A 110934-nucleotide genomic window follows, 5' to 3' on the forward strand; every position below is an offset into this window, starting at 1 on the left:
ACAAGCAGGCAGCCGGCGATGATGCCCGGCTTGGCCAGCGGGATGATGATCCGGAACAACACCTTCGGGCGCGAGGCATAGAGATCGTAGCCGGCTTCGACCAGGCGGAAATCCATCTTCTCCAGGCTGGCATAGAGCGGCAGCACCATGAAGGGCAGGAAGGAATAGAACAGGCCCAGCACGATCGCGAAGTCGGTGTAGAGCATGGTGATCGGCTGCTGGATCACGCCGAACTGGATCAGCAGATTGTTGAGCAATCCCTCGTCGCGGATGATGAACATGATCGCGAGCGTGCGCACCAGCAGGTTCGACCAGAAGGGGATGGTGATCAGCAGCACCCACCAGTTGCGCTGCTTGGGCGGCCGCGTCGCCATGAAATAGGCGGTCGGAAAGCCGAGCAGCAGGCAGATTGCCGTGGTGCCCACCGCGAAGATGAAGGAGCGCAGGTAGATCTGCAGGAAGTCCGGCGAGAACACCAGCTCGTCGGTGAAGATGTCGGCCTGGAACAGGAAGGAGACATAGGCCTCGACCGAGGGCGACCAGACCACGCCGCCATAGGGCGCGGCTTTGAGGAAGGAATAGATGATGATGATGATCAGCGGCAGGATGCCGAAGATGCCGACCGTGATCAGCGCCGGCGCAGTCAGCAGCCAGCGACGCCGGCTGGCCGTCTCTTCGATGCGCCGCTGGGCCGCCTGAGCGGCGGACAGCGCCGCGGCCGGTGCGGGCCCAGGCGCAGTCGGAGGGGGGGCGGCGGAGCCGGGCGCGGCTACGTCGGTGCTCGCCATGATGGCCCTAGTCCTTCAGCACCTGCATCGCCTCGGGGGCGATGCGCAGGCCGACCGGATCGCCTTGCTTCAGGACTTCCTGGAAGCCGCGGCGGTTCTGCACCCGAACCGTGACCTCGCCGCCGGTATCGAGGTCGATGTGAAAATGCGTGTCGGTGCCGAAATAGACGATGTTCTCGACCTTGCCCGCGAGCTGGCAGTCGGCGCCGGGCTTGACGAGATCGATGCGTTCCGGCCGGATCGCCAGGGTTACCTTGCCGCCGACCGCCGCGGCCGGATCGAGCTCATGCGGCATGTCGATGCCGGAAGGCAGGCGGATCTGACCCTTGTTGCCGATCCGCTGCATGACTTCGGCTTCGATGAAGTTGGTCTCGCCGATGAAATCGGCGACGAAGCGTTCGACCGGATGCTCGTAGATCTCGTTGGCCGTGCCGATCTGCAGAATCTTGCCGCCCGACATGACCGCGATCCGGTCCGACATGGTCAGGGCTTCTTCCTGGTCATGGGTCACGAAGATGAAGGTGATGCCGGTCTCATGCTGCAGCCGCTTCAGCTCGATCTGCATTTCCTTGCGCAGCTTCAAGTCCAGCGCCGACAAAGGCTCATCCAGCAGCAACACTTTCGGGTGGGGGGCAAGCGCGCGGGCCAGGGCGACGCGCTGCTGCTGGCCGCCGGAGAGCTGATGCACCTTGCGGTTCCGCATCGGCTCCATCTTCACCAGCTTCAGCATCTGCTCGACCGTGGCGTCGCGCTCGGCGCGCTTGCGGCCCAGCATCTTCAGCCCGAAGCCGATATTCTCGGCGACCGTCAGGTGCGGGAACAATGCGTATGACTGAAAGACGGTGTTGACCATCCGCTTATAGGGCGGCAGATGCGCCACTTCCTGGCCTTCGAGCAGGATGCTGCCGGCGGTCGGCAGCTCGAAGCCGGCGATCAGGCGGAGCAGGGTGGTCTTGCCGCAGCCGGAGGGGCCGAGAAGGGTAAAGAACTCGTTCTGCCGAATCGTCACAGAAACGTTGTCCAACGCGACGACCGCGTCAGGACCCGCGCCAAATGTCTTGGTGACATTCTTGGCTTCGACCGCGGGTAATCCGGTCAAAATCCACCTATCCTTGACCGCATCTTGCGATGCAGCACCGCCCTGTTTGTGAGATTTTTAAGGTTCTTTTCACTCTACGGCAACTTGGTTTCACGTCAATCGGCAAACTCACTCGTTAATGACCCCGATGCCGAGCATGAGGGGCATGCAGAGCCGCTAATGGCATATCCGGCTGGCCGGGAATAAGCTGACTTCGATCAGGCGCCGGCTGGCGTTCTTTCCCACCCGTCTTCCCCAGCGAGACCACATTGGTTCAAACCACGACCACGACCAGGCCCGCCTCGCAGGGCGCCGGCGGTCCGGCGGGCGCCGCGATCTGGGGCATCGTCTTCGCCAATTGCGCGGTCTTCACCTTCACGGTGATGGACGCGATCATCAAGGAGATCTCGCAGAGCTTTCCGACCGGCGAGATCATCTTCTTCCGCAACCTGTTCGGCTTCATCCCGCTGCTGGTCTTTGCCTTCTGGCGCCATGGCGGGATCCCGCTGAAGACTGCGCGACCCTGGGGCCATGTGCTGCGCGGCGTCTTCGGCGTGCTCTCGATGTACTGCTTCTTCCGGAGCTATCTCGAACTTCCTTTGTCCGACGCGATCGCGCTCGGCCTTTCCGGGCCGATCTTCATCACCGTTCTTTCCGTGCCGGTCCTGGGCGAGCATGTCGGCTGGCGCCGCTGGTCGGCGGTCATCGTCGGCTTCATCGGGGTCCTGGTGATGGTGCGGCCGGGCTCCACCATGTTCGACCCGAACGCGGCCTGGCCTCTGGCGGCGGCGGTCCTTTACGCCGCGGCGATGATGTCGATCCGCAAGCTGGGCGCGACCGAACCTTCGACCACCATCGTCTTCCACTTCACCTTGTTCGCGACCCTGGCCTCGCTGCTCACCATTCCGCTGGGCTTCAACGATCCCAAGGTGGCCTGGGTCATGCCGAGCGATCCCCGCGAGATCATGCTGATCGTGGTGATCGGAATCTTCGGCGGCATCGCGCAGATCTTCATGACCATGGCCTATCAGCGCGCCCGCGCCGCCACGGTCGCGTCTTTCGACTACACCGCCCTGGTCTATGGTTTCCTGCTGGGCTGGATCTTCTTCGAGGAAGTGCCGGACGTCTTCCTGATCGTCGGCGGCGGCATCGTGGTCGCGGCCGGCATCTACATCATCCACCGCGAAACCGTCGTTGCCCGCCAGCAGCACCGCGCGCCACCGGTCCCGCCGCTCCCGACCAACGAGTAGGGGCTACTTGCGCCCGAGGCGGCCTTCGATCGCGTCCCAGATCTTCATCTCGGGCCGCGTGCCGTCGAAGCGGGCAATCTCCTGCAGGCCGGTCGGCGAGGTGACGTTGATCTCGGTTAAGTAGTCGCCGATCACGTCAATGCCGACGAAGATCATGCCGCGGCGCTTCAGCTCCGGGCCGAGAATCTTGCAGATCTCAACCTCGCGCGCGGTGAGGTTGGATCGCATCGGCTTGCCGCCGGCATGCATGTTGGAGCGCGCCTCGCCGGCCTGCGGCACTCGGTTGATGGCGCCGACCGGTTCGCCGTCGATCAGGATGATGCGCTTGTCGCCGGCCCGCACCTCGGGGAGGTAGCGCTGCACGATCACCGGCTCACGATAGAGCTGGGTGAACATCTCCAGCAGCGAGCCCAGGTTCTCGTCGTGCGGCGTCACGTGGAACACACCGGCGCCGCCATTGCCGTAGAGCGGCTTCACGATGATGTCCTTGTGCGTGGCGCGGAAGTCGAGGATCTCGGCCTTGTCCGAGGTGATCAAGGTCGGCGGCATCAGCCCGGCGAACTTGGTGACGAACAGCTTCTCCGGCGCGTTCCTGACCTCGACCGGATCGTTCACCACCAGGGTCTTCGGGTGGATATGCTCGAGGATATGCGTCGCGGTGATATAGGACATGTCGAACGGCGGGTCCTGCCGCATCAGCACGACATCGGCCTTCTGGAGCTCGATCGTCTCCGGCGCGCCCAGGGTGAAGTGGTTGCCGCGCTCGCGCCGCAGCTCCATCGGGGCGCCGCGCGCAATCACCTTGCCGTCGCGAAAGGTCAGCCGGCTGGTGTGATAGAAGAACAGCCTATGCCCGCGCTCCTGCGCGGCGAGGCCCATGACGAAGGTGGAATCGCCGTCGATATTGACATGCTCGATCGGGTCCATCTGGACGGCGACGAAGAGCGACATCTTCGAGTCCTCAATTGATCTGTTGGCCGAGATCCTGGATCAGCCGCGCGACGTGATGCCGCTGGCTGTCATTGTCGGAAATCTCCAGGAAGCGCTCCAGCGCCGCGCGCGCCGCGATGAGGTTGCCGAGCCGTGCCTGGATGAGGCCGGCCTCGCGGTAGAGCGGCGCGTGCTTGGGTGCCATCAGCAGCATCCGGTCGAGCGCCGCCGCCGCCTTCTCGAGGTCGCCTTCCTGGATCAGGCGGATCTTCAGGTTGTTCTCGAGCCTGAGCAGGATGTCGCGGTTGCCGACCGCGGCGTAATGCTCGGGCTGCAGCTCGGCCTTCTCGCCGGCCGCCGCTTTCAATTTCCGCCGGAGATCGGCGGTGGTGCAGGGCTCGCCGCCGGCGAAGGGATCGAGGATCACCGCGCGGCCGGCATTGTGCAGGCGGACCACGAAATGGCCGGGGAAATTCACGCCTTCGATCGCCCATCCCTGGCTGCGCGCGGCGTGGATATAAAGAATGGCCAGCGCGACCGGCAGGCCTTTGCGCCGGTCGATCACCCGCATCAGGTTGGCGTTCTGCAGGTCGTCATAGGTGACGCGATCGCCCTGGTAGCTGAAGTTGCCGGCCAGCACCTTCGAGAGCGTGGTCGCGCGGTTGAACAGACCGAGGTCGCCCTCGGCGTTGCAATCCAACTCCAGGGCGAGCTTCTGCATCTCGGCGGCGATCGCCGCCAGATGCTCGTGATAGCTCTCCGGCACGCTGCGCCGCCGGTCCATCGCCGCCAGGGCCAGCCCCGCTTCCGCGATGTCGATGTCGGAATCCTCGACGGCGCCGACCGCGGTCAACACCTGGCGCGGATCGCCGCCGCCGCCCTCCGTATGCTCGCCCGTCACGTTCTCGCCTGGGGGCACAGTCATCGTGTCGCCTGCTGCGCGGGCTTGCGCGGCCCGGTGGCCGGCCTGGACGGCGTATTGCTCGGCGCGGGCGCCGCAATCGCCGGCGGGTTCTCAGGAATGGGAGGCAAGGGATCGGTTCTCACGCGCACATGGTTGACCACCGCACGGACATAGGGAACGTCGCGCACATGGTCGATGACGCGTTGCAGCTCCGCCGGGGTCCGGGCGACGCCCATCAGATACACCGTCGAGCGGATGCAATCCACGCTGTAATTGATGGCCCGGATATCGCGGTCGAACATCAATTTGAGGCGGATTTGCTGGATCAGAACGACGTCCTCGGCAAAGTCGCCGGCATCCAGGCTCCGCCCCAGCTTGATCTCATCCACCACCTCCCGCACGCCGTCCGGCTCCCAGGCGATGCGGGTCGCCTCGATCCGGTCCTCCCGCTTCTGGACGAAGCCGGTCAAGAGCACGCGGCCCTCATGCACCTGGACGTCGACGTTCTGGAACAGCTTCTGGTTCTTGGTCAGCATCTGTCCCGTGATGTGGGTCCAGATCGCCTTGTCCCGCGCCGAGTTGATGAAGCCGCGTTCTTCCATCGCCATGTTGGTGACCGTGGCGCCGGCGCCGATCGCCATGCCGACCGGCGAACAGCCGGAAAGCCCGAGCGGAAGCAGGGCGATCAGCAGCGAGGCGCCGATGCCCGGCCCGATTCGCTTTGATGGCGACATAGCCGAATCATGCCTTAACCGGATTCCGGCCGCCATGCGTCTTTCATATGGACCGGACGTCCCATGCGCCCGAACGCCATCAGATCGAACCGCAGGGTGAGATCGGCCAGTTCCGGGCGCTGGGCCACGAACAAACCGGCCGCCCGGGCGAGCCGCGCCCGCTGCTGCGGCGCGAGCGAGAGGGTCGCGGTATCGGCGTCGATCCGCTGTTTCACTTCGATGAAGGCCAGGATGCCGCCGCGCCGGGCGATCAGGTCGATCTCCCCGGCGACCGAGCGCCAGTTGATCGCCAGCACCCGATAGCCTTTGAGCCGCAGCCACCAGGCCGCCCGCTTCTCCGCGCCATGACCCCGTTGATAGGCGTCGCGCCCCCCGGCTGTCTTGCGATCGGCGGTCTTGCGGCTGGCCGGCGTCTTCACGGCCGGCGCCCGGCCAGCGCCAGGGCGCGGGTATAGATCTCCCGCCGCGGCCGGCCGCTGGCTGCCGCCACCGCGGCCGCGGCATCCTTCACCGCCATGGACTGCAGCGCGGTCGCGAGCGCGGCATCCACATCGAAGGCCTGCTCTTCCGGCAGGGGCGGCCCGATTACCACCACGATCTCGCCTTTCGGCGCGCCCTGCTCCTGGTAATGGCGTGCCAGGGCGCCGAGGGTGTCGCGCCGCACCTCTTCATGCAGCTTGGTCAATTCGCGCGCGACCGCGGCGGGGCGATCGCCGAGCACCTCCGCACAGGTGCCGAGACTGTCGGCGAGGCGCGGTCCGGTCTCGAAGAACAGCAGGGTCGCCGGGACGGCCTTCAATTCCATCAGCGTCTCGCGCCGGGCACCGTCTTTCACCGGCAGGAAGCCCGCGAACAGGAAGCGGTCGCTGGGCAGGCCGGAAAGCACCAAAGCCGCAAGCGGCGCCGACGGGCCCGGGATGACGGTGACGGCGATCCCGGCGTCGGTCGCCGCACGCACCAGCTTGTAGCCGGGGTCGTTGATCAGCGGCATGCCGGCATCGGAAACCAGCGCCACAGTTTCGCCGTGAAGCAGGCGTTCCATCAGCTTCGGGCGCATCGTCTCGGCATTGTGATCGTGATAGGGCAGGGTCGGCCGGCGGATCTCGAACTTCTGCAGAAGATTGCCGGTGACTCGCGTGTCCTCGCAGGCAATGAGATCGGCATCGCGCAGGGTCTCGAGCGCCCGCGCGCTGATGTCGCCGAGATTGCCGATCGGCGTCGCCACCAATGCCAGCAAGCCCCCCTTGGACGCGGGGAACGATTGGGGGCGGCGTTGCCTTCCTTCCCTGCTGTCGTTAGGCTCGGACATCGGCCGTTCCAGAGCGTTTCCCAAGGGCGTCTATCGTGACATTCCGCATTTCCAGCGCACTCCGTCCAATGCACCTGGCGCTTGCCGCCATGGCTCTTTCGCTCGCCGGATGCGCGCCCAACCTACCGCCACCACAGGCGCCGAGCCAGCAGCAACCGCAGGTTCAGGCGCCGACGCCGGTGACGCCGGCCCCCGGCATGGACCTCACGCAACCGGCGCCGACGAACCAGGCGAAGGCGGCGCTGCTGCTGCCGCTCTCCGGCCAGAATGCCGGCGTCGGCCGCTCGCTGATGCAGGCTGCCGAGATGGGTGTGTTCGATTCCGCCGGCGACGACTTCGCCCTGGTGGTGCGCGACAGCGCCGCTGTGACGGGTCCGGGCGGCGCGGTCAGCAGCGCGATGCAGGAAGGCGTCGGTGTGGTGCTGGGCCCGGTCTTCTCGACCGAGGCGCCGGCCGCGGGCAACGCCGCGGGCGGGGTCATTCCGGTCATCAGCTTCTCCAACGATCGCGCGGCGGCGAAGCCGGGCGTTTTCGTGCTCGGGCTCGCGCCCCAGGCCCAGGTCGAGCGCGTCGTGCAATACGCGGCGGGGCAGCAGGTCAAGCGTTTCGCCATCCTCTATCCGAACTCGGCCTACGGCAGCGTGGTGCGGCAGGCCTATCAGGATGCGGTGGTGCAGGCCGGCGGCGAGATCGCCCTGATGCAATCCTACGACCCGGCGCAGGGCGACCTGATCCCGACCATGCAGAAGCTGGTGGATGCCTACAAGAGCAGCGGCTTCGACGCGCTGATGATTCCCGAAGGCGGCCAGAAGCTGCGCGCCATCGTCGCGATGCTGCCCGGCTTTGGCGTGCCGATCGCCGGGCCGGGCGGTGGCCCGACGCCGGCCGGATCGGTGCGCCTGCTCGGCACCGCCTTGTGGAACGACCCCAGCCTGGCCGGCGAGAAGCTCCTGGCCGGCGGCTGGTTCGCGACCACGCCGCAAGACCGCTGGAACAACTTCGTGCAGCGCTATCAGTCGGTTTACGGCGCGCCGCCGGATCTGCGCGCCGGCGTCGTCTACGACGCGGTGACGCTCGCGATCGCGCTCGGCAAGGCGAAGCCGGGCGGCGATTACAGCCTGACCCGCCTGACCGATCCCTCGGGTTTCTCCGGCGTCACCGGCCTCTTCCGGATGAATGCCGACGGCACCGTGACCCGCGGCCTTGCCGTGCTGGAGATCGGCCCCGGCGGTATTGCCGTGCGCGATCCCGCCCCGACCATGTTCCAGGCGACCATCAACTAAGCCGATGGGCAACTGAACCGAAAGCGCTGCGCCGACGACGGAGTCGTGCGTTTCACGGGAGAGATCCATGCGCCGTTACCTACCTGTCGCCTTGCTGATTGCCGGCCTGGAAGTGCACCTCGGCAGCACCGAAGCCCGCGCCGATTGCGGCGCTAAGAACGAGTTCGAGGATGTCTATTGCTATGCCAAGCAATACATCGCTTCCGACGATGTGCTGAACGCCGCCTACAAGGCGCTCACCGCCAAGCTCAACGCCCAGGAGAAGGCGGCGCTGAAGAAGGGCCAGCTGGCCTGGATCAAGAAGCGCAATGCCGAATGCGGCTCGACCGACAGTGAAGGCTATTCCGTCGATCTCTCCTGCGCCGTCGACTTCACCGAGCAGCGCACCCAGTTCCTCAAAGAGAAGTCGGAAGCCTGCGACGCCGGCAAATGCACCGCCGAGATGCTGGGCGGCGAATAATCAGGCCAGCAGCGCGCCGAGGACGGCATCCAGGCGCGCGCGGCCTTCATTCGTCGCGCGCAACCGATCGCCTTCCAAGGCCAGGAATCCACCCTCGATCAGGCGCGTGAGCGCCTTGCCGTCAAGCGCCGCGTCGATCGCTTTGCCGGTCTCGGCGACAAACCGCGCCGCCGGGATCCCTTCGGCGAGGCGCAGGCCCATCATCACCATTTCCTGCAGCCGCGCCGGCGCCGCGACTTCGTCGCGCTGCCGCGTCGCATGGCCTTCGCGCTCGACCATTTCGAGCCAGGCTTCCGGCGCGCGGTGCTGACGGGTCGCGAATTTCGTGCCCGCGAGCGTCAGCCGCCCATGCGCGCCGGGACCGACGCCGATGTAATCGCCATAGCGCCAATAGGTCAGGTTGTGCCGCGACTCCTCGCCGGGCCGGGCATGGTTGGAGATTTCATAGGCCGGCATCCCTGCGCGCTCCAGCCGCGACGCGGTCCAGTCGAACAGCGTGGCCTGCTCTTCCTCCGGCAAGGTCTGGAAGTCGCCGCGCGCGACCCGCTGCTCGAAGGCGGTGCCGGGCTCGATGGTGAGCTGATAGAGCGAGATATGGCTGTCGGCGAGGCTGAGCGCCGTGCTGAGTTCGTCGGCCCAAGCCGCGAGACTCTGGCCCGGCCGCGCATAGATGAGATCGAAGGAAAGCCTGGGGAAGGTCGCGCGGCCGATCTCCAGCGCGCGGATCGCCTCGCCGGCGCTGTGCTGACGGCCGAGGAACTTCAGCACCTGCTCGTCCAGCGCCTGCACGCCGATCGAGACCCGGTTGACCCCGGCTTCGCGAAAGGCCCGGAAGCGCCCGATCTCGACCGAGGTCGGATTCGCCTCCAGCGTGATCTCCAGATCGTCGTCACGCGCCCAATGCGCCTGGACCGCGCCGATCAAGGCCGCCGTGGTCTCCGGCTCCATCAGCGAGGGCGTGCCGCCGCCGAAGAAGATGCTGGTGACGGTCCGGCCCTGGGTCCGCGCGGCATAGTGAGCGAGCTCCGCCAGCAGCGCATCGCGCCAGCGGCGTTGATCGATCGCCTCGCGCACATGGCTGTTGAAGTCGCAATAGGGGCATTTGGCGCGGCAGAACGGCCAATGCACATAAATGCCGAAACCGCGCTCATCGGCGGAGTGGGAGATCATTTGGGGAGAGAAAGCAGGTTGCGCCGCAAGGTGCAAGCCGCCTCGTTTGGGTCTATTCGGCGACCAGGGCGATCGGGGTGATGCTGGCACCGGTCGGCCAGTTCCGCTTCAGCGCCGGGCGGCCGAAATAATAGCCCTGGAGATAGCCGACGCCGGCCTTCAGCAGGAAGTCCGCGTCCTCGGCATTCTCGACGAATTCCGCAACGGTCTCGAGGCCGAAGGTGGCGGCGAGGCCCATGAGATTCCGCACGAACAGCTGGTTGTCGACGTTGCGCGAAAGATTGAGAACGAAGGAGCCGTCGATCTTGACCATGTCCACGGTCAGCGCCTTCAAGTGCCGGAACGAGGTGAAGCCGGCGCCGAAATCGTCGATCGCCACCTTGCAGCCCAGATCGCGCACCACGTTCACGAAACGCGCCGATTCCTCGATGTCATGCAAGGCCGCGGTCTCGGTGATCTCGACCACCAGCCGGGGCGCGATATGCGGGGTCGAGCGCACCGCGGAGATCAGCGCGCGTAGCCAGGACTGATCCGAGGCGGTGAGGCCGGAAATGTTGATTGCAAGCGTGGTGTCCGGCGCCTCGCGCAATTCATCGACCGCCATGTCGAGCACGTAGCGGTCGAGCGCGCGGGCCATGCCGAGCTGCTCGATCACTGGGATGAAGGCACCGGCGGGCACGATGTCGCCCTTGTCGTCGCGCATGCGCAGCAGTGCTTCGTACTTCACCACCTCATGCGTCTCGGCGTGGACGATCGGCTGGTACATGAACAGCAGGCGATGGTCGCGCATCGCGTTCTGCACCTGGGCCCCGATATCCATGGCATGGCGGTGCACCAGGCCCTGCTGCTCGGAAACGCGATAGGTGTTGAAGCAGGAGCGGCCATTGCGCTTGGCGTAGTTCAGGGAGAGCTCCGCCTTGGCCATCACGTCATAGGCGGTGTTCACCAGTCCTGGGAACAGCACGCAGCCGATCGAAACCGAAACCGGGATCGACTGACCGTCGATCTCCACCGGCTCCTCGCGGATGCCGTCGATGATGCGATCCATGGCATGGACCACCATCTCCTCGCGGCATTGCGAGAGGATGACGCCGAAGCGGTCGCCGCCCAGGCGTCCCACGACATCGGACGAACGGACATAACGGTCGAGGCGCTGGCCGATCGCGACCAGAACCGCGTCGCCGACCTCGTAGCCGAAGGCGCTGTTGATCATGGCGAGCTTGTCGATGCCGATCACCATGAAAGCACCCGGCACATAGAACCGGCGCGCAAATGTCAGCGCCTGGTCGAGCTCGTCGCGCAAACGGGTCTTGTTGAAATGGCCGGTCAGCTCGTCGTAGTTGGCGATGCGCTCGAGCCGCGCCTCGGTCTGCTTCCTTTGGGTGATGACGCGCAACGTGCCGCACATCGCGACCGGGGTCTTCTCGCCGTCCAGCGTCGCATTGGCGCGGTCATGCACCCAGACGACGCCGCCCTGGTTGTTGCGCAGCCGATACTCGCAGTCATAGCCGGCTTGGCCGGCGAAATGGTCGCTCAAGGCCTTGAGGCGGATCGGCAGGTCCTCGGGATGAATCCGGTTGTTGAAGCCGTGGCCCGACTGGATCTCGTCGTTGGTCTCGCCGAGCAGCTCCTTCAAGCGGCTGCCCCAGGTCAGGCTGTCGCTCAAGATATCCCAGCGATAGGCGATGTCCCCCGCGGCTTCCACCGCGCGGGCGACCCAATCTGCTTCGAGAGGTTGTGCGAGAGCCTCCGTTTCCGGAGCCTGTCGTCCCAGCGTAATCATGCCCCGGTTTTCGCCAACGAAACTGCCCGATTTTGATTTGAGCGTTTAAGGCGGAAGCTTACGCCGGAGAGTCCTAAACAAATCTTAAATGTGCGGAATCGAACGGGACCCTTATCCCAGAAGAGTTTCGGGTCTTTAAGGTAAATTAAAGGTGAAGGAATCAGAATCGCGAGAAATGTGATCTCCGCATCTTGCGTTCTTAACTCCATTCATCAAATTCTAGGCAAATCCTCCGATGATCTGTCCCAGCCGATGCCGCCGGGGCATCGATGGGAGCGTGAATGTCGGATCTCGCCCAGATCCTCTTGCTGCCGCCACCGACGCCGCCGATTCAGCGATTGCCGGCGCGCGAGCAGGAACTCGCCGTCAACGCCGAGCAGCAGCAGGGCGGCGATGCCGCGCGCGGCAAGCGCTTCCGCTTCCGGGTCTATGAAGGCGGCGAAGCCAACACCGATATCGCCACGCGGCGCACGGATCCGCGCACCTCGCTCAACGGCGACGGCTCGACCGAGGACGCGACGGCGCGGTCATCGTCAGGGCGCATCCGCTACGCGACCGCCGGCAATTCAGCTTCGGGAAGTTCCAGCGCTTTCCTGGCGCAAGCCTTCGCGCAGGAGCAACTGGGCCAAGGACTGCACAACCCGCCCTTCGCCGCGGCCAGCGCCGCTTACACCCGCACCGGCGCCGCCACCTTCGCCTCGCGCAGCGGCAGCAGCGTGAATCTCAGCGTCTAGCGGGAGATTCGTCTCCGCCAATCTCCCGGAACGCAGTCATGCCAGGCCTGGCCTTGGCATCCACGAGTTTCGCGTCGTTGACTCAGCGATTCGAGTTGGGGATGAGTGGGCAGCCCACCCGAAACGCAGCTAGGCCGTCGTATCGACGTTGCCGCCCGGCGCCGCGTCGTTCGCTGCTGCGGCGCCGCCCTTGGCGACGCCCACCAGCGCGGGGCGCAGCAGGCGGTCATGGATCTTGTAGCCGGCCTGCAGCACCTGAACGACCGTGCCGGCGGGCTTGCCGCTGTCCGGCACTTCGAACATCGCCTGGTGGAAGTTGCTGTCGAAGCGCTCGCCCTCCGGCCAGATGCGCTGGATCTGTTGCTTGCCGAGCGCGGCTTCCAGCTGCCGCTCGGTGGCGGCGACGCCGTCATAGAGGTTCTTCAGCGCCTCGTCCGACTGCAATGTCTCGGCCGGGATCGCTTCCAGCGCGCGCCGCAGGTTGTCGGCGACGGTCAACATCTCGCGGGCGAAATTGGTGATGCCGTACTTCTGCGCGTCCTCGCGGTCGCGCTGCGCGCGCTTGCGGGTGTTCTCCGCCTCGGCCATGGCGCGCAGCGCCTGGTCTTTCATCTGCGCCGCTTCCGCGCGCGCGGCGGCCAGTGCCTCCTCGAGGCTCTCGCCGGTTTCGATCTGCGACGCCTGCTCGTCGGTCGTGCCGTTATCCATCTTGTCGTCGGTCATCATGGGACCGGTTCTCCATCAATCCGTCGTTCATTGCAATGCAGGAAATCGCCGCGCCCTGTTTGCACCGGGCGGCCGCAATCTCCGGTGAATTGTTAACCCAGGATCCGGCCGATCACCTTGGCGGTGTAGTCGACCATCGGGATGATGCGCGCGTAGTTGATCCGGCTCGGGCCGATGACACCCACCGCGCCGATCAGCCGCCGCTGGCTGTCACGATAGGGCGAGATGACCGCCGAACAGCCGGCGAGGCCGAACAGCTCATTCTCCGCGCCGATGAAGATCTGCACGCCCTCCGCGGCATCCGCCGCCTCCAGCAGCTTCAGCAGCTGCTCCTTGGCCTCCAGCGCCGAAAACAGGCCGCGCAGCCGCTCGAGGTCGCCGATCTCGGTGACGCCGTCGAGCAGATGCGATTGCCCGCGCACGATCAAGGCGCCTTCGCCGGCCCCGTTCGACCAGGTGGCGAGGCCCGCCTCGACCACCTTGCGCGTGAGCTCGTTGAGCTCGGCGCGCTGGCTCTCCAGATCCTGCACGATCTCGCCGCGCGCTGTGGTGATGGTTCGGCCGGCCAAGCGCTGGGTCAGGTAATTGGTCGCCTCGCTGAGGCTGGAGGGCGGCAGGCCGACCGGCACGTCAATCACCCGGTTTTCCACCATGCCGCCTTCGGTCACCAGCACGACCAGCGCACGGCCCGGGGCCAGGTGCACGAACTCGATATGTTTCAGCGGCCGCTCCGACTTCGGCGCCACCACCATGCCCGCGGCATGGGATAGGCCCGAGAGCATGGTGGTCGCCTGCTCCAGCACTTCCGGCATGCTGCGACCGGTCGCCTGGCATTGGCCTTCGATCGCCGCACGCTCGGCGTCGGTCAGGCCGCCCAGCTCCATCAGGCCGTCGACGAACAGCCGCAGGCCGAGATCGGTCGGCAGCCGCCCGGCCGAGGTATGCGGCGCGAACAGCAGGCCGAGCTCTTCCAGGTCCGCCATCACATTGCGGATCGTCGCCGGCGAGAGCTGGCCGAGCCGGCGCGAAAGCGTGCGCGAGCCGACCGGCTCCCCGGTCTCGAAATAGGTATCCATGATCAGCCGGAAGATTTCTCGCGAGCGGCTCGAAAGCTCGCTCAAGACCGGCCGATGCTGCGGAAAATTGCGCGGCGTATGCTGCATCAGTCGCCTCAAAAGACCCTGCCGAATCTAGGTATGGGGGCGGGGTGCGTCAATATCCGCGAATTATCGTTGCGGCCCCGTTTTGGGCATGCTCGACTGCCGCTCTTCCCGAGATCACCCACAGTATCCACATGCGTTTTCTGGTCTTCCAGCATATCGCGGTCGAGCATCCCGGCGTCTTCCGCGACTTTTTCGCCGCGGACGGCATCGCCTGGGATGCCGTCGAACTCGATGAGGGCGAGCCGATCCCGAGCCTCGACAATTACGACGCGCTCTGGGTCATGGGCGGGCCGATGGACGTCTGGGAGGAGACCGAGCATCCCTGGCTGAGGGCCGAGAAGGCGGCGATCCGCGAATGGGTCCAGGTCCAGGCCCGGCCCTATATGGGGCTCTGCCTCGGCCACCAGCTGCTGGGTGCTGCGCTCGGCGGCCAGGTCGGTAAGATGGAGAAGCCCGAAGTCGGCATCCTCGACATCAATCTCACCGCCGCAGGCCGGGCGGATCCCCTTTTCGCCGGGATCGAAACGCCGTTCCAGGCCTTGCAATGGCATGGCGCCGCCGTGCTGGAGGCGCCGGAGGGCGCCGTCATCCTCGCCGACTCTCCGGCCTGCGCCAACCAGGCGATGCGGATCGGTGATCTTGCCTACGGGCTGCAGTACCACACCGAGCTGACCACGAAGACGGTCGGCGAATGGGGTGAGGTCCCGGCTTATGCCTGCGCCCTCGACGAGACCCTGGGCGAGGGCGCGCTGGCCCGGCTCGACGCCGAGGCGAGCAACAAGATGCCGGTTTTCGCTCGGGATTCGCGCCGGCTCTACGACAATTTCATGAACCTGCTCAAAGCGCGGAGCTGAGATCATTTCCAACCCAACGCCGTCCACCCTGCGGCGGCCCGGGCGCCCCCTGGGTCCGCTGGTGATGCTGGTCGGCCTCGGCCTGGTGGCGCTCAACCTCCGGCCAGCGGTGACCAGCGTCGGCCCGCTGCTCGAGGAGATCGTGCAGTCGCTCGGCTTCGACCGGGCCGAGGCCGGCATCCTGACCACGCTTCCGGTGCTCTGCTTCGGCCTGATCGGTCCGCTGGCGCCCGCGCTCGGTCGCCGCTTCGGGGCCGAAAGTGTCATCTTCGTGGCCTTGATCGGTGTCGCCCTCGGCTGCGCGATGCGCCTCCTGCCTTCGGCAGCGCTGCTTTACGGCAGCGGCATTGTCGTTGGCATCTCCATCGGCGTCATGAACGTGCTGCTGCCCGGCATCGTGAAGCGCGACTTCCCGACCCGCGTCGGCGCCGTCACCGGCTTCTACACGATGATGCTCTGTGTCGGCGCCGCAGGTGCGGCGGCGCTGGCGCCGCAGGTCGAGATCCTGTTCGCCACCGACTGGACGATGGCGCTGGCGGTCTGGGGCCTCCTGGCGCTGCTCGCCTTGCCGGCCTGGGCGCCCTTGCGCGCCCATTTCCATTCCGCACCGCAAGCGGCCGTCACCCAAACGCGCAACCTTTGGACCAGCGCGCTGGCCTGGCAGGTCACGGTCTATCTCGGACTCGCCTCGTCGCTGGCCTACAGCGTGTTCGGCTGGGGCGCCAAGATCCTGCAGGACCGCGGCATGGACGTCCCGGCCAGCGGCTTGATGCTGGGCCTCTCCATCCTGGTCCAGGGTGCGGGCGCGCAAGTCGCGCCCCTGATGGCGAGCAGACGCGGCGACCTCCGGCTCGCTGCGCTGTTGATGATGGCGCTCGGCCTCGCGGGGCTGCTTGGCTATCTCTTCGCGCCGATCGGCAGCATGTGGTTCTGGTCGGTGCTGCTCGGCATCGGCCAGGGCGGCGCCTTCGCCATCGCCCTCACCATGATTGCCCAGCGCGGCGGCAGTCCGGAGACCGCGGCCAGGCTCTCCGGCATGACCCAGAGCGTTGGCTATGTGATGGGCGCCCTGGCCGGGCCCCTGGCGGTCGGCCTGGTGCATGACGCCTTCGGCGGCTGGTCGCCGGTCGCGATCCTGTTCGCCCTCATTACCCTGGGTGCGTCAATCTGCGCGCTGGGTGCAGGCCGCGTGCGCACGGTCTGACCCACCGGGCGGCGGTCTGACACGTTGCCGTTCCGCCGGGAATATCGTATGAGCGTGCCCGACCTGAACCCTGGCGTTTGCTGATTTTGAAGAACTCCACTTTGGCGCGTCCCGAGCCGTCCCCCGTGCAGAAAGCCTTCAAGCGCTTCAAGGCGCTGTTCCGCAAGCCGGCGGAAGAACGCTATCTCCGCTTCATGGAGAAGAAGCTCGCCGCCGGCGCTGAGCACAGCACGCTCGGCGCCAAGATCCGCGACGAGGCCTATACCCGCGCCAAGGCCGAGCGCTGGGCCCAGCGCATGATCGAATACGGCCTGCAGCCCGGGCATCTCTGCATCGAATATGGCTGCGGCTCGCTCTGGGCCGCCGAGCCGATCATCCGCTATCTCGACCGGAACCGCTTCTACGGCATCGACCTCAGCGACCAGTTCTATGAGTTCGGCCGCGCGCGCCTCGCCGACCTCATCGCCGAGAAAGAGGTGCGGCTCGGCGTCATCTCCGAGCCGGTCCTGCGCGAGATCGCCGGCCTTCAGCCTGACTTCCTGTTCTCGCGCAAGGTCCTGCCCCATGTCGCGGAATCCGCGCTGCCGCGCTACCTCGCCAATGTCTGCAGCGTGATGGCGCCGAAGACCTTCGCGATCCTCGACAACACCCCGGTGCCCCAGCCGGATGGCAGCATGGTCGGCCGCCGCCATACCGTCGAAGCCATGCGCGCGCAGCTTCCCGCCGGCTTCACCATCGCCCAGGACCGCTGGGGCGCCATCCTCCGCCGCTCCGCATGAGTTACCCCTCCCCCGTCTTCGGGGGAGGTTGGGTGGGGGTGCGACTGAAAGCTCTCGCCACGTTTGCACGGCCGGCCCGCGCCGTGTAGTTTCCGCGCCGTCTCCAGCCTTTCCTTCCAGGGATCTTTTCATGGCTTCTGTTGCTGCCCGGCCGTCCGGCAGATCGACCGACCAATTGCGCGCCGTCGAGCTGGTGGTCGATGTCAACCGCTATGCCGAGGGCTCCTGCCTCGCCAAGTTCGGCAACACCCATGTGCTCTGCACGGCGACGCTCGAGGAGAAGGCGCCGAGCTTCCTGAAGGGCAGCGGCAAGGGCTGGGTCACCGCCGAATACGGCATGCTGCCACGCTCGACCCACAGCCGCACCGACCGCGAGGCCGCCAAGGGCAAGCAGTCCGGCCGCACCCAGGAGATCCAGCGCCTGATCGGCCGATCCTTGCGCGCCGTCACCGACATGACCGGCTTCGGCGAGCGCCAGATCCGCCTCGACTGCGACGTGATCCAGGCGGATGGCGGGACGCGGACCGCGGCGATCACCGGCGCCTACGTCGCGCTGCACCGCTGCTTCGCCTTCATGAAGGAGATGGGTGCCATCAAGACCATCCCGCTGGTCGATCAGGTCGCGGCGGTCTCCTGCGGCATCCACAACGGCCAATGCGTCCTCGACCTCGAATACGAGGAGGATTCCAGCGCCGAGGCCGACGCCAATTTCGTGCTGACCGGCTCCGGCGGCATCGTCGAGGTCCAGGGCACCGCCGAGAAGCACGCCTTCTCCGAGGCACAGTTCCTGGAGCTGCTGAAGCTCGCCCGCAAAGGCGTAAACGAGCTCAATGCGCTGCAAAAGCAGGTGCTCGGACTATAGATGCCGCGCCGCTTCACCGAACGGAAGCTGGTTCTCGCCAGCCACAACCCAGGCAAGGCGAAGGAAATCGCCGAGCTGCTGCAGCCCTTCGCGATCGAGGTGATCTCCGCCGGGGCACTCGGTCTGCCCGAGCCGGAAGAGACCGAAGACAGCTTCATCGGCAACGCCAAGCTGAAGGCGCTGGCCGCCACCCGGGCTTCGAAGCTGCCGGCACTCGCCGACGATTCCGGTCTCTGCGTCGATAGTCTCGACGGCGCGCCCGGCATCTTCTCCGCGCGCTGGGCCGGGCCCAACAAGGATTTCGGCCATGCCATGGACCGCGTGCTGAAGGGGATCCAGGCCAAGCCGCGCGGCGCGCATTTCGTCGCCGCCCTCGCGCTCGCCTGGCCCGACGACCATTGCGAAGTCTTCGAAGGCAAGGTCTTCGGCACGCTCGCCGATGCGCCGCGCGGAGACCGCGGCTTCGGCTACGATCCGATCTTCATCCCGACCGGCTACGACATCACCTTCGGCGAGATGGACCCGGCGCAGAAACACGAGATGAGCCACCGCGCCGTCGCCTTCCGCATGCTGGTGGACGGCTGCTTCCGCTAGGCGCGGCGGCTGTCTCGCTCTACATGAAGCTCTCGCCGACCAGTGCCTCGCTCTTCGCCCAGAGCGCTTCGGCGCGGGCGGGATCGACCGCGTAGGGCCGCACGCCGCCGTCCACCATGTCGATGTCGCCGTCGGTGACCCGCGTGGTCACCTGGCAGTTCTCGCAATAACGCCCGCCGACCGCTTCGGCCGGCGCGACGACGCCGGCCCAGACCGAGGTCGCGGCGCCCTGCGGGATGGTCTTCAGCCAGAACGGCGGCTTGCCCTTGGCGGCGAGATCGGCGTTCAGCCGCGCGAGCAGGCTGTCGAAATCGTCGTCGCTCAAGTGCCTGCCGAGCTCGGTCTTGATGCCGCCGGGATGCACCGCGGTCGCGCGCACGCCGCGCTCGCGGTGCCGCTTGTCGAAGGCGAGCGCGAACAGGATGTTCGCGGTCTTGGAGCGGCCATAGGCCTGCCAGGGGTCGTAGGGGGTGCGCTCGAAGTTTGGATCGTCGAGATCGACATCGGCATAGCGATGTCCCATCGAGGCCAGCGCCACCACGCGCGAGCCTGGGCGCAGCAGCGGCGCGATGCGGTTGGTGAAGACGAAATGGCCGAGATGGTTGGTGCCGAACTGCATCTCGAATCCGTCGGCGGTGCGCATCAGCGGGCAGGCCATCACCCCGGCATTGTTGATGACGAGGTCGAGTGGCTTGCCTACCGCCACCAATCGGTCCGCGCAGGCGCGCACGCTGGCGAGCGCGGCGAGGTCGAGTTCGATCAGCTCGACCCCGCCGCCGTTCCGCGCCGCGGCCCAGGCCTGCTCCATCGCCGATTCCGCCTTCCGGATGTCGCGGGCGGCGCCGATCACATGCGCGCCGCGCGCGGCCAAGGCACGGGCGGTCTCGACCCCCAGCCCGGCCGAGACGCCGGTCACCAGGACCCGCTTGCCGCTGAGATCGATTCCGGCCAGCACCTCATCGCTGGTCGATGTCGCGCCGAACGGCGCCAAGCCATTGGAATCAGCCATAATTTCTCTCCGTCGTTCGGGATGCAGAAGACCGCGGCCGGACTTCGGCTTGAAGCCCGGCCGGAACAGCATTAAATGATAGCTTGCCTCCGTTTATATACGGAGGCACCCTCCGCTTAGCAAGAGGAATCTGCGTGGCCAAATCGCCCGCCCCGAAACCGCGTTCCGAGTCTCAGCCCGCCGCGCGCAAGCCGCGGGCGGACGCGGCGCGCAACCGCGCTTCGCTGCTGGAGGCAGGCAAGGCCTGCTTTGCCGAGAGCGGCGCCGCGACCACGCTGGAAGAGGTGGCGCGCAAGGCCGGGGTCGGCATCGGCACGCTCTATCGGCACTTCCCGACCCGCGACGCACTGGTCGAGCAGGTCTATCGCGACGCGCTGGAGCGGCTCGCCGTCGACGCCGAGCGATTGATGAAGGAGCAGCCGCCGCTCGAAGCCTTGCGGCAGTGGCTGTTTCTGTTCGTCGACTACATCGCGACCAAGAAGCTGATGCACGATCTCATCGCCAGCCTGGCCGGAGGCGCGGCGGCGTTGCAGGCGCAGACCAGGCCGCGCCTCGAAGGCGCGATTACGACGTTGGTCGAGCGGGCGAAAACGAGTGGTGACATAGGGCGCAATGTCGTGCCCATCGATCTTCTGTTCTCGATCGGAGGACTCGCCTATATGGGCACCGGGTCGGACTGGGTCCCGCGCGGCCGCCGGATGGTGGACATCCTGATCGCCGGCATCAGACGCGGCTGACCGGCGTCGGGCGCCGGCGCGCAAGGATGGCGCCGGCGCCGCTTTCCAGACCTAGATCCCCTGTCCGCCGGAGACCTCGATCCGCTGTGCGTTGACCCAGCGATTGTCCTCGGAGAGCAGGCTTGCGATCATGGGGCCGATGTCGTCCGGCAGCCCCGCGCGGCCGAGCGCGGTCATCTCGGCGAACAGCTTGTTGACCTCCGGGTTGTCGCGCACCGCGCCGCCCCCGAAATCGGTCTCGATCGCGCCCGGCGCCACGGTATTGACCGCGATCCCGCGCTTGCCGAGCTCGCGCGCCATGTAGCGGGTCAGCACCTCGACGCCGCCCTTGACCGCCGCATAGGCCGCGTAGCCCGGGAACGTCACCCGCGTCAGGCCGCTGGAGAGATTGACGATGCGACCGCCGTCGGCGATCAGCGGCAACAGCGTCTGGGTCAGGAAATAGACGCCCTTGAAGTGGACGTTCACCAGCCCGTCGAACTGCGCCTCGGTCATCTCGCCGATCAGCGCATAGTCGCCATGGCCGGCGTTGTTCACCAGATGGTCGAAGCGGTCGTGCTTCCAGGTTTCCTGCAGTGCCGCGCGCAGCGTCGCGGCGAAGGCGGGGAAGGTCGCGACGTCGCCGGTGTCGAGCTGCAGCGCCACGGCCTTGCGACCGAGCGCCGCGATCTCGGCCACCACCGCCCCGGCCTCCTCGGCGCGGCTGCGATAGGTGATGACGACGTCGCCGCCCTGGCGGGCGATGCTCAGCGCGGTGTTGCGGCCGAGGCCGCGGCTGCCGCCGGTGACGAGGGTGATCTTGCGCATGGGAGGGGTCTCCTTTGGTGACTGTGACCTCTCGGATATCGCCCCGAACCTGCGCCGGGTGTTGCCGGAACTTCGCGCTTCCTTGCCCAATCCTCCGAGAGAGGGTGCGCCCGGTCTCGGGCCACGCTAGATTGACCGCATGACCGACTTGCTCGAAACCCTGCGCCGCCATGCCGAGGCCCATGCCGACGCGGCGGGCATGGCGCCGACGCCGATCCCGGGCCTGAGCACCGTGCGCGCGACGGCGCCGAGCGACCTGGTGCACGCGGTCTCGCGCCCGCTGGTTTGCCTCGTCGTCCAGGGCAGCAAGCGGGTCACCATAGGCCGCCAGGATTTCGACTTCAGCGCCGGCGATTCTCTGCTGATCACCGCCGATGTGCCGACCGTCAGCCAGATCACCAAGGCCAGCCGCGCCCAGCCCTATCTCTCCCTGGTGCTTGAGCTCGACCCCGGCGTCATCGCAGATCTCATTGCCGAGATGAAGCCCGGCCCGACCGCCCGCGGCGCGCCGGTGCGGGTCGACCAGACCGAGGCCGAGGTCGCCGAGGCGGCGCTCCGGCTGATGCGCCTGCTTGACCGCCCGGCCGCGGTGCCGATCCTGCAGCGCGCGCTGGTGCGCGAGATGCACTACTGGCTGCTGGCCGGCCGGCATGGCCCGGCGATCCGCAACATCGCCTGGCCGGGTGGGCAGGCGCAGCGGGTGGCCCGCGCCGTCGCCATCTTGCGCGCCGAGTACGCGAGGCCGCTCCGTGTCGAACGGCTGGCCGCGGAAGCCGGCATGAGCGCTTCCACGTTTCACCAGCATTTCCGCGCGGTGACCTCGCTCTCGCCGCTGCAGTTCCAGAAGCACCTTCGCCTGATCGAGGCGCGGCGCCTGATGGTCTCCGAAGGTGTCCAGGCGGCCAGCGCCGCGTTCTCCGTCGGCTACGAGAGCGTCTCCCAGTTCACCCGCGAGTATCACCGCATGTTCGGCGCCCCGCCCGCGCGCAGCACCAAGGCGTCGCGGGCGCGCGCCGCGGCCTAGTCGGCAAGACGCTGTCAGTCACGACTCCTGGCTAAGCACCGCAGTGGTTCCCCTTGCGTTCGCACGCATTCTCCCGATAAACCAACCCCATGGCGCTCGTCTCCCCTCCGGTTCGCACCGACCGGCCGGTCCTGGTCGTCGGCCTGAAGGACGCCGTCTGGCGTTATGCCGACGGGACCTTGCGGCGCCTCTCGCATTCCGAGGCGATGCGTCTGGCGCGGACCGAAACGCCGCTGCTCTGCCACCTGCCCGCGGTCTGTCGCCGCCTGAAGACCGAGCGCTTCCCGGCTTTCGACATCCTCGAGCTCTACGCCTTCGTGCGCCCCGCCAGTTTCTGCCTGCCGACGCCGACCGGAGTCGCCCAGGCGCTCGGCCTGCTGCCGCCGGGACCCGCGCATCCGCTGCAGCCCGAGCGTCAGGCCGAGATCCTGCGCGCCTGCGCCCGCGCCTTGCTGCGCGAGCTGCAGACCCTCGACCGCAAGCGCTGGCGCACGCGCGGGATCGCCGAGACCATGGCGCGGCACGGCTGGGCCTGGGGCGAGGCTGTGCTCATGGCGCTCCCGGCCTTCGACGGACATGGCGAAGGCCGCGCGACGCCCGGCGTCGGCGTCTGGGAAGATCTGCCGGAATGGTCGGAGACCGCGCCGCAGCCGCAGGCCGACAGCATCCCCGTGACCTCGGCGGAGACCCGCGATCGCCTGCGCCAGCTCCTCGGCCATGACTCCGAGGACCGGCCGAGCCAGGCGGACTATGCGTCGGCTTTGGTGCCGGCCTTTGCGCCGCGGGACAACATGGACGAGCCGCATGTCGTGCTGGCCGAGGCCGGCACCGGCGTCGGCAAGACCTTGGGCTATATCGCGCCTTCCGGACTCTGGGCCGAGAAGAACCGCGGCCCGGTCTGGATCAGCACCTTCACCCGCCATCTGCAGCACCAGATCGACGGCGAGCTCGACCGGCTCTACGCCAATCCATCCCTGAAGGCCGAGAAGGTCGTGATTCGCAAGGGACGCGAGAATTATCTCTGCCTCCTGAACCTCGCCGAGCTCGCCGGCGAGCTCGGCCAGCGACCCTTGGACGCGATCGCCTTCGGCTTGATGGCGCGCTGGGCCATGGCGACCCGCGACGGCGACATGGCGGGCGGCGATCTCCCCGGCTGGTTGCCCGACATCCTCGGTCAGGCGCGCACCATGGGCCTCGCCGATCGGCGCGGCGAATGCGTCTATTCCGCCTGCCCGCATTACGGCCGCTGCTTCATCGAGAAGAGCGTGCGCCGCGCGCGCAAGGCGGAGATCGTGATCGCCAACCACGCGCTGGTGATGATTCAGGCCGCGCTCGGCCCCGAAGAGCAGAATCTTCCGACCCGCTATGTCTTCGACGAGGGCCATCATCTTTTCTCCGCGGTCGATTCCGCCTTCGCCGCCCATCTCTCCGGCCAGGAGGCGACCGATCTCCGCCGCTGGCTGATCGGCGGCGAGGGCGGGCGCCGCAGCCGCGCCCGCGGGCTTCGGCGTCGCATCGAGGACCTGGTGCTGGACGATGCGCGCGGCCTCGAGCTGCTGGACGCGATCATGGCTGCGGCGCGGGCACTGCCCGGCGACGGCTGGCATCAGCGCATCGCCGACGGCTTGCCGGGCAACCAGAGCGAGGCCTTCCTCGGCACGGTGCGCGCCCAGGTGCTGGCGCGGGCACCCGAGGACCGCGCCGGCTACAGCCTCGAATGCGGCACCCAGCCGGTCGATCCGCGCGTGCTGGAGACGGCGGAAGCGCTGGATCTCGCGCTCAAAGCTCTCCAGGTGCCGATGCGCGAGCTGGCACAGCGGCTCGCCAAAAGACTCGACACCGATGCCGACGTGCTCGACCCGACCACACGGTTGCGCATCGAGGCGATGGCGCGCGGCATCGCGCGGCGCGCCGAGAACGAGATTACCGCCTGGCGCGAGATGCTGGCCTCGTTGAGATCGGAAACGCCGTCCGACTTTGTCGACTGGTTCGCGCTGGAGCGCAGCGACGGCCGCGAGCTCGATGTCGGGCTGTTCCGCCACTGGCGCGACCCGATGCGGCCCTTCGTCGAGGTCGTGGCCAAGTCCGCCCACGGCATCGTCGTCACCTCGGCGACCTTGACCGACGGCAGCGGCACGGCGGAATCCTGGGGCGGCGCCGAGGCACGGACCGGCGCCCGCCATCTGCCGAGTCCCGCCTTCCGCGTCCGCGTGCCGTCGCCCTTCGACTATCCGGCGCAGACCAGGGTGATGATCGTCAACGACCTCGCTCGCGACGACATGGAGCAGATCGCCGCCGCTTATCGCGAACTGTTCCTCGCGGCCAAGGGTGGCGCGCTCGGCCTCTTCACCGCGATTTCGCGGTTGCGCGCTGTGCATCGCCGCATCGCCCCAGCGCTTGAAGAGGCCGGCATCGATCTTCTGGCCCAGCATGTCGATGCGATGAACACCGCGACCTTGATCGACATCTTCCGCGGCGAGGAGGATGCGTGTCTCCTCGGCACCGATGCGGTCCGCGACGGCGTCGATGTGCCGGGGCGTGCGCTGCGGCTGATGGTGTTCGACCGCGTGCCCTGGCCCCGTCCCGATATCCTGCACAAGGCGCGCAAGGAGCATTTCGGCGGCACGGAATACGAGGATCAGCTCACGCGTCTGAAACTGAAACAGGCGTTCGGCCGTCTCATCCGCCGGGCCGACGACCGTGGTGTCTTTGTTCTCCTGGACAAGGCGATGCCCTCAAGGCTCCTGACCGCCTTTCCGGAAGGCGTCGCGGTCGAGCGGGTCGGCCTCAAGCAGGCGATCGAAGTCACCGCGGATTTCCTGCAGCACCAACCGGCGCTTCGCAGGAAAGATCACATTTAGGGTGCAGCTGCGGTATCTGTCGCACCGGGGTTAAGTGGAATTTAAGCGGCGCGGGGTCATGTATGCGTCATGAATCGCGCCTGCACACGCGCCTGCTCCAGATCAATTGATCCAGGGCATTCCATCTGATGAGAACCCGTCTGCCCCGCTTCCTGCGCCGGGCCCGTGGACAGGCGCTGGCCTACGTCGCGTATGCCGCGGTGATGGCGGCGGCTGGCTGCGGCCTTTGGGCAATCGGCGAGCGCGAATACCAGGCGCGGCTCGACCAGCTGCACCACCAGCTCGGCGATGTCGCCGAGAATGTGTCGAGCCTGGTGAACACCTCGGTCGGCCATGTCGATCTCATGCGCCGCCAGGCCGAGGCGCTGCTCGAGGAGCCGGCGCCCACCTTCGGCGCGCGCCGCGCCTTCGCCGGCCTCGCGCCTTCGGAGTCGTTCTCAGGCTATGCGCTGGATCGCCCGCCGCCGAACTCGAGTCCGGACCAGCTGGTCAACCTGACCGGCTCGGGTGAAATCCCGCCGATCCAAAGCGGGGCCGGCCGCGAAATGCTGATGGCCCTGTCGCTGGGCGCGGTGCTCCAGGCGACTCATGCCCAGATCCCCGACGCCGCCTGGATCTACTACACCTCGGCCAACCGGTTCATAGTCATGGCGCCCTGGGTACCGTCGCGCGACTTCCATTGGCAGGAAGCGCTGCTCGGCTACGATTTCTTCAAGGGGGGCACGCCGACGCCCAACCCGGATCGCGCCACGTACTGGACCGATGTCTATGTCGATGCCGCCGGCAAGGGTCTAATGGCGACCGTCGGCCGGCCGGTCTATGACAAATCCAACCGCTTTCGCGGGACGATCAATCTCGATCTCACTCTGGCGACCTTCGGCCGCTATCTGACGCAAACCGATTTCGGCCATGGCCGCGTGCTGCTGGTCAACGCGCAGAATCACCTGATCGCCGATTCCGCCGGTCTTCCCAAGGAATCCCTGGTCGATCTGGCCGCCGCCCTGCCGCTGTCGCCCGCACTGGACGCAACGGAGCTCTCGCTTCTCGATCATCCCGATGTCTTTCATCAGCACGGCGGATGGGCGGTCTATGTGAATCCGGTCGAGGGTGCGCCTTGGCGCTTCCTCATGCTGATCGATCGCCAGGCGCTGACTCTCCAGGTGCTCCGCTCGCTTTGGCTCGGCTTTGTCGGCCTCGGCCTCCTGGCCCTGGCGATCGTCGCCGTCGAGCAGCGCCGTCGCGCAAGCGTGGCGCTGGCCGAGAACGTGTCGACCTTGCAGCGCATGACTCTGACGCTCGCATCCGCGCGCGACGAGGCGCAGCAGGCCAACAACGCCAAGTCGATGCTGCTCGCCAATGTCAGCCATGAGCTGCGCACGCCGCTGAACGCAATCATCGGCTTCTCGGACCTGATGCAGCACCAGATCTACGGCCCGCTCGGCCATGCGCGCTACGACGAATATGCCGCCGATATCCAGCGCAGCGGCCAGCTCCTGCTCAGCCTGATCAACGACCTCCTGGACGTCACCAAGCTCGAGGCCGGTCGCTATGAGCTGATCGAAAGCGACTGCGACCTCGCCGCCGTCACGAGGGAGGCGGTCGGCCTGGTGAAGATCCAGGCGGAGCGCGGCGGCGTCACCTTGACTACTGCGATCGACGAGAATCTGCCGCGGGTCTTCGCCGACGAGCGCGCCCTGCGCCAGGTCATCCTCAATCTGCTCTCCAACGCGGTGAAGTTCACGCCGAGCGGCGGCTCGGTCCGCATCTCCTGCGCGCTCAACGTCGACGGCGGCCCGACCATCATCGTCCGGGATACCGGCCGCGGCATCCCGCATGACGAGATGCAGAACCTGTTCCAGCCCTTCGCCCGCACCGCGGATGCGAAACGCGCCAGCACGCCGGGGACGGGCCTGGGGCTCGCGATCGTGAAGTCCCTGGTCGAGCTGCACCAGGGCGCGATTGCGCTCGAAAGCCGCGTCGGCTTCGGCACCACCGTGACGGTGACTCTTCCGGCTGCGCGCATCATCGCAAACGCCACCCGCGGCGCCGCCTGAGGGAAGCCTAGGCGATCAGGTCGCCGAACTCCTTGTGTTTGGCGAGATAGCCGGCGACGAAGTCGCATTTCGCCACCACCTTCAGTCCCCGCGCCCGCACCTGCTCCAGCGCGCCCTTGATCAGCCGCGAGCCGACGCCCTGGCCGCCCAAGGCCGGCGGCACTTCGGTATGGGTGAAGGTGATGACCTTGCCGTCGAGCTTGTATTCGGCCACCGCCAGGTGGCCCGCGACGGCGAGTTCGAAGCGGCTCTCGCCGGCGTTGTCTTCAACTGGTTCCGTCATGAAGTCCTCCGTTCTCCGCCCGATATAGGCGATGAACCGGGCGCGATCCAGCTGCTCTTGCGGCGATATATCCAGCCAGATATATTCTTCACGATATATCCGTTCAGATACATCGAGAGAGGTTCCATGCGGCGGTTTATTGGCGTGCTCGTTTCACTCGGCTTGCTGCTGGGCCTGCCCTGCGCGGCCCATGCGGCGGAAGTGACCGTGCTGGCGGCGGCCAGCCTGACCGACGCGCTCGGCCGGATCGATGCCGACTTCGAGAAATCCAGCGGCCACAAGGTGAAGGCGGCGTTCGGCGGCTCCTCGGCACTCGCGAAGCAGCTTGAGAAAGGCGCCCCGGCCGACCTCTTTATCTCCGCCGACGTGCCTTGGATGGACTACGTCGCCAAGGCCAACCTGATCGATGCCGGCAGCCGCAGCAACCTCCTTGGCAATCATCTCGTCCTGGTCGGTCCGGCCAGCGCCACCGAGACCGTCGCCATCGACGCGACCTACGACCTCGCCGCCGCGCTCAAGGGCGGCAGGCTCTCGGTCGCCGACACCAGCGCCGTTCCCGCCGGCAAATACGCGAAAGCCTCGCTGGAGAAGCTGGGGCTGTGGTCGAAGGTCGAGGGCAGCCTGGCGCAGGGCGAGAACGTGCGTGCGGCGCTGGCCCTGGTCGAGCGTGGCGAGGCGCCGCTCGGCATCGTCTACCAGACCGATGCGATGGCCGCGAAGGTGAAGGTGCTCGGCACCTTCACCGACGACAGCCACCCGCCGATCATCTACCCGGTGGCGCTGACCGTGCAGGGCGCGCGGTCCGATGCGGCGAAAGCCTATCTCGCCTACCTGAAGAGCGACGCCGCGAAGGCGGTGTTCGAGCAGGCAGGGTTTGTGATTCTGAAGTGAAACGAATCCTCTGGGCTTGACTCGGGGGTCTCGCGCCGGGTTCGCACCGGATACCGATGCGCGGGTCCCCATCCGCGAATGCGGACATTCGTCCGCGGGGCCCGGGCATGACGTTCAGGGTTACTTCCGTCCCCGCTTGAACAGCTTGCGCTCCTTCTCCAGCGCCGCTTCCGCCGCGACCTCGATGCGGCGATAGGCCTCGAGCGTCGCGATGCCGTGCGGCGTGACGCGCGCGCCGCCGCCCTTGGCGCCGCCGTGCTGCGGCTCGACGAGCTGGGTCCCGAACATCCTGTTCAGCTCATCGGTCAGCAGCCAGGCGCGGCGATAGGACATGCCGAGCGCGCGCCCCGCGGCGCTGATCGAGCCGGTGTCGCGAATGAGCTCCAGCAGTCGGGCCTTGCCGGGACCGAAACGGCGGTCCTCGCCGAGATCGATGCGCAGGCTGATTTCCGCCATGAGGCTTCCCCAAACCAAAACTCAGCGCAGGCCGAGCAGATTGAACAGCAGCGACAGGGTCACGACCGAGACGAAGGTCGAGGCGATGATGACGCCGGTCGAGCGCTGGGTATAGACGCCATAGAGATTGCTGAGCACGAAGACCAGTGATCCGGTCGGCAGGGCGCAAAGCACCAGCAGCGAATCCGACCAGGTCTTCTCCAACGGAATGAGCGCCAGCATGCCCAGCGCCAGCAACGGATGGATCAGCAGCTTGAACGCCGTCAGCAGGGCGATCTCGGATCGATCGCCCTTGAAGCTCTTGCCCACCATGAAGAGCCCCATGGCGAAGAGTGCCGCCGGCGGCGCGGCGGATCCGAGGATGTTGCAGAACTGGGCGAGGAAGACCGGTACCGGCGCGCCCAGGCCCGACCAGAGGATGCCGAGCATGGCGGAGATCACCAGCGGCGACTTGATGACGCCTAGGCCGGCATCGGCGAAGACCTGGGCGCGGTGTGCCGCGTCGCTGCGGGTGTATTCGACCACCGCGATGTAGAACGGCATCACGATGGCGCCGTTGAGCACGGTGGAGATCACGGCGGGCAACTTCCCGGCCTCGCCGAAGGCGGTGAGCAGCAGCGGGATTCCCATATAGCCGGTGTTGGAGAAATTGGCCGCCATGTTCTGCAGGCCGACCTGGTCGCCCCGTCCGGGAAAGAGCCGCGCCGCCACCAGCCAGGTCAGCACCGCCAGCACCACCAGCGCGCCCAGATAGTCGAGGATGAACGGCAGGTTGAAGGTCTCGCTGAGGGGCGCCGTCGCCATGGCGCCGAAGAACAGGGCGGGCAGGGCGGCGTAATAGGTGAAGCCGTTCAGGGCCTGGGATGCCCCGTCGCCCAAAAGCCCCATCCGGCCGCAGAACCAGCCGGAAGCGATGATCGCGAAGACGGGCAGGACGACGTTGATGATGGCTTCCATGGAGCGCGACCATGGCAAAGCCCAACCTGCGCGTCTACCCGCAGAATCAGGGACTTAAGCGCGGCTTGTGCCCCCAGCTTGTAACCCTGGGGGCCGGTCGCTACAGTCCCGGCCAAAATCAGGATAGGACAGGATCTATTATGACGACCAAGCACCATGCAGCCCTCATCTACACCATGGTTTTGATGGCTGCGGCCGACCGCGACATGACCGACGCGGAAATGACCTCGATCGGCGACATGGTGGCGCATCTGCCGGTGTTCCGCGATTTCGACCGTTCGAAGATCGCCGCCACCGCCGCGGGCTGCGTCGATCTCCTGAACCAGGAAGACGGGCTGGACAAGGTCCTGGCCGAGATCAAGAAGGCGCTCCCGGAGAAGCTTCGCGAGACCGCCTATGCCCTGGCCTGCGACGTCGCCGCGGCCGACAGCAAGGTCAGCCAGGAAGAGGCCCGCCTCCTGGACCTCATCCGCTACGCGCTCCAGATCGGCAAACTGCCGGCCGCCGCCATCGAGCGCGGTGCCCGGGCCCGCCATCTCACCCTTTAAGGTTTCTTTAACCAGGGGATTTTCTGGCCCGGAGCAATAGGTTATTGTTCCGCCCCTGTCGCGCGGTCTGGTTTGGGGAAGCCGTCGAATGCCTGTCTCGAGTTTTCGCGCCATCGCGATGGCAGCGGTCGCCATGGCGGCGCTCCCGGCCCTCTGCGAACCGGCGCAAGCCCAGAGTGCCAGCGACCGGGCCTTCCAGGCCGTGCTCGAGGATCCCGGCAATCTCGAGAAGAACGTCACCTATGCCAAGGCCCTGATCGACGAAGGCGACATCGAGGGCGCGATCGCGGTCTTGGAGCGGCTGGTCCTGCTCTATCCCGACCGGGCCGAGCTCCACGTCACCCTGGGCCAGCTCTACCAGCGGATCGGTAGCGACGCCGCGGCGGCGCAGTCCTATGAGGCGGCGCTCGCCGCCTCGAACACCACGCCCCAAGTGAAGGCCCAGGCCGAAGCCCTGCGCGCGGAGTCGCTCAGCAAGGCCTCGTCCAGCCATCTGACCGGCAGCCTCTTCGCCGGCATGCAGTACCAGACCAACGCCAATGCCGGGCCGCACCACGACCGGATCCTGGGCGACGGCGCCCTGGTCAACCGGCCGGACGAGGACGATCCCGAGGACGACTTCTCCGGCGTTATCGGCTTCAACTTGAACCACACCTGGGATTTCGGCCGCCAGGACGGGATGGCGCTGGAATCGCGGCTGGCCGGCTTCAGCCAGCTCTACGCCCAGAACACGGATCTCGACACCATCCGCGCCGCCGGCCAGGTGGGCCTAGGCTTCAACCCCTTCCCCGGCGACGGCGGATTCTTCCGCCTGCAGCCGCGGGCCAATTTCGAGGTGGTCTCGACCGACGGCGAATGGCTCGAGGGCGGCGGCGGTCCCGGCCTCGGCGCCACTTTCGTGTTCAACGACACGTTCAGCCTTGAACTGGGCTATGACGCGATCTACCGCAACTACGATCACGTCAAATCCCTCGGCAACACCGAGGATTACACCGGCTTCGAGCACCAGGGCATCGCCACCGTGACCTGGCTGGTCCGGCCGGGCACGACCTTGATCGGCAGCCTGGGCGGCCGCGCCGCCGGAACCGAGGAGGATTTCCTCGATTACAAGGGGCTGCAGGCCTCGGTCGGGGTCTACCAGACCTATAATTCGCCGCTCTCCTTCCTGCCCTATGACTGGCTGGCCGGCCTTTCCTTCGGCTATGAGACCCGCTGGTATGATTCTCCCGACCCCTCTGTCGATGACGATATCAGCCGGCAAGACGATATCTTCCAGTTCGACGCGGTGAACACGATTCCCTTGAGCGAGGACTGGAGCCTCACACAGCAATTGCAATACTTGCTCGACGATTCGAACCTTCGGAACTACAGCTACGACAACTTCACCGTGGCGATGTCCGCCCGGTGGAGATTTTAAGGAGCCCCGGCCATGATCAGACGAGAATGGTTGCTCGGCGTCGGCTTGATCTCCGGCGGGATTGGGGTTGGCTTGGCGCCCATTGCGCCCGCGATGGCGCAGAATGCGCCGACCATCGGCACCGTGGCTGCAGTCAAGCCCGACGCCTTCGGCGCGGCGCCCGGCGCCGCGGAGCAGACGCTCGCCATCGGCGCCGACCTGGTCGAGAATCAGAAGATCCGCACCAGCGCCGACGGCACCGCCAATGTCATCTTCGCCGATCGCTCGACCCTGACCGTCGGCAAGGGCTCGGAGGTGACGCTGGACAAATTCGTCTACGACCCGGCGACCGGCGACGGCGGCCTCGCGATCGATCTCGCGCAGGGTGCGCTCCGCTTCGTCGGCGGCAAGCTTTCCAAAGACGGCAATGTCCAGGTGAAGACCCCCACGGCCACTATGACCGTGCGCGGCGGCATCGCCCTGTTCCTGGTCCCGCCGGCCGGCAGCGGCGGGGACAGCTATGCGGTCTTCCTCTACGGCCAGGAGCTGAAGAACGAGGATACCGGCGAGAGCATCTACCGCCCGGGCTTCGCCTTCAGATTCCCCGCCGATGGCGGTCCACCCGTGCTGATCAAGCTCACCGACGAGGAGCTCGCCGCCATCCTGAAGAACTTCAACACCGAGAGCGGCTTCGCCGGCCGCTTTCCGGACCAGGACCTGGCGCTGCTGGAAAACAATCCCGACCTGATCCACGAGCTCCGCGCGCAGATCGAGGAACAGTCGCAGCCGAACAACCCGGCGCTGGAATCCCTGCGACAGTTCATGGCGACGGTCGCGTCGCCGGACGTCGTCGACCCCTTCGGCAGCTGATCGGCGCAAATCTCTGGCGGCCGGCGATGCGCATCCTCTTCGCCAACCCGCACCCCTATCTGCCCGACAGCACCAGCGGGCGGGAGACCAGCACTCATTCCCTGGCCCTGCGCTGGCGGCAGAGCGGCATCGACGTCGCCGTCTTCTGCGAGCGCAAGGGCGCTGCTTTTGCCCGCGACGATGCGCTCGGCTATCCGGTCTACCGCGCCTCGGACACGGCCGCGTCTTTCGCCGCGGTGCTCGCCGCCTTCAAGCCCACGACCGCGATCTATCCCTTCAGCCCCTTGAGCCTGCCCCTGGTGGCGCAAGGGCTGCAATCCGGAGTCAAGGCGGCGCTCCACGTCAGCAATGTCGAGGCATCCGATCTCGGCGCCAGCCCGCTGGCGCGCCCGGACCTGATGCTGATCGCCAATTCCGATTTCACCGCGCGGCGGGTCGAGACGTTGCTCGGTGTGCGGCCGCCGGTCATGCCGCCGGTGATCGAGCCCGATCGCTATCGCGTGGCGCAGGCGGGCGACTCGGTTCTGCTGGTCAACCCGAGCTTGCGCAAGGGCGTCGAGCTGTTCTTCCGCCTGGCGGCGGCGCGGCCCGACATCCCCTTCCTCGCGGTCGAAAGCTGGAACATCCACGACACCTGGCGCACCGTGCTGATGAACCGCGCCCGCAACCTGGACAACGTGGCACTCTGGCCGCCGGTCGAGGACATGCGCGAGGCCTATGCCAAGGCCCGTCTCATCCTGATGCCGAGCATCCATGAGGAGACCTTCGGCCGCGTGGTGGCCGAGGCGCAGCTCTCTGGCATCCCCGCGCTCGTCTCCGACCGCGGGGCGCTGCCCGAGACCCTGGGCGGCGGCGGCATCGCCGTCCCGCTCGATGCCGGCTTCGACGCCTGGCGCGAGGCCTTCAACCGGCTCTGGGGCGACGCGTCCCTCTATCGGCAATGCGCGACAGCCGCGCACGCCGAGTCGACGGCGGAAGAACGCGCGCCCGACCGCATCGCCGCCCGCTTCCTCGACCTGCTCCGTCGTTTCTGAATCGAAGACAGTCCGTCCGCCGCGGCGACTCTCGCCCGCGAATCGGGACCTCTGCTATGTTCAGCTCGGACTGTCGGGGGAGTCGACCGTCCATCGAACCCTTGTTGATGGAGGAGACCTCATGTCGGAATCCCTGCGCTTCGCGCCTCTGCTCGGGCGCATCCTGATCGCGGTCGGCTTGTTCATCCCGGCCGGCTTCGCCAAGATCACCGGCTTCCAGGGCTCGGTGGAATACGCCGCATCGGCCGGCATGCCGCTCCCGGCTCTGGCGATCGCCGCCGCGATCGCGATCGAGTTCGGCGGCGGCTTGCTGCTGCTGGTCGGCTACAAGACGCGCTGGGTCGCCGCCGCCATGGCCCTGTTCTCGGTGGTTGCCGCGGTCTTCTTCCACCGCGACTTCGCGGACATGGGCCAGATGATCAACTTCCAGAAAAACCTCGCCATCGCGGGCGGCCTGCTCGTCTTCGTCTATTTCGGCGCCGGCCCGCTGAGCCTGGACAATAGGAAGTAAGCGCGGAAGGACCCGTCGCCCCCTCACCCCGACCCTCTCCCGCAAGGGGAGAGGGAGGTTTTATCCGCGCTCCGCGCGTAAGGTATTGATGCCGTCTGCGGTGGCCGCGAACAAGAATCCCCTCTCCCCTTGCGGGAGAGGGCAGGGGTGAGGGGTCGCTCGGTCCACCCGCTAAGCGCTTAAACCGCCTCGGCTTCCGCCGCGCGTTCCGCCTTCTTGCGGTCGTGCGGGGAGAGCAGTGCCTTGCGCAAGCGCACCGACTTCGGCGTCACCTCGACCAGCTCGTCGTCCTGGATATAGGCCAGCGCCTGTTCGAGGCTCATCTGCCGCGGCGGCGTCAGGCGGATGGCTTCGTCCTTCGACGTGGTGCGGATGTTGGTCAGCTGCTTGGAGCGCAGCGGGTTCACTTCGAGATCGTTGCTGCGGGTGTGCTCGCCGATGATCATGCCCTCATAGACGGCTTCGCCTGGGTTGATGAACATCTGCCCGCGCTCCTCAAGATACCACAGCGCGTAAGCCACCGACGCGCCGTCGCTGTTGGAGATCAGCACGCCGTTGCGCCGGCCCTCGATCGGGCCCTTGTATGGACCGTAGGCGTGGAACAGCCGGCTCATGACGCCGGTACCACGGGTGTCGGTCAGGAACTCGCCGTGATAGCCGATCATGCCGCGCGACGGCACGTGCAGGACCAAGCGCGTCTTGGCGCCGCCCGACGGCTTCATCTCGACGAGCTCGCCGCGGCGCTGGCCGAGCTTGTCGATGACCACGCCGGAGAAGCCTTCATCGACGTCGATCACCACTTCCTCGATCGGCTCCTCGCGCTCGCCGGTCTCGGCATTGGTGCGATAGAGGACTCGCGGCCGGCTGATCGAAAGCTCGAAACCCTCGCGGCGCATGGTCTCGATCAGCACGCCCAGCTGCAACTCGCCGCGGCCCGCCACCTCGAACGCGTCCTTGTCGCCGGTCTCGGTGATGCGGAAGGCCACGTTGCCCTCGGATTCGCGCATCAGGCGCGCCCGGATCATGCGGCTCGTCACCTTGTCGCCCTCGCGCCCCGCCAGCGGCGAGTTGTTGACCGAGAAGGTCATGGCGAGGGTCGGCGGATCGACCGGCTGCGCATGCAGCGGGTTCTCCATCTGCGGATCGCAGATCGTGTCGGCGACGGTGGTATCGGTCAGGCCCGCGATCGCGATGATGTCGCCGGCCTCGGCGCTCTCGACCGGCACGCGCTCGATGCCGCGGAAGGCCAGGAGCTTGGTCAGGCGCCCGGATTCGATCTGCGTCCCGTCGGGCCGCATCGACTTCACCGCCATGTTGATCTGGGCCTTGCCGCTCTCGATCCGCCCGGTCAGCACGCGGCCGAGATAGTTGTCGTATTCGAGGGTGGTCGCCAGCATCGCGAAGGGGCCGTCGGCATCGACGGTCGGCGCCGGCACGTGCCTCACGACCAGGTCGAACAGCGGCGAGAGATCGACGCGCTCGGCCTCCAGGCTTTCCGCCGCCCAGCCCTGCTTCGACGAGGCGAACAGGGTCGGGAAGTCGAGCTGCTGGTCGTTGGCATCGAGCGCCGCGAACAGGTCGAACACCGCGTCATGCACCACATGCGGCTCGGCATCCGGCCGGTCGCATTTGTTGATCATGACGATGGGCTTGAGGCCGCGCTTCAGCGCCTTGCCGGTCACGAACTTGGTCTGCGGCAGCGGGCCTTCGGCCGCGTCCACCAGCACGACGACGCCGTCCACCATGGAGAGGATGCGCTCGACCTCGCCGCCGAAATCGGCGTGGCCCGGCGTATCGACGATATTGATGCGGACGTCCTTCCACTGCACCGAGGTGCACTTGGCGAGAATGGTGATCCCGCGCTCGCGCTCGAGATCGTTGGAGTCCATGACCCGCTCCATCACCTGCTGGTTGGCGCGGAACGAGCCCGACTGCTTCAGGAGCTGATCGACCAGCGTGGTCTTGCCGTGGTCGACATGGGCGATGATGGCGATGTTGCGAAGCTGCATAACTACAAACTCATCTATTCAGGCCCCCCGCAAGGAGCCGCATATTTCGGTTTCATTTCGTGTCGTCACGGTCCGCCTTGGCGGAGGATGACGAGAACTAAAGGTCTGGAGGCTCGGACCTTACCGGCGGCATTCTACCAACCTTCCGTTACACGCTCTGCAGCAGCAGTTCGGAAAGCGGCGTTTCCGGCCGCGCGCCGTAATGGCTGATCACTTCGCCGGCCGCGAGACTGCCGATGCGGCCGCAATCGGCGTGGTTGCGTCCCTGGGTATAGCCGTAGAGGAATCCGGCGGCGAACAGGTCCCCGGCCCCGGTCAGATCGACGATGCGCGGGACCGGCCAGGCCGGCACTTCCACGACGGTCTCGGGGGTCACGATCAGCGAGCCCTTTTCGCTGCGGGTCAGGGCGGCGAGATCGCAGGCGCCGCGGGTGATCTGCACCGCCTCTTCGTAATTCTCGGTCTCCCAGAGCGCTTTGATCTCGCCCTCATTGGCGAACAGGATGTCGACGTGGTCCCGCACCAGGTCCTGGAATTCCTTGAGATAGCGGATGACGCAGAAGGAATCCGAGAGCGTCAGCGCGATCTGCCGCCCCGCTTGGTGGGCGAGGTCGGCGGCTTTCAGGAAAGCCTGCTTGGCCAGCGGCGGATCCCAGAGATAGCCTTCGAGATAGGTGACCTTCGCGTGCTGGATCACCGCCGGATCGACGTCGTCGGGGGTGAGCTCGACGCAGGCGCCGAGATAGGTATTCATTGTGCGTTCGGCATCCGGCGTCACGAAGATCATGCTGCGCGCGGTCGGCGTGTTGGTCTTCACGCTGGGCGTTTCGAAATGCACGCCGGCGGCGCGGATGTCGTGGCGGAAGATGCCGCCCAGCTGGTCGTTGCCGACCTTGCCGATATAGGCGCCCTTGCCGCCGAGGCTGGCGAGGCCGGCAATGGTGTTGGCCGCGGCGCCGCCGGAGACTTCGACGGCCGGACCCATCGCGTCATAGAGCTCGCCCGAGCGCTGCGGGTCGACCAGCATCATGGCGCCCTTGGTCAGGCTCATGCGGGTCAGGAACTCTTCCTCGCAATGGGAGAAGACATCGACAATCGCATTGCCGATGCCGCAAACGTCAAAATGCTTGTCCGGCATCACTCATTCCTGGGGCGTCCGCCTTGCGGGCATGCTGCGGGCGCGAAAACGCGCGCAGTATAGGGATCGGCGCGCCCGGCACAAGCCGCGAAGCCCACAATCCGCACACCCCGAGTCGACGCCATGTCCGGCCATTGCGGGGCCGCCGCCGACGGCTTAAATCTCTGCTGCACAACGTTGAGTCAGCGGGGGAAATTTCTTGTTCGCAGCAGTCTCCAAGGCGCTCGGCCAGCTCGGCGATCCCCGGATTCAGAAGCTGATCGGACTCTCGATCGCGCTCACCGTCGCGGTCTTCGCCGCGGTGGCGCTTCTCGCCTGGTATCTGATCGGCTGGCTGTCCGGTTTGAGCGGCTGGTGGGGCGACATCGCCCAGGCCGGCGGGGTGCTCGCAACGCTTGTGATCGCCTGGTTCACTTTTCCGGCGCTCGCCGCCGCGATCAGCGCGGTCTTCGCCGACCGGGTGATCGATGCGGTCGAGGCGCGGCATTATCCGGGCCGTCCTGCGCCGCTCGAGGTTCCGCTCTGGTCGGTGATCCTCGACGGCCTGAAACTGGCGGCGTTATCTTTAGTTGTAAATATCCTGGCGTTGCCCTTCCTGATCTTCCCGCCGCTCTATGCCGCGATCGTCTATGGCGTCAACGGCTGGCTGCTTGGGCGCGAATATTACGAAATGCCGGCCTTCCGGCGGCTGCAGCGGCCGGTCGCCAAGCAGCTCTATCGCGCCCATCGCGGCCAATTCACGCTCGGGGGAGTGTTGATTGCTTTCATTTCAACAATTCCAATTGTGAATTTAATTGCCCCCATCCTTGCCACTGCTTTTATGGTGCATCTTTTTGAATCCGTGGTAAAACTTGAGAGCGATCGGGCTGCTTCGGTGACCCGGCGTCCGCCTTCGGGGGCTAACTGAGTTAACGAGAAGGTAACCATAATGTTTGGTAAGAAAAGGGACGACGAAATCGCAGCCGAGCAGGCCAAGGATTCCGCGGAAGCGAATCCGCGCAACTATCAGCGGTCGGACGCCGCCGGTGCACAACCGGCCAGCCGGCCAGCGGTGAACCCGGAGATCGCCCGGCGCGGGCCGGATCTTTCGGTCTTTGGTCCCGGCCGCGGCGCGCAACCGGCGGCGGCGCAGGCCAAGCCGAGCTCGACCTCGGCGATGGAGCCCGAGCACAAGAAGCTGATCGTCGGTCGCGACATCTCGCTCAACGGCGAGATCCGCACTTGCGACACGCTGGTGGTCGAAGGGCGCGTCGAAGCGGTGCTGCAGGACTGCAAGAACATCGAGATCATGGGGCCCGGCGAGTTCAAGGGCGCTGCTGAAGTCGACGTTGCCGATATCAGCGGCCGCTTCGATGGGGATCTGACCGCGCGTCAGCGCCTGATCGTGCGTGCCGGCGGCAAGGTGCTGGGCAAGATCCGCTACGGCCAGCTCGAGATCGAGCGGGGCGGCGTGCTCTCCGGCGAGGTGGAAGTCCTCCCCGAAGCGCAGATCATGCAGGCGCCGACCGCGGCGGTCGGCTGACCAAGGGTCGATAAAACCACGGGAAACGCGGCCGCGGCGCCTTCATCGGGGCGGTGTCGCGGCCGGTTTCCGGATCGTCTCGGCGCCCAGACTGGGCGTTACTTGAAGTCCCGAGTTGGGGCCCGGCCGGAGCCGGGGGCGTTGCATGCTGGGGTTCGGGGGTAAGCTGTCGCTGGGCGCGGGCCGGATTCGGTTCGCGGACAGCAGACTCACCCCGGTGCTCATCCCGGCGATCGCCCTGCTCCTCGCCGCCTGTCAGGCGCCGCAGCATGTCCTTCGCCCGGCGAGCGTCGCCAACAAGCCCGCCACCGCCCAGGCGGAAACCACCAGGGCTGAAATCGCCCAACCGGCAACACCAGACCCGCTGCCGAAGCAGACGCCTCTGGCCGCAACCCAGGCGGTCGCGCATAGCGACGCGATCCTGACGACCGCCTTGCGGCTCTCCGGCGATCCCAAGGAGTTGCTCGGCCTCGACCATTCGTCGCTGCGCCGCGCGCTGGGTAAGCCGGCGCAGGTGCGCCACGAGCTGACCGCCCAGGTCTGGCAATACGTGACCGGCGATTGCGTGGTCGATCTCTATCTCTACGACGATGACACCGGCGCGCTCAAAGTCACCTATGTCGAAGCCCGCTCCCGCAGCGCCGAGCAGACCCCGACCGCGCGCTGCCTGAAGTCGCTGCTCGAACGCCCGACCGCCTCGGCGCAGTAGCGGCCGACACCGCCGTCGAGATCACGTCTCTACCGTGGTCTTCGCCTTGTACTGGCAGATGTCGCGGACCACGCAAACCGGGCAGTCGGGTTTCCGGGCCTTGCAGACGTAACGCCCGTGCAGGATCAGCCAGTGATGGGCGTGCAGCCGGTAGGGCCCCGGCACGCGCTTTTCCAGCATGAGCTCGACCGCCAGCGGGTCCTTGCCGGGGGCGAGGCCGGTGCGGTTGCCGACGCGGAAAATATGCGTGTCCACCGCCATGGTCTCCTGGCCGAAGGCGATGTTGAGCACGACATTCGCGGTCTTGCGGCCGACGCCGGGCAGCGATTGCAGGATTTCGCGATCGGCCGGCACCTGGCTGCCATGCTCCGCGATCAGCATCTCGGAAAGCCTGATCACGTTCTTCGCCTTGGTGTTGAAGAGGCCGATGGTCTTGATGAAGCCTTTCAGCTTCGCTTCGCCGAGCTTCACCATCTTCTCCGGCGTATCGGCGATCTTGAACAAGGGCTCGGTCGCCTTGTTGACCGAGGCATCGGTCGCCTGCGCCGAAAGCACCACTGCAACCAGCAAAGTATAGGGGTTGATGTATTCCAGCTCGCCGCGCGGGTTGGGCATCGCCTTCTGCAGACGCGCGAAGAATTCTTCGATCTGTGGTTTCTTCAGCATGACAGGTCTGTGGTGCGGCGGCTTGTCCCCCGATGGCCGCAGTCTATACTCCGCGCCCATGGAAGAGTCAGCGAAAGGGGCGCCGGAGGGGCACCCGGTCTTCGAGGCACTGCTCTATCCGCACCGATCGCTCGGGCGGAAAGGCTACGCGTTTCTGATCGCCGGCACCGCGGCGATCGTCTTTCTATACGGTCTGGTGTTTCTCGCCATCGGCGCCTGGCCGATCTTCGGCTTCCTGGGCGGCGAATGGCTGCTGTTCTGGTTCCTGTTCCGCCGGCACCACAGCGGCGACGATCGCGCCGAGCGGATCCGCCTCTACGCCGATCGTCTCGTCTTCGAACGCTACGACCGCCGCGGCGGCCACACCACGGAACAGCTGCAGCCCTACTGGCTGAATGTCATCCTCGAACGCGCCGAGGAGCCCGACAACACGCTCTATCTCCGCTCGCATGGCCGCTCGATCCAGGTCGGGGCCTTTCTCTCGGGCCAGGAGCGCCGCGAGCTCGCGGACGAGCTCCGCGCCGTCCTGGCCCGCCACCGGAGCAGTCCGGCGCCCGCCTGACGCAGCATGAGCCCGCCTTCAACCGCCGGCGAGATCCGGCATCCCGGCCTGGCCGATTACGGCCTGTTGATCCTGCTCTCGCTGCTCTGGGGCTCGTCCTTCCTGGCGATCAAGATCGCGGTCGAGCATGCGATGCCGCCGATGACCCTGGCGCTGCTGCGCATCGCCGTCGGCGCCGCCATGCTGCTCGCGATCGCCCGGGCGCGCGGCCAGGCATGGCCGTCCTTCGGCAGTCGCGGCCTCTGGCTGCGGATCCTGTTCCTGGGCGTGGTCGGCAACGCGCTGCCCTTCTTCCTGATCGGCCGGGGCGAGCAGAGCACGACGTCGCAGCTGGCCGGCATCCTGATGGCGGTGATCCCGCTCCTGGTGGTAATCCTGGCGCATTTCTTCACCCATGACGAACGCCTGCGGCTGCCCAAGCTGATCGGCGTGCTGCTCGGCTTCGCCGGCGTGGTCGTGCTGGTCGGAGTCGATGCCTTGCGCGGCCTGGGCGATCAGGTGGTCGGGCAGCTGCTGATCATCGGCGGCTGCTTGAGCTATTCGCTCTACGGCGTCACCGCGCGGCGCCTGCCGAAGCTGCCGGCGGAGATGCTGGTCGGCGTCATCCTGCTGGCGGGCCTGGTCGTGCTGCTGCCGGTCTGGCTGATCCATGACCGGCCCTGGGCGATCGACTGGCAATGGCAGGCGGTCGCGGCCGCGTCCTGGCTCGGCGTGATCTCGACCGGCTGCGGCAATCTGCTGTTCTACATCATCATGCGCCGGATCGGCGCCGGCTTCGCGTCGTTCAACAACTACCTGGTACCGGTTCTGGCCCTGGGCTACGGCTACCTGCTGCTCGGCGAGCAGCCGCATTTGAACGCGCTGGTGGCGCTGGCGCTGATCCTGGCGGGGCTGGCCTTGCCGAGGCTTATGCCGGACCGCCGGCCTGGGAAGACGACGAACCCAGGTTGAAGCCGAGCACGTCCTTCATGCTGTAGAGCCCGGCGCGCTTGCCCGCTGCCCAGAGCACCGCCTTGACTGCGCCGCGGCCGAAGATCTCGCGGCTCGAGGCTTTGTGCGTGACCTCGATCCGCTCGCCGTCGGCGGCGAAGATCACCGTGTGGTCGCCGACCACGTCGCCGCCGCGGATCGCCGCGAAGCCGATCTCGCCGCGGACCCGCGGTCCCACCTGGCCGTCGCGGCCGCGCTTCGCCACGCGCCGCAATTGCACGCCGCGGCCTTTGGCGGCGGCCTCGCCCAGCGAGAGCGCGGTGCCGGAGGGCGCATCGACCTTGTGCCGGTGATGCATCTCCACGACCTCGATATCCCAGTCGGTGTCGAGGATGCGCGAGATCTCCTCGACCACCTGCTCGATGAGATTGACGCCGAGGCTCATGTTCGAGGCGAGCACGATCGGCACCCGCTGTGCGGCGCGGCTGATCGCCGCCATCTGGTCGTTGTCGAGTCCGGTGGTGCCGATCACATGCGCGGTGCCGGTCTTGGCGGCGAGGGTCGCGTGCTGCGCGGTGGCCGAGGGGCTGGTGAAATCCACCACCACGTCGGCCTGCTCGAACAAGGGCTCCGGGTTGTCGCCGATGATGATGCCCAAGGGCTCGCCGCCGGCGAGCGCGCCGAGGTCGCGGCCGAGCACATGGGAGCCCCGGCGTTCGGTGCCGCCGACCACCAGCACGCCCGGCGCCGAGATCAGCAGCTTCAGGAGCATCTGCCCCATCCGCCCGGCACAGCCGGCGATCCCGACCCGAATGGCGCCATTGCTGCCGCGTTTCAGGGCGGGCGCCGCGGGCTTGGCCACGGGCTTTGCCGGGTTAGCCGTCGGCTTCTCCAGTTTCTTGTTCTTTTCCATAGTCTTAGATGCGGTCGGCTTGGCGGCGCTCGCCTTGCCCGGCTTCGCGGCGGCGACCTTCGAAGCCTTCGGTGGCGTGCTGCGGCGCAGTGATTTGATAGCCATGCAACCCCCTGATACCCGGGGCGGTATCTAATCCGTTCTGCGACGAATCAGCAACAGGGCCAATTGGCGGTCCCTGTGGCAACCCTGTTGGTATCGCAACCCGTTCAGCTGGCGAGTTCGTGCGCGACCACGCGGCTGGCGGGGAAGTGGAGCGTGGCGGTGGTGCCCTTGCCGCGGGCGCTGGAGAGGCTCAACTGGCCCTGGTGCAGCTCGATCATGCGCCGGACCAGCGGCAGTCCCAGACCGGTGCCTTCATGGCGGCGGGCGAGCCCCTGGTCGACCTGGCCGAAGGGCGAGAGCGCGATCGGGATCTCCGAAGGATCCATGCCGATGCCGGTGTCGCGCACCACGATATCGACGCCGTCCGAATGGCCGCTTGGCGTGTAGCTCGGCCGCACCGAGATGACGACGCGGCCGCCGGCCTCGGTGAACTTCACCGCGTTGGTCAGCAGGTTGTTCACCATCTGCTTGACCCGCAGCTCGTCGGCCCAGAGCCGCGGCATCGCCTCGGGCAGGTTGCGCTCGATGGTGATCCGGCCGCGCTGGGCGCGCTCGGCCACCACCTTGATGCAGCCGGTGATGACGCGGTCGAGATCGACCGCCTGGTCGGAGAGATTCATCTGACCCGCCTCGATCTTCGAGAGATCGAGAATGTCGTTGATGATCTTCAAGAGGTCCTTGCCGCTGTTGTGGATGTCGTGCGCGTAGTCGACATAGCGGTCGATGTCGGCGCCGAACATCCGCGAATTGATGATCTGCGAGAAGCCGATGATCGCGTTCAGCGGCGTCCTGAGCTCGTGCGACATGTTGGCCAGGAACTCGGACTTGGCGCGATTGGCGAGTTCGGCGGTCTCCTTGGCGTGGCGGAGGTCGCGCTCCTGGCGCTTGCGGTCGGTGACGTCGCGCAGGATCAGTGCGAAGGCGAGCTCGTCGTCGGTCGCGAGCTGGAACACGGAGGCCTCCGCCGGGAATTCGCTGCCGTCGCGCCGGAGGCCGAACATCTCCTGCTGGGTGTCGAACTCGGTGGCCCAGGCGGTGCCGGCGGCGCGGCGTCCATCCTGCGGCAGCAGGCGGGCGCGGATGCGCTCGGGCAGCAGGATCTCGATCGGCCGGCCGATCACCTCGGCGGCGGAATAGCCGAAGACATGCTCGGCGCCACGGTTGAACAGCTCGATCCGGCTGTCGCGGTCGGCGGCGACGATGGCTTCCGGCGCGATCTCCAGGATCGACGCCAGGCGCTCTTCGGAGACCTGCAGCGCGCGCAAAGCGGTCTCGGCGCGGCGCCGCAATTTCGCTTCGGCGCCGCGGCTCACCCATTCGGCCGCGGCCAGCAGAAACGCGAACAGGATGCCGCCCGGCAGCAGGATGAAACGCACTTCGCCGAGCTGCAGTCCGTTCTCGTCGGAGGCGATGGCCGCGAAGATCGCGATCAGCGCCACCATGGGCAGGATCGGCTCGAGCCATTGCGTCTGCGATTCCGGTGCGCGCGCGAGCTCGGGCTGGATCGGCTGATTCTTGCGCTCCCAGGCCGCCCAGCTGAGCAGCCCGAAACCCAGCAGCCAGATCGGCTCGGCCAGCGCGCCCGGGAGGTAGTTGGCGCCGAGCATGCCGATGCCCCAGTTGGTCGCCGCGACGCACAGCACGCCGAGCGCGCCGGTCTGCAGCAGGGCGATGAAGCGCTTCCTCGGCTCGGAATAGATCGCAAGCGCGCTCAGGGCGAACAGGAAGGCGGTGCCGTAGAGAAAGGGATAGGCGGCGCCGGCGACGGCGGCGATGATCGAGCTCGAAGTCGCGGTCAGCGAATCGTGCATCAGCATGCCGAGCGTCGTGTAGAGCGCGATCGTGATCATGCCGAGGTTGGAGAGCGGGCGCAGGAAACCGCTGCGGAGCTCGACCCGGCGGATCGAGATCAGCAGGCCGGCGACGGCCAGCACTGGAAAACCGAGATAGCCGAGGTCGCACCAGGCCGGAAAGCTCGGCGTCTTGCCGAGCCAGAGCTCAGCCACATCCCAGTAGAGCTGTCCGAGCAGCCAGATCGCGCTGGCGCCGGCGAAGCAAAGCCAGGCAAGGCGCTCGCGGCCCCGGAACCTGAGGGCGGTCTGGCTGCATTGCTGGGCCGCGGCGAAGGCGGCGAGGGTCCAGGCGAAGTCAATCAGGAAGGCGGCGCGAAACGAGCCCGGCTCGGTCATCCCGAATTGCAGCACGGCGTAGAGCACCAGCGCGCCGCTCCAGCCGAAGAGAAGCCGGAGGCGCCGCCGCGCGGTCGTATCCTGATCGGGGGTCGCGAGACTGGCGATCGACATACGGGTCCATTTGCGCCGCACGGGATTGCGCGGGCTCCGGCCGATCGTCCCAGAACGCGGTGAAGAAAGTCTTAACCCTTAAGAACAAAGGGTTTTCTTGAATCCCGCAATTGCGGCCGCGGGACTACCCGCGGCCGTTGTCGAAGAATTCCTTCACCCGGGCGAAGAAGCCTTCGGATTCCGGGGAGGTCTTGGCATTGGCCCGGGATTCGGCGTCGAACTGCTCCAACAGGTCGCGCTGCTTCTTGGTCAGGTTGGCCGGGGTCTCGACCGCGATCTCGACGAACATGTCGCCGCGGGCGGGCGAGCGCAGAACCGACATGCCCTTGCCCTTGAGGCGGAACTGCTGGCCGGTTTGCGTTCCGGCCGGGACCGAGACCTTGGCCTTGCTGCCGTCGATGGTCGGAATCTCGATCTGGCCGCCCAGAGCCGCGGTGGTCATGGCGATCGGCACTCGGCAATGGATTCCCGCGCCCTCGCGCTGGAACAGGCGATGCGCCGAGAGCGAGATGAAGATGTAGAGATCGCCGGCCGGCCCGCCGTTCATCCCGGCCTCGCCTTCGCCGGCCAGGCGGATGCGGGTGCCGTCCTCGACGCCCGCCGGGATCGCCACCTGCAAGGTCTTCTCCTTGGCGGTGCGCCCCGAGCCCTTGCAGGTCTTGCAGGCTTTCTCGATCACCTTGCCGGCGCCGTGGCAGGCGCTGCAGGTGCGCTCGATGGTGAAGAATCCCTGGGTCGCGCGCACCTTGCCGTAGCCGTGGCAGGCCGGGCAGGAGATCGGTTGCGCGCCCTTCTCGCCGCCGGAGCCGTTGCAGCTCTCGCAGGCGACCGAGGTCGGGACGCGGATCGTGGCCTGCTTGCCGCCGAAGGCCTCTTCCAGGGTGATTTCCATGTTGTAGCGGAGGTCGGCGCCGCGGCCTCGGGCAGCCTGCCCGCGCCGTCCGCCGCCCATGAACTCGCCGAACATCTCGTCGAAGATGTCGGTGAAGTCGAAGCCGCCGCCGGCGAAGCCCTGGCCCGCGCCGCCGCGGCCCATCCCACCGTTCTCGAAGGCGGCATGGCCGAAGCGGTCGTAGGCCGCGCGCTTCTGCTCATCCTTCAGGACGTCGTAGGCCTCGTTCAGCTCCTTGAACTTCTGCTCCGCCGACTTGTCGCCCGGGTTGCGGTCCGGGTGATAGTCCATGGCGAGCTTGCGAAACGCCTTCTTGATGGCTTCCGGAGCGGCGCCCTTCTCGACGCCCAGCGTTTCGTAGTAATCGCGCTTCATGGTGGAGGTGTCAGTACTCATCTCTCAAGCTTCAGACAAGAAAAAAGGCCAGGGAGTGATTCTCGAATCTCAATCCCTGGCCTGTTTCAACTAGGCATCTGCCTCCGGAGCTTTAGGCGGTCTTGCCCTTCCGGTCATCGACTTCCTCGAAGTCGGCATCGACCACCTTCTCGTCGTTGCCGCCCTGAGCACCGCCGGCGCCCTGGTCGCTGCCCGCGGAAGCGCCGGCATCCGGACCGGCGTCACCGCCCGCACCGCCGCTGGCGTCCTGGCTGGCGCGGTAGAGCGCCTCGCCGACCTTCATCAGCGCCTGGGTCAGGTCGTTGGTCTTGGCTTCGATCGCCGCGGTGTCGTCGCCGTCCTTCACTTCCTTCAAGGCCGCGATCGCGGTTTCGACCGCCGTCTTGTCGGCCGGCGCCACCTTGTCGCCGTTGTCCTTCAGCTGCTTCTCGGCGCTGTGGATAAGCGCGTCGGCCTGGTTCCGGGCCTCGATCGCCGCGCGGCGCTTCTTGTCTTCCGCCGCGTGCGCCTCGGCATCCTTCACCATCTTCTCGATGTCGGCGTCGTTCAAGCCGCCCGAGGCCTGGATGCGGATCTGCTGCTCCTTGCCGGTCGCCTTATCCTTGGCCGAGACGTTGACGATGCCGTTGGCGTCGATGTCGAAGGTGACCTCGATCTGCGGAATGCCACGCGGCGCCGCCGGGATGCCGACCAGGTCGAACTGGCCGAGGATCTTGTTGTCGGCCGCGAGCTCGCGCTCGCCTTGGAACACGCGGATGGTGACCGCGGTCTGGCCGTCCTCGGCGGTCGAGAACACCTGGCTCTTCTTGGTCGGGATCGTGGTGTTGCGGTCGATCAGCCGGGTGAACACGCCGCCCAGCGTCTCGATGCCGAGCGAGAGCGGGGTCACGTCGAGCAGCAGCACGTCCTTGACGTCGCCCTTGAGGACGCCGCCCTGGATCGCGGCGCCGATCGCCACGACTTCGTCCGGGTTCACGCCGCGATGCGGCTCACGCCCGAAGAACTCCTTCACCTTCTCGCCGACCTTGGGCATGCGGGTCATGCCGCCGACCAGGATCACCTCGTTGATGTCGGAAGCCTTGAGGCCCGCATCCTTCAGCGCCTTCTTGCAAGGCTCCATGGTGCGTTCGATCAGGTCGTCAACGAGCGCTTCCAGCTTGGCGCGGGTCAGCTTGACGTTGAGATGCTTCGGACCGGTCTGGTCGGCCGTGATGAACGGCAGGTTGACCTCGGTCTGCACCGCGCTCGAAAGCTCGATCTTCGCCTTCTCGGCCGCTTCCTTCAGGCGCTGCAGGGCGAGCTTGTCCTTGCGCAGGTCGATGCCCTGCTCCTTTTTGAACTCATCGGCGAGATAGTCGATGATCCGCGCGTCGAAGTCCTCGCCGCCCAGGAAGGTGTCGCCGTTGGTGGACTTCACCTCGAACACGCCGTCGCCGATCTCCAGCACCGAGACGTCGAAGGTGCCGCCGCCGAGGTCATAGACCGCGATGACGCCGGAGCCCTTCTTGTCCATGCCATAGGCGAGCGCGGCCGCGGTCGGCTCGTTGATGATGCGCAGCACGTCGAGGCCGGCGATCTTGCCGGCATCCTTGGTGGCCTGGCGCTGGCTGTCGTTGAAATAGGCGGGGACGGTGATGACCGCCTGGGTCACCTTCTCGCCGAGATAGTTCTCGGCGGTTTCCTTCATCTTTTGCAGGATGAAGGCGGAGATCTGCGACGGGCTGTACTTCTTGCCGTGGGATTCGACCCAGGCGTCGCCGTTGTCGCCGTTGACGATCTTGTAGGGGACGAGGTCCTTGTCCTTCTTCGTCATCGGGTCGTCGATGCGGCGGCCGATGAGGCGCTTGATGGCGAAGAGGGTGTTTTCCGGATTGGTCACCGCCTGGCGCTTCGAAGCCTGGCCGACCAGGCGCTCGCCGGAATCGGTGAAGGCGACCATCGAGGGCGTGGTGCGCGCGCCTTCCGCGTTCTCGATCACCTTGACGTCCTTGCCCTCCATCACGGCGACGCAGGAGTTGGTGGTGCCGAGATCGATGCCGATGACTTTACTCATGGAACAGTCCTTTCCTCAGCAATCCCGTCTCGCGGCCCTTCTTTAAGGCACCGCCCAGGGATCCCTATTTCGATGTTTGAATGGCCCGCCCGGACCGGCTTCTCTCGCGCCCATCCCGACAGGTAAACCGCTTGATCCGCAGGGATATATAGGGCCTTGGGGCGCCTTTGCAAGCGACCGGCCGCGGCAAAATTAACGATTGAAGCGGCCTGGTCGAAGGCCGATCATGGTCCTAAGAGGACCGCCGGATTCGGCCGGTCAGGGGAAATTCACCATGATCTCAAGGCGCGGGCCGGGCGGGGCCGACCGGCCAAGACCGGAACCAGGCAGGCCGACCGCTCCCGCTTGCCCGGCGGCCGCGACAGCATGACCCGTCCGGACGACAATGTGCCGGGTGACGTCCCCGCCCCGCAGGAGACGCCGCCGGCGGATACGACGCCGGAGATCCTGCAACGGGAGCCGCTCCATTTCATCGTCGTGGTGCTGCTGCTGGCCGACATCGTCTTCGGCCTGGGACTGGCGGTCTTTGCCGAGAAGGTGCTGGCCTTCCGGCCGATGGCGATCATGGGCTGCGGCCTCGCCGCCCTGGGGCTCGGTGTGCTCGGCTATTTCGTGCTGTTCGGCGGCGGCAAGCGGACCCGCTGGTAGGGGGCTTCAGGCGCCGGCGAAGTGGCGGGTGACCCAGGCGCGGAAGGCGGCGATGCGCGGGATCTCGATCTCCTCGGCGCGGCTCACCAGGTAGTAATGCCGGCCGGAATTGACGCTGACCTCGAAAACCGGGGCCAGGCGTTTCTGGGCGATCTCCTCTTGGAACAGGCGCGGGTCGCAGATCGCGACGCCGCCGCCATTGGTCGCCGACTGCACCGCCTGGTCCGCCGTTTCCAGCACCAGCCCGCGCTCGACCCTTGCGGTGGCGAGGCCAGTCTGCCGGGCGAATAGGCGCCAGTCGTACCAGGGGTCGTTGCCCTGGCGGATATGCAGCAATTGCGCCTTGGCCAGCATGGTGCCGAGGTCCGGCCAGTTCGCCTCCTTGATCAAGGTCGGGCTCGCCATCGGCGTCATCTGGTCCGACATCAACAGATCGACGATCATCTCCGCCGTGGTCGAGCCCTGGGTATCGACCTCGCCGAAGAAGATCGCGAGGTCATGGCCGGAATTGCGGAAATCGACATTGACCGGCGGGGTCTCGATCCGGATTTCCAGGTCCGGATGCTGCTTCTGGAACTCCGGGAAGATCGGCAGGAACAGCCGCCGCGCAAAGGTCGGCGGCAGGCTCAGGGTCAAGGGCGGCTTCTTCGACTGCCGCTTGAACCCCGCCACCACCACGTCGATCCGGTCGAAGGCATCGGTCAGCACCGGGAGCAGCCGCTTGCCTTCGTCGGTCAGCTCCAGGTTGGCCTTCCGGCGCAGCAGCGCCACGCCGAGGATGTCCTCGAGGTTCTTCACCTGGCGGCTGACCGCGCTCTGGGTCACCAGCAGCTCTTCGGCGGCCCGGGTGAAGCTCAGAGACCGGGCGACCGCCTCGAAGGCGCGGAGCGCATTCAGCGGTGGGAGCGATCGTCGTTCCTTGATGCGGGCCATCGCGGCGGAAATCTGCGGCAGAAGCTGAAACCGCGCCGAATGTAACGAGCGCGCGCACGCTTGGAAACGGCTTTCGCGCGATTTCAGATGTTGGCGGTCAGGCCCTTGAGGGCGTATTGCCGGCCGTCAAAGATGTCGGACGCGATCAGTTTCACATCGTTGAGCCAGGCGACCACCTCGGCGTCTTCCGCGGCGGGCTGGTCCGGCAGCGAGACCCGGGCCTGTTCGAAGCCATCGGGCTGGTAGCTGACGACGACCCCGGGCAGCGGGCGGAGCACGGTGTTTTCCAGGGTCCGGCGCGGCGGCAAGGCGAGGTCCAGCATGCTCGGCTGGTCATAGGCGATGAGGTCGAGGATCACCTTGCCGAGGCGGTACATCGGCACGTTGCCGAGCTTGACCGGGCCCTTTTGGCCGTCGATCACCACCAGCGGCGTCGCGGTCGAGCGCGCATACATATCGGGCGTGAAGTCGCCGAAGGTCGAGGCGAGGAAACCGGACTCGACATAGCCCGCGAACTTCCGCCCCAGGATCGGCAGATGGTCGCCGAACAGGATGATGATGGAATCGGGATCGCTCGCCTGGATATGCGCCAGCGCGTCCATCATCTCCCGCGACTTGTAATGCACGGTGTTGAGGTAGGCGTTGACCTCATCGACCTGCGAGTGGGTGTCGAGCACCGCCGGGCGGAACTTCGAGGCGTCGTAGCCCCAATGGCCGTAGAAGGTGACCGTGTAGTCGAAGACCGGGCGCCCGTCGTCGGTATCGGCCAGCTTGTTGCCGACCTGGGCATGCAGCGATTTGTCGGAGAGGAACGGCCCCGCCATGTCGTCCTGGGTGAAATCGGGGAGCGACCAGAAGGTCTCGAAGCCGAGCTTCTCGTAGGAGACCAGGCGATTCCAGAAGCCGGGCGAGTTCGGGTGCGAGGCGACGGTCCGATAGCCGATCTCGCGCAGGAGCCGCGGCAGCGCCGGCAGATGGTCGTTGAAGCCTTCCTCGAACTTCACCGAGACACGGTCCAGCGGGAAGCCGGTCAGGATCTCGAACTCGGCATTGGCGGTCTGGCCGGCGAAGGCGGGCGACAGCGAATGGGTATAGCCGCTCTCGGCCCAGAGCTTCATGAAGCGGGGATCGATCGGCTGCTCGACTCCCGCGGCGGTCAGCGGCGACGGATCCCAGAAGGACTCTTCCAGTATCAGGTGGATGTTGCGGAGTTTCGAGGCGCCGAACAGCGTGCTCGAGGCGGCACGCGCGGCCGGCAGGGCCGCCAGCGAGCCGGCCAGCGCCCCGCCGGCGGCGATTCCGTTCAAGAGGCGGCGGCGGGTCAGCATCACTCGACTCCCGCGGCGGCGCGGCGGCGTTCGATCGCCGCCGAGACGTCATCGGCCTGCGGCGGCGCCTTGCGGGTGGCGACGGCACGGAGGAGCTCCTGGGTCAGATGCACGGTGGCGCCGCGCCAGACATAATTCTCGCGCTGGTCCCAGGGGGTGTTGCCCCAGAATTTGTCCATCGCCTCATAGAGCATCGGGCTCTCGGCAGCGGCACCCGCCGGCAGGATGAACAGGGCGGAGAGCGCGGTCTTCCGCAGCCGCCCGGTCAAGCGCAGGTTGAACAGGAACAGGCCGGCGAGGGCCGCCAGCGGCAGCGCCACGATCGGCCAGCCCCAGACGCCCAGGATGCGGAACAGCGCCGAGACGTTGTAGATGTCCTCCGGCATGATCGGCCGGTCGAGATAGATGATCTTGGCGGCGCTGCCGATATAGATGACGCCGACCAGCACGGTCAGCAGCAGCAGATAGGCCCAGATCCGGCGCGAGGCCCAGAACAGCAGATAGGCGATCGCGAGCAACAGCGCGAAGTCATAGGGCACGCGCTCCCATTGGATCTTCACTTCGAACACCCAGCGCGAGACCGCATAGGCGGCGGCGTAGAGCAGCCCGCTGGCGACCAGCGGCGTCAGCCAGCGCATGGTCGCGCGCAGCCATTTCGGCTCGATCTCGGAGAGGGTGGATGGTCCAAACCGCATGGTCTAATTCCGAGCACCCGTCCCGCGTTTCGGCAGCCTTTTCGGCTCCGGACGGCGCGGAGCCTGACTTAAGGCAAATTCATGGAATTGTCACGGGTTCCGCCATGTAACTGTCAACAACTCAACGTGAAACCGCGGCGAATCCGGCGGTTTTCTGCGGGTGGGAGGTGGGGCGAGGTCCATCAGCCGCACCCCCTCCCGTCCTCCCCCGAAGACGGGGGAGGGGAAGGAAGACTGGGGAAGCGGAGCGCGCTCCGCTTCTCCCTCCCCCGTCTTCGGGGGAGGGCCGGGGAGGGGGTGCCGCAAACTCGATGCGCCGCAGTCAGACCCGCTCGAACAGGGTCGAGAGCAGGATCGACGAGGTGGTGCGGTTGACGCCCGGGAACTTGCCGATCCGGGTCAGCACCTCGTCCAGATGGGCGGAGGTCTCGGCCGTCAGCATGACGATCGCGTCATGGGCGCCGGAGACGGTATAGGCGGCGGTCGCCTCGGGCAGGCCCTTGACCGCGGCCATGGCCCGGTCCTGCATCTTCGGGTCCAGGGTCAGCAGCACATGGGCGGAAACCCCGCCTTTGGCGGCGTCGCTGGCGACGGTCAAGGTATAGCCCTGGATCACCCCGTCCCGCTCCAGCCGGCGCAGCCGCTCCTGCACGGCGCTCCGGGACAGGCCCAGATTCCGCGCCAGGGCGGCGGTCGGGGTCCGGGCATTGGCGCGCAGGAACGCGATCAATTTCCGATCGGTGTCATCCAGATTGCGTTTCGCCATGGGCTGACCGTCGATTCGCCGGGAGGGTCCCCGCTTTTCGCCTTTTCGGCAGCTTCAAGCAAGCCTCGCAAAAGGGCTAGTAACGGCAGCAACCTTTTCCGGAGAAGAATCCCATGGCCACCGCCCGCAAAGTCCTCGTTCTTGGTGCCGGAAAGATCGGCGGTGCCATCGTCGATCTCCTGCACGCCACCGGCGACTACCAGATCACCCTCGCCGACACCGACGCGGCTTTCCTGAAGCAGGCCGCCGGTGACCGCGCCACGCCGAAGCAGATCGACGTCGCCGACAAGAAGGCGCTCATGGGCGCGATGCAGGGCCAGCAGGCGGTGATCTCGGCCTTGCCCTTCTTCCTCAATCCCGGCGTCGCGGAAGCTTGCGGCGAAGCCGGCGTGCATTACTTCGACCTGACCGAGGACGTCGCCACCACCCGCGCCGTGCGCAAGGTGGCCGCGGGCGCCAAGGTCGCCTTCGTGCCGCAATGCGGCCTGGCGCCGGGCTTCATCTCGATCGTCGGCCATCACCTGGCGAAGAAGTTCGACAGCCTGCGCCAGGTGCATATGCGGGTCGGCGCCCTGCCGCAGTTCCCGGCCAATGCGCTCAAATACAACCTCACCTGGTCGACCGACGGCCTGATCAACGAATACTGCAACCCCTGCGAAGCGATTCACGATGGCCGCGCCGTCGAGCTGATGCCGATGGAAGGCCTCGAGCATTTCTCGCTCGATGGCATCGACTATGAATGCTTCAACACCTCGGGCGGACTCGGCACCCTGGTCGAAACCCTGGACGGCAAGGTCGAGAGCCTCAACTACAAGACCGTGCGCTATCCCGGCCATTGCGCCGTGATGAAGATGCTGCTGGAGGATCTGCGCCTGCGCGACCGCCGCCCCTTGCTCAAGGACATCATGGAGCAGTCGCTGCCGATCACCCACCAGGACGTGGTGCTGATCTTCGTGACCGCGACCGGCATGCGCGAAGGGCGCCTCACCCAGGAAAGCTACGCCAAGAAGATCTACGCCAAGGAGATCCGCGGCCACCTGATGAGCGCGATCCAGATCACCACCGCGGCCGGCATCTGCGCCATGGTCGACCTGATGTTCGACGGTCATCTGCAGAGCCAAGGCTTCGTGCGCCAGGAGATGTGCGATCTCGAGCGCTTCCTGGAGAACCGGTTCGGAAGGCACTACGAGTAATCCAACACCCGTCGTCCCCGGGCTCGACCCCAATCCGTCATCCCCGGGCTTGACCCGGGGATCTTTTTCCAGGTCGGCACGAGATGGCCGGGTCAAGCCCGGCCATGACGATTCTTGGATTAAGGCGCCGCCTTCACCAGGGCGCCCAGCATCTCGTAGCAGAGCACCGCTTCGCCGCGATCGGGGTTGTAGAAGGCCTTGGCCTCGCCGCATTGGGTGAGCAGGGCCGTCACCGCGCGCGGCATCGCGAGCGTGGCGTTGAAGTCGTCGGTCAGCACCTGGAACAGTCCGTTCTCGCGCACCGCGTCGGCGATCGCCTGGTCGGCCTCGTCGATCGTGGGTGCAAAGGCGAGGCGCAGTGCCGGTTCGTCCTCGGCGGGTGCGCCTTCGGGCGCGGCGCGGATCGGCGCGGGTGCGCCGGGCGACTTGCGGTAGGAGTCGAGCCACCCCGTCCATAGCTTCCGCGCCTCCAGATAGCGCGCGATGCAGGCTTTGCGCTCATCGGCGCCCAGCGCCACATGGTCGGCAAGGCCGCCGCTCACCTCGGGATCGGCGCCATAGGCGAGGCAGGCCAGGGCATGGCGTCGTGCGGGATCGAAACCGGGCGGGGCTTCGCTGCCGGGCGTCTTCTTCTCGAGGCTGAGCCAGGCTTCGAGCCAGGCCAGGATCGCCTGCAAGGCGACCGAGCCGGATTCGCTGTCGGCCCGCTCGCGCGCCAGCACGATGGCGCCGGCATCGAGCGTCGCATCGCCGCTGTCATTCGGCGCGAAGGCCGCGAGCACCGTGCGTTCGAACAGGAAGACCGAGGCGCCGACGAAATAGTCGCCGGCCAGGCGCTGACCATCGGAAGCCTCATCCGCCGCCGCCGACAAGGCGCCGGTCAGCAGGAAAGCGGCGATGCCAAGACGCCGCCGCGCGCTATTCCGCCTGCTTCTCGGCATCGGCCATGAGCCGCCCGCCCGCCTTAACCATACCCCTACGCCACATCCTCTTCCCCCCAAGAAGCCGTGCCGAAACGCTTGCGGATACCCCAAGAGCCGATAGATTGCCGCCGATTGCAGCCGGCGGCCAGCCAGATTTGCACGCCCAGGGTGCTCAGGGGAGCAGCAGCGACCGCCATGCGACGGACGCGTTTTGGATTGAGAGGACGGCCGAGCCGGTATCCCTTGGCTTCGCCCATGCCGGGCCTGGTCGCGGCATTGCTCTATCCGGTGCAGCTGCTCGTCCATGTCGGACTCATCGGCATCTTCCTCGGCAGCTTCGCCCCGCTGCTGGCGCATCAGATTCCGCCGCTCGCGACCTTCGAAGCCTTCCTGCCGCATATGACCGCGACCAGCCTGCCGCTGGCGCTGCTCGCGCTGCTGTTCCGCCCGCGCTGGCTGGCATTGCTGGGGCCGCTGGCCTTCGCCTGGAACATCGGCACGATCTGGCCCTATCTGCCGCTGGCTTCGACCACGACGGTGGAAGCCGCCGGCACGCCGCTCAAGGTCGTGTCGGCCAATGTCTGGTACCGCAACGACGGCTATGCGGCGGCGATTCATTATCTCCAATCGACCGATGCCGATGTGATCGCTCTGATCGAGGTCACGCCGCAATGGCTGACCGCCTTGCAGGCGCTCTATGCCAAGTATCCGTATCGCATCGACTGCATGCAGAGCACGCCGCCTTGCGAGATGCTGCTGCTGTCGAAGCATCCCTTCGCGCGCGCCTTCGCCGGTCGGATCGACGGGCGCTCGCCGGTGATCGCCTGGGGCGAGTTCAGCTTCGAGGGGCGGCCGGTCACCGTGGCCGCCACGCATTTCGCCTGGCCCTTGCGCGCGGAGACCAACCGCGACCGCGTCATCGCGGGCGGCGCGTTGCAGCCCGCGCTCGATGACGCCTATCCCCTGGTGCAGAGCGAGCAGGCCGCCAACCTCGCGCAGTATCTCGCCGGGCTGGGACCCGATCTGGTGCTGATGGGCGACTTCAACTCCGTGCCCTGGAGCCGCACCCAAGCGGCCCTGCGCGCGGCCACCGGCTTGCAGAACGCGGGGCCGATGGTGCCGACCTGGCCGAGCTGGCAGCCCTCCTGGGTCCGGCTGCCGATCGACCAAATCATGACCCGCGGTGCCCTCACGCGGTTGAGCTTCAAGAGCGGCTACTTCATCGGCTCCGATCATCTGCCGGTCGAGGCCGAGATCGCCGTGGCGCCGGAATAGGCATGCTGTTCCTGCGCTTCTGTCTCCTCGGTGGAATCGTCACCAGCTTCCTGCCGCTCCTGTGGCGGCTCGATGCCCGCTTCGCCGCTTTCGACGCCTTCGCGCTGCAATGCGCGGCCGGCAACCTGGTGCTGGTGGCGGCGTTGTTGGTCTTCCGCCGTCGGCTGCGCGCCTGGCGCGGATGGGCGGTGGCCGGGCTGGTCGCGGCGGGCTGGAGCGCTTACACCGTCTGGCCCGCGCTGACCTATAACAGCCCGGCTGTCGCCGAAGGTCCCGTGCTCCGCGTCGCCAACATCAACATCTGGTGGAACCGGGAAAAGCTCGACGACGTGATCGACTATCTCTCGACGACGGGTCCCGACATCGTCGGGTTGGTCGAGGTGACGCCGAAATTCAAGCCGATGCTGGCGCCGCTGAAGGCCATTTATCCCTACAGCGTCGATTGCATCGACCTCGACCCGAACTGTCAGACGGTTCTGCTGTCCAAGCTGCCGCTCCACCGCAGCTATGCCGGTCCGGTCGGCGCGGCGATGACCTATCTGTCCGAGGGCGAGATCGCCTGGCAGGGCCGTACCATCACCGTCACGGTGACGCATCTCACGCTCCCGTCCCATCTGCCCTATCGCCCGCCGGGCCAGCCGGAACCGCCGCTGCTCCCCGGAACGCCCGCGCTCTGGCAATCGCAGCAGGCCGCCGGCCTGGCGGAGCATCTCGCGATGCCCGCAGCGGCCGGCCAAATCGACCGCATCCTGCTCGGCGACTTCAACAGCGTACCTTGGAATCCGCTGCAGCGCGCCTTCCGCGCGGCGACCGGCCTGGAGAATCGCGGCGTCTGGCTGCCGAGCTGGCCGCGCTGGCATCCTTTCCTCGCCCGCATTCCCATCGACCCCATCTTCACCGGCGGCGCGCTGGCGATCCGCAAGGCCGAGGTCGGCCCGGGTGTCGGCTCCGATCATCGACCGGTCGAGGCGGAGATCGGCTTGAAGCAGGAATGAGGCGCGGATGCTGAGAGGCTTTCTGCTGTTCGTGTCCGTGACCGCGCTCGCCGGCGTCGGCGCGATTTCGTTGATGCCCTTGCTCTGGCGCTGGGTGCCGCAATCGGTGGCTTTGGTGCCGGCCGCGCCGCAATTCGCCGCCGTGGCTTTGATTCTCGGCCTCTGCTTCCTGCTGCTGCGCGCGCGCAAGGCGGCGCTTCTTTCGTTTGCGGTCGCGGTTTGGAACGTCGTGCTGATCTGGCCGGGCCTCGGCGATCTCGCGCGCGCGGCGCAAGCGCAACCCGGCGCCGCGCCGCTGAAGCTGGTCGCCTTCAATCTCTGGTATCGCAATGCCGACCCCACCGCGACCCTCGAATATCTGGCGCACAGCAACGCCGACGTGATCGGCCTGGTCGAGACCACGCCGAAGCTGAAGCTTGCGTTGGCGCCGCTGAAGCTGCTCTATCCCTACGGCATCGACTGTATCGGCGCGGATCCTTCCTGCGAGATCATGCTGCTCTCGAAGCTGCCGTTGCGGCAGCCTTACGCCGGCAAGGTCGACGGCCGCTACCCTTACGTCGCGCAAGGGGAGATCGACTGGGGCGGGCGTCCCGTCACCGTGATGATGACCCATCTCTCCTGGCCGTTCCTGCTGCCGTTGCGGGCGCCGCTCAGCGCGACCGCAGTGGAGCCGCCATTGCCCCGCGCTGCCCGACCTGCCGTTTCTCGCGCAGTCGCAGCAGGCCGCCAATCTCGCGCGCCATGTGAATAAATTGCCGCACGACCTCGTTGTCATGGGGGATTTCAACAACGCGTCCTGGAGCCGGATGCAGATCGCCTTCCGGCAGGCGACCGGGCTCGACAACCGCGGGCATTACCTGCCGAGCTGGCCGACTTTCATGCCGCAGGTTCTTCGGCTGCCGATCGACCAGGTCTTCGTCCGCGGCGGCGTGCAGGCGACTGCGCTGCGGCTCGGGCCTGCCGTCGGCTCGGACCACCTGCCGGTTGAAGCCGAGGTCGCGGTCGGGCCATAACGGGAATTCACGAGACCCTGGGGGATATCGTTCTTGCTGCTTCTACGCTTCTGTCTGTTCTGCGCGGTGGCGCTCACCCTGGCGCCGTTGCTCGCCTTCCTCGACGCGCGGGTCGCCGGGCTCCAGGCCGCGGCCCTCCATCTCGCGGCGATCAGCGCGCTGCTGGCGGTGCCGCTGCTCGTATACAAGCGCCGGCTTTGGGCCCTCGCGGGCATGCTCGCAGCGCTCTGGAACATCGCGCTGGCCTGGCCTTCGATCGCCGCCAATGTGCAGGCCGCCTTCGCCGCCGCGCCGCCGAAGGGCAAGACGCTGAAGGTCGTCAGCTTCAACCTCTCCTACGACAATCCCGGCTTCAAGCCGGCGGTGGACTTCCTGGCCAAGAGCGGCGCCGACGTCATCGGTCTCTCCGAGGTGACTCCGGAAGCCAAGAAGGCGCTCGGCAAGCTCGACGCGCTCTACCCGCACCGCGTGGATTGCATCGGCCAGGACCGGTTCTGCGAGCTGATGCTGCTCTCGAAGAAGCCGCTGCGCTACGGCTTCGCCGGCAAGATCGGCGCAAAGCTCACCTATGTCGCCAGCGCCGACGTCGATTTCCAGGGCAGCGCCATCAGCATCGCGGTGGCGCATATCGTGCTCCCCTTCGTGAAGCCGGACTGGCAGCCGCTGCAGCAATGGCTGACCCCCGACGATCCCTCGCCGCTGCTGCCGAAGACGCCGCGGCTCTGGCAGTCGATGCAGATGGCGGTGCTGGCCGACTATGCGAAGAGCCTCGGCCGCGACCAGATCGTCATGGGCGACTTCAACTCGGTGCCCTGGAGCGACGTCCAGGTCGCCTTCCGCGCCGCGACCGGGCTCGACAACCGCGGCCCCCTGGCCGCGACCTGGCCGACCCGCCTGCCGCCACCCTTGCGCGTGCCGATCGACACCGTCTTCGTCGGCGGCGGCTTGACCTTGCGCAACCTCCACCCCGGCCCCGACCTCGGCTCCGATCATCTGCCCATCGTCGCCGAGATCGGCACGAAAAGCATCATCGCCGAGGCGGAGTAGCGGCTCCCTCATCTTTCCCCGCTTCCGCCACGAGGAAGCCACACTCTTCGCGGAACTTGCCGCGGGGAGTGCGGGGAAGCGCGATGTTATCGTTCTTGAAAGATCACACTGCATTTCGCCATGCCTTTGCGCGGCTGACGGCGGGTACGCTCTGGCTGGGCCTGTGGCTGCTGCTGGCTGCGGCGCTCCTGCCTTGGCTCGCCGGCCTGCCCTGGCTGACCGCCACCCGGGCCTGGATCACGGTGCTGGAAAATCTCCGGCTTCACTTCGCAACCGCCGCCGCCATTGTGGCCATCGCCAGCCTCGCTTTGTGGCGCGGACGCCTGGTGGTCACATCCTGTCTCGTGGTGGCGTTGTGCGGCGCGCCGGTGATCGCCAGCATCCAAGGCATGCCGGAGGTGGCCGTGGAGACGCCGAAGCTGAAGGTCGCCACCTTCAACGTCTGGACCCGGAATCGCGAGTTCGACCGGATCATGGCCTATCTGCGCGAGGAGCGGCCGGACATCGTCTTCCTGGAAGAGGTGAAGGAGAAGCACAAGCAGGTCTTCGCCGCCTTGAAGGACCTCTATCCGACCCAGGTCACCTGTCATGAGAGCACGATCGATTGCGAGACCATGCTGCTCAGCCGCTTCCCGGCGCGGATGCAGCGCGCGGGCCGGATCAACGGCGCCTTGCCGTCGGCCGCCATCGCCGAGTTCGAGATCGACGGGCGGATCCTCACCGCGGTCGCGGTCCATGTCGTCTGGCCGTTCCCGATGGCCGGAGCGGATGCGCAGCGCGAGCAGTTGCTGCATCTCGCGGAATCGCTAGACGCCTTCCAGGGGCCGCTTCTAGTCGGCGGCGATTTCAACGGCGGCGCCTGGGTGCGCAACCAACAAGACTTCCGGAAGCGAACCGGCCTTGCCGGCGAGCCAGGCTATCACCCGACCTGGCCGGCCCTGCCGATCGCGGGCCACGACGTGCCGGACTGGCTGCGGCTGCCGATCGACCATGTCTTCAGCCGGGGCGGGCCGCTGGTCACCGCCGCGGAAGTCGGGCCTGAGCTCGGCTCGGATCACCTGCCGCTGATGACGACCGTGGCCTGGCCGAACGCCGCGACCGCTTCGGTGCCCTAGCCCTGGAAATCGGCGCCTTGCGCCGGCGGCCGCTATTGCGCGACGCTCGACGTGATCGAGGCGATCACCTCGGACGCCTTCTGGATCTGGGCGTCGCGGTCGGCGAGACCATGGCGGGCCTGCACGTAGTGGAAGTCGGTGTATTCGGTCCAGACCTGGCCGTTCGCATCCTGGTAGACCAGCAGGCGGACCGGCCAGTCGATGCCGGATTGCGGGTTCGACGTGATGAACTGGGTGCCCAGCGCCGGATTGCCGAACACCAGCAAGGTCGACGGCCGGGCCTCAATGCCCGCCTCCTGGGCCAGCTTCGCCTGGTCGATCTCGCTGAAGAACATGAGGCCCTTGCCGGCGATGTCCTGCTTCAGGCGGGCGACGGTCTCGTCCATGCCATAGGCGCTCTTCGCGGTGACGATGCCGTTCGCGCTCTTGGTGTTCACGCTCATGGCATTCATGCCCATGGCATTCATGCTGGGGGATTGATCCGAGGAAGCCGCACAGCCCGCGAGGCCCGCGGCCAGGGCGAAAGCGGCGCAGAGGCCGGCGAAACGCGCAGTCATGGCAGAGTTTCCTTGAAGCACGGACCGGGCCCGATGCCCGATCCTCCGCCGCCAAGATGCCCGCGGCCGGCCCGGCGCTGAAATGCCGATCGCCTATCGAACCGATGCCCGCGCGGTGTTTACCATTGCATGCCGGGCATCCCTCCCACCCGCGGAAAACGGCCGCCCAGGCTTGCGGGATGGGCACCGCGCCTCTAGTCTCCGCCGGTCATTTTTTGGAGATTGGAGAGAAATGTCCGACGACCGCACCTATGCCCAAGCCGCGCGTGCCTGGCCGTTCGAGGAAGCGAGGAAACTCGTCGAACGCTACAAGGACGCCGCGCCGAAAAAGGGCTATGTGCTGTTCGAGACCGGCTACGGCCCCTCGGGCCTGCCGCATATCGGCACCTTCGGCGAGGTGGTGCGCACGACCATGGTGCGCCAGGCCTTCCAGCGCCTCTCCGACATCCCGACCAAGCTCTTCGCCTTCTCCGACGACATGGACGGCTTGCGCAAGGTGCCGACCAACGTCCCGAACCAGGAGATGCTGCAGAAGTATATCGGTTTCCCGCTGACCAAGGTGCCGGATCCCTTCGGCACCCATGAGAGCTTCGGCCATCACAACAACGCGATGCTGCGCGGCTTCCTCGATGGCTTCGGCTTCGACTACGAGTTCGTTTCCTCGACCGAGTGCTATCACGCCGGCCGGTTCGACGAAGGGCTGCTGAACGTGCTCCGGAACTACGACAAGATCCAGGAGATCATGCTGGCCAGCCTGCGCGAGGAGCGGGCGCTCACCTATTCGCCCTTCCTCCCGGTGTCGCAGAAGTCCGGCAAGGTGCTGATGACCAAGGTGGTGAAGACCGACCCGGACGCCGGCACCATCGTCTATGAGGAAGAGGACGGCTCTCTGGTGGAGACGCTCGTCACCGGCGGCCGCTGCAAGCTGCAATGGAAGCCGGACTGGGGCATGCGCTGGAGCGTGCTCGGCGTCGATTACGAGATGTCGGGCAAGGACCTCATCCCCTCGGTGGATCTCGGCAACAAGATCTGCCGCGTGCTTGGCTCCAGGCCGCCGGAGGGGTTCAACTACGAGCTCTTCCTGGACGACAAGGGCCAGAAGATCTCCAAGTCCAAGGGCAACGGCCTCTCGGTCGAGGAATGGCTGACCTATGCGCCGCCGGAGAGCCTGGCGCTGTTCATGTACCAGAAGCCGCGCGCGGCGAAGCGGCTCTATTTCGACGTGATCCCGCGCGCGGTCGACGACTATCTCGCCTTCGTCGAGAAGTTCCCGAACGAGGCGCCGGCGCAGCGAATGGAGAATCCGATCTGGCACATCCACAACGGCAAGGCGCCCGAGATCGGCGTCTCGCTGTCATACGGGATTCTTCTCAACCTCGCCTCGGTCTGCAATGCCGAGGCCAAGGAGACACTCTGGGGCTTCATCAGCCGCTACCTTCCCGAGGCGACGCCGGCCACGGCGCCGTTCCTCGACAAGCTGGTCGGCTACGCGATCAACTACTACCGCGACCATGTGAAGCCGAAGAAGCAGTACCGCGCCCCCGACGCGACCGAGCGCGCGGCGCTCGACGAGTTGCTGCGCTATCTCGAAACGGCGCCGGCCGAGGCCACGGCCGAGGATTTGCAGAACGAGGTCTACGAGATCGGCAAGCGCCATCCCTTCCCGGAATTGAAGGCCTGGTTCAAGGCGCTCTATGAAGTGCTCTTGGGGCAGGACCAGGGCCCGCGCATGGGCTCCTTCATCGCGCTCTACGGCCGCAAGGAAACCGCCGACCTGATCCGCAAGGTGCTGAAAGGCGAAAGCCTCAGCGCGGCGTAAGGCCGCGCCGTTCAGCGCCCCAGCACTTTCGTGGCACAACGCAGCGCGCCTGATGCGTTGACGAAGCCGGACCAGCCGAAGACGGGGACGACGCTGAAGCCGCGGTCTTCCCAGATCGTGCGGTTGCGCAGATCGGCGGCGCGCATCTCGGGCTCCCGATCGGCGAACTGGGGCAGCCACACGATCGGAGGATCGTTTTGCACCAGGGCGTTGTTGTAGGCCCGCAGCCGGGGCTCGCGGCTGCCCGGCGTCGGAACGAAGGGCACTGGGTTGCGCGCCAGCTCGAAGGAGCGGCGGAGTCTTTCCGCAACGGCCTCGACGTGGGGTGCGTAAAGCCGGTTTCTCGGTCCTTCCGGATCCGGTGTCGACAGCGGCTCGGCGAGCAGCAATTCCGGCTTTCCGTTCATCACCCGCCCGGTCACGGTCATGAAAAGGTCCAGATGGAACCAGGGCTGGTAGCGGCATCCGTCCGCTGTTTCCGGATCATAGCCGACGAGCGTCAGTGGCCTTTCATCGAGGTTGCGAATGGCCGCTTCAGCCGCGCCCAGATCACCCTGGGTCACCGCCTCGGCCGTGCCGCTCACGCTCTCGATTCCGACAAGCCAGAAATCCGGCCCGACCAGGCAGTTCCCCCCCGCGATCCTGGCGCAGATCGGTTCGATCGTTGCCCCGTCCATTTCGGCGAGCCAGCCGGCGGGGCTTTCCGGTGGTTGACCCGACGGCACGAGGTATTTGCTTGTTCCGGCGGCCTCGGCGCAGAGAAAGCTGTCACGAATCCAGTATCCCCGATCCTGCAGTCCGCCCACCGGTGCGGTCGCGGCGATGGTCGGCATGCGTGGCGCCTCGATGCGGCTCAGCCACGGCCGCAGCTCGGCGTCGCTTCCTTCCTCACAAAGGATCGTTACGTCCGCATGGGCGGCAAGTGCCGTGCAAAGCCCAAGGTAGACATCAAGCCGCTCCGATTGTTCGGGACGGAATATCTCCGGCGGCATCGCGACGGCGACCCGGCGAATCGCTGAGCCGCAATCAGCCATCAGTCGGCGCTGCGGGTCTGACATCTGCAGGTCACAAATGAGTCCGAAGGGCTTCAATCATACCGGCGCGACACCGGACAACCGATCGCGCAGAACGTCGAATGTCAATGTGCGGTGGAACGTGAACGTGCTCTCGGACCGGTTCCGGTCCACGGGGCCAATGGCCTGCATGCGTTGCAAGAGCAGCAGGGCATCGCGTTGCTTGCGGCGAACGATCCAGCTCGGCAAGGCATGGTCAATCTGCTCGGCACGGCGCCGGTCGAGGGCTGTGATGCGCATGATTGCCGGCCAGTCGCGCTCCTTGTAGTGGAGTCGCCGCGCCGCTGCGGTCAACATTGCGACCTCGGCGCCGCTCAGATCCAGACCCTGGCCTAGGGCTGCAATCGTTTCCTCGACATCGACCAGGGCCTCGGTCAGGGGGCGAAAGCCGAGCTCCGCAGGCGCGTGCAGGATGGCGACGTCGGCATCGGCCGATCGGCGCCCGGACCGGTAATCTTCGAAAATCTTGCCGAGGCCGATCATGCCAAAGCCGCAGCATTCGGCCGCCCGCAACGCGCCCATGCTGGCGGCGCCATAGACTGCGATCCCCGCGTCGAGCGCAGCGAGAATTTCCTTGTGCCATACCGCAGGCGTATTCTCGAAGACGCCGTCGATGAGGCCGATCGCGGCGGCGCCCCGGTCTGCGGCTTTCAGGATGTCGCCGCAGGCCGCGGGAGGCTGAACGCACAGGCCGTTGTAGAATCGCGGGTCGACGCCATACAGACTGGGTCCGGCAAACACGACTACGCCCATGCGGTTCACCTTCCGGGCTCGAGAATCTTTTCCAGTGTCCGCGAATCGAGCACGGCGAGATTGCCGTCCCCCGGCGTCTCGCATTCCGTGGCGATGACGCGGACCACCCGGACATCCATCTCCCCGCAATCGAGGGGGAAGACGAAGATCTCGCCGATTCCCGCTTCTGCAAGGCCCGCCAGCAAAGCACGCAGTTGCGCCGCGATGCCCTGTCGCTGCGGAGCGGCCGTTGCTGGTATCTCCGGGCCGCAGCCGCGCAGCCGGCCGATATTGGAATGGCGCGCGCGATACTGTTCGGGCTGGAGATCGTCACGGGCACCCGCGATATCGGTTAGGCGCGACTGGACGGCTTCCAGCAAGGCGGCCAGTGCAGCGCCGGCCAAGGTCGGTTTCGCGGCAAAGCCGGCACTGAAGATCGACCCGCAACGGCCATTGCGTTCGACCACCGGCCGGTCGATGAAGGCGGCAACGACAGGAAACGCGGCATTCCGGCTGATGTCGAGGAAGATCGGCTCCACGCCGGCGCGTCGGATGCAGGCTTGCACATGGTCCAGCGCCTCGCAGTCTCCGGCGCGAAATCGCACCGGCCGGGCAAACGCGGGGTGGATGCCGAAGATGTCGAGGCTCGACGTGGCCGCATGCTCGATGATCTCAAGCAACCCGTGGATCACCGCCTCGCACAGCGTGCCGCCTGCCGCCAGTCCGACGCTGGACATCCGAAATGCGCGATGGTCCCAAGGGGAGTCCGTGCTGAAATCCAGCCCCACAAGCTCGAAGGGTGCGAAGACGGGTTGTCCCTCTGGCAGCGAGAGGCCGGGAACCCAGGCCCGGTCGGCCCGGGGATCGAGGCCGAAGGCGGAGCAGCGGGTGATCCGCTCGAATGGGATCACGCGTTGCCTGCGCCGCAGCTGCTCGCAAGAAGCATGCATCGCCACGTTCCGCCCCGATCGCTCGGCGACGGCATCTTCAACGGCTTCCATGACGGCACCGGTCCGGGCGTCGACATGTCGAATACCCTTGCCCTGAGAGACGGCAAGAGTTCTCGCATTCGGGCGGCTGGCGAACCATACCGGGATGCCGATGGTATCGAGGCCGGTAAGATCGCCGACCCGCGTGATGCCGAGTTCCTTGAAGAACGGCGCCACGCTGCCGGCGATCTGCTCCGCACTCCTCGTTATTGGCGCCGGCTCGGGACAAGGCAGCTTCGATTGGTTTCGAAGCGAGGTCCCGAGCTCCGCCAATTCGGACAGACGATGATCGAAATTCATGCCGGCGAACACCGGCAGCTAGGAGGTCACGGCTGACCATCCATGAGTTCGACCTCCTTGAGCGCATCGCCGGACGGCGACGATGTCTCTGGGTTGAGCTCCTTCAAGGCAGGGCCGACCGGCGGGTAGCGGTAGCGGCGATTCTCCCATTCAGCATTCTGCACTTCGGCGATGAAGCAGAAGCTGGCATCGCTGATCACCGTTCCGTTCTTGACCATGTCGAAGAACGTATCGAAGACCATCGGATCGAGCGCCGGGACGGCCGAATTGTCCCGGTCGATGATCATCGACTTTGCGCCTCGAGCGATGCGCGCAAAGGCTTCATCCAGAGAGATGCCGTTGGTTCCGGCGTAGCGCGCAATGGTGGTCAACGGCACGATTGATGCGCGCAAGGGCTCGGTCTTGACGAACAAGACGCCGGTATCGCGATCCCCGATCACATACAAGCGTCCGGTTGCAGCGTTAGCCATTCTCTGTCCCCCCTTTAACTGATCCCCGCCAATCGGAGACCTTCGATAAAAAGCTTGCCCGGCGTGTCGTCGCGGTTGGGCACGGCTTTCACCATGTCCGCGGCGCGTTCGCCGGGATAGAGTTCCGTCACGCGCTGGCCGTAGGACCGGGCGGTCTCGATATCGCCGAGCAACGCATGCGTCGCGGTCAGCAGGCGGAGCACCGGCTCATCGTTCGCCATCCGGCCGCACAGCGCGACCGTGCGGGTGAAATCCTGGCGATTGAAGGCGATGCCGGCGCCCGCCCACCAGTAGTGATCCGGCGGCAGCGGATTGAGGTCGACCGCGCGCTCGAACCGCGACCATCCTTCATCGGGCCGGCCGAAATGCGAGAGGGCGTCTGCGTGCTGCACCAGCAGGTCGGCGGAGTTGGGGTTGAGTGCCTCCGCTTCGCTGAACTTCTCCGCGGACAGCCCGAAATCGCGCTGATAGAGGCCGACGACCGCGCTCATCCAGTGGCCGAGCGCAGCACCGGCATCCAGCGCCACGGCGGCATCCGCGTGCTTTCTCGCCTCGATCAGCAGATGCGGATCGCTCCCGCCCAGCAGGAGCCATTCCAAATAGAGCGTCTGCCCGATCCTGGCGCGGGCGGCGGCGAAGCTCGGGTCTTGCGCGGCCGAATCGCGATAGGCGCGTTGCGCCCGCCGCAGGCTGGGAAGCGTGCAGGCCTGCATCTGGACCTGTCCCTCAAGATAGCGGCGATAGGCGGCTCCGGCGGTGTTCCGGTCCAGCGCCTGGCTGAGCGAATCCCGCTCCAGCTCGGCGGCCAGGCTGGCCGCGACGCGCATCGCCAGGATACGGAACGAATGGGCGAGCTGATCGGCTTCAAGCGGGATCTCCAGCGCCCAGAGAATCTCCTGCGACGAGCATTTCACCAGGCGCAGCGTCAATGTCTCAATCGCAGCCTCGCGGCGCAGGAAGCCGCTGATCGTGTAGCCCGCGCGCAGCGCCGCATTGTCGACCGGCAGGCCTGAATCATGGGCCACCTGGAACGAGCTGTGCGGCGCCAGCACCGCAAATGTCCGGTACCGGGTCAGCTCGTTGGCCACATCCTCGATGAGCGCACGCACAATCCGCGGCGCCTCTGCGTCATCGACCGAATAGGGCGCGAGGAACGCGATTCGCGGCCGCACGTCTTCGTTTCTCTCCGCTTGCGGCTCGCCGGCAACAACATCCCGGGCGCTGGCCATGACACGGCGCGACACCGCGATGGTTTCCGCGCTCGGCTCCGCGCCGAACTCGCGCCGCAAGACCTGCTTCAGCTCCTTCATGATCTTGTCGGCTTCGGCGAACATTCCGTTCCGGCCATAAGCTTCGATCAGCAGCCGATAACTGGCCTCCCGGTCAGGTTCCAAAGCCAGCATCCGCTGCGCGATCGCGCGCAGCTCGTCGGCGGGCGCGCGCCCGAAACGGGTCAGGTCGATCAGCACCGAGGCTGCCGCTGAGAAGAAGCACGCACGCAACGCTTCGCGCTCGGGCAGCAGCCACTGCGCGAACTCGTTGGTAAAGTCGCCGGCTCCCGCCAGCAGGTCGCCCCTGAACAGCTCGAGCGCGCGCTGCGCGTCGCGGTTCGGCATCTGCGACGTCAGCGATTGGAACAGCAGGATGTCGATGTCCGGAAAGGCCGCGCCCAGGGTCAGCCATTGCTGATCCGACGCGATCAATTCCTGCGTGCTCGCATCGAAGCGCCGGATCCGCATGAGCAGCTGCCGCAGATTGGTGAGCGCTTCCCCGTCGCTGCCGCTGTTCCAGAGCAGCGATGCCGCTTCCCGCCGCGAGATTCGCGCCGCCGGAGATCGGCAAATCAAGGCCAGCAGCTGAAACCCCTTCGCCGGGAAAGGCGCGGCGGTCGCACTGCCGGCGACTTCCGGAACGCCCAGAAGTCTTATGAAGACTTGCGGATCCATTTCGAATTTCGCTCCCCGATTGATCCAATTATTGCGGAACCTATTCGGATCGGCCACCACTTTCGCGGCCGCAGGCGGGTTCGGCGGCCTTCGCGTCACGGCCGCGTCACGCGCCGCTCTCCAGTCTCGAAGCCAGTTTCCTGCGATCGGGATCGCCGATCCGATCGGTTTGAATCCCTTTGATTCCAACCGAGGATTCCCCGATCGGGGCGGCGATTAAGGACAGTCCAAGTCAGTGCCGGGTGCGTATCGAATGATGGATAGAGACATCCTGGCAATCCTCTGCCCCGACTGGCGCGGGGCGGCGCTGGTCATCGACGTGGCGTCGCTTCAGGTTCTCTACGCCAACTGGCGCTGTCTGGAACTGGTCCACCGCGGCGACCTCGTCCGTATCGCCGCCGGCGCGCTCGCCTTCGTTTCGCCGGACATGGCGGTCCGCTTCGGGGACGTGCTCGGCGCGCTTCGCGGCACCGATGTGGAGACCGCGATTCTGATGGACGCCGGCGTCCCCAGCTACTCCGTGGCGATCCGGCGGCCGCAGGGCCTGCTCGGAGAAGCCTTCGCCCGGCGGACCGGCGCGTCGCGGGATCTCGCGGTGATCGAGCTCTCTCCATCGGAGCTGGTGCCGAGCCACCAGGCCCTGCGCGCGTTGGGCGAGGCGTTCGATCTGACCGACCGCGAGCGGGAGCTGCTGTCCGCGCTGCGGGCAGGCGAACTCCGCCTCGACGCGAACATCGGGGCCACCAGCCCGCAGGATGCACTCAATTCGCTGCTGGCGAAGCTAGGTTGTCGGGACGCCGTCGCCGCAGTCAGGCTGGTTATGGCGCTCTGTCCGCTGGAGCCCAACGGCCGGCAAGCCGGTAAGGCCGAGTTCATCCGCTGACGGCGCCAAATCGCCGCGTCAAACCGAGGCGAATAAGACGCGTCACGATTGCGTCACGACGCCCTGGCTAGTGCTGCTCGGCGCCGGAGGCCGGCACGACCGCGCGCGATACGGGGTAGCAACAGTCAATTACGGGAGAGTCAAATGACCATTGGTGTTTCACGCGCCCGACGCGACGCGACATTGTCACTGACCCTGCTGGTCAGCGCCACCGCGGTCAGCGGTTGCGGCGGTATGTATACGATGAATCAGATCGACAAGCCGAAGGATCCGCTCACGATGGAAGTGGCCCTCGACTACTCCAACCGCATGAAGGAAGAGGCGGTCAGGACCGCCGACACCCCGTTCTCGATCGGCCAAGGTCTGAATGGCGTGCTGATCGGCGCCATCGGCGCGGCGACGGCCCTGCTTGCCTTCGATGGGAACCAGGCGGCGGCGGCCGGTGTCGGGCTCGGCGCCGGCGCGCTCGGATTGACCGACCGCTTCTTGCTGATCGACGAATCGCTTGCGCTCTATAAGAACGCGGTGGAATCGCTGAATTGTGCGGAGAGTCTCCTCGTCCCGCTGGCTTCGATTCCCAACGATACCGCCGGAGGATCGGTGCCTCTGGCCGCGATGTCCAATATGACCATGTTGATGGAGACGCCGAATGAGAACACGGCGTTCATGAAGGACGCGGGACAGCCGGTCGGAGCACGGGCCGCCGTGGCGGCAGTTAGTCCGACGGTCGTTGCGGCCACGGCGGCCCGCGTCGATCTGCTGGGCGCGCTGATGGCGGCTTCCGATGCGGGAACCGTAGCCTCGCCGAACATGGCGCTCTCCTCGCCCGGGATCGCAGCGGCCCCAGCCGCCGCTGCCGCGGGCAAAACCGGGGCGGACACCGCCGCAAAGCGCCTCGTGCTCTTTGCCAATCAGGTTCGAGCGACGGTCAACTCGACGGTGCTGACGAAGCGAGCGACGACGGAGGAGCTATCGGGTTCCTTCAAGACCATCGTTGCCGACTATGTCGCGAACCTCGACAAGAAGAAGAAGGAAGCGAAGCAGGAGAACGATAAGGCGAAGGCGGCTCAGGAGGCCACGGTGATGGCAACTGCCGCCGCCAATGCCGGGCGTATCGAGGCCGAAACCACTAAGGCAGATCGGCAGGCCGCAGCGCAGAATGCCCAAATCGCGCTGGTGCAACTGGCCGAAACCGGTCGTCGAATCGAGGAAAACGGGCGTCTGATCGAGGCTATTGGCGCCAACATTCCCGACGAAGAGAAGATCCAGGCTTGCCTGGTCAAGGTGGCGGGTGGAAGCGGCTCAGGGGGCGCGCCAAAATAATTGGCTATCGGCATCGGTCGCACAGCTACTCCATCTGCGCCCTGCAACCGTCGACGATGCGGCCGAGAAGAGCGAGCGTGGTATCGCTGGTCTGGCCTTTGGCGATGCGGGCGACCTCTGCCTCCGACAGGTTGCGCCGCACCGCTTCGGCCATGCAGTGGCAATAGGCGCCGATCTTGGCCTCGGTCGCATCGTCCATCACCAAGTCGCCGTTGCCACCGTTGGCGCGTCGGGCGGATTGCATGCAAGTCGTGCGGAAGGCCTGCATGGCCTCGGCTTCCTCCGGCTTCGCGCAGCAGGACGGGTAGTAGATTGCATAGGCGAAGCCGAGGATCAGCACCAGCGCGGCTAGTGCCAAGGAAGTGCCGCGCCGGGTTACGGAGGGCAACGGAAATTTCGGTTTTGGTTTCGGCGGCAAGGGACGCGGCTCCGGCCTGTTGCGCCATGATAGACCGGCGGAAACCGCGGGCCAACGGGCCTTGCCTTTTGGGGCCGACTGACCCACCTTGACGCCCGACGCCAAATCCCGATGAAAGTTCTCCATGCCCGCTTCCTCCAATGCCGACTTCCCGACCCTGCTTGAATCCGCTGTGAAATTCGCCAAGGCCGCCGGCGCCGATGCGGCCGATGCGGTGATCGGGCGCAATCTGAGCCTCTCGGTCGGCGAGCGCCTGGGCAAGCTGGAGAAGCTGCAGCGTTCCGAGGACCAGGACCTCGGGCTCCGTGTCTTCATCGGCAAGCAGCAGGCGATCGTCTCCACCAGCGACTTCAACCGCGCGGCCTTGGAAGAGCTGGCGCAGCGCGCCGTCGCCATGGCGAGGGTGGTGCCGGAGGATCCCTATACCGGCCTCGCCGATCCCGCCGAGATCGACAGGAATCCGCCGCAGCTGGAGATCCTCGATCCCAAGGAGCCGAGCGAAGCGGAACTGATCGCCCTGGTGCGGGAGGCCGAAGCCGCCGCCCGCGCCGTCAAGGGCGTCACCAATTCCGAAGGCGCCGAGGCCGGCTGGGGCCGCAGCGAGATGGCCATGCTGGCCTCCAACGGCTTCTACGGCGGCTATGCCCAGAGCCACTCGGGCGTCAGCGTCGCCGTGCTGGCCGGCGAGGGCACCGGCATGGAACGCGACTACGACTATTCCTCGGCGGTCTTCTTCGACGATCTCGAAGACGCGGCGGTGCTCGGCCGGCGCGCCGGCGAACGCGCGGTGAAGCGCCTCAACCCCCGCAAGGTCGCGACCGCGAAACTGCCGGTGGTGCTGGACCCGCGGGTCTCGAGCTCGATCATCGGCCATCTCCTCGGCGCCATCAACGGCGGCGCGATCGCGCGCGGCACCAGTTTCCTGAAGGAGAAGATGGGCGAGCAGATTTTCGCTGCCGGCATCGACATCATCGAGGACCCGCACCGCGCCCGCGGCCTGCGCTCGATGCCGTTCGACGGCGAAGGCCTGCCGACCCAGCGCCGCCTGCTGGTCGAGAACGGCGTCTTGAAGACCTGGATGCTCGACCTGCGCTCCGCGCGCCAGCTTGGCCTCAAGTCCACCGGCAACGCGCATCGCGGCGCTTCGTCGCCGCCTTCGCCGGGCGCCGCCAATGTCCACATCCCGGCGGGCAGGATCAGTCGCGATGCGCTGCTGAAGGATATCCCACGCGGCATCTACGTGACCGAGATGATGGGCTCGGCGGTCAACGGCGTGACCGGCGACTACAGCCGGGGTGCTGCCGGCTTCTGGATCGAGAATGGCGAACTCGCCTTCCCGGTCTCCGAAGTCACCATAGCCGGCAACTTGAAGGACATGTTCAAGGCGATCACCGTCGCCGACGATCTCGAGTTCCGCTACGGCATCAACGCGCCGACCTTGCGCATCGACGGCATGACCCTCGCCGGCGCATGATTCGGCGGCATGCGACCCGTCTCGCCGCGCTCTGCCTGGCGCTGGCGCTTGGACCGCTTCCGCCCGCCGCCGCCCAGGACAGCGGCGGCATCTACCAGCTCGCCGGACAGAACGCGGCCGGCGAGGGCTACCAGGGCACGGCCACGATCAAGCCCAACGGCACGACCTTCCGGCTGAAGTGGAGCCGGCCGGCGCCGCTCGAGCAGCGCGGCTACGGGTTGCAGCTCGACAACGTGCTCGGCATCGCCGCCGACGACCCGAGCGAGGATTACGGCATCGTGCTCTACCGGGTGCAGGGCGGGCATCTCGAAGGCATCTGGCGCAGCGACGGCGGCGGCCGGACGGCGACGCTCGGCGCCGAGAATCTGGACGGACCGGAAGGCCTGGAGGGCAGCTTCGACATCACCCTCGGCCGCAATCCCGACGGCTCGGACTACGGCGGCCGGGTCGAGATCAGGCGCGCCGGCGCGATCTACCTGGTCGATTGGTATACGCCCAAGCTGCGCTATATCGGCACCGGGGTGCTGATGGGCAACGTCTTCGTCGTCGGTTACGGCGAGCAGCATCGCTCCGGCGTCGCCGCCTATTGCATGCAATCGGTGCGGCAGGTCGAAGGCATCACCGGCGCGGCCGCGGACGCCGCCGTCGGCGCGGAGATTCTCTGGCGCCTGGACGCCCCGGCGGTCGAGGATCCGGCGCCGCGGCTGGCGCGGCTGCGCGCCCGCGGCACCGCCGACTGCGGCGCGCCGATCTCGAGCCGCGATCCCGCGCCGGAGCCGCTGATCGTGACATCCCGCTGAACGCGGGATGACAATCCGATGAAGACGGGGCGCGAAGTGCGCGCTGTCATCGCCGCGTCACCCATCTGAGGATATTTCTCGCGCCGTCCGGAGCCTTCACTCCGAGTCGCGCAGGGTTTGATGAACGCACAGCCGAGCACGCTTCAGCTTCGCCAATACCGCAGCATCTTCATTTCCGATCTCCATCTCGGGACGCGCGGCTGCAAGGCGGAGTTTCTGCTCGATTTCCTCAAATACAACGAGGCCGACAACATCTACCTGGTCGGCGATATCATCGACTGCTGGCGCCTGCGGAAGGCCTGGTACTGGGCCCAGAGCCACAACGACGTGGTGCAGAAGCTGCTCCGCAAGGCGCGCAAGGGCACCCGCGTCGTCTATGTGCCCGGCAATCACGACGAGCCGCTGCGCGACTATGACGGCATGACCTTCGGCGATGTCGCGGTGGTCAACGAGATCGTGCATGTCACCGCCGACGGCCGGCGCTACCTGGTGGTGCATGGCGACGCCTTCGACGGCGTCATCAAATACGCCAAGTGGCTCGCCTATCTCGGCGACACCGCCTATCACTGCGTGCTGACCCTGAACCACTGGTACAACCACGTCCGGGTCAGGCTCGGCCTGCAATACTGGTCGCTCTCCGCCTACTTGAAGACCCAGGTCAAGGACGCGGTCAAGTTCATCAGCGATTTCGAGGATGCGATGGCGGCGGAAGCGCGGCGCCAGGGGCTGGACGGCGTCATCTGCGGCCATATCCACAAGGCCGAATCGCGGATGATCGACGGCATCCACTACATCAACGACGGCGACTGGGTCGAAAGCTGCACCGCCCTGGTCGAGCATATGGACGGCCGGCTCGAGATCGTCGAATGGGCCGCCAACCGCAACTTCTCGATGCTGGCGCCGACCCTCGTCGACGACGTGGAGCATCACGTCGCGGCATGAACCCCGCTCGATGAGCCCCAACCGATGAGCCCCAACCGATGAGCCCCAATCGATGAGATTGGCGCTCGTCACCGACGCCTGGGCGCCGCAGACCAACGGCGTGGTGCGCACCCTGATGCGGACCCGCGACGAGCTCAACGCCATGGGCCACGCGGTCGCGGTGATCTCGCCGGACCAGTTCAACGGCTTTCCCTGCCCGACCTATCCGGAGATCAAGCTCGCACTCCTGCCCGGCCGGAAGATCGCCCGCACCATCGAAGCCTTCCGGCCGAACGCGATCCACATCGCGACCGAGGGTCCGTTGGGTCATGCGGCGCGGTCCTATTGCCTGGCCCAGGGCCTGCCCTTCACCACTGCCTATCACACCCGCTTCCCGGAATATGTCGAGGCGCGTTTCGCCGTGCCGGTCGGCCTCTCCTATGCTTGGCTGCGGCGCTTCCACAAGCGGTCGCGCAGCATCATGGTCGCGACCCCGTCGATCGAGTCGGATCTGATTGCGCGCGGCTTCGGCAATATCCGGCGCTGGTCGCGCGGCGTCGATCTCGATCTCTTCAAGCCCGGGAATAAGCAGGTGCTGGATCTGCCGCGCCCGATCCATCTCTTCGTCGGGCGGGTGGCGATCGAGAAGAACATCGAGGCCTTTCTCGCGCTCGATCTCCCCGGCAGCCAGGTGGTGATCGGCGACGGCCCGCAGCTCGCCGAGCTCAGGCGCCGGTTCCCCAAGGCGCATTTCCTCGGCAAGAAGGTCGGCGAGGACCTGGCCCGCCACTACGCCGCCGCCGATGTCTTCGTCTTCCCCAGCCTCACCGACACCTTCGGTTTGGTGATCCTGGAGGCGCTGGCCAGCGGGCTCCCGGTCGCCGCCTATCCGGTGCCGGGCCCGCGCGACATCCTGACCGGCAGCGGCGCCGGCGCGCTCGACGTCGATCTCGGCGCCGCCGTGAAGCAGGCGCTGGCCTTGCCGGCGGCGCGTTGCCGCGAGGTCGCCGAGACCTTCTCCTGGAAAGCCGCGACCGAGCAATTCCTCGGCAACCTCGCGCCATTCGGGGCGGCAACAGCCTCCTGAATATTGCACCGCTGAAACAATCGTGTTCCCATCCCCGGCCAATCAAGGGGAATGAAGCATTGCAGGAACACGTTCTTTTCGGGCTCGATCCGCTTTGGACCTCGACCGCGCTGCTGATCGCGACCTATGCCGCGATCATGAGCGAGAAACTGAACCGCGCCATCGTCGCCCTGCTCGGCGGCGGGCTGATGATCTCGCTCGGCCTGCTGACCCAGGAACAGGCGGTCGAAGGCATCGACTTCAACACCCTGGCGCTGCTGACCGGGATGATGCTGATCGTGGCGATCACCCGGCGCTGCGGAGTGTTCCAGTACGTGGCGATCGTCGCCGCCCAGGCGACCAAGGCCAGCCCCGGCGGGGTCCTCGCTTTGCTGGCGATCGTGACCGCGGTGTTCTCGGCCTTCCTCGACAACGTCACCACGGTGCTGCTGGTGGCGCCGGTCACCCTGGTGATCTGCCGCGAGCTGAAGGTGAAGCCCTATCCGTTCCTGTTCAGCGAGATCCTCGCCTCCAACATCGGCGGCACCGCGACGCTGATCGGCGATCCGCCCAACATCATCATCGGTTCCGCCGCGCATCTCACCTTCATGGACTTCGTGCTGGAATTGACCCCGGTCGTGCTGGTGGTGCTCGCGCTGCATGTCCTCGCCATGCACCTCATCTGGGGCCGCAAGCTCAGCGCGACCGACGAATCCCGGGCGCGGGTCATGGCGCTCGACCACAAGGCGGCGATCACCGATCCGCGGCTGATGAAGCAGTCGGTCGCCGTGATCGTCGCGGTGGTTCTGGCTTTCGCGTCGGCGCGCTTCATCCACATGGAGGCGGGCGCCATCGCGCTGTTCGGCGCGGCGGTCCTGCTGCTGCTCGACAATCTCGGCCGCTCGGCGGAGCACCAGCATGAGCGGCTGATCGAGAGTTTCAACGAGGTCGAGTGGATCACCATCTTCTTCTTCGTGGGCCTGTTCATCGTGGTGGCCGGGGTCGAGCATGCCGGCCTGCTCCGGCTCCTGGCCGATCAGATGGTCGCGGCGACCGGCGGCGACCTGAAATCGCTCACCATCGCCATCCTCTGGGCCTCGGCGCTGCTGTCGGCGATCATCGACAACATTCCCTTCGTCGCCACCATGATCCCGGTGATCAAGTCGATGGGGCCGGAGCTCGGCGGCGACCAGGCGATCCTCCCGCTCTGGTGGGCGCTCTCGCTCGGCGCCTGCTTCGGCGGCAACGGCACCTTGATCGGCGCTTCGGCGAATCTCACCGTCGCCGGCATCGGCGAACGCGCCGGCGTGCCCTTCCGCTTCCTGGAGTTCATGAAGCTGGCGGCGCCGCTGATGTTGATCAGCATCGCGGTCAGCCACGTCTACCTGATCTGGCGTTTCTTCTAGACGCGAGACTGTCGCGCGCAGCGGGGTTGGCGGGGCGGCCGCTGCGCGCCGATAATCAGAGATACCAGTCGTATTCCTGGCGCGAGATCGTGCCCATGAACTTCTGCATCTCCAGCCGGCGCTGGTCGCGCATCAGATCGAGGATGTCCGGGGCGATGTAGCGCGGCAGGATCTTCGCCTTGGCGAAACGATCGAGCGCGGCGGTGAACTCGAAGGGCACGTTGGGATCGGCGTCGTCGCCGGCATCGCCCTTGGTCTCGGCCGTGGGCGAGAGCCGCTGCTCGATGCCGTGCAGCATGCCGGCCAGCACCGCGGCCATCACCAGATAGGGATTGGCGTCGGCGCCGGCGACCCGGTGCTCGATGCGCCGTGCCGCACCGCCGCCTGCCGGAATGCGGAAGGCGACCGAGCGGTTGTTATGGCCCCAGGCCGGCGTGATCGGCACGTTATGGCCGGGCTGGTAGCGGCGGAAGCCGTTGAGGTTGCCGCCGAAGATCGCCATCGACTCCGGCATCGCCGCCTGCAAGCCGGCGACCGCCTGGCGGAGCAGCGTCTCGCCTTTAGCGCCGCTTTCACCGAACAGGTTCTTGCCCTTGGCATCCACCAGGCTGACATGGATATGCATGCCGCTGCCGGCCTGATCGAGGAACGGCTTGGCCATGAAGCTGGCATGATGGCCGTCCACCCGCGCCGCCGCCTTGATCGCGCGCTTCAGCAGCACCGCATGGTCGCAGGCGGAGACCGCGTCGGCCTCGTGCTTCAGGTTGATCTCGAACTGCCCCGGCGAATATTCGGTGATCGCGGCGGAGGCGGGGATGTTTTGCGCCCGCGCATAGGCCGCGACGCGGCGGATGAAGGCGCCATAGGCATCGAGGTCGTCGATGCTGTAGGGCTGTTTCGAGGTTTCCGGTCTTCCGGTCAGGGGATTCTTCACCGCGACCGGCAGGCCCTCGGTGCTGCGATCGCGGTCGAACAGGTAGAACTCGAGCTCGACCGCCACCACCGGCGCAAGCTTCAGCCGCTTGAACTGCTGGAGCGTGCCGGCGAGTGCCGCGCGGGCGCAATAGCGCGAGGGATGCCCATGGTTGGGATCGCCCAGCGGATCGGTCATCTGCAGCAGGATCTGCGCGGTCGGCTCCTCGGCCCAGGGCACGGGGGCGAGCAGGCCGGCGATCGGCCGCGCCGCGCCGTCGGGATCGCCCAGACCGGTCGAGCGCTCGCCGGGATTGAGATCGTCGCCGGTCGGGTCCAGGAACAGCATGCAGCGCGGCATCTCGAGCCCGGATTTCCACAGCTTCGCCGCTTCCGCGACCGGCAGCCGCTTGCCGCGCAGGTTGCCGTTCAGGTCGTGCAGGAAGGCATCGACATGCACGGTATCCGCATGCCGCTTGATGAAGCTGTCGAACTCGGTCGTTGCCGCCTTGGCCAAGATATCCCCCGAAGAAAGCTGCGGCGAAGCTAGGGGATCGGGGGCAGCCGATCAAGCCGGCGCTGGCCCGCCGCAACCAAGCCTCAATGCGGGTGCCGCCGCTGGTGCCGGATGTGGCGCCGGTGCTCGCGCGCATGGCGATAGGCGTGGATGAACTTCAGGCTCCAGCGATAGCCGAGGAAGGCGACCAGGGCCGACCAGGGCAGGCAGCCGACCCACATGGCGATGCCCCAGTCCTTGACCAGGACATCGAACATCGTGGCGACCTGCTGCTCCAGCGTCTGGTCCGCGCGGAAGAAGCTGTGCCAGAGATCGAGGAAGCGCGCATAGCCGGAGACTTCGTCCCAGCGCCCCAGCATGGTGCGCCCCGTGACATAGAACAGGTAGTAGCAAGGCAGCGCGGTGAAGACGTTGGTGGTCCAGGTCCAGGCCAGGCCCAGGATCAGGCTGAAATCCCACCGCGGCACCCGCCGGGCGATCAGCCAGGTGACCAAGACCAGCGGCATCTGGATGCCGACCGTGGGCGTGAAGGCCCAGGCGAGGCCGATCGCGGTGCCGCGCGCCGAATATTCCGCCGTGTGCCGGCTGCGCATCAGCGGCACCACCAGGCGGAATTTCACCAGCCGCGCCAGCCGGTCCCAGAACCCCGTTCGCCTACGCGGCATGATCGCCGTCACCCATTCTTCCCGTCGCCGCTGCGCCATCCCCGCCAGTCTAGGCAAAGCCGGCCCGGCGCGCCTAGTGCGCCTAATTAGCACAACCGGATGACGCGGGGACGACAGAGAAGGATGATCAGGTAGACGGTCTCGGCTTCTCTCCAGGTGACAGGAGAATGTCAGGAGATTAGGCTGCGCTCCCGCCAGGTTCTGGCCGATTGGATTATGGGGAAGTTCCATGCGCCGCGCCCAGCGTCTGTTCGACATCATCCAGCATCTGCGCCGCCACCGCCTGGTCCGCGCCAGCGAGCTTGCCGAGAAGCTGGAAGTCTCGGAGCGCACGATCTATCGCGACATCGCCGAGCTGATGGCGAGCGGCGTGCCGGTCGAGGGCGCCCCCGGCCTCGGCTACGCCATGCGCGGCGGCTACGACCTGCCGCCGCTGATGTTCGATTCGCAGGAACTCGAAGCCTTGGTGCTCGGGGCGCGGATCGTCGAATCCTGGACCGACAAGAGCCTCGCCGAATCCGCAGGTCAGGTCCTGGCGAAGATCGAAGCGGTGCTGCCGGAACATCTGCGCCGGAGCCTGGCCGAGACGGCGCTGATCGCCCCCAGCCGCCACTTCGCGGAGAAGCTCAACGTCGATTCCCAGGAATTGCGCCGGGCGCTGCGGCAGCGGCTGAAAGTGAAGTTCCGCTACAAGGACGGGCGCGAAACCGAGACCGAGCGGCAGGTCTGGCCGCTCGGCCTCGCTTTCTATGGACCGATCTGGATTCTCGCCGCCTGGTGCGAGCTCCGGCAGGATTTCCGCGCCTTCCGCCTCGACCGCATGCAGGCCCTCGTGCTCTCCGAGGAGAAGTTCAAGCCGGAACGCGGCAAGACCCTCAACGACTACCTGGCGCGGCAGCTCAGCCCGGGCTGAGGCCGCTCAGGCCCGCCAGAACGGCTTGCCGATCTCAGCCTCGACGTCGCGCCGCGTAAGACCGATATCGCGCAAGGCGTGATCGGAGAGCGCGGCGAGGTCGCGACGCTGGCGCGCGCGCCGGAAGCTCTCGGCAACGCCGCGCAGCACCACCGCCATCACGGCGTCGAACGCCGAACGACGCGCCGGCTGTTGGTGAAATCCGGTCCAGGTTTTGCTGCGCATGGGACACCTCTCCATTCATGGCAGGAGAGTATAGTCGCCCCCTCCTGACAGGGTGGTGTCAGGAGCAAAACAGTAACAAAACACCGTCATGCGCGGGCTTGACCCGCGCATCTCGTGCTGAGTACGCAACGGATGGAGATGGCCGGCCCCGTCCGCGAATGCGGACATTCGTCCGCTGGGCCCAGCCATGACGGCTTCTCTACGTTACTCCTCGGGGAATCCGGCGATGCGCATGCCGTCGAGAAAGTCCTGGAGATCGGCTTTCTCGTAATAGGGCTCGCGGGTCGCCCAGCCGCGGACATTGATGCCGGGACGCGCCATCAGCACGCGCCGCGCCAGCGCCTTCGCTTCCGAGACGCGATCGAGCTTGGCGAGGCAGATCGCGACATAGATGTCGTCGAAGGGCAGCGGCGGCTGCACCTTCTGGAAAGCCTCGAGTGCTTCGGCGGGCCGCCGCGCGGTGATCTGTGCCAGGCCCATCTCGTGCCAGATCCAGGCATTGCGCGTCGGGTTCAGGCGCAACGCCTGCCGCAGGTAGTCGATCGCCTCCTCGGTCTCGCCGAGATATTTCTTGAAGGCGCCCATCTCGGAATAGAGCTGCGCGTCGTTCGGGTTGAGCTCCAGCGCGCGGTTGTAATGCTCCTCCGCCTCGTCGAAGCGATGGCGATAGAGCGCCACATAGCCGGCGACGAACTGGCACCAGCCGTCGGTCGCATCGAGCAGCAGCGCGCGCTTGGCCTCGCGCTCCGCTGCATCCAATGCGGAGGGATCCTGGTTGCGGAACCAGGTCAGCATCCAGGAATAGGCCAGCATCGCCTGGGCCTGGGCGTAGCCCGGCTGCAGGAAGATCGCCTGCTGGACCAGGCTCCGGATCGCGGTGTGCTGGTCGCCGCCATGTTCGTAGAGGAGATCCCAGGCCTTCAGCACATAGTCGTAGGCGACGAAATTCTCCGCGCGCTTGCGGCGGCTGCCCTCCAGCCAATGCGCCTCGATCCGGCCGGGCAAAGCCGAGACGATCTCACGGGTGATCTCGTCCTGGGTGCGGAACAGATCCGCCTTGTCGAATTCCCGCCGGCTGGTCCAGAGCATGCCGCCGGATTCCGCGTCGGAGAGCTGCAGGTTCAGCCTGAGCTTCTCGCCGCTGCCCCAGAGGCTGCCGGTCAGCACATAGCGGACGCCGAGCTTGCGGCCGACCTCGGTCAGGTCCGCGTCGGCGCTGCGATAGGCGAAGCTGGCGTTGCGCGCGATCACGAACAAGGCGCGGAACCGCGCCAGATCGACGATGATGCTTTCGGCCAGGCCTTCGGCGAAATACTGCTGCTCGGGATCGCCGGTGCGGTTGTCGAAGGGCAGGATCGCGATCGACGGCCGTTGCGGCAAGGTGAGGGTCGCGGGCTCCAGCGATCGGCTCGGCCGTCCGCTCGCCAGCCGGAACACCTCGACCGGGTGGGAGATGTTCTTCAGCCGCCGCTCGCCCAGGCTTTCGAACACCAGGTCCTTGCGGTCGGCGATGGTCTCGAGCACCCGGCGCGAGATCGCCAGGCCGCCGGGCTCGGCGATACCCTCGAGTCGCGCCGCGATGTTCACGGTGTCGCCGAAGATGCGATCTTCCTCGCCGATGATCTCGCCGTAATTGACGCCGATGCGGAACTCGATCCGCCGCTCCGGGTCGATGCCGATGTTACGCTCGGCCAGGCGGCGCTGGATCGTCACCGCGCAATCGACCGCGGCCGGCGCGCCGGGGAACTCGGCCAGGATCGCATCGCCGGCGACCTGCACCAGGCGGCCGTTGGCTTCGCGGATGGCCGGCAGGGCTATGGTTCCCAGCGTGGTCCGCAGCGCCGAGATGGTGCCGATCTCGTCCGCGCCCATGAGGCGGCTATACCCGACCACATCGGAATAGAAGATCGCCGCCGTGCGACGGTCCAATGTGATCGCGCTACTCATGCGACTCCGGTCGACTCCCCAATGCCGTTCACGACCCAGCCCACGCGCCTTGCCCACGCGTCTTTGTAGGTAATCTGTTGCCGTCGCCCGGTAAAGCGCCCAATGGGCTTCGGATTGGGGCTTACCGTGTGAGCTATGGCCGGCGGCGCACCCGTACTATGGGGATCGCTTGGCGAGCGTGCTCGACAGCGCCTTGGCGGTGCCGAGAATGTGATCCTCGAGCAACGCGACCGCCGCGTCGACATTCCGCTCGCGCGACAACGCGACCAGGTCCTGGTGATCCTTGTAGGCCCGGTCCCAATCCCGTGTGATGGCGATCTGCAATCGCAAATATCGATCCAGGTTGTCATGCACCCGCTTCAGGAAGCGCAGCGACAGCGGCCGGCCGGCCGGACGATACAGCGCCTCGTGGAACTGCCAGTTCAATTCGCCCCAACGCGCCAGATTGTCCGGTGCCCGGGACTCGTCGATGATCGCGTCGAGATGCGCGAAGTCAGCTTCCCGCATCCGGGGAATCGCCTCCTTGAGCAGCCAGCGCTCGAGCTGGGCCCGCAACGCGAACAACTCCTCGGCCTCTTCGGCGGAGAGCGTGGAGACGACGGCGCCCTTATGCGGCGCGATGGTGACGAAGCCTTCGGCCTCGAGCTGCTTCAGCGCTTCCCGCAGCGGGATCCGGCTGACGCCGAGCTCCTGGGCGATCTGCTCCTGGCGGATCGGCTGGCCGGCGCGGATCTCGCCCGAGAGGATGCGCTGCCGCAGGATCTCTGCAGCCTCGGCGGCGACGGTACGGCGTTCGATCGGGCGATTCATCGGGACTCCATGAATTCCAACGATACCACGGCCGGCGTGACTCGGGCGGGTCGACTATTCAGAACGGATCGGGTACAATTTCTTCTATGAACCGGGTCTGATGCGAGCTGCCTGCGAAAGCCCTGACCGCGTCGACAGCCTGTTGCCCCGGTGCATAGACCCAGCATGTACGGCGCCAGGGTTCACCCCGCGCTCTTGATGCTCGAATGATCCAATATCAACCAGTAGCGCCCTGGGTCCGTCCCGCGGGAGCGGTTGGTCAATGCAGCGGACTTCCGCTTGACATCTTGACTTGTAGATTGTATACAATATCCTATTCTCACTTTCCAGCAGGGAGCGATCTGCCATGAGTCGCAAGCCGTTCTGGTCCGGGGTCTTCCCGGCCGTCACCACCCAGTTCTCGAAGGACGGCGCCCTCGATCTCGCGGCGACGCAGAAGGAAATCGACGCCCTGCTGAAAGCCGGTGTGCATGGCCTGATCATGCTCGGCACCTGCGGCGAGAATTGCTCGCTGTTGCCCGAGGAGAAGCGTCAGGTGCTGGCCGCGGCGAAAGAGGTCGTGAAGGGTCGGGTGCCGATCCTCTCCGGCGTCTCGGAATACACCACCGCGCTTGGCTGCCAGTATGCCAAGGACGCCGAGAAGATCGGCATCGACGGCCTGATGGTGCTGCCCGGCATGGTCTACAAGGCCGATGCCCGCGAGGCGGTCACGCATTTCCGCAGCGTCGCGCGTTCGACCGGCCTGCCGATCATGATCTACAACAACCCGCTGGTTTACGGCGTCGATGTGAAGCCGCAGGGCTTCATCGAACTCGCCTCCGAGAAGAACATCGTTGCGATCAAGGAATCCTCCGACGATCCGCGCCGCATCACCGATCTGCACAACGAACTCGGCGAGCGCTACACCCTTTTCTGCGGCGTCGATGACCTGCTGCTGGAAAGCGTCGCCCTCGGCATCGACGGCTGGGTCTCGGGCCTCACCGACGTCTTCCCGGAGGAATCGATCGCGCTCTGGGACGCGGCGATGGCCGGCCGTTTCGACGAAGCCCGCGCGCTCTACCGCTGGTTCACCCCGACCCTGCATCTGGACACGCATATGAAGCTGGTCCAGTACATCAAGATCGGCCAGCAGGTCGTGGGCCTCGGCAGCGAATGGGTCCGCGCCCCGCGCCTGCCGCTGGAAGGCGAGGAGCGCCAGCGCATCCTCGGCCTCTATGAGACGGCGGTCGCCACCCGGCCGAAGCTGAAGCAGGCGGCGGAATAGCCTCTACAAATCGTCATCGCCGGGCTTGACCCGGCGATCTCTCTCCGCATTCTGCACGAGATGGCCGGGTCGAGCCCGGCCATGACGCTGGCTCAACGGGCGTCCTTAAACATCCGCATCCTTCAGCGCCGGCATGGTGATCTCCTTCACGCAAGCCGCCGGGGAGAGATCGAGGATGCAGCGGGTCATGGCGACGACGTCGGCGACCGGCATGCGCTTGCCACGGTGCTTCTTCAGCGCCGCCGCCGTGCCGTCGCCGAGCGACACATCGCTGGCGATGGAACCCGGCGAAAGGCAGGTGACGGCGATGCCGTCCTTGCGGAAATGCTGGCGCAAGGCCTGACAGGCGCCGCGCAACCCGAACTTGGCGGCGGCATAGGCGACGGCGGTCATGTCGCCGCTGTTCTCGACGCCGGTGGTCGAGCCGATGGCGATGATCTTGGCGTGATCGGCGCGGCGGAGATTGGGCGCGAGGCCGCGGGCGAAGGCGAGGAAGGCCCGCAAGTCGACATCGAGGATCTCGGCGATCTCGTCGTCATGCATCGCCTCGAATGCTGCCTCGTCCCAGATGCCGGCGACATGGATCAGTGCATCGATCGGCGCCTTGCCGATCATGCGCTGCGCGTTCTGCACCGCGCCGAGCTCGGCCAGATCGGCCTCGATCCAATGCCGCTTGATCGCCGACTTGCGCCGCGACCAGGCCGGCTCCGAGCGCGAGAGGCCGAAGACGTGATCGCCCTTGCGCGGCAGGCCCTCGATCAAGGCGGCGCCCAGGCCGCGGCTGGCGCCGAGGATGAGAAGATTCGCCACGCGCCTAGTTCCGGTGCCCGGCGTCGAGCGCCGCGCTCAAGTCCTCGTAGAGATCGTTCGGATCCTCGAGCCCGACCGACAGCCGCAACAGGTCCTTCGGCGTGGTCGATTGATCGCCTTCGATGCTGGCGCGGTGCTCGATCAGGCTCTCGGTGCCGCCCAATGAGGTCGCGCGCTTCCACAAATTCACATTGGCGGCCGACTTGATGGCGCCCGCCTCGCGGCCTTTGACGCGGATCGACAGCATGGCGCCGAAGCCGCCGCTCATCTGGCGTCTCGCGATGTCGTGGCCGGGGAAGTTCGCGAGCCCGGGATAGAGCACGGAATCGACGTAGGGATGCGCCAGCAGCTTCTCGGCCAGTTGCTGCGCCGAGCGCGCCGCCCATTGCACCCGCGGGAACAGCGAGCGCATGCCGCGCAGGAGCAGCCAGGCCTCCATCGAGCCGATCACGGAGCCGAGCTGCGTGCGGATGGTCCAGAGCCGCTCCCACATCTCGTCTTCAACCCGTGTGATCAGCGCGCCGGCGCAGAGATCGGAATGGCCGTTCAGGAACTTGGTGGCGGAGTGCATGACGAGATCGACGCCGAGCGACAGCGGCTTGCAGAAGACCGGCGTCGCCACGGTCGAATCCACGGCGACCCTGGCGCCGGCATTATGGGCGATCGAGGCGATCGCCGCGAGATCGGTGATGGTCCAGACCGGGTTGGCCGGCGTCTCGGTCCAGATCAGCTTGGTCTGGCCCGGCCGCGTCGCGCGCTTCACCGCGTCGAGGTTGCTCATGTCGACATAATCGACCAGCAGGCCCCAGGGCTTGGCGAAGCCGTTCAGCCACTTGCGCACGCCGTAATAGACATGCTCGGCCACGAGCACGTGATCGCCCGGCTTGTGCGCGAGGAAGACCGAGGTCACGGCCGCCATGCCCGAGGCGAAGACCAGCGCCGAAGCGCCGCCTTCAAGCTTGGTCAGCAAGGCCTCGACCTGCTCGAAGGACGGGTTGTCGTCACGGATATAGGAATGGCCGGTCCGATACTGGTTATCCGGATCGCGCAAGAAGGTGGAGGACATGTGGATCGGCGGACTGATCGCGCCGGTCTTCGAATCGATCCAGCCGAGCGCCTGCGCCGCGCAGCTCTCGGGGCGCCAATCCGCCGTCGTCATTGATGATGTCCTCCCTTAAACCGGGCGGAATCATCCCATGCCGAAGCGGCCTACTTCAATGCTGCTGTTAAACGCCGGCGAAGGCGGCGAGGGCGGCGATGTCGAGGATGCTGACCAGGCGGCCGGAGACGATCACGCCACGCTCGCGGAACTGCGCGATGGTGCGGGAGAGGTTCTCCGGCGTCATGCCGAGCAGGCTGGCCAGGGTCTTGCGGTCATCGACCAGCTCGATCTCGACCGCGCCGCTTTCCGCCCGGCCGGATTCCTTGGCGAGCCGCACCAGGTAGGCGGCGAAACGCTGCGGTGCCGAACGCAGGCGGTAATCCTTCAGCATCGAAAGCAGGCCTTGCCATTCGCCGCTGGCAAGACGGGCGAGATCCATGGCGAAGCCGCGGTCGCGCTCGGTCGCAGCCCAGAGATCGGCCAGCGGCACCACGGCAATCCGCGTCTCTTCGATCGCGCGGGCCGAAAGCGGATAGGGCGAGGCGACGATGGCGGCGCCCGGCATCACCATCTCTTCGCGGCCGACGATGCCGATCACCACCGGCTGCTCGCCCGACATCTGGGTCGACAGCGCCAGCCGGCCGGACAGCACCGCCATCACGCTGTTGGGAACGGCGCCTTCGCGCACCGCGAGCTGGTGCCGCTGCACGACGTTGATCGGCGTGCGCGCCAGCAGGTCCTGGACCGTCGCGTCGCTGGCGCCGGCAAACAGCGGCAGGCGGCGCAGGCGGCGCCGATCCTCTGCCGTCGGCGGTTGTTCGAGCGATCCATCCAGGTTGGGATGGTTCTGATACGTCGCTTGCATCACCCTCAAGGTCCGTGCTGGGTCTCTTCAAGGGTAAATCATTAGGCCGGGAAGCGGCCCGATGCGTTGATCCAAGTCAAAGGCGGTGCCCCGACGTGAATATCTGAATATTCGGGTGTGATCTACTCGTCCATGGCCGCCGGAATCCACCATTCCTCGCCCCGGCTGGTGGTCACATATTCCGGCCAGCGGTAGTCGATCGGGGGACGGAAGTCCTTGGGAAGCTGGGGACTTATCCAGTTGCTGCCGCCGATCCCGCCGCCGGTCCGCTCGCTGAACTCGGCTTTGGCCGCGGCCAGCAGCTCGGGACGTGTCAGGAGGTCGCAGATACTACCGGCGATGGTCTTGGCCGCCGTCTCGATCATCGGATCGATGCAAGCCGGGATGCCGCCGAGCGCGTTCAGCACCCAGTCGGGATAGTGGAAGCCGCGCGGCGCCTTCAACATCGGCCGCCCGACATAGAAGCGCGCGGTCGGCGCATGCCAGCAATATTCGGTGTAGTCGTCCGAGGTCGAGTTGAGCTGGCTCGGCGGCAGGTTGCGGCGGAGCAGGCGCTCGGCTTCCTCCGGCTCGATCAGCCGTTCGATCGCCTCGATATAGGGCTTGTCCATCGGCTCCAACCCGAGCTCGCGCTGGATCGCCTGGGCCGAGGCGATGGCCTCGCCGCCCCATTGCGGGGCGCCGGCGCGTTTCAGGTTCTCATAGACCAGCTTCGACATCGCATGGTTGGCGAGGCCGGGCCGCGAGCGGCTGACCCAGATCCGCCGCCAGGTACAATGCGCCGCCTTGGCGGCGGCCTCGGCATTGTTGTCGAGCACGCGCAAGACTTGCTCGGCCATGCCGAGATCGGGCACGCGCCAGATGTATTGGATCTGCGCGACATGGGCCGGAAGATTGTCCGCGGTCGCCTGGCCCGCGGTCAGGATCGCTTCCGAGATCGACCAGCCGGTGGTGAAGGGCAGCATCGAGGCCTGCAGCTGCTTGGTCAGCCCGAACATCGTGAACAAGGCGTCGTTGGCGCCAGGCGCCCGCGCCGCGATATGGGAGGCCGGGATCGGGCTCGAGGCATCAGCCGAGCCCCAGTATTCCGGCTCGACGCATTCGAAGCTGTAGATGCAGACGTAAGCGGCGCCGCAATGCGTGTCCCAGCGCACGGTGTTGCAGAGTGGCAGCATATAGGTCGGGTGGAAGCTGATCGCCGCGTCGATGCCGTCGTAATATCCCTTGGCCGCATGCACCGGCTTCGACAGCCGCAGCTTCTCGGCGGGCTCGCCGAAGAAGCGGATCGTGCCCTTGATGTCGTGCCGCTGCATTGCCGCCTTGGCCGCGAGCGCGCCGCCCAGAGCCGCGATGCCGAGGGCCGAATGCGGATCGGTATGGCCGGCCGCGTATTTGGACAGGCCGGGCCGCGGTCCCTTGCGCGCGGCGGCGACCTGGCAATTGCCGGGGACCGCGTCGTATTCGGCATAGGCGGCGATCACCGGGCCGTCCCCATTCTCGAAGCTGGCCGAGAAGGCGGTCGGCATGCCGCCGCTGCCGGCCTCGACCTTGAAGCCCTCGCGGCTGAGGCGGTCCACATACCAGGCGGCGGACTTGTATTCGCGCAACGCCGGCTCGGCGAAATGCCAGATCACCTGGTTCCAGTCGGAGAGCGCGCGGCGGTTCTCGTTCACCCAGTCGAAGGCGACCGACGTCACATCCTTCTCGCCGCGCTGCTGCATGATCTTTCCCCGTTGTAACTTGCCCGACATTGCGTCGCGCCGGGATTGCTGGCAGACATTCGGTGCCTGTCCCGGACCTGTCAAGCTGGGGCCATTTAAGCCAAGCCGAGCCGACGAAGAGACGAACCGCGTGCAGATCTGGTTCTATCCGCCACCGATGAAGCGCCGCGCGCCCGCCGGGCCGGAATTGGCCTACGCGGAGGTCATCCGGCTCAACTATCGTCAGGTGGTCTGGCGCCGCGCCGAATGGCACCAGCGGATGGGCTTGTGGCTGGCCACGGCGACCTGGCCGGCCTGGGCGCTGTTGGAGGCGGCGCGGCTCAGCATCAAGCTCGGAGGCCGGGTTGCCCGTGAGACCGGCAAGAGCCGCCTCTCGCAGTTCGGCGAACAACTGCGGCTGGCGCGTCGACATCTCATTCCGCCTTCCGCCTATTACATGTTCGAGCTCTATCTCGACGACCATCGCCGGCGGGCCGACGAATATCTGCTGCGCGCCGAGACCAAGGGCGGTGCCTTCTTCCTGCTGCGGCCGCGCGACTTCGACCCCGGCCGCCGCCGCCCGTTCCGCGACAAGGCGAGCTTCGCGATGGAATGCGCTGCGGCCGGGTTGCGCGCGGCGCCGGTTCTGGCGCGTTTCGAGAAAGGCAAGGTAAGGGCGCGCAGCGCCGAAGCATTGCCGCCGATCGATCTCTTCGTGAAGCTGGCTGAAGGCAAAGGCGGGCGCGGCGCCGAATGCTGGCGCTACGAGCAGGGGCGCTGGCGGCGCGGCCGCCTGTCGCTCGACGAGGCCGGATTGATGGCGCATCTCGCCGACCATTCGCGGGTCGGTCCGCTCCTGCTGCAGCCGCGCCTGTTCAACCATCCCGACCTGGCCGACATCAATCTCGGCACGCTCTCCACCTTCCGCGTGGTGACGGCACTCGACGAGCAGGAACGGCCGGAACTGATCGGAGCGGTGCTGCGGATGCCGAGCCGCGCCGATTCAGCGGTGGATAATTTCCACGCCGGCGGCATCGCGGCGCCGGTCGATCCGGCGACCGGCCGGCTGGGTGCGGCCAGCGACATGGGGCTGAAACCGAGCACGCGCTGGCACGCCGTGCATCCCGTCACCGGCGGGCAAATCGAAGGGCGGGTTGTGCCTTACTGGCCCGAGGTCATGGCGCTGGTCGCGGAAGCCCATGCCAAGCTCGGCGAGCGGGTGGTGATCGGTTGGGACGTGGCGGTGCTGGAGGACGGTCCGGCGATCGTCGAAGCCAACGGCCTGCCCGACCAGGACATCCTGCAGCGGATCCACAAGGCGCCGCTGGGCGCTGCAAGGCTCGGGCAACTGCTGGCCCATCACCTCACGTACGGGACGCGGTGGCGCAAGCCTTAGCGCCGGATCACGTTCGGACGCATCGCGCTCTATCTGACCCCTCCCCCGCCTTCGGGGGAGGATGGGTGGGGGTGCCCCACAATGACTCTGTCCGGCTTCGCCGGATCTATGCCGCCGGCTGCTCCGGATCGGCGGCGCTCGCCACTTCGGCCTCTTCCAGAACCGGCAGGTGCTCGAAGACGTCCTGGTGCTGGCGCGCAGCACGGCAAGCGGCCTCGACATCGCCGCTCTTGATCGAGTCGATGATCTCGCGGTGGCTGTCGGCCAGCTCGACCAGGCTGTCGCCGGCCGCCATCAACGTCACCGTCGTGCGGGTCTCGATGCAGAGCGACTTCCAGACCGTGTAGAGCAGCTCGTTATGCGCCGCCTTCACGATCACCTCGTGGAAGGCGACGCTGTGCTTGGCGATGCCGTCGAGATTCTGCGCGATCGCCGCCGCGTGCATGGCTTCGAGCTCGTCTTCGAGTTTCTCGATATCCGCCGCCTGCAGCGGCATTGCCTGGCGGGTCGCCGATTCCTCGAGCGCGCCGCGCACGGCGTAAAATTCCTTCAGACCCTGACGCCAGAAATCGCGCACGAAGGCACCGCGATGCGGCGTCGCCGAGAGGAAGCCGATCGCCTCCAGCTCGCGCAAGGCCTCGCGCACCGGCGCCTGGCTGGTGCCGAACTCGGCGGCGATCTTCATCTCGACCAGGCGGTCGCCGGACCGCAACTTGCCGGCCACGATCCGCTCGATGATGGCTTCCTTGATCTGATGCCGAAGCGGCAGCCGCTTCACGCTGGATTCATTCACGTTCTATATCTCCCCTCCACCGCGGCACTGCCGGCCCTTGGACCTTCCCTTTGCGGGACATTCGACCATTGCCGTCTCCCGCATTCGCTGGTGCCGCGGGAACTTATTCTTGCTGTTGCCGTCGCTTCCGCCCTGCCGCCGTCAAATTCTGGCGCCGTCAGGCCGCGGGACCCTACCGACCGGTTGCACCCGGCTCAAGCGAGTCCCGTCACACTTAGTGTACCTTTCCACTTATACGCTCTGCCAAAGCCTTGACTCCAGCTTTCTACTATCGATAATCGATTGCAATAAGAAGTCGAGATCAGGGGAGGAACCATTGCTTCGAGCAATCGATGTTCCGCGCACCACCGCCGAGGCCGTCGACAGCCTCGCGCGGGCGCGCGATGCTTTGGTGATCGGCGGTGGCACGCTGGTGATGCCGAAGGTGCAGGCGGGAATCTCCGGTCTCGGATCCCTGGTGAGTCTCAGCCGGTGCAAGCTCGACCGGATCGCGATCAAGGGCGACAAGGTGACGATCGGCGCCGCGACCACCTTGGCCGCGATCGGCGAGGAGCGGGGTCTCGCGTTCCTGCATCCGGCGATCGAGTCGGTGGGCTCGCCCACCCTGCGCAACCTCGCGACCATCGGCGGCAATCTGTTCACCGAGCAGCCCTATGGCGATATCGCGGTCTGCCTGTTGGCATTGGATGCCGAAGCGACCGTCGCCACCAAGCGCGGCGTGAAGAAGCTGTCGGTCGCCGAGATCTTTGCCAAGGGAATCGCGCGCGACGCCATCGTCACCGCGATCAGCTTCAAGCGGCCGGAGAAGGGCAGCTGGTTCTACCGCAAGGCGATGCGCCGCGCCGCGAACTCGGCGTCGATCGTCACCATCGCCGCGCATCTGCCGCAGAGCAAAGGCAAGATCGCCAAGGCGCGGATCGCGCTCGGCGGCTGCGGCGCGAAGCCGGTGCTCGCGGCCAAGGCCGCGGCGGCGCTGGAGGGCCAGAAGCGCGACGCCGATGCGGTCGCCAAGGCCGGTGCACTGCTGCTCAAGGATGCCGCGCCTTTCACCGACGCCTATGCCAGCGCTTGGTATCGCGCCCGCGTCCTGCCCGTGCATTTCCGCCGCGCAATTCTCGGCGAGTAACGTCAACCGGCGACGCGGCGGATAGGCCGCGCGTCTCCCTGGGAGGGGATCCATGCCGTCGTCTGTCGTCACCCTGAAGGTCAACGGCCGCGCGCAGGAGTTTCTGACGCGCCCCGGCACCACTCTGCTCGACGCGCTCCGCGAATCGCTCAGCCTGACCGCCGCCAAGAAAGGCTGTGCGCAAGGCACCTGCGGCACCTGCACGGTCCTGCTCGACGGCAAGCCGGTCTTCGCCTGCCTGGTTCCGGTCGAGACGATCGGCGACCGCCAGGTCGAGACGCTGGAAGGCCTGGCCGACGGCGAAGCGCTGCATGCGCTGCAGGAAAGCTTCATCGAGAATTTCGCCACGCAATGCGGCTTCTGTACCAGCGGCATGATCATGGCGGCCAAGGGCCTGCTATCGGCCAATCCCAATCCCGGCCGCGCCGATGTGGTGCGGGCGATCTCCGGCAATGTCTGTCGCTGCACCGGCTACGAGGCGATCATCGACGCGATCATGGCCGCCGCAGCCAAGATGAAGAAGTCCGCTTCTCCCCGCAAAAAGGCAGCGGAGTGACGGCCATGCAGGATTTCGAACAGATCGACACGAAGTTCTTCGCCGCCGAGCGCGAGGCCGAGCTCGACGTGGTCGGCACCACGGTGCCGCGCGTCGATGCCCGCGCGCACGTCACCGGCAAGACCCAGTTCTATGAGGACATCTCCTTCCCGGGCATGCTGCATCTCAAGATGGCGCGTTCGACCCGGCATCATGCGCTGCTGAAGAAGGTCGACACCAAGCCGGCCGAGAAGGTGCCGGGCTTCGTCCGGGCCCTCACGCACAAGGACGTGCCGAACAACTGGTACACGATCCTGCGTCTGATCGGCGTCGAGCCCAACGACGAGCCGGTCTTGCCCGAGGATCGCGTGCTGTTCCAGGGCGAGCAGATCGTCGCCATCCTGGCCGAGACCGCCGAAGCCGCCGGCGAGGCCGCGTCCAAGGTGAAGATCGACTACAAGGACCTCGCCGCGGTCTTCGACGTCGAGGAGGCGCTGAAGCCCGGCGCCCCGATCATCAAACCTCATGGCAAGAACTACTTCGTCTATGAAGGCCATCACTGCCGCCGCATCCGCTTCGGCGACGTGGACAAGGCCTTCGCCCAGGCCGACCACGTGATCGAGCACCGCTACCAGTCGGCGCCGATCGAGCATGCCCCGACCGAGACCACCGGCTGCATCGTGAAGCCGGAGGGCAACGGCCGCTTCACCATCTATTCCAACACCCAGGCCTGCTATTTTACGCTCGACAACGCCGCGCTGATCGTCGGGCTGCCGTTCAACAAGCTGCGCGTGATCGGCGGCACGGTGGGGGGCGGCTTCGGCGGCAAGGTCGACGTCACCGTCGAGCCGATTGCGATCATCGCCGCCATGCTGACCCAGCGCCCGGTCAAATATGCCTACAGCCGCGAGGAGGAGATGCAGGTCTCCTCGCCGCGCGCCGCCGAGCGGATCTATATCAAGGACGGCGTGATGAAGGACGGGCGCATCATCGCCCGCAAAGTCACGCTCTACGTCGATGCCGGCGCCTATTCGCGACACTCCCCCTACGGCACCACCAAAGCCGCGGCGCATATGCCCGGCCCCTACAGCATCCCCAATGTCTGGGTCGATGCGCATTGCGTCTACACCAACCGCACGCCCTCCTCGGCGATGCGCGGCTTCGGCGTGACCATCGGCGATTTCGCGCTGGAATCGCAGATGGACCGGATCGCCCGCCGGCTCAAGATGGACCCGATCGAGTTCCGCATGCTGAACGCCTATCGCGACGGCGATATGAAGGCGCATCGCAAGAAGGCGGAAGGCTGCGCCCTCGTGGAGGTGATGCAGAAGGCCGCCGAGATGACCGGCCGCAATCTGCCGGAGCGCTTCAAGAAGATGAGCTCCCTCAATAAGGAGGGCTTGTGAGATGGCGATCCTGAAAGGCCGCGGCGTCGCCGCCGTCAACTACCCGACCGGCATGAATCTGGGCGGCGATCCCTCGCAGGCACTGATCCATGCCACCACGACCGGCAGCTTCGTGATCACGCTCTCCTCGGTCGATCTCGGGCAAGGTTTGAAGACGGTGATGGCGCAGATCGGCGCCGAGACGCTCGGCGTGCCGGTGGACACCGTCTGGGTTGATACCGCCGACACCGACACCGGCCCGCATTGCATGGGCACCTTCGCCAGCCGGGGCACGCACCGGATCGGCAATGCCATCATCATGGCTGCGCGAGAAGCGCGTTCGGTGATGCTGGACGTGGCGGCCGAGGAACTGGAGGTGGATCCCGCCGATCTCGTCACCGACGGCAAGGGCAAGATCCATGTGAAGGGCTCGCCGGAGAAATCGGTCGATGTCCTCAACGTCGCGCTGGCTGCGCATTTCAAATACGGCAAGACCATTTCCGGGCGCGGCATCTTCATGAAACCGAAGAGCGACGTCGTGCCGGAGACCGGCGAGATGAACCCGGATTCGGCCCAGGCCCATGCCTGCACCGTCGCCGAGGTCGAGGTCGATGACGAGACCGGCGAGGTCTTCGTGCGCAAGCTGACCAACGCCTATGAGATCGGCCGGGCGATGAACCCGGCCATGGCGCATCAGCAAATCGTCGGCGGCGCCTGGATGGGCATGAGCCATGCGCTCTACGAGACCACCGAGCCCTATTATCCCGATCGCGCCCACGGGCCGCTCGATTTCAGCGAATACCTGATGCCCGGCCCCGGCGATATCGCCGTGATGGAAAGCGCCATCATCGAGCGGCCGGCCTCCAACGGTCCCTATGGCGCCAAGGGCATCGGCGAGATGACCGCCAATTCGCCGATCGCCGCCATCGCCAACGCGATCTTCGATGCCTGCGGCGTCCGCGTCGAATCGATGCCGATCACGCCGGAGAAGGTGTTGCGCGGCCTCGACGCGCTGAAGAGCAAGTAATCCGTTCCCTTGAAGCAACCGGAGAGAAGAGAATGATCAAGGTCATGTCGCTGATGAAGCGCAAGGAAGGCATGAGCTTCGCCGACTACAAGAAATGGGCGCTGGAAGAGCACCCGAAGCTCGCCCGCGGCGTGCCCGGCATGAAGAAATACCAGGTGGACGTGGTGGTGAAGGACGACCCCGCCAACACCTATGATTCGGTCAGCGAGATGTGGTTCGAGAGCGAGGAAGCCATGGCCCAGGCCTTCGCCACCGACGGCGGCAAGGCGGCCGGCGCCGATGCCGCGGCCCATGTCAGCAGCCGCGTCCGCGTGGTCACGCAAGAGCACCCGCAGTTCGGTCACTAACCCTCGGGCATTGATGGCCAAAGCGACCCAGACGAAACCCGACTTCTCCTCCAGCACCGGCATCGCCGCCGTGCTGGAGGCCGGCGGCTATCTCGCCGATGAAGGCCTGGCGACCGCCGTCCAGCTGGCGATGGCCTTGCAGAAGCCGCTGCTGCTGGAGGGCGAGCCCGGCGTCGGCAAGACCGAGATCGCGCGGGCGCTCTCCACGGCGCTTGGCCGCGAGCTCATCCGGTTGCAATGCTATGAGGGCATCGACGCCGCGCAGGCGCTTTATGAATGGAATTATGCCAAGCAGCTGCTCGCGGTCCGCGCCGACGGCGAGAAAGCGGGCGTGGATGACGTCTTCAACGCGCGCTTCCTGGTCGAACGGCCGCTGCTGAAGGCCTTGCGTTCCGGCCAGGGCGCGGTGCTGCTGGTCGATGAGGTCGACCGCGCCGATGCGGAGTTCGAGGCCTTCCTGCTGGAATTCCTCGGCGACTTCCAGATCACCGTGCCGGAGCTCGGCACCATCAAGGCCGCGCATCCGCCCTTCGTCGTGCTCACCTCCAACCGCACTCGCGAGCTGCACGATGCCTTGAAGCGCCGCTGCCTCTATCACTGGATCGACTTCCCGGAACCCGCACGCGAGCGCCGCATCCTGGAACTCAAGGTGCCGGGCTTGACCGAAGCCGCTGCGTCCTCGCTGGTCGATGCGGTCAACGGCATCCGTCGCCTGGCGCTCCTCAAGAAACCCGGCATTGCCGAATCGATCGAATGGGCGCGGGCGGGGCAGGTTCTGGTCGACGGCGGCAACGACTGGCCGACCGCATTGCGCCGTGCCCTCGGCCTCCTGGTCAAGGATCAGGACGATCTCGAAACCGTGCGCACCGAAGGCGAACCGCTGTTGCGCGCGGTCAATGGCTGACTCAATCGCCGCCGGTCATCTGAGCGGATTCTTGGCGGCCTTGCGGGCGGCGGGGATCGCCGCGCCCCACCAGAAGCAGCAGGACTTCCTGCACACGCTTGCCGCATCGCCGCCGGTAACGCGGCGCGGTCTCTACTGGCAGGCGCGCATCACGCTCACCGCCTCCAAGGAGGAGATCGATCGTTTCGACCCGGTCTTCGCCGCTTGGTTCGACGAACGGCGCGAAGGCGTGAAGCGCGCCGAGCTCGAATCCGAAGGAGAAGAGGTGCGCAAGCCGGACTCGCTCCATGGCGGCACGCTGCCGCTGCCGCTCGCGCCCGGTGAAGGCACCGGCCAATCCGCCAGCCCCGACGATCTCCTGAACAGGATGTCGCCGCGGCGGGCCGACGCGCGGGAGCAGGCGCTGATCAAACGCGCCCGCCGCGCCGCCGAGCGCCATCTGCCGCGGCGCCCGAGCCTGCGCTTGAAGCCCGGTCCGGCCCGCGACGTAATCGATCTCCGCCGCATGATCCGAGCCGCCGCCCGCCATGGCGGCGAGCTGATCCGCTTTCGCTACCGCGCGCGGCCGATGAAGAAGCGGCCCGTCCTGCTTTTCGTCGATGTCTCCGGCTCGATCAAGGGCCTGACGCCGGATTACCTCCGCTTCGCCCGCGCGCTCGGCGAGACCTCGGCCCGGGTCGAGGTCTTCTCCTTCGGCACCAGGTTGACCCGGCTCACCGAGGCGCTGCTCGGCGGCGTGTTCGACCGCGCCCTGCAGCGCGTCGCCGCCAAGGTCGCGGACTTCGAAGGCGGGACCCAGATCGGCCGTTCGCTGACCGACTTCCTCGCCCACCGCCAATATGCCGGTCTCGCGCGCGGCGCCCTGGCGGTCATCCTCTCCGACGGATTGGAGCGGGGCGATCCCGCGCTCCTCGTCCACGCGGTGCAGCGGCTCGATCGCCTGGCGGAGCGTCTGGTCTGGCTGACGCCGCTGAAGCGCGATGCCGCATACAAGCCGGTGACCCGCGCGATGGCGGCGGTGGCACCCTACCTCGACCATATCGGCGGCGCGGCCTCGCTGGAAAACCTCGCCGCCGAAATCTCGGAATGGACCAAAGCATGATCCCCATCATCGATGCGCATCATCACATCTGGCGCCAGGACGACCTCGCCTGGCTCAAGGGCCCGATGCAGCCCCGGATCTTCGGCCCCTATGAGCCGATCCGCCGCGACTATCCGATCGCCGAATACCTGAGCGATATCGCCGCCACCGGCGTGGTCGGCTCGGTCTATTGTCAGACCAACTGGCCGCCGAAAGGCGAGCTGACCGAGGTCGAATGGGTCGATGCCGAGGCGAAGAAGAGCAGCGGCGTGCTGCAAGGCATGACCGCCTATTGCAACCTGCTCGCCGAAGACGCGCCGGCGATGCTGGCCGCCGAAGCCAAGGCCTCGAAGCTGGTGCGCGGCATCCGCATGCAGCTGCATTGGCACGAGAATCCGCTCTATCGCTTTGCGCCGCGCCCCGATCTCATGAACGAGCCGCTGTTCCGCAAGAACCTGGCGAAGCTGCAGGATTACGGCTGGCTGTTCGAACTCCAGGTCTTCACCAGCCAGATGAAGGATTCGGAGGCGCTGATCGAGGAATTCCCCGGCATCAACTTCGTGCTGCTCCATGCCGGCATGCTGGAGGACACATCAGCCGCCGGCCGCGCCGCCTGGCGCGAAGGCATGCAGCGCCTGGCGCAATTGCCCAACCTCTATATCAAGCTCTCCGGCCTCGGCACCTTCATCCACCGCGTCGACCCGGCGCATATCGCCGCGATCGCCTTGCCGACCATCGAGATGTTCGGCGCCGGGCGCTGTGTCTTCGGCTCCAATTTCCCGATCGAGAAGCTCTGGTCCAGCTACCCCGAATTGGTCGCCGCCTATCGCGGGGCGCTCGCCGGCTTGCCGGAAGCCGACCAGGCGCAAGTCTTTTCCGCGACGGCGCGTCGGCTCTATCGCCTCTAACCCGCGCGGATTTATTACAAATCCGCCGGGCTCACATGCCGGTCCGGAAGCGGCTGGACGCGGCACCGATTCCACTGCACCATACCGGGATAATTGCAGTCGGAGACGCGGTCGGGCGCGCTCCACGCAGGACCTCACCAGACGGGGAGTCGGGACATGGACGCCAGGGAGAAGGACGTCAGGATCGCGGATGTGAAGCGCGCGGCGGCCGATTATGCGCTGGCCCGCGAGGGCGCCGGCAAGCGCGCGGCGACCGTCTCGACCTTGCGCGCGCTCTGGGAGTTCGCCGCTGCATCCGGCGCGCCGGTCGAGGGCTTGAGCGTGGTCAACAAGCTGATCCAGGCGCTGGAAGAACTCAACCGCGGCAGCGCGCCCGCGCTGTTCGAGCTCGGCAAGGAGAACGGCGGCGAGAGAAAGACCTCCGGCGCGTCTCCCGACCTCGCTTTGGCCGCCGCTCTGGTCGACGCCCTCAATCAGCATGAGAAGATGCCGATCCAGGAGGCGATCGATTACGTGGCGGCGAAACGCGGCATCAGTCCGGTCAATTTGAAGAATGTCCGCCAGCGCCTCAGGTCGAAGACCGCGAAGGATGCCGGCCAGCCGCATTACCAGGCCGCACTCTCCACCATCTCGGCGCAGGCCGATCCCTCGCGCGCGATCCGCGTGCAGTTGATGAAATAGCCGGGCGGCGACCTCAGCTCAGCGCACCCGCGCCGCGCCGGTTGAGATCGGCGGTGGTGACCACCACCTTGCCGACGAAGTCCACCACGCCGACCTCGTACTTGTTGCGCACCATGGCGGCGATGGTCGGGCGGTGTTCCTCGAACAGCTTCAGCAGCTCTTCGGTGCTGGCGCCTTCGCGGTTGCCGAGCTGCTCCAGCAGGCGGCGGCTGATCGAGCAGACCAGCGGCTTGCCATCATATTGCGCCTCGAACTCGATCATGGTCTTGGCGCGATCGTGCAAGGATGTCGGCGATACGAGCTGAAAGGACAAGCTAACCTCCCCGGGTGTTCCCGGCATTCAAGACGTTGCCCCGATGGCATCCTCGCTTTCGCCGACCCATCCCCAACTCCGCAATCCAAGGGGTGACCGGCGAGACCAAAGGATGGTGATCGCAAAGCGGCATCGCAATAGCGGGCGGGCGTGAAATTTTTGCGCTTGAGGGCATGGCGCTTTCGTGAATGCGATTCACGCTGCGCTGCAATCAGCGCGTGATGCGGCGCAGCAGGTTCATCGTTATGCGACCGACAGCATTCATGCTTCCTCCTTGCGGCAGTGCGCCGCACCAGGAGACCGAGCTTGCGGCAAAGACCAGGCCGCCGGAACGGGATTCCCCGAGGGTCATCTCGCCCCGCGCCGGCATCGGCAATCCATCCTCGGTCGCGTCGCCGTCGACGACGTAACCCGCGTCGAAGCCGTCAGCGACCGCGAGCAACCGCGTCTGCGCCGGGGTGTTCCAGCGCAGGCTGCGCGCGTCGATCTCGTACCCGGCCGCGCCGCCGAGCACGAGGCCATCCGTGCCGATCGGCCCGTCGCCGACGCCGTCGAACAGCCAGGCGAGGTCCGGCGCATAGGATTCCGGCGTGCGATGGAAAGGTTGCGCGCGCGAGAATCCCATCGCCTGCAAGCCGGTGCCGAGCAGCCGATGTTCCGCGCGGCCGCGATGGCGCCACAGGCCGCCGGGCTCGCCCGTCATCGCGAGATGCGTCTCGCCGGGCTCGGAATTCCAGGTGCGGATGCCGGCAAGGCCGCGCCGCACCTCGATCGTGTCGCCGTCGAAGGCGGTGACCCAATAGCCGCCGTTGCCGCCGAGATAGGCGATATGGCCGCCGGCGTCGCGGAAGCCGTCGAGCGCGTCGCGCATCGCGGCGGTCCAGTATTCCGGATGGCTGCCGGTAATGAGACCGCGATAGCCTTGCAACTGGGCGAGGCCGCCGCGATCGAGATCCGCATCGGTCAGGAGATCGACGCGGATGCCTTGCGCATGCAGGAAGCGCAGCAGATGCAGATCGACCGGCAGCAGGTGCGGCGCGCCGCAAAGCGGATAGTTGTAATCGTCGCGCAAGGTCGCCAGCGGCCGGTGGAAGCTTGCGAGCGAGACGCCGCTGCCGTCATTATGGGTGTCGTAGAGCGAGGTCAGCGCATTCGCCCGGGCGAAGCGGTGGCCGGCATCGTCGCAGACCCAAGGGAAGCGCTCCGGCGGCAGCCGCTCATCGGCATAGGCAAGATAGGTGAAGGTCGGCACCAGGAAAGCGAGCTCCGCCTGCCACCGCTTTGGCGTCACGAAGAACGGCCAGCGCGTCATTTGCGTCGCTGTCACCACCTCGATGGCATAGATTCCGGATTGGGCGGAGTCGGGCACGGCGACTCGATGGGTCTCCGGCCACCCGGCCTCGGCGAGGTCATCGTCATGCAAGGCGACGGCGTCGTAATGCGCGGGGTCCAGCCGCGGATCGAGCACGCTGCCGTCCCAGCGCGGTGAGCGCAGGCCGAAGCTCGGCGCGTTGTGGATCTCCAGGATGCCAGCGCCTTCGACCGGCGCCAGCTGTGTCGGCCGCCCCACCGGCGGGAAACGCCACGCCGCGGCGACTTGCCCGGTCGCGTCGCCGAGCGTGATACGCCCGATTCCGGCATTGAGGGTCGGGACCTTGCCCGCGAAATCGGCGCCCAGGCGAATCTCCCGTGGCACTTGCCCGGAATGCGGCACCGACAGCCCGGCCAATCTGTCCCGGCCATCAGAGACCGCCAGGGAGAGGCCGCCCTCCCGGCTGCATAGCCACGCATGCAGCCAGGCTCCGATCGGCAGAATCTGCCCAGCCGCCGCGTCGCGGCCGTTCAAGATCGGCGCGCCGTCGTCAGCGAAACCGACCTTGAAGCCTTCGCCGGCGATCAACGTCCGCCCCGCCGGCGCGGCGCTCAGCCGGAACTCGAGCTCCAGGACCCAAAGCGCAGCGCTCAGCAAGCTGTCAGGCGGGCGTATCCGCAGCCAGGAACCGGGATCGAGGCTCTGCACCGCGAATGCGGTGCCGCGCGGCGCGATCGACCAACCCGTCGACTCGGGCTCAAGCGCATGGTCGAGCCGCAAAACGCGGGTTCGCGCCGTGGGATCCGAGCAGGAAAGGTGGAATCGCGCTTGTCCGCCGGCTTCGACGCCGATCTCAGCGAAGTATCCGGCCGCGCTCAATGCTGCATGATTGACCGGGCGACGCATCAGGTCCGCGCTACTGCAACGCGCCAGACCGCTGCAACAAACCGCAACCGATGCTGCAACGATTTTGGAACAAAATCGGATACGGGCAATTTAGAAAATGCGCTGACGACTTGGAATGCCAAAGGGAATGTCCGAGCCGCTGCAGATCCCCCTGGGGTTGAACCTTGCGGGATTGCATCGCGGCCGAAGCCGTTTTCGCGTCATCGATCGGCTGGGGCGCCGGTCTGGGTTTTTGGGGGAAGCGTTGGGTCGGGGGTGGTATGGGTATTCTACACGACAATTCGGATGGTGCCCCTGGCCGGACTCGAACCAGCACGGATGTGAATCCACCTGATTTTGAGTCAGGCGCGTCTACCAATTCCGCCACAGGGGCTCCCCCACGGGTGTCTCCCATGGGCACACCTCCAGGCGCTAGGCGCCCGGCGGCGGCGCGCATCATAGCGAAGACCGGCTGCTCCGCAAGCCATTGGGCGTCCCCGGTTTTCCCCTTGGTCCGTGCTGGAACTTTTCCACAGGATTTTCCGCCGGCGGCGGCCTGCGGCATGAAATTCGCTGACAACCGGGCGCCGTGGCAGCGCGTCCGGCGACCCCGATCCGCGAATGCCGGGAAAATGCAAATCGAATGCAGGGAATATTTGGTTTTATTGAAATCTATTATTAGTTATTATGATAACTAATTGATTTACTTACTTTTTTTGTTGCGGACGCGAAACCTATATTGTAGAAATGCATTGATACGAGGACGAGCAAAGATTGTTGGGTGACGAGGTTTCACTTGGACTCGGGGATGATCGCTTTGGCTTATCTATCGCAGGAAGATGTCGAGAGACTGGCGGCGGACCGGACGCCCGCCACGCGCGCGGCCACCATGCTGCGCGTGGGTGAGGTTCTGGCCAGCGGCGTCGTGGGGCTGGAAGAGCGCTTGATCGCTTACGCGATCATCGATCGCGTCCTGCCCGAGGCCGAGATCGAGATCCGCGCCGAGCTTGCGAAGTTCCTGAAGAACGTGCCCTGGCTCGACCACCGCCTGGCGACGCGCCTCGCCAACGACGTGCTCGAAGTTGCGGAGCCGATCCTGGCCGAGTCGCTGGCGCTGAGCGACGAGGACCTGCTGGCGGTGATCGACCGCCATTCGATCGGCCATGCCCGCGCCATCGCCAAGCGCTCCAAGCTGACCGCACCGCTGACCAGCGCGCTGATCAAGACCGAGGATGAGGTCTGCGTCTTGCGCGTCGCGTCGAACGACAATGCGGAAATCGACGTCGCATCGATGCACCGCATGATGGACCGCTTCGCCGAGAACCAGCCGGTGGTGGAAGCCGTCAGCCAGCGCAGCATGCTGCCGCTGGCGATCGTCGAGAGGCTGACCGCCGTCGTCGGCGGCAAGGTGCTGCAGAAGCTGATCGAGCGTTACGACATCCCGGCGCACCGGGTCTCGCGCCTGATCCAGCACGGCCGCGAGCATGTCTTGCTGACCAGCTTCGCCCTCGACCAGTCGGCGGACGAGATCCGCGGCTTGGTCGAGCGCCTGGCCGACAACAAGCTCCTGACCACCAGCCTGATCCTGCGCGCGCTCTGCCTCGGCAACTTCACCTTCCTGCTGCCGGCGCTCGCCTTGCAGGCGCGGATCCCCAGCCGGAACGTACGGCTGCTGATCGCCGACGAGAGCGGCCGGGGTGCCGAGCGCCTGTTCGAGCATTGCGCCTTCGAGCCGAAGCTCAAGGGCCTGTTCATCCGTCTCATCGAGCTCTCGCGCAACGTCCGCTCGCGCCGCTTCGGCTTCGCGCCGGCTGGCTGGCGGGCCGAGGTGCTGGCGGTGATCGACCTCGAATTGGGCGGCGCCAATCCGGAGCAATCCTTCGACCAGCGTGTGACCGAGGTGCTGATGCGCCTTGAAAACGGCAAGGACCGCGGCCGCGGCCCCGAAGTCACCCCGCTGCGGAGCGCCAGCGCCCACTAACGCCTCCCTGAATCGTCATGCCCGGGCTTGACTCGGGCATCTGGCTCCAATCGGCGCAAGATTGCCGGCCCCGTCCGCGAAGGCGGACATTCGTCCGCTGAGCCCGGCAATGACGACAGAGAGAGGGACGGACGCCCCGGTTTCGCCCCATTTACCGCGCATAACGGCGCCGCAAGAGCCGCTTCGCCCGCCCTTTCTTGGATTCTGAAAGGGCCGCGAATCAGCTAGAAGAGGCGCATGGCAAAAGGGACTACCAAGACCGGGCGGCCGCCGCAGCGTTCCTGGCGCCGGCGCCTGATGTGGGCCGGGCTGAAATGGGGCGCGGTCGGCGCCATCTGGAGCGGCTTCGCGGGGCTGCTGTTCCTCGGCTGGTGCGCCTTCGACCTGCCCGACGTCAGCAGCCTCAACGACGTCAAACGCCAACCCTCGATCACCCTGATCGCGGCCGACGGTACCCTGCTCGCCAGCTACGGCGATCTCTACGGCGAGTTCACGCATCTGGATGGGATGTCGAGCGCGCTGCCAGCTGCCGTGCTGGCGACCGAAGACCGCCGCTTCTACAGCCACTACGGCATCGATCCCATCGGCCTGCTGCGCGCGCTCTACGTGAACCTGACCTCGGGCAGCCTGGTCCAGGGCGGCAGCACGATCACCCAGCAGCTGGCGAAGAACGTCTTTCTGACGCCGGAACGCTCGCTGCACCGCAAGGGGCAGGAGCTGCTGCTGTCGTTCTGGCTGGAGCACAATTTCACCAAGACCGAGATCCTCGAGCTCTATCTCAATCGGGTCTATTTCGGCTCCGGCACCTACGGCGTCGATGCGGCGGCGCGGCGCTACTTCGGGCGGCCGGCCAAGGATGTCAGCCTGCTGCAGGCGGCGATGCTGGCCGGCATGCTGAAGGCGCCCTCGCGCTACAACCCGAACAACGACCCGATCGCCGCGGCCACCCGCGCGCAGGTGGTCATCCAGAACATGGTCGATGCCGGCTTCATCACCGAGGAGCAGGCCAATCAGGCGGGCAGCCAGTCCACCGGGGCCGAGGACAACGCGCCGATGCCGCCGGTCGCGCGCTATTTCTCCGACTGGGCGCTCGATCAGGTCTCGTCCTATATCGGCTTCACCAACGAGGACCTGGTGGTGCAGACCACGCTGGATCCGCGCGCGCAGGGCATCGCCGAGCGCAATCTCGCGCAGGTACTCGCCAGGGAAGGCCCGAAGCAGAATGCCAGCGAAGCGGCGCTGGTCTCGCTGACGCCGGACGGCGCCGTCCGCGCCATGGTCGGCGGCGTCGACTACAAACACAGCCAGTACAATCGCGCGACCCAGGCCATGCGCCAGCCTGGTTCCGCCTTCAAGGCCTTCGTTTTCCTGAACGCCTTCGAGCGCGGCATGACGCCGGACAGCACCATGGTCGATGCGCCGATCTCGATCGGAAAGTGGCGGCCGGGCAACTACAATGACAAGTTTTACGGCACGGTCTCGCTGCGCGAAGCCTTCGCCCGCTCCTTGAACTCGGTGGCGGTGCAGCTTTCGGAGCGCAGTGGCCGCAGCAACGTGATCGAGACCGCAAAGCGCCTCGGCATCGATACGCCGCTCGGCAACGATGCCTCCATCGCGCTCGGCACCAGCGAGACCACGGTGCTGGAGCTGACCGCGGCTTACGCGACCTTCGCCAACAAGGGCCAGGGCGTGCTGCCCTACGGCATCACCAAGATCCAGACCCGCAGCGGCAAGCTGCTCTACCAGCGCGAGGGCTCCGGTCTCGGCGCCGTGGCCTCGCCCACCGCCGTGCGCGAGATGCTCGACGTCATGACCGCGACCGTCGACTGGGGCACCGGCAAGCATGCGCAGCTCGACCGGCCGGCGGCCGGCAAGACCGGCACCAGCCAGAATTTCCGCGATGCCTGGTTCATCGGGCTGACCGCGCAGCTGGTCACGGGTGTCTGGGTCGGCAATGACGACAACAAGCCGATGAACAAGGTCACCGGCGGATCGCTGCCGGTCGAGATCTGGCACGACTACATGATGGAAGCGCTGGCCGGGGTGCCGCCGGCGCCCTTGCCGCTGCCGGCCGGGGTCGGGCCGCTCTTGGCCGCCGGCGAGCCGCTGCAGCTTCCCGGTGCCACCGCAGGGCCGGCGACCACGACCGCCAGCGCCGAGGAACCCGGCCTGCTCGACCGCCTGGTGGACAGCATTCTCGGCGGTGGCGCCGACCAGAGCGCTCCGGTCAACGAAAGCGGTGCGCCGACTCAGCAGAAGCAGCCGCCGAAGAAGCCGGAGCGCAGCACGCGCTAGCCAGTTGCCGGCTAGGGCGCCTCGCGGGTCGGCGTGAGGCCGTCCTTCTGGCCGACCGCGACCACCACCAGCTTGGCCGGATCGAAGATCCGCTTGGCCGCGGCCTTCGCCTGCTCCAGGGTGACGGCGGAGATTTCCTGCTCGCGCCGGGTCGGGTAGTCGATGGGCAGACCCTCCATCTGGATCCCGAGCAGGGTGCGCGCGGCCGACCGGGTGGTGGTGAAATTCTGCGCGTAATAGCCGAGCAGATAGGTCTTCGCCGCGTCGATCTCCGCCTGTGTCGGTCCTTCCTGCTGCATCTTGGCCCATTCGGCGCGGGTGAGGTCGATCACCTGCGAGGCTTGTGCGGCGACGGTCTGGGCGCTGCCCATGATCGCGCCGGCATGGTCGAGCGTCACCAGGTCGGTGTCGATGCCGTAGGCGAGACCGCGCTTCTCGCGCACCTCGCTCATCAGCCGCGAGGAGAAGCCGCCGCCGCCGAGCGTGTAGTTGACCAGGTAGGCGGCGAAGAAATCCGGATCCTCGCGTTTGATGCCCGGTGCGCCGAACAGCAGGATGGTCTGCGGGATGTCGCGCTCGATCACTGCAAGCCCGCCCTTGTCATCCACCTTCGATTCCGGAACCGCGATCGCAGGACCCTTCTCCGGCAGCGCGCCGAAGGCCTTGTCGAGCAGCGGCTTCAATTGCTCCGGCGTGACATCGCCGACCACCGCGACGTTCAGGCGATCGCGCACGAAATTCGCGGCGACGAAGCCGCGCAAGTCATCGACCGTGATCGCGGCCAGGGATTGCGGCGTGCCGCCGCTGCGCCGGGCGTAAGGATGGCCCGCGAACAACATGCCGTTGAGCGCGCGGCCGGCAATCGCTTCCGGATCGCGCTCGTCCTGCGCCGCGGAAGAGATGAACTGGCCGCGCATCCGTTTCATCGGCTCCTCGTCGAAGCGCGGCTTGGTGAGCGCCAGGCCGAGGAGCTCGAAGGAAAGTTCGCGGTCGTCGCTCAGGAAGCGCAGTGATCCGGTAAAGCTGTCGAGCGAGGCGTCGAAGCCGAACTCGATACCGTGGTCGGCCAGGCGCTTCTGGAAATCCGCCGAGGGGATGCCGCCGGCGCCTTCGTCGAGCATGCCGGAAATGAAGGTCGCCAGCCCTTCCTTGCCTTGCGGGTCGCCGGACGCGCCGCCCTTGAACCCGAAGGCGAGCGAGATCAGCGGATTGGAATGGTCCTCGATCAGCCAGGCGGTGATCCCGCCGGGCGAGACCACCGACTGGATCTCGACCGCGCGGGCCGGCAGCGGGGCGAAAAGGAGGGCGACGAAAATGAACGAGATCGCTCTTACGCACCCCCACCCCGGCCCGCCCCCGATTCGGGGGCGGGAGAAGAAGAACCCCCTCCCCCGATTCGGGGGAGGGCTGGGGTGGGGGTACGAGTCACCGAGAGGGTGCATATGACTCACTGAATCCCTCCGCCGATCGCGGCCGGCGGGGTCGCGGGCGGGGCACCGGACTCCGCGCCCGGCTTGGGCAGCAGGGTGCCGGTCACCGAGCGATTGAGATCGAACACCGCTTTGGCCGCGGCGAGCACGTCGGCGGCGGTGACTTGCTTGATCCGGTCCGGCCAGGCCTGGATATCGGCGAGGCTGCTGCCGGTCGCGATCCGCGTCGCCACGAATTGCGCGGCGCCGTTCAGGCTGTCGCGCGACTTCACCGCCGAGATTTCCATCCGCCGCTTGGCGTCGGCGACCTCCTGGTCGGTGACGCCGTTCTTCAGCAGGTCGGCAATCTCTGCATCGACCGCCTGCTCGATTGCCTCGACCTTGCCGCCCTGGCGCGGCGCGGCGTAGAAGGCGAAGCTGCCTTGGTCATAGGTGCTGGCGTCGTAGTTGGACCCGGCATAATCGGCGAGACCCTGGTCGACCACCAGGCGCCGATAGAGCCGGCCGACGTTGTTGCCGCCGAGGATCTCGTCCAGCACCTGCAGCGCGTAAGCCTGGTTGCCTTCCGCGGTGCGGAAGGACGGCGCCAGGTAGATGCGGCTAACCGAGGGTTGGTCGACGAACTCGCTCTCCAGCGTGACGCGGCGCGGCGCATAGGCTTCCGGCTCCTGCAGGCGCTGGCGGGGCGCCAGATCCTTCTTCGGCAGCGGGCCATAATATTTCTCGGCCAGCGCCTTCACCTCCTCGGTGGTGACGTCGCCCGCGATCACCAGAACCGCGTTGTTGGGTGCGTAATACTTCCCATAGAAGTCGATCGCGTCCTGGGTGGTGTAGGTCTGCATCTCGTGCTGCCAGCCGATGATCGGCAGGCGGTAGGGATGGTTCAGGAACAGCACGGCGTTCATCATCTCGCCCAGCTGGGCGCCGGGATTGTTCTCGATCCGCTGATGCCGCTCCTCGATGATCACGTCGCGCTCCGGCAGCACGATCGGGTCGCTGAGGATGATGCCGTTCATGCGGTCGGCTTCCATCTCCATGATCAGCGGCAGGTCGCGCTTGGCGATCTGCTGGTGATAGGCGGTGACGTCCTGGTTGGTGAAGGCGTTGTCGTTGCCGCCGCGCCTGTCGACTTCCCGGGTGAAAACGCCGTTGCCGAACTTCTGCGTGCCCTTGAACATCAGGTGCTCAAGGAAATGTGCGACGCCGTTCTTGCCCGGCGCGCCGTCGGCTGCACCCGCCTTGTAGGCCAGGATCTGGTAGACCACGGGCGCCAGGTGCTTCGGCAGCACCACGACCTGCAGCCCGTTCTCCAGCGTGAAGGTATCGGCTTCGAACAGCTCGGCCCGCGCCGGCCCGGCTATGGCCAGGGGCGGGATGAGCGCAGCCCAAAACGCAAGGCCGGCGAGCCAAGTCGCCGGCCGAACGCGTCTGCGGCTTGGGTTGCGCCTAGAATACGCCTTCAAACAGGCCCTTCTTCTTGCGCTCGATGATCGGGGTTTCGCCGGTATCGGTCGGCTGGCCGAGGGCCTGGTTTTCCTGCAGCCGCTTCTGCTCGGCGACCGGATCGACCACGGTGCCGTAGGGCTCGGGTGCCCGCCAGAAGATCAGGTCGTCGAGGAAGCTCTGCGAAGCATCCTGGTCGGCCGAGGTCTCCTCATCGACGATCTTGCGGATGTTCGGATCGATGCCGGTGAGACTGGCACTTTGCAGGAAGGCGGATTCGCCCGCGGACTCGGTCGAGGTCGATTCGCCTTCGCCGATCGACGGAATCTGGTCGGGCGCCAGCGTGCTGCCGGACTGCTGATAGCCGGTGACGATGCTCTGCGCCTGCTGGGTGGTCGTGCCTTCCTGTGGCCGCGGCGCGCCGGGTGTCGGCGGGCGCAGGCTGTAATCCGGCGGCATGCTCAACGGCGCCCGCGAGACGACCTGGAACTCGTCGGGCGAACGCTTGGTGAGACCCAGCATCTCCTTGGTGCTGGAGCAGCCGGCAAGTGTCGGCACGGCCAAGGCGAGTGCCAGGGGCAGGGTCAGCAAGGATCGGCGCATGGTCCCTAATCTCCTAGGAATGCTCCGTTTTAGCGCGATCGACCCGGTGAAACAACCCGTCGATCAGTAACAAGACCACGCCCACGAAGATGCTGGAATCCGCCAGATTGAAGGCCGGCCAGTGCCATCCGTCGGGAGACAGGTAGAAGTCCAGGAAATCGAACACCTTTCCGAACCGCAGGCGGTCGATCACGTTTCCGAGCGCACCCCCGGCGACAAAGCCGATTCCCAGCGCAATCACCCTATTTTCAACCCGGGTCAGCCAATAGATCAGGCCGAATGAGACCAGAATGGCGAAACCTGACAGTGCTTCCGGCGGCAGGAAGCGCAGCATGCTGAAGCTCACCCCCGGATTCCACGCCGTCACCAGCGAGAATACCGGCAGGACGGGAATTCCGAAGGGATGCTGTTCCAGGATCGACATCATGATCGCCTTGGAAACCTGGTCGGCGACGATGATGGCGACGCAGAGCGCGATCCCCAGGCGGAAGACCCGCCGATCGGCGATCTTGAAGGTCATGCATGCGTCTCCACGGCATCCGTGCAGCGGTTGCACAGCGTCGGATGCGCCGGGTGGCTGCCGACCTCGGTCAAGACCTGCCAGCAGCGCTCGCATTTCTCGCCCTCGGCCAGGTTGACGACGACGGCGACGCCGCCGACGTCGGGCAGGGTGAAGGCGCCGTCAGGTGCCTGACCGCCTTCCAGCGTGGCGCCCGAGGTGATGGCGATCTCCGCGAGGTCGATGCCGTCGAGCTCGGCCTGGCGCTCCGGCGCCAGGTGCACGACCGGCACGGCCTGCAGGCTGGAGCCGATCTTCTTGTCGGCGCGGGCGCGTTCCAGCGCGCCGGTCACGACCCGCCGGATGTCGCGGATCTTCTCCCAGCGCGCCGCCAGCGCGTCATCCCGCCAATCCGCCGGCGTCTCCGGATAGACCCTGAGATGCACGCTCTCCTCACCCCCTATGAAGGGGCGAGCGCGCCAGGCTTCCTCGGCGGTGAAGCAGAGGATCGGCGCCAGCCAGGCGGTCAAGCGCGAGAACACTTCGTGCAGCACCGTGCGGGTCGCGCGCCGGCGCTTGGATGAAGGCGAGTCGCAATAGAGCGCGTCCTTGCGGATGTCGAAATAGAAGGCCGAGAGATCGACGGCACAGAAGTTGTGCAGCTCGGTGAACAGGCTGTGGAACTCGTAATCCCGCGCGCTCTCGCGCACCTTGCCGTCGAGTTCAGCCAGGCGATGCAGCACCCAACGGTCCAGCTCCGGCATCTCCGCGGCCGCGAGGCGCTCAGTCTCGCTCCAGCCATCGAGCGCGCCCAGCAGATAGCGGAAGGTGTTGCGCAAGCGGCGATAGTGGTCCGCCATGAATTTCAGGATCTCCGGCCCGATCCGCTGGTCGTCGGAATAATCCGAGGCCGCGACCCAGAGCCGCAGGATGTCGGCGCCGTATTGCTCCATCACCTTCTGCGGGGCGACCACGTTGCCCAGCGACTTCGACATCTTGCGGCCCTGCTCGTCGAGCGTGAAGCCGTGGGTCAGCACTGCCTTGAACGGCGCCTGCTGCCGCGTGCCGCAGGATTCCAGCAGCGAAGAGTGGAACCAGCCGCGATGCTGGTCCGAGCCCTCGAGATAGAGATCGGCCGGCCATTTGAGGTCGGTGTCCTTGCGCGGCTCCAGCACGAAGCTGTGCGACGAGCCGGATTCGAACCAGACATCGACGATGTCCTTGATCTGCTCGTAGTCGTCCGGGTTGTAGTCGTTGCCGAGGAAACGCGAAGGCTCGCTGGCGAACCAGGCGTCCGAGCCTTCCTTCTGGAAGATGCCGACGATGCGGTCCATGACCTGCTGGTCCTGCAGCAGCTTTCCGGTCTTCTTCTCGACGAAGACCGCGATCGGCACGCCCCAGGCGCGCTGGCGCGAGATCACCCAGTCCGGCCGGTTCTCGATCATCGAATAGAGGCGGGTCTTGCCCTGCGGTGGCACGAAGCGGGTCTTCTCGATCTCCACGAGCGCGATCTTCCGCAGATCGTTCTTCGCCATGGAGATGAACCATTGCGGCGTGTTGCGGAAGATGAGCGGCGCCTTGGAACGCCAGGAATGCGGATACTCGTGGGTCACGGTGCTGTTGGCGACAAGGGCACCCGCTTCCTTCAGCTTTTCGATCACCGCGCCGTTGGCGTCACCCTTCTTGCCATAGGGCGTCAGCACACGCTTGCCGGCGAAGAGACCCACATGCGGGAAATAGGCGCCGTCCGGGTCGACGGTCTGCGGCACCTCGATGCCGTTGGCGATGCCGAGCACATAGTCGTCGGCGCCGTGGCCCGGCGCGATATGCACGAAGCCGGTGCCGGCATCGGTGGTGACGAAATCGCCGGCATGGGCCGGCACCTGGAACGTCGCATAGTAGGGATCGAGC

The 110934-nt window shown here is 66.5% G+C and carries 106 protein-coding genes and 1 tRNA gene (2 of these 107 only partly in view); 54 read left to right on the top strand and 53 right to left on the bottom strand.

The annotated features are described in order from the left end of the window. Both ACYQ4T_RS16790 and ACYQ4T_RS16795 read right to left on the bottom strand, forming a co-directional pair. On the bottom strand, nt 1-788 hold the 5' portion of the coding sequence (locus tag ACYQ4T_RS16790; RefSeq protein WP_459856418.1) for an ABC transporter permease. Its footprint begins 208 nt before the window's first position; 788 of the gene's 996 nt are visible here — the first part of the coding sequence; its start codon is at nt 786-788; its stop codon lies beyond the left edge, outside the window. 7 nt (nt 789-795) lie between these two features. Further along, nucleotides 796-1887, bottom strand: coding sequence for an ABC transporter ATP-binding protein (locus ACYQ4T_RS16795; protein ID WP_459856421.1), 1092 nt, complete (start codon nt 1885-1887; stop codon nt 796-798). A 248-nt stretch (nt 1888-2135) separates the two neighbouring features. Here ACYQ4T_RS16795 and ACYQ4T_RS16800 point away from each other — a divergent pair, with 248 nt between their 5' ends. Then, nucleotides 2136-3116, top strand: a complete 981-nt coding sequence (locus ACYQ4T_RS16800; RefSeq protein WP_459856423.1) for a DMT family transporter — start codon at nt 2136-2138, stop codon at nt 3114-3116. A 3-nt stretch (nt 3117-3119) separates the two neighbouring features. Here the strand turns inward: ACYQ4T_RS16800 and gshB are convergent, their stop codons facing one another. From gshB to rsmI, 5 genes are read right to left on the bottom strand one after another with little or no spacing between them, the layout of a single operon-like run. Beyond that, the gene (gene gshB / locus ACYQ4T_RS16805; RefSeq protein ID WP_459856426.1) at nt 3120-4067 is read right to left on the bottom strand and encodes a glutathione synthase; all 948 of its coding nucleotides are present in this window, start codon (nt 4065-4067) and stop codon (nt 3120-3122) included. 10 nt (nt 4068-4077) lie between these two features. Beyond that, nucleotides 4078-4971: a SirB1 family protein gene (locus ACYQ4T_RS16810; protein WP_459856429.1), complete on the bottom strand. Its 894-nt coding sequence runs from the start codon at nt 4969-4971 to the stop codon at nt 4078-4080. Then, nucleotides 4968-5684: a BON domain-containing protein gene (locus ACYQ4T_RS16815; protein ID WP_459856432.1), complete on the bottom strand. Its 717-nt coding sequence runs from the start codon at nt 5682-5684 to the stop codon at nt 4968-4970. Before ACYQ4T_RS16815 ends, ACYQ4T_RS16810 begins: the two co-directional genes overlap by 4 nt. Before the next feature lie 14 nt (nt 5685-5698). After that, nucleotides 5699-6103 carry a YraN family protein gene (locus ACYQ4T_RS16820; RefSeq protein WP_459856435.1) on the bottom strand — a complete coding sequence of 135 codons (405 nt, stop codon included), beginning with the start codon at nt 6101-6103 and terminating at the stop codon, nt 5699-5701. Then, nucleotides 6100-6921 (bottom strand): 16S rRNA (cytidine(1402)-2'-O)-methyltransferase, encoded by an 822-nt coding sequence (gene rsmI, locus ACYQ4T_RS16825; protein ID WP_459856437.1) that lies wholly within the window; start codon nt 6919-6921, stop codon nt 6100-6102. Before rsmI ends, ACYQ4T_RS16820 begins: the two co-directional genes overlap by 4 nt. 161 nt (nt 6922-7082) lie before the next feature. Here rsmI and ACYQ4T_RS16830 point away from each other — a divergent pair, with 161 nt between their 5' ends. Together ACYQ4T_RS16830 and ACYQ4T_RS16835 are read left to right on the top strand one after the other, a co-directional pair. Beyond that, entirely contained in the window at nt 7083-8276 is a 1194-nt protein-coding gene (locus ACYQ4T_RS16830) for a penicillin-binding protein activator (RefSeq protein ID WP_459856440.1), read from the top strand. 67 nt (nt 8277-8343) lie between these two features. Continuing rightward, complete coding sequence (locus tag ACYQ4T_RS16835; protein WP_459856442.1) at nt 8344-8736, top strand: lysozyme inhibitor LprI family protein; 393 nt, start codon at nt 8344-8346, stop codon at nt 8734-8736. On the opposite strand, the gene hemW is transcribed toward ACYQ4T_RS16835, so the two are convergent. Then, on the bottom strand, nt 8737-9906 hold the full coding sequence (gene hemW, locus ACYQ4T_RS16840; RefSeq protein ID WP_459856444.1) for a radical SAM family heme chaperone HemW: 1170 nt from the start codon (nt 9904-9906) through the stop codon (nt 8737-8739). A 52-nt stretch (nt 9907-9958) separates the two neighbouring features. Continuing rightward, complete coding sequence (locus ACYQ4T_RS16845) at nt 9959-11611, bottom strand: putative bifunctional diguanylate cyclase/phosphodiesterase (protein WP_459856447.1); 1653 nt, start codon at nt 11609-11611, stop codon at nt 9959-9961. A 359-nt stretch (nt 11612-11970) separates the two neighbouring features. Here ACYQ4T_RS16845 and ACYQ4T_RS16850 point away from each other — a divergent pair, with 359 nt between their 5' ends. Next, a complete protein-coding gene (locus tag ACYQ4T_RS16850; protein WP_459856450.1) occupies nt 11971-12423 on the top strand; it encodes a hypothetical protein in 453 nt (150 codons plus the stop codon). 129 nt (nt 12424-12552) lie between these two features. On the opposite strand, the gene grpE is transcribed toward ACYQ4T_RS16850, so the two are convergent. Beyond that, nucleotides 12553-13149, bottom strand: a complete 597-nt coding sequence (gene grpE, locus ACYQ4T_RS16855; RefSeq protein WP_459856452.1) for a nucleotide exchange factor GrpE — start codon at nt 13147-13149, stop codon at nt 12553-12555. Nucleotides 13150-13241: 92 nt separating this feature from the next. Further along, nucleotides 13242-14312: a heat-inducible transcriptional repressor HrcA gene (gene hrcA, locus ACYQ4T_RS16860; RefSeq protein ID WP_459856454.1), complete on the bottom strand. Its 1071-nt coding sequence runs from the start codon at nt 14310-14312 to the stop codon at nt 13242-13244. Nucleotides 14313-14443: 131 nt separating this feature from the next. On the opposite strand from hrcA, the gene ACYQ4T_RS16865 reads away from it, so the two are divergent. From ACYQ4T_RS16865 to rdgB, 5 genes are all read left to right on the top strand, one after another. Continuing rightward, nucleotides 14444-15166, top strand: a complete 723-nt coding sequence (locus tag ACYQ4T_RS16865) for a type 1 glutamine amidotransferase (protein ID WP_459856457.1) — start codon at nt 14444-14446, stop codon at nt 15164-15166. 64 nt (nt 15167-15230) lie between these two features. Next, complete coding sequence (locus tag ACYQ4T_RS16870; RefSeq protein WP_459858037.1) at nt 15231-16370, top strand: MFS transporter; 1140 nt, start codon at nt 15231-15233, stop codon at nt 16368-16370. A gap of 125 nt (nt 16371-16495) precedes the next feature. After that, entirely contained in the window at nt 16496-17149 is a 654-nt protein-coding gene (locus ACYQ4T_RS16875; RefSeq protein ID WP_459856459.1) for an SAM-dependent methyltransferase, read from the top strand. Between the two features lie 130 nt (nt 17150-17279). Further along, nucleotides 17280-18011 (top strand): ribonuclease PH, encoded by a 732-nt coding sequence (rph, locus tag ACYQ4T_RS16880; RefSeq protein WP_459856461.1) that lies wholly within the window; start codon nt 17280-17282, stop codon nt 18009-18011. Continuing rightward, nucleotides 18012-18605, top strand: coding sequence for an RdgB/HAM1 family non-canonical purine NTP pyrophosphatase (gene rdgB, locus ACYQ4T_RS16885; RefSeq protein ID WP_459856464.1), 594 nt, complete (start codon nt 18012-18014; stop codon nt 18603-18605). 19 nt (nt 18606-18624) lie between these two features. Here rdgB and ACYQ4T_RS16890 read toward each other — a convergent pair whose 3' ends face one another. Next, nucleotides 18625-19614 (bottom strand): SDR family NAD(P)-dependent oxidoreductase, encoded by a 990-nt coding sequence (locus tag ACYQ4T_RS16890; protein ID WP_459856467.1) that lies wholly within the window; start codon nt 19612-19614, stop codon nt 18625-18627. A gap of 134 nt (nt 19615-19748) precedes the next feature. Here ACYQ4T_RS16890 and ACYQ4T_RS16895 point away from each other — a divergent pair, with 134 nt between their 5' ends. After that, complete coding sequence (locus ACYQ4T_RS16895; protein WP_459856470.1) at nt 19749-20351, top strand: TetR/AcrR family transcriptional regulator; 603 nt, start codon at nt 19749-19751, stop codon at nt 20349-20351. 51 nt (nt 20352-20402) lie between these two features. Here ACYQ4T_RS16895 and ACYQ4T_RS16900 read toward each other — a convergent pair whose 3' ends face one another. After that, on the bottom strand, nt 20403-21158 hold the full coding sequence (locus tag ACYQ4T_RS16900) for an SDR family NAD(P)-dependent oxidoreductase (protein ID WP_459856473.1): 756 nt from the start codon (nt 21156-21158) through the stop codon (nt 20403-20405). 139 nt (nt 21159-21297) lie between these two features. Between ACYQ4T_RS16900 and ACYQ4T_RS16905 the strand changes: the two genes are divergently transcribed. From ACYQ4T_RS16905 to ACYQ4T_RS16915, 3 genes are all read left to right on the top strand, one after another. After that, on the top strand, nt 21298-22182 hold the full coding sequence (locus ACYQ4T_RS16905; RefSeq protein WP_459856476.1) for an AraC family transcriptional regulator: 885 nt from the start codon (nt 21298-21300) through the stop codon (nt 22180-22182). Nucleotides 22183-22271: 89 nt separating this feature from the next. Further along, the gene (locus tag ACYQ4T_RS16910; protein ID WP_459856479.1) at nt 22272-25043 is read left to right on the top strand and encodes an ATP-dependent DNA helicase; all 2772 of its coding nucleotides are present in this window, start codon (nt 22272-22274) and stop codon (nt 25041-25043) included. A 128-nt stretch (nt 25044-25171) separates the two neighbouring features. After that, nucleotides 25172-27097 carry a sensor histidine kinase gene (locus ACYQ4T_RS16915; protein ID WP_459856481.1) on the top strand — a complete coding sequence of 642 codons (1926 nt, stop codon included), beginning with the start codon at nt 25172-25174 and terminating at the stop codon, nt 27095-27097. A 7-nt stretch (nt 27098-27104) separates the two neighbouring features. On the opposite strand, the gene ACYQ4T_RS16920 is transcribed toward ACYQ4T_RS16915, so the two are convergent. Further along, nucleotides 27105-27479: a GNAT family N-acetyltransferase gene (locus ACYQ4T_RS16920; RefSeq protein ID WP_459858040.1), complete on the bottom strand. Its 375-nt coding sequence runs from the start codon at nt 27477-27479 to the stop codon at nt 27105-27107. 27 nt (nt 27480-27506) lie between these two features. Here ACYQ4T_RS16920 and modA point away from each other — a divergent pair, with 27 nt between their 5' ends. Beyond that, nucleotides 27507-28271: a molybdate ABC transporter substrate-binding protein gene (gene modA, locus ACYQ4T_RS16925; RefSeq protein WP_459856483.1), complete on the top strand. Its 765-nt coding sequence runs from the start codon at nt 27507-27509 to the stop codon at nt 28269-28271. Between the two features lie 120 nt (nt 28272-28391). On the opposite strand, the gene ACYQ4T_RS16930 is transcribed toward modA, so the two are convergent. Next, the gene (locus tag ACYQ4T_RS16930; protein WP_459856486.1) at nt 28392-28727 is read right to left on the bottom strand and encodes a winged helix-turn-helix domain-containing protein; all 336 of its coding nucleotides are present in this window, start codon (nt 28725-28727) and stop codon (nt 28392-28394) included. A 21-nt stretch (nt 28728-28748) separates the two neighbouring features. Next, nucleotides 28749-29684, bottom strand: a complete 936-nt coding sequence (locus ACYQ4T_RS16935) for an AEC family transporter (protein WP_459856489.1) — start codon at nt 29682-29684, stop codon at nt 28749-28751. 140 nt (nt 29685-29824) lie between these two features. On the opposite strand from ACYQ4T_RS16935, the gene ACYQ4T_RS16940 reads away from it, so the two are divergent. The 5 genes from ACYQ4T_RS16940 to ACYQ4T_RS16960 all read left to right on the top strand — a co-directional run bounded on the left by ACYQ4T_RS16940 (nt 29825) and on the right by ACYQ4T_RS16960 (nt 34043). Then, on the top strand, nt 29825-30232 hold the full coding sequence (locus tag ACYQ4T_RS16940; RefSeq protein ID WP_459856491.1) for a tellurite resistance TerB family protein: 408 nt from the start codon (nt 29825-29827) through the stop codon (nt 30230-30232). An 88-nt stretch (nt 30233-30320) separates the two neighbouring features. Further along, nucleotides 30321-31649, top strand: a complete 1329-nt coding sequence (locus tag ACYQ4T_RS16945) for a tetratricopeptide repeat protein (RefSeq protein WP_459856494.1) — start codon at nt 30321-30323, stop codon at nt 31647-31649. A 12-nt stretch (nt 31650-31661) separates the two neighbouring features. Beyond that, complete coding sequence (locus tag ACYQ4T_RS16950) at nt 31662-32498, top strand: FecR family protein (RefSeq protein ID WP_459856496.1); 837 nt, start codon at nt 31662-31664, stop codon at nt 32496-32498. A 26-nt stretch (nt 32499-32524) separates the two neighbouring features. Continuing rightward, nucleotides 32525-33532 (top strand): glycosyltransferase family 4 protein, encoded by a 1008-nt coding sequence (locus tag ACYQ4T_RS16955; protein WP_459856499.1) that lies wholly within the window; start codon nt 32525-32527, stop codon nt 33530-33532. A 121-nt stretch (nt 33533-33653) separates the two neighbouring features. After that, on the top strand, nt 33654-34043 hold the full coding sequence (locus ACYQ4T_RS16960; protein WP_459856502.1) for a DoxX family protein: 390 nt from the start codon (nt 33654-33656) through the stop codon (nt 34041-34043). A gap of 179 nt (nt 34044-34222) precedes the next feature. Here the strand turns inward: ACYQ4T_RS16960 and typA are convergent, their stop codons facing one another. Continuing rightward, nucleotides 34223-36052 (bottom strand): translational GTPase TypA, encoded by a 1830-nt coding sequence (gene typA / locus ACYQ4T_RS16965; protein WP_459856505.1) that lies wholly within the window; start codon nt 36050-36052, stop codon nt 34223-34225. Nucleotides 36053-36200: 148 nt separating this feature from the next. Then, entirely contained in the window at nt 36201-37190 is a 990-nt protein-coding gene (locus ACYQ4T_RS16970) for an adenosine kinase (RefSeq protein WP_459856508.1), read from the bottom strand. 199 nt (nt 37191-37389) lie between these two features. Here ACYQ4T_RS16970 and ACYQ4T_RS16975 point away from each other — a divergent pair, with 199 nt between their 5' ends. The 3 genes from ACYQ4T_RS16975 to ACYQ4T_RS16985 all read left to right on the top strand — a co-directional run bounded on the left by ACYQ4T_RS16975 (nt 37390) and on the right by ACYQ4T_RS16985 (nt 39421). Further along, complete coding sequence (locus ACYQ4T_RS16975; protein ID WP_459856511.1) at nt 37390-38097, top strand: EI24 domain-containing protein; 708 nt, start codon at nt 37390-37392, stop codon at nt 38095-38097. A gap of 21 nt (nt 38098-38118) precedes the next feature. Next, nucleotides 38119-38712 carry a bactofilin family protein gene (locus tag ACYQ4T_RS16980; RefSeq protein WP_459856514.1) on the top strand — a complete coding sequence of 198 codons (594 nt, stop codon included), beginning with the start codon at nt 38119-38121 and terminating at the stop codon, nt 38710-38712. 145 nt (nt 38713-38857) lie between these two features. After that, entirely contained in the window at nt 38858-39421 is a 564-nt protein-coding gene (locus tag ACYQ4T_RS16985) for a hypothetical protein (protein ID WP_459856517.1), read from the top strand. 21 nt (nt 39422-39442) lie between these two features. Here ACYQ4T_RS16985 and nth read toward each other — a convergent pair whose 3' ends face one another. Next, a complete protein-coding gene (nth, locus tag ACYQ4T_RS16990) occupies nt 39443-40087 on the bottom strand; it encodes an endonuclease III (RefSeq protein WP_459856520.1) in 645 nt (214 codons plus the stop codon). 58 nt (nt 40088-40145) lie between these two features. On the opposite strand from nth, the gene ACYQ4T_RS16995 reads away from it, so the two are divergent. Further along, nucleotides 40146-40649 (top strand): DUF2244 domain-containing protein, encoded by a 504-nt coding sequence (locus ACYQ4T_RS16995; RefSeq protein WP_459856522.1) that lies wholly within the window; start codon nt 40146-40148, stop codon nt 40647-40649. A gap of 6 nt (nt 40650-40655) precedes the next feature. Then, on the top strand, nt 40656-41600 hold the full coding sequence (locus ACYQ4T_RS17000; RefSeq protein WP_459856524.1) for a DMT family transporter: 945 nt from the start codon (nt 40656-40658) through the stop codon (nt 41598-41600). Here the strand turns inward: ACYQ4T_RS17000 and dapB are convergent. The 4 genes from dapB to dnaK form a co-directional block, all read right to left on the bottom strand. Beyond that, entirely contained in the window at nt 41557-42393 is an 837-nt protein-coding gene (gene dapB, locus ACYQ4T_RS17005; RefSeq protein WP_459858043.1) for a 4-hydroxy-tetrahydrodipicolinate reductase, read from the bottom strand. The two genes, ACYQ4T_RS17000 and dapB, sit on opposite strands and share 44 nt — an antisense overlap. Nucleotides 42394-42701: 308 nt before the next feature. After that, on the bottom strand, nt 42702-44900 hold the full coding sequence (locus tag ACYQ4T_RS17010; protein ID WP_459856528.1) for a PAS domain-containing sensor histidine kinase: 2199 nt from the start codon (nt 44898-44900) through the stop codon (nt 42702-42704). A 124-nt stretch (nt 44901-45024) separates the two neighbouring features. Beyond that, nucleotides 45025-46188: a molecular chaperone DnaJ gene (dnaJ, locus tag ACYQ4T_RS17015; protein ID WP_459856531.1), complete on the bottom strand. Its 1164-nt coding sequence runs from the start codon at nt 46186-46188 to the stop codon at nt 45025-45027. A gap of 91 nt (nt 46189-46279) precedes the next feature. Further along, nucleotides 46280-48241 (bottom strand): molecular chaperone DnaK, encoded by a 1962-nt coding sequence (gene dnaK, locus ACYQ4T_RS17020; RefSeq protein WP_459856534.1) that lies wholly within the window; start codon nt 48239-48241, stop codon nt 46280-46282. Between the two features lie 366 nt (nt 48242-48607). Between dnaK and ACYQ4T_RS17025 the strand changes: the two genes are divergently transcribed. Next, entirely contained in the window at nt 48608-48889 is a 282-nt protein-coding gene (locus tag ACYQ4T_RS17025; RefSeq protein WP_459856537.1) for a hypothetical protein, read from the top strand. Between the two features lie 6 nt (nt 48890-48895). Here ACYQ4T_RS17025 and ACYQ4T_RS17030 read toward each other — a convergent pair whose 3' ends face one another. From ACYQ4T_RS17030 to ACYQ4T_RS17045, 4 genes are all read right to left on the bottom strand, one after another. After that, complete coding sequence (locus tag ACYQ4T_RS17030) at nt 48896-49822, bottom strand: LysR substrate-binding domain-containing protein (RefSeq protein ID WP_459856539.1); 927 nt, start codon at nt 49820-49822, stop codon at nt 48896-48898. An 83-nt stretch (nt 49823-49905) separates the two neighbouring features. After that, nucleotides 49906-51150 (bottom strand): LTA synthase family protein, encoded by a 1245-nt coding sequence (locus tag ACYQ4T_RS17035; RefSeq protein ID WP_459856542.1) that lies wholly within the window; start codon nt 51148-51150, stop codon nt 49906-49908. Next, nucleotides 51150-51845 carry a hypothetical protein gene (locus ACYQ4T_RS17040; protein WP_459856545.1) on the bottom strand — a complete coding sequence of 232 codons (696 nt, stop codon included), beginning with the start codon at nt 51843-51845 and terminating at the stop codon, nt 51150-51152. Before ACYQ4T_RS17040 ends, ACYQ4T_RS17035 begins: the two co-directional genes overlap by 1 nt. Before the next feature lie 322 nt (nt 51846-52167). Next, on the bottom strand, nt 52168-52611 hold the full coding sequence (locus ACYQ4T_RS17045; protein ID WP_459856548.1) for an Lrp/AsnC family transcriptional regulator: 444 nt from the start codon (nt 52609-52611) through the stop codon (nt 52168-52170). 113 nt (nt 52612-52724) lie between these two features. Between ACYQ4T_RS17045 and ACYQ4T_RS17050 the strand changes: the two genes are divergently transcribed. After that, complete coding sequence (locus ACYQ4T_RS17050; protein ID WP_459856551.1) at nt 52725-53804, top strand: saccharopine dehydrogenase family protein; 1080 nt, start codon at nt 52725-52727, stop codon at nt 53802-53804. A 119-nt stretch (nt 53805-53923) separates the two neighbouring features. Here ACYQ4T_RS17050 and ACYQ4T_RS17055 read toward each other — a convergent pair whose 3' ends face one another. Continuing rightward, nucleotides 53924-54745, bottom strand: a complete 822-nt coding sequence (locus tag ACYQ4T_RS17055) for a DUF4344 domain-containing metallopeptidase (RefSeq protein WP_459856554.1) — start codon at nt 54743-54745, stop codon at nt 53924-53926. Between the two features lie 237 nt (nt 54746-54982). Between ACYQ4T_RS17055 and ACYQ4T_RS17060 the strand changes: the two genes are divergently transcribed. The 6 genes from ACYQ4T_RS17060 (at nt 54983) to ACYQ4T_RS17085 (ending at nt 60172) form a co-directional block, all read left to right on the top strand. Further along, nucleotides 54983-56002, top strand: coding sequence for an endonuclease/exonuclease/phosphatase family protein (locus ACYQ4T_RS17060; protein WP_459856557.1), 1020 nt, complete (start codon nt 54983-54985; stop codon nt 56000-56002). Nucleotides 56003-56004: 2 nt separating this feature from the next. After that, entirely contained in the window at nt 56005-56997 is a 993-nt protein-coding gene (locus ACYQ4T_RS17065) for an endonuclease/exonuclease/phosphatase family protein (RefSeq protein WP_459856560.1), read from the top strand. A 7-nt stretch (nt 56998-57004) separates the two neighbouring features. After that, nucleotides 57005-57748: an endonuclease/exonuclease/phosphatase family protein gene (locus ACYQ4T_RS17070; RefSeq protein ID WP_459856562.1), complete on the top strand. Its 744-nt coding sequence runs from the start codon at nt 57005-57007 to the stop codon at nt 57746-57748. Next, nucleotides 57693-58010 carry an endonuclease/exonuclease/phosphatase family protein gene (locus ACYQ4T_RS17075; protein WP_459858046.1) on the top strand — a complete coding sequence of 106 codons (318 nt, stop codon included), beginning with the start codon at nt 57693-57695 and terminating at the stop codon, nt 58008-58010. The genes ACYQ4T_RS17070 and ACYQ4T_RS17075 overlap by 56 nt, the downstream gene beginning before the upstream one ends. 33 nt (nt 58011-58043) lie before the next feature. After that, on the top strand, nt 58044-59057 hold the full coding sequence (locus ACYQ4T_RS17080; protein ID WP_459856565.1) for an endonuclease/exonuclease/phosphatase family protein: 1014 nt from the start codon (nt 58044-58046) through the stop codon (nt 59055-59057). 83 nt (nt 59058-59140) lie between these two features. Beyond that, nucleotides 59141-60172, top strand: coding sequence for an endonuclease/exonuclease/phosphatase family protein (locus ACYQ4T_RS17085; RefSeq protein ID WP_459856567.1), 1032 nt, complete (start codon nt 59141-59143; stop codon nt 60170-60172). A 32-nt stretch (nt 60173-60204) separates the two neighbouring features. Here ACYQ4T_RS17085 and ACYQ4T_RS17090 read toward each other — a convergent pair whose 3' ends face one another. Beyond that, complete coding sequence (locus ACYQ4T_RS17090; RefSeq protein ID WP_459856570.1) at nt 60205-60729, bottom strand: DUF302 domain-containing protein; 525 nt, start codon at nt 60727-60729, stop codon at nt 60205-60207. 232 nt (nt 60730-60961) lie between these two features. Between ACYQ4T_RS17090 and ACYQ4T_RS17095 the strand changes: the two genes are divergently transcribed. Further along, nucleotides 60962-62548, top strand: a complete 1587-nt coding sequence (locus tag ACYQ4T_RS17095) for a lysine--tRNA ligase (RefSeq protein WP_459856573.1) — start codon at nt 60962-60964, stop codon at nt 62546-62548. Nucleotides 62549-62559: 11 nt separating this feature from the next. Here ACYQ4T_RS17095 and ACYQ4T_RS17100 read toward each other — a convergent pair whose 3' ends face one another. Genes ACYQ4T_RS17100 through ACYQ4T_RS17120 form a run of 5 tightly spaced genes read right to left on the bottom strand, consistent with a single transcriptional unit; the run spans nt 62560 to nt 68247 of the window. Next, the gene (locus ACYQ4T_RS17100) at nt 62560-63606 is read right to left on the bottom strand and encodes a hypothetical protein (RefSeq protein ID WP_459856575.1); all 1047 of its coding nucleotides are present in this window, start codon (nt 63604-63606) and stop codon (nt 62560-62562) included. Between the two features lie 33 nt (nt 63607-63639). After that, the gene (locus ACYQ4T_RS17105) at nt 63640-64374 is read right to left on the bottom strand and encodes a TfuA-like protein (RefSeq protein WP_459856578.1); all 735 of its coding nucleotides are present in this window, start codon (nt 64372-64374) and stop codon (nt 63640-63642) included. A gap of 5 nt (nt 64375-64379) precedes the next feature. After that, nucleotides 64380-65642: a YcaO-like family protein gene (locus ACYQ4T_RS17110; RefSeq protein ID WP_459856581.1), complete on the bottom strand. Its 1263-nt coding sequence runs from the start codon at nt 65640-65642 to the stop codon at nt 64380-64382. A gap of 26 nt (nt 65643-65668) precedes the next feature. After that, nucleotides 65669-66112 (bottom strand): hypothetical protein, encoded by a 444-nt coding sequence (locus tag ACYQ4T_RS17115; protein WP_459856584.1) that lies wholly within the window; start codon nt 66110-66112, stop codon nt 65669-65671. A gap of 14 nt (nt 66113-66126) precedes the next feature. Beyond that, nucleotides 66127-68247 (bottom strand): BTAD domain-containing putative transcriptional regulator, encoded by a 2121-nt coding sequence (locus ACYQ4T_RS17120; RefSeq protein WP_459856587.1) that lies wholly within the window; start codon nt 68245-68247, stop codon nt 66127-66129. 64 nt (nt 68248-68311) lie between these two features. Here ACYQ4T_RS17120 and ACYQ4T_RS17125 point away from each other — a divergent pair, with 64 nt between their 5' ends. Continuing rightward, complete coding sequence (locus tag ACYQ4T_RS17125; protein WP_459856589.1) at nt 68312-68941, top strand: hypothetical protein; 630 nt, start codon at nt 68312-68314, stop codon at nt 68939-68941. 144 nt (nt 68942-69085) lie between these two features. Beyond that, nucleotides 69086-70264: a hypothetical protein gene (locus ACYQ4T_RS17130; protein WP_459856592.1), complete on the top strand. Its 1179-nt coding sequence runs from the start codon at nt 69086-69088 to the stop codon at nt 70262-70264. Between the two features lie 25 nt (nt 70265-70289). Here ACYQ4T_RS17130 and ACYQ4T_RS17135 read toward each other — a convergent pair whose 3' ends face one another. Further along, nucleotides 70290-70622, bottom strand: coding sequence for a hypothetical protein (locus tag ACYQ4T_RS17135; RefSeq protein WP_459856595.1), 333 nt, complete (start codon nt 70620-70622; stop codon nt 70290-70292). Between the two features lie 184 nt (nt 70623-70806). Here ACYQ4T_RS17135 and ACYQ4T_RS17140 point away from each other — a divergent pair, with 184 nt between their 5' ends. The 5 genes from ACYQ4T_RS17140 to ACYQ4T_RS17160 all read left to right on the top strand — a co-directional run bounded on the left by ACYQ4T_RS17140 (nt 70807) and on the right by ACYQ4T_RS17160 (nt 76349). Continuing rightward, nucleotides 70807-72156, top strand: coding sequence for a TldD/PmbA family protein (locus tag ACYQ4T_RS17140; RefSeq protein ID WP_459856598.1), 1350 nt, complete (start codon nt 70807-70809; stop codon nt 72154-72156). Next, nucleotides 72153-72956 carry a hypothetical protein gene (locus ACYQ4T_RS17145; protein WP_459856601.1) on the top strand — a complete coding sequence of 268 codons (804 nt, stop codon included), beginning with the start codon at nt 72153-72155 and terminating at the stop codon, nt 72954-72956. Before ACYQ4T_RS17140 ends, ACYQ4T_RS17145 begins: the two co-directional genes overlap by 4 nt. Before the next feature lie 120 nt (nt 72957-73076). Beyond that, nucleotides 73077-73898, top strand: a complete 822-nt coding sequence (locus tag ACYQ4T_RS17150; RefSeq protein ID WP_459856604.1) for a UDP-2,3-diacylglucosamine diphosphatase — start codon at nt 73077-73079, stop codon at nt 73896-73898. Between the two features lie 52 nt (nt 73899-73950). After that, complete coding sequence (locus ACYQ4T_RS17155) at nt 73951-74964, top strand: glycosyltransferase family 4 protein (RefSeq protein WP_459856607.1); 1014 nt, start codon at nt 73951-73953, stop codon at nt 74962-74964. 59 nt (nt 74965-75023) lie between these two features. Continuing rightward, nucleotides 75024-76349: an ArsB/NhaD family transporter gene (locus ACYQ4T_RS17160; protein ID WP_459856610.1), complete on the top strand. Its 1326-nt coding sequence runs from the start codon at nt 75024-75026 to the stop codon at nt 76347-76349. Between the two features lie 55 nt (nt 76350-76404). On the opposite strand, the gene ACYQ4T_RS17165 is transcribed toward ACYQ4T_RS17160, so the two are convergent. Both ACYQ4T_RS17165 and ACYQ4T_RS17170 read right to left on the bottom strand, forming a co-directional pair. Beyond that, nucleotides 76405-77778 (bottom strand): glutamine synthetase family protein, encoded by a 1374-nt coding sequence (locus tag ACYQ4T_RS17165; protein WP_459856612.1) that lies wholly within the window; start codon nt 77776-77778, stop codon nt 76405-76407. An 83-nt stretch (nt 77779-77861) separates the two neighbouring features. Then, nucleotides 77862-78443, bottom strand: a complete 582-nt coding sequence (locus ACYQ4T_RS17170; RefSeq protein WP_459856615.1) for a DUF2062 domain-containing protein — start codon at nt 78441-78443, stop codon at nt 77862-77864. Between the two features lie 229 nt (nt 78444-78672). On the opposite strand from ACYQ4T_RS17170, the gene ACYQ4T_RS17175 reads away from it, so the two are divergent. Continuing rightward, nucleotides 78673-79356 (top strand): helix-turn-helix transcriptional regulator, encoded by a 684-nt coding sequence (locus ACYQ4T_RS17175; RefSeq protein ID WP_459856618.1) that lies wholly within the window; start codon nt 78673-78675, stop codon nt 79354-79356. A 6-nt stretch (nt 79357-79362) separates the two neighbouring features. Here the strand turns inward: ACYQ4T_RS17175 and ACYQ4T_RS17180 are convergent, their stop codons facing one another. From ACYQ4T_RS17180 to ACYQ4T_RS17190, 3 genes are all read right to left on the bottom strand, one after another. Next, nucleotides 79363-79581: a DUF1127 domain-containing protein gene (locus ACYQ4T_RS17180; RefSeq protein ID WP_459856621.1), complete on the bottom strand. Its 219-nt coding sequence runs from the start codon at nt 79579-79581 to the stop codon at nt 79363-79365. A gap of 204 nt (nt 79582-79785) precedes the next feature. After that, on the bottom strand, nt 79786-81528 hold the full coding sequence (locus ACYQ4T_RS17185) for an adenylate/guanylate cyclase domain-containing protein (protein WP_459856623.1): 1743 nt from the start codon (nt 81526-81528) through the stop codon (nt 79786-79788). 156 nt (nt 81529-81684) lie between these two features. Next, nucleotides 81685-82338, bottom strand: a complete 654-nt coding sequence (locus ACYQ4T_RS17190) for a GntR family transcriptional regulator (RefSeq protein ID WP_459856626.1) — start codon at nt 82336-82338, stop codon at nt 81685-81687. A 346-nt stretch (nt 82339-82684) separates the two neighbouring features. On the opposite strand from ACYQ4T_RS17190, the gene ACYQ4T_RS17195 reads away from it, so the two are divergent. Next, a complete protein-coding gene (locus ACYQ4T_RS17195) occupies nt 82685-83602 on the top strand; it encodes a dihydrodipicolinate synthase family protein (RefSeq protein WP_459856629.1) in 918 nt (305 codons plus the stop codon). 105 nt (nt 83603-83707) lie between these two features. Here the strand turns inward: ACYQ4T_RS17195 and ACYQ4T_RS17200 are convergent, their stop codons facing one another. The 4 genes from ACYQ4T_RS17200 to ACYQ4T_RS17215 form a co-directional block, all read right to left on the bottom strand. Next, nucleotides 83708-84412: an SDR family NAD(P)-dependent oxidoreductase gene (locus ACYQ4T_RS17200; protein WP_459856632.1), complete on the bottom strand. Its 705-nt coding sequence runs from the start codon at nt 84410-84412 to the stop codon at nt 83708-83710. Nucleotides 84413-84416: 4 nt separating this feature from the next. Then, nucleotides 84417-85571, bottom strand: a complete 1155-nt coding sequence (locus tag ACYQ4T_RS17205) for a trans-sulfuration enzyme family protein (protein ID WP_459856635.1) — start codon at nt 85569-85571, stop codon at nt 84417-84419. A gap of 67 nt (nt 85572-85638) precedes the next feature. Beyond that, nucleotides 85639-86379 (bottom strand): helix-turn-helix domain-containing protein, encoded by a 741-nt coding sequence (locus ACYQ4T_RS17210; RefSeq protein WP_459858048.1) that lies wholly within the window; start codon nt 86377-86379, stop codon nt 85639-85641. 122 nt (nt 86380-86501) lie between these two features. Next, nucleotides 86502-88100: a zinc-binding metallopeptidase family protein gene (locus ACYQ4T_RS17215; RefSeq protein WP_459856638.1), complete on the bottom strand. Its 1599-nt coding sequence runs from the start codon at nt 88098-88100 to the stop codon at nt 86502-86504. 130 nt (nt 88101-88230) lie between these two features. Between ACYQ4T_RS17215 and ACYQ4T_RS17220 the strand changes: the two genes are divergently transcribed. Then, nucleotides 88231-89475 (top strand): sugar-transfer associated ATP-grasp domain-containing protein, encoded by a 1245-nt coding sequence (locus ACYQ4T_RS17220; RefSeq protein WP_459856641.1) that lies wholly within the window; start codon nt 88231-88233, stop codon nt 89473-89475. A 106-nt stretch (nt 89476-89581) separates the two neighbouring features. Here the strand turns inward: ACYQ4T_RS17220 and ACYQ4T_RS17225 are convergent, their stop codons facing one another. After that, complete coding sequence (locus tag ACYQ4T_RS17225) at nt 89582-90268, bottom strand: GntR family transcriptional regulator (protein WP_459856644.1); 687 nt, start codon at nt 90266-90268, stop codon at nt 89582-89584. 316 nt (nt 90269-90584) lie between these two features. Here ACYQ4T_RS17225 and ACYQ4T_RS17230 point away from each other — a divergent pair, with 316 nt between their 5' ends. The 9 genes from ACYQ4T_RS17230 to ACYQ4T_RS17270 all read left to right on the top strand — a co-directional run bounded on the left by ACYQ4T_RS17230 (nt 90585) and on the right by ACYQ4T_RS17270 (nt 98262). Further along, nucleotides 90585-91394, top strand: coding sequence for an FAD binding domain-containing protein (locus ACYQ4T_RS17230; protein ID WP_459856647.1), 810 nt, complete (start codon nt 90585-90587; stop codon nt 91392-91394). Nucleotides 91395-91446: 52 nt separating this feature from the next. Beyond that, nucleotides 91447-91950, top strand: coding sequence for a (2Fe-2S)-binding protein (locus ACYQ4T_RS17235; RefSeq protein WP_459856650.1), 504 nt, complete (start codon nt 91447-91449; stop codon nt 91948-91950). Between the two features lie 5 nt (nt 91951-91955). Next, a complete protein-coding gene (locus tag ACYQ4T_RS17240; protein ID WP_459856653.1) occupies nt 91956-93335 on the top strand; it encodes a xanthine dehydrogenase family protein molybdopterin-binding subunit in 1380 nt (459 codons plus the stop codon). A 1-nt stretch (nt 93336) separates the two neighbouring features. Further along, nucleotides 93337-94341 carry a xanthine dehydrogenase family protein molybdopterin-binding subunit gene (locus ACYQ4T_RS17245; RefSeq protein ID WP_459856656.1) on the top strand — a complete coding sequence of 335 codons (1005 nt, stop codon included), beginning with the start codon at nt 93337-93339 and terminating at the stop codon, nt 94339-94341. Nucleotides 94342-94373: 32 nt separating this feature from the next. After that, complete coding sequence (locus ACYQ4T_RS17250; protein WP_459856659.1) at nt 94374-94688, top strand: EthD family reductase; 315 nt, start codon at nt 94374-94376, stop codon at nt 94686-94688. Nucleotides 94689-94701: 13 nt separating this feature from the next. After that, nucleotides 94702-95592 (top strand): AAA family ATPase, encoded by an 891-nt coding sequence (locus tag ACYQ4T_RS17255; RefSeq protein WP_459856662.1) that lies wholly within the window; start codon nt 94702-94704, stop codon nt 95590-95592. Continuing rightward, on the top strand, nt 95585-96694 hold the full coding sequence (locus tag ACYQ4T_RS17260) for a vWA domain-containing protein (protein ID WP_459856664.1): 1110 nt from the start codon (nt 95585-95587) through the stop codon (nt 96692-96694). Before ACYQ4T_RS17255 ends, ACYQ4T_RS17260 begins: the two co-directional genes overlap by 8 nt. Next, nucleotides 96691-97581, top strand: a complete 891-nt coding sequence (locus tag ACYQ4T_RS17265) for an amidohydrolase family protein (protein WP_459856666.1) — start codon at nt 96691-96693, stop codon at nt 97579-97581. Before ACYQ4T_RS17260 ends, ACYQ4T_RS17265 begins: the two co-directional genes overlap by 4 nt. Nucleotides 97582-97737: 156 nt before the next feature. Further along, nucleotides 97738-98262, top strand: a complete 525-nt coding sequence (locus ACYQ4T_RS17270) for a hypothetical protein (protein WP_459856668.1) — start codon at nt 97738-97740, stop codon at nt 98260-98262. Between the two features lie 13 nt (nt 98263-98275). On the opposite strand, the gene ACYQ4T_RS17275 is transcribed toward ACYQ4T_RS17270, so the two are convergent. The 3 genes from ACYQ4T_RS17275 to ACYQ4T_RS17285 all read right to left on the bottom strand — a co-directional run bounded on the left by ACYQ4T_RS17275 (nt 98276) and on the right by ACYQ4T_RS17285 (nt 101166). Continuing rightward, nucleotides 98276-98575: a DUF1488 family protein gene (locus ACYQ4T_RS17275; RefSeq protein ID WP_459856670.1), complete on the bottom strand. Its 300-nt coding sequence runs from the start codon at nt 98573-98575 to the stop codon at nt 98276-98278. A 211-nt stretch (nt 98576-98786) separates the two neighbouring features. After that, nucleotides 98787-100766: a N,N-dimethylformamidase beta subunit family domain-containing protein gene (locus ACYQ4T_RS17280; protein ID WP_459856673.1), complete on the bottom strand. Its 1980-nt coding sequence runs from the start codon at nt 100764-100766 to the stop codon at nt 98787-98789. A gap of 313 nt (nt 100767-101079) precedes the next feature. Next, nucleotides 101080-101166, bottom strand: a tRNA-Leu gene (locus ACYQ4T_RS17285). 414 nt (nt 101167-101580) lie between these two features. Between ACYQ4T_RS17285 and ACYQ4T_RS17290 the strand changes: the two genes are divergently transcribed. Continuing rightward, complete coding sequence (locus ACYQ4T_RS17290) at nt 101581-102753, top strand: DUF2336 domain-containing protein (RefSeq protein ID WP_459856675.1); 1173 nt, start codon at nt 101581-101583, stop codon at nt 102751-102753. Between the two features lie 237 nt (nt 102754-102990). Next, entirely contained in the window at nt 102991-105048 is a 2058-nt protein-coding gene (locus ACYQ4T_RS17295) for a transglycosylase domain-containing protein (RefSeq protein ID WP_459856677.1), read from the top strand. An 11-nt stretch (nt 105049-105059) separates the two neighbouring features. Here ACYQ4T_RS17295 and ACYQ4T_RS17300 read toward each other — a convergent pair whose 3' ends face one another. The 5 genes from ACYQ4T_RS17300 to ileS all read right to left on the bottom strand — a co-directional run. Next, nucleotides 105060-106307 carry a M16 family metallopeptidase gene (locus ACYQ4T_RS17300; protein ID WP_459856679.1) on the bottom strand — a complete coding sequence of 416 codons (1248 nt, stop codon included), beginning with the start codon at nt 106305-106307 and terminating at the stop codon, nt 105060-105062. A gap of 188 nt (nt 106308-106495) precedes the next feature. Then, nucleotides 106496-107941: a M16 family metallopeptidase gene (locus tag ACYQ4T_RS17305; protein WP_459856681.1), complete on the bottom strand. Its 1446-nt coding sequence runs from the start codon at nt 107939-107941 to the stop codon at nt 106496-106498. After that, the gene (locus ACYQ4T_RS17310; protein ID WP_459856684.1) at nt 107925-108524 is read right to left on the bottom strand and encodes a DUF3035 domain-containing protein; all 600 of its coding nucleotides are present in this window, start codon (nt 108522-108524) and stop codon (nt 107925-107927) included. The genes ACYQ4T_RS17305 and ACYQ4T_RS17310 overlap by 17 nt, the downstream gene beginning before the upstream one ends. A gap of 13 nt (nt 108525-108537) precedes the next feature. Further along, entirely contained in the window at nt 108538-109044 is a 507-nt protein-coding gene (gene lspA, locus ACYQ4T_RS17315; protein ID WP_459856687.1) for a signal peptidase II, read from the bottom strand. Beyond that, nucleotides 109041-110934, bottom strand: the 3' portion of a protein-coding gene (ileS, locus tag ACYQ4T_RS17320; RefSeq protein WP_459858051.1) for an isoleucine--tRNA ligase. It continues 902 nt past the right edge of the window; 1894 of the gene's 2796 nt are visible here — the last part of the coding sequence; its start codon lies off the right edge, out of view — the gene reads right to left on this strand; its stop codon occupies nt 109041-109043. Before ileS ends, lspA begins: the two co-directional genes overlap by 4 nt.

The sequence above is a fragment of the Dongia sp. agr-C8 genome (genome assembly GCF_054658695.1).

Excerpts from the sequence above, each read along its gene's own strand:
- ACYQ4T_RS17155 (WP_459856607.1), top strand. The coding sequence starts at position 73,951 with ATGAGATTGGCGCTCGTCACCGACGCCTGGGCGCCGCAGACCAACGGC.
- ACYQ4T_RS17245 (WP_459856656.1), top strand. The coding sequence starts at position 93,337 with ATGGCGATCCTGAAAGGCCGCGGCGTCGCCGCCGTCAACTACCCGACC.
- ACYQ4T_RS16985 (WP_459856517.1), top strand. The coding sequence starts at position 38,858 with ATGCTGGGGTTCGGGGGTAAGCTGTCGCTGGGCGCGGGCCGGATTCGG.
- ACYQ4T_RS17115 (WP_459856584.1), bottom strand. The coding sequence starts at position 66,112 with ATGGCTAACGCTGCAACCGGACGCTTGTATGTGATCGGGGATCGCGAT.
- typA (WP_459856505.1), bottom strand. The coding sequence starts at position 36,052 with ATGCAGCTTCGCAACATCGCCATCATCGCCCATGTCGACCACGGCAAG.
- ACYQ4T_RS17215 (WP_459856638.1), bottom strand. The coding sequence starts at position 88,100 with ATGCAGCAGCGCGGCGAGAAGGATGTGACGTCGGTCGCCTTCGACTGG.
- ACYQ4T_RS17145 (WP_459856601.1), top strand. The coding sequence starts at position 72,153 with ATGATTCGGCGGCATGCGACCCGTCTCGCCGCGCTCTGCCTGGCGCTG.
- ACYQ4T_RS16915 (WP_459856481.1), top strand. The coding sequence starts at position 25,172 with ATGAGAACCCGTCTGCCCCGCTTCCTGCGCCGGGCCCGTGGACAGGCG.
- ACYQ4T_RS17265 (WP_459856666.1), top strand. The coding sequence starts at position 96,691 with ATGATCCCCATCATCGATGCGCATCATCACATCTGGCGCCAGGACGAC.
- rph (WP_459856461.1), top strand. The coding sequence starts at position 17,280 with ATGGCTTCTGTTGCTGCCCGGCCGTCCGGCAGATCGACCGACCAATTG.
- rdgB (WP_459856464.1), top strand. The coding sequence starts at position 18,012 with ATGCCGCGCCGCTTCACCGAACGGAAGCTGGTTCTCGCCAGCCACAAC.
- ACYQ4T_RS16955 (WP_459856499.1), top strand. The coding sequence starts at position 32,525 with ATGCGCATCCTCTTCGCCAACCCGCACCCCTATCTGCCCGACAGCACC.
- ACYQ4T_RS17170 (WP_459856615.1), bottom strand. The coding sequence starts at position 78,443 with ATGCCGCGTAGGCGAACGGGGTTCTGGGACCGGCTGGCGCGGCTGGTG.
- ACYQ4T_RS17100 (WP_459856575.1), bottom strand. The coding sequence starts at position 63,606 with ATGTCAGACCCGCAGCGCCGACTGATGGCTGATTGCGGCTCAGCGATT.
- ACYQ4T_RS17210 (WP_459858048.1), bottom strand. The coding sequence starts at position 86,379 with ATGCAAGCGACGTATCAGAACCATCCCAACCTGGATGGATCGCTCGAA.
- ACYQ4T_RS17140 (WP_459856598.1), top strand. The coding sequence starts at position 70,807 with ATGCCCGCTTCCTCCAATGCCGACTTCCCGACCCTGCTTGAATCCGCT.
- ACYQ4T_RS17310 (WP_459856684.1), bottom strand. The coding sequence starts at position 108,524 with ATGCGCCGATCCTTGCTGACCCTGCCCCTGGCACTCGCCTTGGCCGTG.
- ACYQ4T_RS16970 (WP_459856508.1), bottom strand. The coding sequence starts at position 37,190 with ATGCCGGACAAGCATTTTGACGTTTGCGGCATCGGCAATGCGATTGTC.
- hemW (WP_459856444.1), bottom strand. The coding sequence starts at position 9,906 with ATGATCTCCCACTCCGCCGATGAGCGCGGTTTCGGCATTTATGTGCAT.
- ACYQ4T_RS16935 (WP_459856489.1), bottom strand. The coding sequence starts at position 29,684 with ATGGAAGCCATCATCAACGTCGTCCTGCCCGTCTTCGCGATCATCGCT.
- ACYQ4T_RS17065 (WP_459856560.1), top strand. The coding sequence starts at position 56,005 with ATGCTGTTCCTGCGCTTCTGTCTCCTCGGTGGAATCGTCACCAGCTTC.
- ACYQ4T_RS16890 (WP_459856467.1), bottom strand. The coding sequence starts at position 19,614 with ATGGCTGATTCCAATGGCTTGGCGCCGTTCGGCGCGACATCGACCAGC.
- ACYQ4T_RS17125 (WP_459856589.1), top strand. The coding sequence starts at position 68,312 with ATGATGGATAGAGACATCCTGGCAATCCTCTGCCCCGACTGGCGCGGG.
- ACYQ4T_RS16865 (WP_459856457.1), top strand. The coding sequence starts at position 14,444 with ATGCGTTTTCTGGTCTTCCAGCATATCGCGGTCGAGCATCCCGGCGTC.
- ACYQ4T_RS17050 (WP_459856551.1), top strand. The coding sequence starts at position 52,725 with ATGGCCACCGCCCGCAAAGTCCTCGTTCTTGGTGCCGGAAAGATCGGC.
- ACYQ4T_RS16960 (WP_459856502.1), top strand. The coding sequence starts at position 33,654 with ATGTCGGAATCCCTGCGCTTCGCGCCTCTGCTCGGGCGCATCCTGATC.
- ACYQ4T_RS17240 (WP_459856653.1), top strand. The coding sequence starts at position 91,956 with ATGCAGGATTTCGAACAGATCGACACGAAGTTCTTCGCCGCCGAGCGC.
- ACYQ4T_RS17070 (WP_459856562.1), top strand. The coding sequence starts at position 57,005 with ATGCTGAGAGGCTTTCTGCTGTTCGTGTCCGTGACCGCGCTCGCCGGC.
- ACYQ4T_RS17105 (WP_459856578.1), bottom strand. The coding sequence starts at position 64,374 with ATGGGCGTAGTCGTGTTTGCCGGACCCAGTCTGTATGGCGTCGACCCG.
- ACYQ4T_RS17255 (WP_459856662.1), top strand. The coding sequence starts at position 94,702 with ATGGCCAAAGCGACCCAGACGAAACCCGACTTCTCCTCCAGCACCGGC.
- ACYQ4T_RS16945 (WP_459856494.1), top strand. The coding sequence starts at position 30,321 with ATGCCTGTCTCGAGTTTTCGCGCCATCGCGATGGCAGCGGTCGCCATG.
- ACYQ4T_RS17035 (WP_459856542.1), bottom strand. The coding sequence starts at position 51,150 with ATGCTGACCCGCCGCCGCCTCTTGAACGGAATCGCCGCCGGCGGGGCG.
- ACYQ4T_RS16930 (WP_459856486.1), bottom strand. The coding sequence starts at position 28,727 with ATGGCGGAAATCAGCCTGCGCATCGATCTCGGCGAGGACCGCCGTTTC.
- ACYQ4T_RS17095 (WP_459856573.1), top strand. The coding sequence starts at position 60,962 with ATGTCCGACGACCGCACCTATGCCCAAGCCGCGCGTGCCTGGCCGTTC.
- ACYQ4T_RS17290 (WP_459856675.1), top strand. The coding sequence starts at position 101,581 with ATGATCGCTTTGGCTTATCTATCGCAGGAAGATGTCGAGAGACTGGCG.
- ACYQ4T_RS17130 (WP_459856592.1), top strand. The coding sequence starts at position 69,086 with ATGACCATTGGTGTTTCACGCGCCCGACGCGACGCGACATTGTCACTG.
- ACYQ4T_RS17180 (WP_459856621.1), bottom strand. The coding sequence starts at position 79,581 with ATGCGCAGCAAAACCTGGACCGGATTTCACCAACAGCCGGCGCGTCGT.
- ACYQ4T_RS16995 (WP_459856522.1), top strand. The coding sequence starts at position 40,146 with ATGGAAGAGTCAGCGAAAGGGGCGCCGGAGGGGCACCCGGTCTTCGAG.
- ACYQ4T_RS16810 (WP_459856429.1), bottom strand. The coding sequence starts at position 4,971 with ATGACTGTGCCCCCAGGCGAGAACGTGACGGGCGAGCATACGGAGGGC.
- ACYQ4T_RS17250 (WP_459856659.1), top strand. The coding sequence starts at position 94,374 with ATGATCAAGGTCATGTCGCTGATGAAGCGCAAGGAAGGCATGAGCTTC.
- ACYQ4T_RS17195 (WP_459856629.1), top strand. The coding sequence starts at position 82,685 with ATGAGTCGCAAGCCGTTCTGGTCCGGGGTCTTCCCGGCCGTCACCACC.
- ACYQ4T_RS16950 (WP_459856496.1), top strand. The coding sequence starts at position 31,662 with ATGATCAGACGAGAATGGTTGCTCGGCGTCGGCTTGATCTCCGGCGGG.
- ACYQ4T_RS17190 (WP_459856626.1), bottom strand. The coding sequence starts at position 82,338 with ATGAATCGCCCGATCGAACGCCGTACCGTCGCCGCCGAGGCTGCAGAG.
- lspA (WP_459856687.1), bottom strand. The coding sequence starts at position 109,044 with ATGACCTTCAAGATCGCCGATCGGCGGGTCTTCCGCCTGGGGATCGCG.
- ACYQ4T_RS17185 (WP_459856623.1), bottom strand. The coding sequence starts at position 81,528 with ATGAGTAGCGCGATCACATTGGACCGTCGCACGGCGGCGATCTTCTAT.
- ACYQ4T_RS17010 (WP_459856528.1), bottom strand. The coding sequence starts at position 44,900 with ATGTCGATCGCCAGTCTCGCGACCCCCGATCAGGATACGACCGCGCGG.
- ACYQ4T_RS17260 (WP_459856664.1), top strand. The coding sequence starts at position 95,585 with ATGGCTGACTCAATCGCCGCCGGTCATCTGAGCGGATTCTTGGCGGCC.
- ACYQ4T_RS16910 (WP_459856479.1), top strand. The coding sequence starts at position 22,272 with ATGGCGCTCGTCTCCCCTCCGGTTCGCACCGACCGGCCGGTCCTGGTC.
- ACYQ4T_RS17040 (WP_459856545.1), bottom strand. The coding sequence starts at position 51,845 with ATGCGGTTTGGACCATCCACCCTCTCCGAGATCGAGCCGAAATGGCTG.
- ACYQ4T_RS17025 (WP_459856537.1), top strand. The coding sequence starts at position 48,608 with ATGACCCGTCCGGACGACAATGTGCCGGGTGACGTCCCCGCCCCGCAG.
- ACYQ4T_RS17055 (WP_459856554.1), bottom strand. The coding sequence starts at position 54,745 with ATGCCGAGAAGCAGGCGGAATAGCGCGCGGCGGCGTCTTGGCATCGCC.
- ACYQ4T_RS16850 (WP_459856450.1), top strand. The coding sequence starts at position 11,971 with ATGTCGGATCTCGCCCAGATCCTCTTGCTGCCGCCACCGACGCCGCCG.
- ACYQ4T_RS17030 (WP_459856539.1), bottom strand. The coding sequence starts at position 49,822 with ATGGCCCGCATCAAGGAACGACGATCGCTCCCACCGCTGAATGCGCTC.
- nth (WP_459856520.1), bottom strand. The coding sequence starts at position 40,087 with ATGCTGAAGAAACCACAGATCGAAGAATTCTTCGCGCGTCTGCAGAAG.
- ACYQ4T_RS16835 (WP_459856442.1), top strand. The coding sequence starts at position 8,344 with ATGCGCCGTTACCTACCTGTCGCCTTGCTGATTGCCGGCCTGGAAGTG.
- ACYQ4T_RS17060 (WP_459856557.1), top strand. The coding sequence starts at position 54,983 with ATGCCGGGCCTGGTCGCGGCATTGCTCTATCCGGTGCAGCTGCTCGTC.
- ACYQ4T_RS17090 (WP_459856570.1), bottom strand. The coding sequence starts at position 60,729 with ATGACTGCGCGTTTCGCCGGCCTCTGCGCCGCTTTCGCCCTGGCCGCG.
- ACYQ4T_RS17235 (WP_459856650.1), top strand. The coding sequence starts at position 91,447 with ATGCCGTCGTCTGTCGTCACCCTGAAGGTCAACGGCCGCGCGCAGGAG.
- ACYQ4T_RS16980 (WP_459856514.1), top strand. The coding sequence starts at position 38,119 with ATGTTTGGTAAGAAAAGGGACGACGAAATCGCAGCCGAGCAGGCCAAG.
- hrcA (WP_459856454.1), bottom strand. The coding sequence starts at position 14,312 with ATGCAGCATACGCCGCGCAATTTTCCGCAGCATCGGCCGGTCTTGAGC.
- ACYQ4T_RS17150 (WP_459856604.1), top strand. The coding sequence starts at position 73,077 with ATGAACGCACAGCCGAGCACGCTTCAGCTTCGCCAATACCGCAGCATC.
- ACYQ4T_RS16900 (WP_459856473.1), bottom strand. The coding sequence starts at position 21,158 with ATGCGCAAGATCACCCTCGTCACCGGCGGCAGCCGCGGCCTCGGCCGC.
- dnaK (WP_459856534.1), bottom strand. The coding sequence starts at position 48,241 with ATGAGTAAAGTCATCGGCATCGATCTCGGCACCACCAACTCCTGCGTC.
- ACYQ4T_RS17085 (WP_459856567.1), top strand. The coding sequence starts at position 59,141 with ATGTTATCGTTCTTGAAAGATCACACTGCATTTCGCCATGCCTTTGCG.
- ACYQ4T_RS17175 (WP_459856618.1), top strand. The coding sequence starts at position 78,673 with ATGCGCCGCGCCCAGCGTCTGTTCGACATCATCCAGCATCTGCGCCGC.
- ACYQ4T_RS16940 (WP_459856491.1), top strand. The coding sequence starts at position 29,825 with ATGACGACCAAGCACCATGCAGCCCTCATCTACACCATGGTTTTGATG.
- ACYQ4T_RS17295 (WP_459856677.1), top strand. The coding sequence starts at position 102,991 with ATGGCAAAAGGGACTACCAAGACCGGGCGGCCGCCGCAGCGTTCCTGG.
- dnaJ (WP_459856531.1), bottom strand. The coding sequence starts at position 46,188 with ATGAGTACTGACACCTCCACCATGAAGCGCGATTACTACGAAACGCTG.
- ACYQ4T_RS16905 (WP_459856476.1), top strand. The coding sequence starts at position 21,298 with ATGACCGACTTGCTCGAAACCCTGCGCCGCCATGCCGAGGCCCATGCC.
- gshB (WP_459856426.1), bottom strand. The coding sequence starts at position 4,067 with ATGTCGCTCTTCGTCGCCGTCCAGATGGACCCGATCGAGCATGTCAAT.
- ACYQ4T_RS17045 (WP_459856548.1), bottom strand. The coding sequence starts at position 52,611 with ATGGCGAAACGCAATCTGGATGACACCGATCGGAAATTGATCGCGTTC.
- ACYQ4T_RS17000 (WP_459856524.1), top strand. The coding sequence starts at position 40,656 with ATGAGCCCGCCTTCAACCGCCGGCGAGATCCGGCATCCCGGCCTGGCC.
- ACYQ4T_RS16830 (WP_459856440.1), top strand. The coding sequence starts at position 7,083 with ATGGCTCTTTCGCTCGCCGGATGCGCGCCCAACCTACCGCCACCACAG.
- ACYQ4T_RS16870 (WP_459858037.1), top strand. The coding sequence starts at position 15,231 with ATGCTGGTCGGCCTCGGCCTGGTGGCGCTCAACCTCCGGCCAGCGGTG.
- modA (WP_459856483.1), top strand. The coding sequence starts at position 27,507 with ATGCGGCGGTTTATTGGCGTGCTCGTTTCACTCGGCTTGCTGCTGGGC.
- ACYQ4T_RS17110 (WP_459856581.1), bottom strand. The coding sequence starts at position 65,642 with ATGAATTTCGATCATCGTCTGTCCGAATTGGCGGAGCTCGGGACCTCG.
- grpE (WP_459856452.1), bottom strand. The coding sequence starts at position 13,149 with ATGATGACCGACGACAAGATGGATAACGGCACGACCGACGAGCAGGCG.
- ACYQ4T_RS16815 (WP_459856432.1), bottom strand. The coding sequence starts at position 5,684 with ATGTCGCCATCAAAGCGAATCGGGCCGGGCATCGGCGCCTCGCTGCTG.
- ACYQ4T_RS17270 (WP_459856668.1), top strand. The coding sequence starts at position 97,738 with ATGGACGCCAGGGAGAAGGACGTCAGGATCGCGGATGTGAAGCGCGCG.
- ACYQ4T_RS17205 (WP_459856635.1), bottom strand. The coding sequence starts at position 85,571 with ATGACGACGGCGGATTGGCGCCCCGAGAGCTGCGCGGCGCAGGCGCTC.